General features: G+C 60.9%; 91 protein-coding genes, 1 other RNA gene and 2 pseudogenes (1 of these 94 running past the window's edge). 42 read left to right on the plus strand and 52 right to left on the minus strand.

Going from position 1 to position 115343, the window contains the following annotated elements:
* Nucleotides 1-1628: DUF6531 domain-containing protein (locus CKW11_RS18240; RefSeq protein ID WP_256582094.1), on the minus strand; the 1628-nt coding region annotated here is incomplete at its 3' end.
* A 246-nt stretch (nucleotides 1629-1874) separates the two neighbouring features.
* On the opposite strand from CKW11_RS18240, the gene CKW11_RS18245 reads away from it, so the two are divergent.
* Complete coding sequence (locus tag CKW11_RS18245; RefSeq protein ID WP_027613306.1) at nucleotides 1875-2570, plus strand: HAD-IA family hydrolase; 696 nt, start codon at nucleotides 1875-1877, stop codon at nucleotides 2568-2570.
* 80 nt (nucleotides 2571-2650) lie between these two features.
* Here the strand turns inward: CKW11_RS18245 and CKW11_RS18250 are convergent, their stop codons facing one another.
* Nucleotides 2651-3397, minus strand: coding sequence for a 3-oxoacyl-ACP reductase family protein (locus CKW11_RS18250; RefSeq protein WP_095138624.1), 747 nt, complete (start codon nucleotides 3395-3397; stop codon nucleotides 2651-2653).
* A gap of 126 nt (nucleotides 3398-3523) precedes the next feature.
* On the opposite strand from CKW11_RS18250, the gene CKW11_RS18255 reads away from it, so the two are divergent.
* On the plus strand, nucleotides 3524-4450 hold the full coding sequence (locus CKW11_RS18255; protein WP_095139045.1) for a LysR family transcriptional regulator: 927 nt from the start codon (nucleotides 3524-3526) through the stop codon (nucleotides 4448-4450).
* Nucleotides 4451-4581: 131 nt separating this feature from the next.
* On the opposite strand, the gene CKW11_RS18260 is transcribed toward CKW11_RS18255, so the two are convergent.
* The 3 genes from CKW11_RS18260 to CKW11_RS18270 all read right to left on the minus strand — a co-directional run bounded on the left by CKW11_RS18260 (nucleotide 4582) and on the right by CKW11_RS18270 (nucleotide 8216).
* Complete coding sequence (locus CKW11_RS18260; protein ID WP_095138625.1) at nucleotides 4582-5310, minus strand: aspartate/glutamate racemase family protein; 729 nt, start codon at nucleotides 5308-5310, stop codon at nucleotides 4582-4584.
* 53 nt (nucleotides 5311-5363) lie between these two features.
* Nucleotides 5364-6902, minus strand: coding sequence for an NCS1 family nucleobase:cation symporter-1 (locus tag CKW11_RS18265; RefSeq protein ID WP_095138626.1), 1539 nt, complete (start codon nucleotides 6900-6902; stop codon nucleotides 5364-5366).
* 579 nt (nucleotides 6903-7481) lie between these two features.
* Entirely contained in the window at nucleotides 7482-8216 is a 735-nt protein-coding gene (locus tag CKW11_RS18270) for a phosphoadenylyl-sulfate reductase (protein ID WP_003223260.1), read from the minus strand.
* A gap of 163 nt (nucleotides 8217-8379) precedes the next feature.
* Between CKW11_RS18270 and thrH the strand changes: the two genes are divergently transcribed.
* Nucleotides 8380-8994 (plus strand): bifunctional phosphoserine phosphatase/homoserine phosphotransferase ThrH, encoded by a 615-nt coding sequence (thrH, locus tag CKW11_RS18275; RefSeq protein ID WP_095138627.1) that lies wholly within the window; start codon nucleotides 8380-8382, stop codon nucleotides 8992-8994.
* A gap of 112 nt (nucleotides 8995-9106) precedes the next feature.
* Here the strand turns inward: thrH and pabB are convergent, their stop codons facing one another.
* The 4 genes from pabB to CKW11_RS18295 form a co-directional block, all read right to left on the minus strand.
* Nucleotides 9107-10450: an aminodeoxychorismate synthase component I gene (pabB, locus tag CKW11_RS18280; RefSeq protein WP_095138628.1), complete on the minus strand. Its 1344-nt coding sequence runs from the start codon at nucleotides 10448-10450 to the stop codon at nucleotides 9107-9109.
* Nucleotides 10451-10665: 215 nt separating this feature from the next.
* A complete protein-coding gene (locus tag CKW11_RS18285) occupies nucleotides 10666-11652 on the minus strand; it encodes an alpha-L-glutamate ligase-like protein (protein WP_095138629.1) in 987 nt (328 codons plus the stop codon).
* Nucleotides 11652-13187 (minus strand): inactive transglutaminase family protein, encoded by a 1536-nt coding sequence (locus tag CKW11_RS18290; protein ID WP_041067624.1) that lies wholly within the window; start codon nucleotides 13185-13187, stop codon nucleotides 11652-11654. The genes CKW11_RS18285 and CKW11_RS18290 overlap by 1 nt, the downstream gene beginning before the upstream one ends.
* A 5-nt stretch (nucleotides 13188-13192) precedes the next feature.
* Complete coding sequence (locus tag CKW11_RS18295; protein ID WP_007916436.1) at nucleotides 13193-13729, minus strand: ATP-dependent zinc protease; 537 nt, start codon at nucleotides 13727-13729, stop codon at nucleotides 13193-13195.
* 357 nt (nucleotides 13730-14086) lie between these two features.
* Here CKW11_RS18295 and CKW11_RS18300 point away from each other — a divergent pair, with 357 nt between their 5' ends.
* The 6 genes from CKW11_RS18300 to prpD all read left to right on the plus strand — a co-directional run bounded on the left by CKW11_RS18300 (nucleotide 14087) and on the right by prpD (nucleotide 23034).
* The gene (locus tag CKW11_RS18300; protein WP_177440023.1) at nucleotides 14087-14809 is read left to right on the plus strand and encodes a GntR family transcriptional regulator; all 723 of its coding nucleotides are present in this window, start codon (nucleotides 14087-14089) and stop codon (nucleotides 14807-14809) included.
* The gene (gene prpB, locus CKW11_RS18305) at nucleotides 14806-15699 is read left to right on the plus strand and encodes a methylisocitrate lyase (RefSeq protein ID WP_095138631.1); all 894 of its coding nucleotides are present in this window, start codon (nucleotides 14806-14808) and stop codon (nucleotides 15697-15699) included. The genes CKW11_RS18300 and prpB overlap by 4 nt, the downstream gene beginning before the upstream one ends.
* A 137-nt stretch (nucleotides 15700-15836) precedes the next feature.
* A complete protein-coding gene (gene prpC / locus CKW11_RS18310; RefSeq protein ID WP_095138632.1) occupies nucleotides 15837-16964 on the plus strand; it encodes a 2-methylcitrate synthase in 1128 nt (375 codons plus the stop codon).
* A 206-nt stretch (nucleotides 16965-17170) separates the two neighbouring features.
* A complete protein-coding gene (gene acnD / locus CKW11_RS18315; protein WP_095138633.1) occupies nucleotides 17171-19765 on the plus strand; it encodes a Fe/S-dependent 2-methylisocitrate dehydratase AcnD in 2595 nt (864 codons plus the stop codon).
* 53 nt (nucleotides 19766-19818) lie between these two features.
* Entirely contained in the window at nucleotides 19819-21009 is a 1191-nt protein-coding gene (gene prpF / locus CKW11_RS18320; protein WP_095138634.1) for a 2-methylaconitate cis-trans isomerase PrpF, read from the plus strand.
* 540 nt (nucleotides 21010-21549) lie between these two features.
* Nucleotides 21550-23034, plus strand: coding sequence for a 2-methylcitrate dehydratase (gene prpD, locus CKW11_RS18325; protein ID WP_095138635.1), 1485 nt, complete (start codon nucleotides 21550-21552; stop codon nucleotides 23032-23034).
* A gap of 204 nt (nucleotides 23035-23238) precedes the next feature.
* On the opposite strand, the gene CKW11_RS18330 is transcribed toward prpD, so the two are convergent.
* The gene (locus CKW11_RS18330; RefSeq protein ID WP_007960912.1) at nucleotides 23239-24057 is read right to left on the minus strand and encodes a pyruvate, water dikinase regulatory protein; all 819 of its coding nucleotides are present in this window, start codon (nucleotides 24055-24057) and stop codon (nucleotides 23239-23241) included.
* 174 nt (nucleotides 24058-24231) lie between these two features.
* On the opposite strand from CKW11_RS18330, the gene ppsA reads away from it, so the two are divergent.
* The 8 genes from ppsA (at nucleotide 24232) to CKW11_RS18370 (ending at nucleotide 32478) form a co-directional block, all read left to right on the plus strand.
* Nucleotides 24232-26607, plus strand: coding sequence for a phosphoenolpyruvate synthase (ppsA, locus tag CKW11_RS18335; RefSeq protein WP_095138636.1), 2376 nt, complete (start codon nucleotides 24232-24234; stop codon nucleotides 26605-26607).
* Nucleotides 26608-26793: 186 nt separating this feature from the next.
* Nucleotides 26794-27783 carry an alpha/beta fold hydrolase gene (locus CKW11_RS18340; RefSeq protein ID WP_095138637.1) on the plus strand — a complete coding sequence of 330 codons (990 nt, stop codon included), beginning with the start codon at nucleotides 26794-26796 and terminating at the stop codon, nucleotides 27781-27783.
* Between the two features lie 226 nt (nucleotides 27784-28009).
* The gene (gene rraA / locus CKW11_RS18345) at nucleotides 28010-28501 is read left to right on the plus strand and encodes a ribonuclease E activity regulator RraA (RefSeq protein WP_095138638.1); all 492 of its coding nucleotides are present in this window, start codon (nucleotides 28010-28012) and stop codon (nucleotides 28499-28501) included.
* 22 nt (nucleotides 28502-28523) lie between these two features.
* Nucleotides 28524-29519 (plus strand): zinc transporter ZntB, encoded by a 996-nt coding sequence (locus tag CKW11_RS18350; RefSeq protein WP_095138639.1) that lies wholly within the window; start codon nucleotides 28524-28526, stop codon nucleotides 29517-29519.
* Between the two features lie 63 nt (nucleotides 29520-29582).
* Nucleotides 29583-29831, plus strand: coding sequence for a CrfX protein (locus CKW11_RS18355; RefSeq protein WP_095138640.1), 249 nt, complete (start codon nucleotides 29583-29585; stop codon nucleotides 29829-29831).
* A gap of 2 nt (nucleotides 29832-29833) precedes the next feature.
* Nucleotides 29834-30658 carry a mechanosensitive ion channel domain-containing protein gene (locus CKW11_RS18360; RefSeq protein ID WP_095138641.1) on the plus strand — a complete coding sequence of 275 codons (825 nt, stop codon included), beginning with the start codon at nucleotides 29834-29836 and terminating at the stop codon, nucleotides 30656-30658.
* Between the two features lie 87 nt (nucleotides 30659-30745).
* On the plus strand, nucleotides 30746-31336 hold the full coding sequence (sigX, locus tag CKW11_RS18365; RefSeq protein ID WP_064116922.1) for an RNA polymerase sigma factor SigX: 591 nt from the start codon (nucleotides 30746-30748) through the stop codon (nucleotides 31334-31336).
* Between the two features lie 107 nt (nucleotides 31337-31443).
* On the plus strand, nucleotides 31444-32478 hold the full coding sequence (locus CKW11_RS18370) for an OmpA family protein (RefSeq protein WP_095138642.1): 1035 nt from the start codon (nucleotides 31444-31446) through the stop codon (nucleotides 32476-32478).
* A 96-nt stretch (nucleotides 32479-32574) separates the two neighbouring features.
* On the opposite strand, the gene cobA is transcribed toward CKW11_RS18370, so the two are convergent.
* From cobA to CKW11_RS18410, 8 genes are all read right to left on the minus strand, one after another.
* Nucleotides 32575-33339, minus strand: a complete 765-nt coding sequence (gene cobA, locus CKW11_RS18375; protein ID WP_095138643.1) for a uroporphyrinogen-III C-methyltransferase — start codon at nucleotides 33337-33339, stop codon at nucleotides 32575-32577.
* A 13-nt stretch (nucleotides 33340-33352) separates the two neighbouring features.
* On the minus strand, nucleotides 33353-36067 hold the full coding sequence (locus CKW11_RS18380) for a nitrate reductase (RefSeq protein ID WP_095138644.1): 2715 nt from the start codon (nucleotides 36065-36067) through the stop codon (nucleotides 33353-33355).
* On the minus strand, nucleotides 36067-36384 hold the full coding sequence (gene nirD, locus CKW11_RS18385) for a nitrite reductase small subunit NirD (protein ID WP_095138645.1): 318 nt from the start codon (nucleotides 36382-36384) through the stop codon (nucleotides 36067-36069). The genes CKW11_RS18380 and nirD overlap by 1 nt, the downstream gene beginning before the upstream one ends.
* A complete protein-coding gene (nirB, locus tag CKW11_RS18390; protein WP_095138646.1) occupies nucleotides 36381-38834 on the minus strand; it encodes a nitrite reductase large subunit NirB in 2454 nt (817 codons plus the stop codon). The genes nirD and nirB overlap by 4 nt, the downstream gene beginning before the upstream one ends.
* Before the next feature lie 420 nt (nucleotides 38835-39254).
* The gene (locus CKW11_RS18395; protein ID WP_095138647.1) at nucleotides 39255-40925 is read right to left on the minus strand and encodes a bifunctional protein-serine/threonine kinase/phosphatase; all 1671 of its coding nucleotides are present in this window, start codon (nucleotides 40923-40925) and stop codon (nucleotides 39255-39257) included.
* 7 nt (nucleotides 40926-40932) lie between these two features.
* A complete protein-coding gene (locus CKW11_RS18400) occupies nucleotides 40933-42144 on the minus strand; it encodes a NarK/NasA family nitrate transporter (protein ID WP_027613284.1) in 1212 nt (403 codons plus the stop codon).
* Nucleotides 42145-42507: 363 nt separating this feature from the next.
* On the minus strand, nucleotides 42508-43083 hold the full coding sequence (locus CKW11_RS18405; protein ID WP_027613283.1) for an ANTAR domain-containing response regulator: 576 nt from the start codon (nucleotides 43081-43083) through the stop codon (nucleotides 42508-42510).
* A gap of 15 nt (nucleotides 43084-43098) precedes the next feature.
* Nucleotides 43099-44310 carry a CmpA/NrtA family ABC transporter substrate-binding protein gene (locus CKW11_RS18410; RefSeq protein ID WP_095138648.1) on the minus strand — a complete coding sequence of 404 codons (1212 nt, stop codon included), beginning with the start codon at nucleotides 44308-44310 and terminating at the stop codon, nucleotides 43099-43101.
* 222 nt (nucleotides 44311-44532) lie between these two features.
* Between CKW11_RS18410 and CKW11_RS18415 the strand changes: the two genes are divergently transcribed.
* Nucleotides 44533-45552, plus strand: coding sequence for a quinone-dependent dihydroorotate dehydrogenase (locus tag CKW11_RS18415; RefSeq protein ID WP_027613281.1), 1020 nt, complete (start codon nucleotides 44533-44535; stop codon nucleotides 45550-45552).
* A gap of 266 nt (nucleotides 45553-45818) precedes the next feature.
* Here the strand turns inward: CKW11_RS18415 and rmf are convergent, their stop codons facing one another.
* Nucleotides 45819-46034: a ribosome modulation factor gene (rmf, locus tag CKW11_RS18420; protein WP_003223300.1), complete on the minus strand. Its 216-nt coding sequence runs from the start codon at nucleotides 46032-46034 to the stop codon at nucleotides 45819-45821.
* Nucleotides 46035-46566: 532 nt separating this feature from the next.
* Here rmf and rlmKL point away from each other — a divergent pair.
* A complete protein-coding gene (gene rlmKL / locus CKW11_RS18425) occupies nucleotides 46567-48837 on the plus strand; it encodes a bifunctional 23S rRNA (guanine(2069)-N(7))-methyltransferase RlmK/23S rRNA (guanine(2445)-N(2))-methyltransferase RlmL (RefSeq protein WP_095138649.1) in 2271 nt (756 codons plus the stop codon).
* 147 nt (nucleotides 48838-48984) lie between these two features.
* Nucleotides 48985-51372, plus strand: a complete 2388-nt coding sequence (locus CKW11_RS18430; protein WP_095138650.1) for a diguanylate cyclase — start codon at nucleotides 48985-48987, stop codon at nucleotides 51370-51372.
* Nucleotides 51373-51531: 159 nt separating this feature from the next.
* On the opposite strand, the gene dacB is transcribed toward CKW11_RS18430, so the two are convergent.
* Nucleotides 51532-52992 carry a D-alanyl-D-alanine carboxypeptidase/D-alanyl-D-alanine-endopeptidase gene (gene dacB / locus CKW11_RS18435; RefSeq protein ID WP_095138651.1) on the minus strand — a complete coding sequence of 487 codons (1461 nt, stop codon included), beginning with the start codon at nucleotides 52990-52992 and terminating at the stop codon, nucleotides 51532-51534.
* 235 nt (nucleotides 52993-53227) lie between these two features.
* Here dacB and CKW11_RS18440 point away from each other — a divergent pair, with 235 nt between their 5' ends.
* Nucleotides 53228-53572, plus strand: a complete 345-nt coding sequence (locus CKW11_RS18440) for a YggL family protein (RefSeq protein ID WP_003223308.1) — start codon at nucleotides 53228-53230, stop codon at nucleotides 53570-53572.
* Nucleotides 53573-53700: 128 nt separating this feature from the next.
* On the opposite strand, the gene CKW11_RS18445 is transcribed toward CKW11_RS18440, so the two are convergent.
* Complete coding sequence (locus CKW11_RS18445; RefSeq protein ID WP_095138652.1) at nucleotides 53701-54891, minus strand: benzoate/H(+) symporter BenE family transporter; 1191 nt, start codon at nucleotides 54889-54891, stop codon at nucleotides 53701-53703.
* Between the two features lie 358 nt (nucleotides 54892-55249).
* Between CKW11_RS18445 and CKW11_RS18455 the strand changes: the two genes are divergently transcribed.
* Nucleotides 55250-56014 carry a GntR family transcriptional regulator gene (locus tag CKW11_RS18455; protein ID WP_007961054.1) on the plus strand — a complete coding sequence of 255 codons (765 nt, stop codon included), beginning with the start codon at nucleotides 55250-55252 and terminating at the stop codon, nucleotides 56012-56014.
* 184 nt (nucleotides 56015-56198) lie between these two features.
* On the opposite strand, the gene guaD is transcribed toward CKW11_RS18455, so the two are convergent.
* From guaD to xdhA, 4 genes are all read right to left on the minus strand, one after another.
* Nucleotides 56199-57503 carry a guanine deaminase gene (gene guaD, locus CKW11_RS18460; protein WP_095138653.1) on the minus strand — a complete coding sequence of 435 codons (1305 nt, stop codon included), beginning with the start codon at nucleotides 57501-57503 and terminating at the stop codon, nucleotides 56199-56201.
* A gap of 13 nt (nucleotides 57504-57516) precedes the next feature.
* On the minus strand, nucleotides 57517-58374 hold the full coding sequence (xdhC, locus tag CKW11_RS18465) for a xanthine dehydrogenase accessory protein XdhC (RefSeq protein ID WP_095138654.1): 858 nt from the start codon (nucleotides 58372-58374) through the stop codon (nucleotides 57517-57519).
* 117 nt (nucleotides 58375-58491) lie between these two features.
* A complete protein-coding gene (gene xdhB / locus CKW11_RS18470) occupies nucleotides 58492-60891 on the minus strand; it encodes a xanthine dehydrogenase molybdopterin binding subunit (RefSeq protein WP_095138655.1) in 2400 nt (799 codons plus the stop codon).
* A complete protein-coding gene (gene xdhA / locus CKW11_RS18475) occupies nucleotides 60884-62338 on the minus strand; it encodes a xanthine dehydrogenase small subunit (protein ID WP_095138656.1) in 1455 nt (484 codons plus the stop codon). Before xdhA ends, xdhB begins: the two co-directional genes overlap by 8 nt.
* Before the next feature lie 267 nt (nucleotides 62339-62605).
* Here xdhA and CKW11_RS18480 point away from each other — a divergent pair, with 267 nt between their 5' ends.
* From CKW11_RS18480 to CKW11_RS18510, 7 genes are all read left to right on the plus strand, one after another.
* The gene (locus CKW11_RS18480; RefSeq protein ID WP_007961062.1) at nucleotides 62606-63265 is read left to right on the plus strand and encodes a GntR family transcriptional regulator; all 660 of its coding nucleotides are present in this window, start codon (nucleotides 62606-62608) and stop codon (nucleotides 63263-63265) included.
* Nucleotides 63266-63267: 2 nt separating this feature from the next.
* Nucleotides 63268-66756 carry a chromosome segregation protein SMC gene (gene smc, locus CKW11_RS18485; protein WP_095138657.1) on the plus strand — a complete coding sequence of 1163 codons (3489 nt, stop codon included), beginning with the start codon at nucleotides 63268-63270 and terminating at the stop codon, nucleotides 66754-66756.
* Nucleotides 66757-67016: 260 nt separating this feature from the next.
* The gene (gene zipA / locus CKW11_RS18490) at nucleotides 67017-67880 is read left to right on the plus strand and encodes a cell division protein ZipA (protein WP_095138658.1); all 864 of its coding nucleotides are present in this window, start codon (nucleotides 67017-67019) and stop codon (nucleotides 67878-67880) included.
* A gap of 224 nt (nucleotides 67881-68104) precedes the next feature.
* Nucleotides 68105-70462, plus strand: coding sequence for an NAD-dependent DNA ligase LigA (gene ligA / locus CKW11_RS18495; RefSeq protein ID WP_095138659.1), 2358 nt, complete (start codon nucleotides 68105-68107; stop codon nucleotides 70460-70462).
* A 240-nt stretch (nucleotides 70463-70702) separates the two neighbouring features.
* Nucleotides 70703-71866, plus strand: coding sequence for a putative zinc-binding metallopeptidase (locus CKW11_RS18500; protein WP_095138660.1), 1164 nt, complete (start codon nucleotides 70703-70705; stop codon nucleotides 71864-71866).
* A 147-nt stretch (nucleotides 71867-72013) separates the two neighbouring features.
* Nucleotides 72014-72110, plus strand: an RNA gene (ffs, locus tag CKW11_RS18505) — signal recognition particle sRNA small type.
* Nucleotides 72111-72338: 228 nt separating this feature from the next.
* Nucleotides 72339-74288: a hypothetical protein gene (locus tag CKW11_RS18510; protein ID WP_095138661.1), complete on the plus strand. Its 1950-nt coding sequence runs from the start codon at nucleotides 72339-72341 to the stop codon at nucleotides 74286-74288.
* Between the two features lie 33 nt (nucleotides 74289-74321).
* On the opposite strand, the pseudogene CKW11_RS18515 reads toward CKW11_RS18510, so the two are convergent.
* Nucleotides 74322-74720, minus strand: a pseudogene (locus CKW11_RS18515) (amino acid ABC transporter substrate-binding protein); the annotation flags it as partial.
* Nucleotides 74721-74912: 192 nt separating this feature from the next.
* Between CKW11_RS18515 and dnaX the strand changes: the two are divergent.
* From dnaX to CKW11_RS18540, 5 genes are all read left to right on the plus strand, one after another.
* On the plus strand, nucleotides 74913-77012 hold the full coding sequence (dnaX, locus tag CKW11_RS18520) for a DNA polymerase III subunit gamma/tau (protein WP_095138662.1): 2100 nt from the start codon (nucleotides 74913-74915) through the stop codon (nucleotides 77010-77012).
* Between the two features lie 67 nt (nucleotides 77013-77079).
* Nucleotides 77080-77418, plus strand: coding sequence for a YbaB/EbfC family nucleoid-associated protein (locus CKW11_RS18525; protein ID WP_003223337.1), 339 nt, complete (start codon nucleotides 77080-77082; stop codon nucleotides 77416-77418).
* A 300-nt stretch (nucleotides 77419-77718) separates the two neighbouring features.
* Nucleotides 77719-78753, plus strand: a complete 1035-nt coding sequence (locus CKW11_RS18530) for an NADP-dependent oxidoreductase (protein WP_095138663.1) — start codon at nucleotides 77719-77721, stop codon at nucleotides 78751-78753.
* A gap of 66 nt (nucleotides 78754-78819) precedes the next feature.
* Nucleotides 78820-79422 carry a recombination mediator RecR gene (recR, locus tag CKW11_RS18535; RefSeq protein WP_003223341.1) on the plus strand — a complete coding sequence of 201 codons (603 nt, stop codon included), beginning with the start codon at nucleotides 78820-78822 and terminating at the stop codon, nucleotides 79420-79422.
* A gap of 182 nt (nucleotides 79423-79604) precedes the next feature.
* Entirely contained in the window at nucleotides 79605-80753 is a 1149-nt protein-coding gene (locus CKW11_RS18540) for an acyl-CoA dehydrogenase family protein (protein ID WP_095138664.1), read from the plus strand.
* A 119-nt stretch (nucleotides 80754-80872) separates the two neighbouring features.
* Here CKW11_RS18540 and CKW11_RS18545 read toward each other — a convergent pair whose 3' ends face one another.
* Nucleotides 80873-81421: an adenine phosphoribosyltransferase gene (locus CKW11_RS18545; protein ID WP_003223345.1), complete on the minus strand. Its 549-nt coding sequence runs from the start codon at nucleotides 81419-81421 to the stop codon at nucleotides 80873-80875.
* 78 nt (nucleotides 81422-81499) lie between these two features.
* Nucleotides 81500-82234 (minus strand): fumarate/nitrate reduction transcriptional regulator Fnr, encoded by a 735-nt coding sequence (gene fnr / locus CKW11_RS18550; RefSeq protein WP_003223347.1) that lies wholly within the window; start codon nucleotides 82232-82234, stop codon nucleotides 81500-81502.
* A gap of 155 nt (nucleotides 82235-82389) precedes the next feature.
* Here fnr and CKW11_RS18555 point away from each other — a divergent pair, with 155 nt between their 5' ends.
* Complete coding sequence (locus CKW11_RS18555; RefSeq protein WP_095138665.1) at nucleotides 82390-82872, plus strand: hypothetical protein; 483 nt, start codon at nucleotides 82390-82392, stop codon at nucleotides 82870-82872.
* Here CKW11_RS18555 and hemN read toward each other — a convergent pair.
* The 7 genes and pseudogenes from hemN to CKW11_RS18590 all read right to left on the minus strand — a co-directional run bounded on the left by hemN (nucleotide 82869) and on the right by CKW11_RS18590 (nucleotide 90529).
* A complete protein-coding gene (gene hemN, locus CKW11_RS18560; RefSeq protein WP_095138666.1) occupies nucleotides 82869-84251 on the minus strand; it encodes an oxygen-independent coproporphyrinogen III oxidase in 1383 nt (460 codons plus the stop codon). The two genes, CKW11_RS18555 and hemN, sit on opposite strands and share 4 nt — an antisense overlap.
* A gap of 213 nt (nucleotides 84252-84464) precedes the next feature.
* Nucleotides 84465-85148, minus strand: coding sequence for a sulfite exporter TauE/SafE family protein (locus CKW11_RS18565; protein ID WP_095138667.1), 684 nt, complete (start codon nucleotides 85146-85148; stop codon nucleotides 84465-84467).
* Nucleotides 85141-85353, minus strand: coding sequence for a cbb3-type cytochrome oxidase assembly protein CcoS (ccoS, locus tag CKW11_RS18570; RefSeq protein ID WP_025110359.1), 213 nt, complete (start codon nucleotides 85351-85353; stop codon nucleotides 85141-85143). Before ccoS ends, CKW11_RS18565 begins: the two co-directional genes overlap by 8 nt.
* Nucleotides 85354-85375: 22 nt before the next feature.
* Nucleotides 85376-87826, minus strand: a complete 2451-nt coding sequence (locus CKW11_RS18575) for a heavy metal translocating P-type ATPase (RefSeq protein WP_095138668.1) — start codon at nucleotides 87824-87826, stop codon at nucleotides 85376-85378.
* A gap of 164 nt (nucleotides 87827-87990) precedes the next feature.
* Nucleotides 87991-88530 carry a FixH family protein gene (locus tag CKW11_RS18580; protein ID WP_095138669.1) on the minus strand — a complete coding sequence of 180 codons (540 nt, stop codon included), beginning with the start codon at nucleotides 88528-88530 and terminating at the stop codon, nucleotides 87991-87993.
* Between the two features lie 11 nt (nucleotides 88531-88541).
* The gene (gene ccoG, locus CKW11_RS18585) at nucleotides 88542-89957 is read right to left on the minus strand and encodes a cytochrome c oxidase accessory protein CcoG (protein WP_095138670.1); all 1416 of its coding nucleotides are present in this window, start codon (nucleotides 89955-89957) and stop codon (nucleotides 88542-88544) included.
* A 222-nt stretch (nucleotides 89958-90179) separates the two neighbouring features.
* Nucleotides 90180-90529, minus strand: a pseudogene (locus tag CKW11_RS18590) (type II toxin-antitoxin system VapC family toxin).
* A gap of 305 nt (nucleotides 90530-90834) precedes the next feature.
* On the opposite strand from CKW11_RS18590, the gene CKW11_RS18595 reads away from it, so the two are divergent.
* Entirely contained in the window at nucleotides 90835-91839 is a 1005-nt protein-coding gene (locus tag CKW11_RS18595; RefSeq protein ID WP_095138671.1) for a metallophosphoesterase, read from the plus strand.
* 56 nt (nucleotides 91840-91895) lie between these two features.
* Here the strand turns inward: CKW11_RS18595 and ccoP (CKW11_RS18600) are convergent, their stop codons facing one another.
* From ccoP (CKW11_RS18600) to ccoN (CKW11_RS18635), 8 genes are all read right to left on the minus strand, one after another.
* A complete protein-coding gene (gene ccoP, locus CKW11_RS18600; protein WP_095138672.1) occupies nucleotides 91896-92879 on the minus strand; it encodes a cytochrome-c oxidase, cbb3-type subunit III in 984 nt (327 codons plus the stop codon).
* The gene (locus tag CKW11_RS18605; protein WP_003175465.1) at nucleotides 92876-93061 is read right to left on the minus strand and encodes a CcoQ/FixQ family Cbb3-type cytochrome c oxidase assembly chaperone; all 186 of its coding nucleotides are present in this window, start codon (nucleotides 93059-93061) and stop codon (nucleotides 92876-92878) included. Before CKW11_RS18605 ends, ccoP (CKW11_RS18600) begins: the two co-directional genes overlap by 4 nt.
* Before the next feature lie 6 nt (nucleotides 93062-93067).
* Nucleotides 93068-93676 carry a cytochrome-c oxidase, cbb3-type subunit II gene (gene ccoO, locus CKW11_RS18610; protein ID WP_024164411.1) on the minus strand — a complete coding sequence of 203 codons (609 nt, stop codon included), beginning with the start codon at nucleotides 93674-93676 and terminating at the stop codon, nucleotides 93068-93070.
* The gene (gene ccoN / locus CKW11_RS18615) at nucleotides 93676-95118 is read right to left on the minus strand and encodes a cytochrome-c oxidase, cbb3-type subunit I (RefSeq protein WP_007969186.1); all 1443 of its coding nucleotides are present in this window, start codon (nucleotides 95116-95118) and stop codon (nucleotides 93676-93678) included. Before ccoN (CKW11_RS18615) ends, ccoO (CKW11_RS18610) begins: the two co-directional genes overlap by 1 nt.
* A gap of 482 nt (nucleotides 95119-95600) precedes the next feature.
* The gene (gene ccoP / locus CKW11_RS18620; RefSeq protein ID WP_095138673.1) at nucleotides 95601-96554 is read right to left on the minus strand and encodes a cytochrome-c oxidase, cbb3-type subunit III; all 954 of its coding nucleotides are present in this window, start codon (nucleotides 96552-96554) and stop codon (nucleotides 95601-95603) included.
* Entirely contained in the window at nucleotides 96551-96748 is a 198-nt protein-coding gene (locus tag CKW11_RS18625; protein WP_095138674.1) for a cbb3-type cytochrome c oxidase subunit 3, read from the minus strand. The genes ccoP (CKW11_RS18620) and CKW11_RS18625 overlap by 4 nt, the downstream gene beginning before the upstream one ends.
* 5 nt (nucleotides 96749-96753) lie before the next feature.
* Entirely contained in the window at nucleotides 96754-97362 is a 609-nt protein-coding gene (gene ccoO, locus CKW11_RS18630; protein ID WP_003223389.1) for a cytochrome-c oxidase, cbb3-type subunit II, read from the minus strand.
* A gap of 10 nt (nucleotides 97363-97372) precedes the next feature.
* Nucleotides 97373-98797, minus strand: coding sequence for a cytochrome-c oxidase, cbb3-type subunit I (ccoN, locus tag CKW11_RS18635; RefSeq protein ID WP_041067879.1), 1425 nt, complete (start codon nucleotides 98795-98797; stop codon nucleotides 97373-97375).
* A 95-nt stretch (nucleotides 98798-98892) separates the two neighbouring features.
* Between ccoN (CKW11_RS18635) and CKW11_RS18640 the strand changes: the two genes are divergently transcribed.
* A complete protein-coding gene (locus tag CKW11_RS18640) occupies nucleotides 98893-99570 on the plus strand; it encodes an alpha/beta family hydrolase (protein ID WP_095138675.1) in 678 nt (225 codons plus the stop codon).
* A gap of 795 nt (nucleotides 99571-100365) precedes the next feature.
* Here CKW11_RS18640 and CKW11_RS18650 read toward each other — a convergent pair.
* Nucleotides 100366-100833, minus strand: coding sequence for a hypothetical protein (locus tag CKW11_RS18650; RefSeq protein ID WP_095138677.1), 468 nt, complete (start codon nucleotides 100831-100833; stop codon nucleotides 100366-100368).
* 350 nt (nucleotides 100834-101183) lie between these two features.
* On the opposite strand from CKW11_RS18650, the gene CKW11_RS28875 reads away from it, so the two are divergent.
* The gene (locus tag CKW11_RS28875; protein WP_371917884.1) at nucleotides 101184-101351 is read left to right on the plus strand and encodes a DUF6124 family protein; all 168 of its coding nucleotides are present in this window, start codon (nucleotides 101184-101186) and stop codon (nucleotides 101349-101351) included.
* Between the two features lie 745 nt (nucleotides 101352-102096).
* On the opposite strand, the gene CKW11_RS18655 is transcribed toward CKW11_RS28875, so the two are convergent.
* The 3 genes from CKW11_RS18655 to inhA all read right to left on the minus strand — a co-directional run bounded on the left by CKW11_RS18655 (nucleotide 102097) and on the right by inhA (nucleotide 105479).
* Nucleotides 102097-103662 (minus strand): PAS domain-containing methyl-accepting chemotaxis protein, encoded by a 1566-nt coding sequence (locus tag CKW11_RS18655; protein ID WP_095138678.1) that lies wholly within the window; start codon nucleotides 103660-103662, stop codon nucleotides 102097-102099.
* 102 nt (nucleotides 103663-103764) lie between these two features.
* The gene (locus CKW11_RS18660) at nucleotides 103765-104556 is read right to left on the minus strand and encodes a CPBP family intramembrane glutamic endopeptidase (RefSeq protein WP_095138679.1); all 792 of its coding nucleotides are present in this window, start codon (nucleotides 104554-104556) and stop codon (nucleotides 103765-103767) included.
* Nucleotides 104557-104792: 236 nt separating this feature from the next.
* A complete protein-coding gene (inhA, locus tag CKW11_RS18665) occupies nucleotides 104793-105479 on the minus strand; it encodes an isonitrile hydratase (RefSeq protein WP_095138680.1) in 687 nt (228 codons plus the stop codon).
* 89 nt (nucleotides 105480-105568) lie between these two features.
* Here inhA and CKW11_RS18670 point away from each other — a divergent pair, with 89 nt between their 5' ends.
* Nucleotides 105569-106600 (plus strand): GlxA family transcriptional regulator, encoded by a 1032-nt coding sequence (locus CKW11_RS18670; RefSeq protein WP_095138681.1) that lies wholly within the window; start codon nucleotides 105569-105571, stop codon nucleotides 106598-106600.
* On the opposite strand, the gene CKW11_RS18675 is transcribed toward CKW11_RS18670, so the two are convergent.
* The 4 genes from CKW11_RS18675 to CKW11_RS18690 form a co-directional block, all read right to left on the minus strand.
* The gene (locus tag CKW11_RS18675) at nucleotides 106563-107201 is read right to left on the minus strand and encodes a BRCT domain-containing protein (RefSeq protein WP_095138682.1); all 639 of its coding nucleotides are present in this window, start codon (nucleotides 107199-107201) and stop codon (nucleotides 106563-106565) included. The genes CKW11_RS18670 and CKW11_RS18675 overlap by 38 nt on opposite strands.
* A 12-nt stretch (nucleotides 107202-107213) precedes the next feature.
* Nucleotides 107214-107603: a hypothetical protein gene (locus CKW11_RS18680; protein WP_095138683.1), complete on the minus strand. Its 390-nt coding sequence runs from the start codon at nucleotides 107601-107603 to the stop codon at nucleotides 107214-107216.
* Between the two features lie 392 nt (nucleotides 107604-107995).
* Nucleotides 107996-109822 (minus strand): glycoside hydrolase family 15 protein, encoded by a 1827-nt coding sequence (locus CKW11_RS18685; RefSeq protein ID WP_095138684.1) that lies wholly within the window; start codon nucleotides 109820-109822, stop codon nucleotides 107996-107998.
* A complete protein-coding gene (locus CKW11_RS18690; RefSeq protein ID WP_095138685.1) occupies nucleotides 109815-110615 on the minus strand; it encodes a glucose 1-dehydrogenase in 801 nt (266 codons plus the stop codon). Before CKW11_RS18690 ends, CKW11_RS18685 begins: the two co-directional genes overlap by 8 nt.
* A gap of 241 nt (nucleotides 110616-110856) precedes the next feature.
* Between CKW11_RS18690 and CKW11_RS18695 the strand changes: the two genes are divergently transcribed.
* A complete protein-coding gene (locus tag CKW11_RS18695; protein ID WP_095138686.1) occupies nucleotides 110857-112029 on the plus strand; it encodes an MFS transporter in 1173 nt (390 codons plus the stop codon).
* A gap of 111 nt (nucleotides 112030-112140) precedes the next feature.
* Here CKW11_RS18695 and CKW11_RS18700 read toward each other — a convergent pair whose 3' ends face one another.
* Nucleotides 112141-113274, minus strand: coding sequence for a cupin-like domain-containing protein (locus CKW11_RS18700; RefSeq protein WP_095138687.1), 1134 nt, complete (start codon nucleotides 113272-113274; stop codon nucleotides 112141-112143).
* Nucleotides 113275-113406: 132 nt separating this feature from the next.
* Here CKW11_RS18700 and CKW11_RS18705 point away from each other — a divergent pair, with 132 nt between their 5' ends.
* Together CKW11_RS18705 and CKW11_RS18710 are read left to right on the plus strand one after the other, a co-directional pair.
* Nucleotides 113407-114141, plus strand: coding sequence for a thioesterase II family protein (locus CKW11_RS18705; RefSeq protein WP_095138688.1), 735 nt, complete (start codon nucleotides 113407-113409; stop codon nucleotides 114139-114141).
* A 380-nt stretch (nucleotides 114142-114521) separates the two neighbouring features.
* On the plus strand, nucleotides 114522-115343 hold the beginning of the coding sequence (locus tag CKW11_RS18710) for a non-ribosomal peptide synthetase (RefSeq protein ID WP_095138689.1). 11499 nt of this gene lie beyond the right edge of the window; the window shows 822 of its 12321 coding nt (coding positions 1-822); it begins with the start codon at nucleotides 114522-114524; its stop codon lies beyond the right edge, outside the window.

Below are 115343 nucleotides of genomic sequence, written 5' to 3' on the forward strand. Positions count from 1 at the left end.
TCCCCGAGAAAAATCGCCGCCCGCGACAGGCTGTTGTGAATCGCCGGGCGTTCAACGCTGGGCAACGGAAACCGCGTGCGGCGGTTCTCGTGATCGACCCAGACCACCGCATCGCCATCAAACTCCAGCCGATGCGCCAGCGAGTGACTCCAGCCAAACCCCAGCCCGACATCGATTTCCACCGCGCTGGTGCGGTACAACCGGGTGAATTCGAACGGCAGCAAGCCATCCAGCGTGCCGTCGGTCAGGGTCAGCAACTCTTCGCCGGTGACCATCGACACCGGACAGCCGTTGGTGCAGGTCAGCGGCGCGCAGTCGGCGCTGTCGCCGTTGGGGTTTTGCGCTTGATCGGAGGCGTCGTCACGAGATTCGTGACGCTCCATCCGCGTCGTGCCACGGGACTTGTCCCGGGCCATCGGTGCCGGATTCGGCACGGTCAACACCACGGCGTCCGCCTGACGAATGTGCAGCGGGATCGCCGACGTCGGCTTCAACGGCACGTCGCGCGCATGCACCATCAACGGCTTCAACGCGCCCGCGTGCTTGTTCAGATCCGCAGTTGAGGACAGTTCGCTCAGGCGCAGCGCCGACGCTGCCAGCCATTGCCGCGCCCGTGCCGAGTTGATCTTGCTCAGCACCTTGCTGCTCAGTCTCACGGGCACGCCAACACCGCCGCAAACGCGCATCAGCAAAAAGCTGATTAACAACTCGACCCGGACTTCTGCCACCACTTCCGCCAGGTACTGCGGCGGCAGCATCTTCAACCAACTGCTAAACGCGGCCAGATGGATAAACAGCAACGGCTCGTCACTGAGGATCAGCAAGCCATTGGTGATGGCCTCGCCGGAGGCGTCGAGCAGCGCTTGCAGCTCGACAGCGCTCAGGTACTGCAGCAGTTTTTCACTGTTGGCCTGCAGGTCGGCGAGCAGGCCAAACAGTTGTTTAACGTCATCCCAAATGTCGTGCAGGGCTTTCTCGAAACCGCGCCAGTCGGCCTGTTGCAACTGCTGGTAACGATCAGCGAAACCGGCGCCGGAAAACTCCGTCCATAGCGGTTGAAACCCGTGCCACTCCTGACGAAGCCAGACCTCCAGCCCATCCAGAATCCCTTCGTAGGAGGCGTACAGGGCTTGAATATGGGCGGCGGAAACATCAGGAAAGAAGGTGATGCGATAACGCTGGCCCCGGTCGCAGTCGCTGACTTCCAGAATGCCGCTCGGGCCGATGGTATGGCGCAGCGGTTCACCGAAACTCAATACCCCGTCGACCTCGCCGACTACTGGCTCGAGCATCACCGGTGTATCGCCGATCGGTACGAAGCGCGCCGTCTCGAACAGGTGCACCAGGGTCAACGGGCCGCTCGCGGGGCACATGACCACCGAGGTCTGGATCGGCTGGCGGGATTTAACGGGCGCGCTTAGACGGACGTGGTCACCGACCTTGAACACCTGCTCGACATCCAGCGCCGTCCCGGTCCAGAACTGCTCGGCCCAGGCCTCGTAGTTGTTCAGGCACAGGCGGAACTCGCGGATCAGCGTTTCGAAGTCCGGGTGTTGCGGGTTCAGGGCGGCAACCACCAGCAGGCCGATGCTGTTGTTCAGGGCCAGGAGCCGATCGGTTTGGAACATTCGCAAGCACTCGCGCACATGAAAGAGGTGCGCGGACTTTGCGGGGGATCAAAATCGAAAGAAGTCGGGAAAGTAAGCGTTATCTGTAGGGCATTTCGCTAAATGTCAGCGAGTCATTCCACGGCCCGTAAACATTGCCCGTTGCTCAATGTCCGCTGGCCTCGCTATGCTGCTGAACCCATTAATCAGATCCGAGTAGCGGCGCCGGTTGGGCCGCCCGGGATGTTTTTGATAACGGATCCGATGATGAATGCACCGATGAAGACGTTTGGCCCGATCAAGGCCGTGATTTTCGACATGGACGGTTTGCTGCTGGATACGGAAGGTATCTACACCGAGGTCACCTCGCTCATTGCCGAGCGTTACGGGCGGACTTTCGACTGGAGCGTTAAACAGAACATCATCGGTCGTGGCGCCAATGATCTGGCGAACTACGTGGTGCAGGCGCTGGATCTGCCGATCAGCGCCGAAGAGTTTCTGCTGATCCGCGAGCCGCTGATGCGTGAACGCTTTCCCAAGGCCCAGGCGATGCCCGGCGCGGAGGAGCTGATTCGTCACCTCAAGGCGCACAACATTCCGATCGCCGTGGGCACCAGTTCGTCGCGGCAGTCGTTCGGCCAGAAAACCACCTTGCACCGCGACTGGTTTGCGCTGTTCGATTTCATCGTCACCGCAGATGATCCGGAAGTTGGCGCGGCGAAACCGGCGCCGGACATCTTTCTCACCGCCGCCCGGCGTCTGGGTGTAGCGCCTGAAGACTGTCTGGTCTTCGAGGATTCGCCGTTTGGCGTCACCGCAGCGAAAGCGGCGGGGATGACGGCCATCGCGATTCCCGATGCAGCCATGGCCGATGAAAAATACGCGCATGCCGACGGGATTTTGCGCACGCTCAAGGCGTTCACCCCGAGTGCCTGCGGTTTGCCGGCGCTGGAGTGGGCTTGATCTGCCGATAAGCGCCGATAAAAAAACGCCGCCCTCTGCAAAAGAGGTGCGGCGTTTTTTGTACCCGGGATTCGGCGCAATCAGGCGCCAAAACCACCGTCGATGGTCAGGCTGGCACCGGTGATGTAACCGGCTTCCGGGCCGACCAGATAAGCGACGAAACCGGCGATTTCATCAGCAGTGCCGTAACGGCCCACCGCCATCAGCGGGATCAGGCTCTCGGCGAAATCGCCATGGGCCGGGTTCATATCAGTGTCGACCGGGCCGGGCTGCACGTTGTTGATGGTGATGCCGCGCGGGCCGAGATCACGAGCCAGGCCTTTGGTCAGGCCGACCAGTGCCGATTTGCTCATCGCATACACGCCGCCACCGCCGAAGGGCATACGGTCGGCGTTGGTGCTGCCGATGTTGACGATGCGCGAGCCTTCGCCCATGTGTCTGGCGGCTTCCTGAGACGCGATGAACACGCTGCGCACGTTGATCGCCAGGGTCTGGTCGAAGTCTTCCAGTTTGAAGTCTTCCAGCGGCGCGATGGCCAGAACGCCGGCGTTGTTCACCAGAATATCCAGGCGGCCAAAGGCTTCGACGGTGGCGCTGACGGCGTTGCGGATGGCTGTTTCATCGGCGCTGTCGGCCTTGATCGCCAGGGCTTTGCCGCCGTTGGCAGTGATGCTGTTCTGCAACTCTTCGGCCTTGGCGGTGGAACTGACGTAGGTGAAGGCGACAGCGGCGCCTTCTGCGGCCAGGCGTTTGACGATGGCGGCGCCGATGCCACGGGAACCGCCTTGAATCAGAGCGACTTTGCCGCTGAGGTGTTGAGTGGTCATGTTCGATCTCCAGAAAATTCAAGGCGGGGTGCCTTGTTGTTGGAGCCGAGTATCGGCCTCGTATCGACAACCGTGTAGACCATGATTGCTATAGTCTGTGTAAACCAGAAGTTTATAGTGGCGATCATGGAAACTTTCAGCAGTATCGAATGCTTCGTGCGCAGCGCCGAAGTCGGCAGCTTTGCCGAAGCCGCCCGGCGCTTGAGCCTTACCCCGGCCGCCGTTGGCAAGAGTGTGGCGAAGCTCGAGGTGCGGCTCGGTGTACGGCTGTTCCAGCGTAGTACACGCAGCTTGACCCTGACCGAGGCCGGTCAGCTGTTTTTGAGTCAGGTCAGTGGCAGCCTTACGACGATTCAGAATGCCGTGGCCAATCTGGCGAGTGTGGAAGGGCTGCCGGCGGGGACGTTGAAAGTCAGCATGGGCACGGTATTCGGGCGGCTGTATGTCGTGCCGCTGCTGCAAGAGTTTTTACGTCGGTTTCCGGCGATCAACCCTGACTGGCATTTTGATAACCGTCAGGTCGATCTGATTGGGCAGGGTTTCGATGCGGCGATTGGCGGCGGCTTTGAATTGCCCCAAGGCGTCGTTGCACGCAGATTGGCACCCGCGCACCGTGTGTTGGTCGCATCTGCTGACTATCTGCAAAGGCACGAAGCGATCGCCGAACCGGATGACCTGCAACGTCACGATGGCATTCTGATCCGCTCGCCGCAAACCGGCCGGGTACGTTCCTGGCAGTTGATCAGTAGTGGCAGTCAGCTCTGTCAGCCCTTGACCCTCAAGACGCGAATGACCATGAGCGACTCCGAAGCCGCCTGCGCTACGGCAGCACAAGGGCTGGGCATCGCGCTGGTCAGCATGCCGTTTGCCGTGGGTTATCTCGAGGCGGGCACATTGCAACGCGTGCTGCCGGACTGGTACATCGATGACGGCAACATTTCGATCTACTACGCCGAGCATAAATTGTTGCCGGGCAAGACTCGGGCGTTTGTCGATTTTGTGATTGAGCAGTTTGCCGAGCGGGGGGTGGCTCGGCGGTTCAGTGCTGTCTGAGTTTGGCTTTTGACCGAGTTGCGGCCATCGCGAGCAGGCTCACTCCTACAGGAACAGTATTGTGCCCGAAATCTGTGGGCAACACCGATCACTGTAGGAGTGAGCCTGCTCGCGAAGAACGATAACGCGGTCTACCGGGCAAACCGCTCCGCCCAGCCAATGATCTGCTTCGGCCGCGGCGTCGCATAAGTCCGCACCTTGGACGTCGACAACCCCAGCCGCACCAGCGATTCAGCAATGGTCACCGCCGCCGTCACGCCATCCACCACCGGCACCCCGGTGCGGCGACGAATCTGTTCATCCAGCCCGGCCATGCCGCCGCAACCCAGGCAAATCACCTCGGCCTTGTCCTGGGTCACCGCCAGCTCCGCTTGTTGCACGATGGCTTCCAGTGCGCGCTGCGGCTGGTGTTCCAGCTCCAGCACCGCCAGGCCACTGGCCCGCACCGACGCGCAGCGATCCCACAGGCCCGAGAGCTTCAGCCGATCCTCGATCAGCGGCACGGTGCGATCCAGCGTGGTCACCACTGAGTAGGCGTGGCCGAGGAACATCGCGGTACTGGCAGCCGCGTCGGTGATGTCCACCACCGGCACGTTGAGCAGTTCCTGCAATCCTTCGCGGCCGTGTTCGCCGTAGCCGGCCTGAATCACCGCGTCGAACGGTTGATCGTAAGACATCACCCGGTCCATCACGGCGATGGCCGCCAGGTAACTTTCGAAATTGCCTTCCACCGAGTCGGCGCCGAAGAACGGCGTCAGGCCGACGATTTCCGTGCCGGGAGACGCGACGGCCTGTGCCGAGCGGGCGATGGCTTGGGTGATGGATTCGGTGGTGTTGACGTTGACCACAAGAATACGCATGGGAAGTCCTTATTGCGGGCAGTTCAGCGGCCCAAATCCGGGCCGCGAGGAAGTTAATGGCAGACGTTGTCGACGGCGATCGATTCGCCACTGACGTCGGCGTAGTGCGGCTGACGTTTGGCGATGATCAGGTAGAGCATCGCGGCAATGCCGGCGCCCACCAGCCAGGAGAACGGCGAGATGCTGTGGAAACCCGGTACCAGCGCCAGGACGATGGCGATCAACGCAGCAGGAATGAACGCCGCCACGGCACGGAAATTCACTCCACGGCTGTAGTAATAGGCGCCGTCGGGATCTTCGCTGTACAACTGCGGGACGTTGATCCGGCCTCTGCGGATCAGCCAGTAGTCGACCATGATCACCCCGTACAACGGGCCGAGCAGGGCGCCGAGGCCGGACAGGAAGTAAACGATCACCAGCGGGCTGTTGTAGAGATTCCACGGCAGGATCAACACGGCGATGGTCGCGCTGATCAGCCCGGCGCGGCGGAAGGTCAGGTACTTCGGCGCCAGGTTGCTGAGGACGAACGCCGGGGCGACGAAGTTGGCCATGATGTTCACTGCTACGGTAACGATCAGGAATGCCAGGCAACCGAGTACCAGAAAGAACGTGTTGGGAATCGAGGCGATGATTTCGGTCGGGCTTTCGATGATCCGCCCGTTGATTTGAAATTGCGCACCGCAGAGCAGGACGGTGATGGCGGCGAACACCAGAATGTTCACCGGCAGGCCCCAGAAATTGCCGACCTTGATGGTCTTGCGGCACGGCGAGGAGCGGGCGAAGTCGCAGAAGTTGAGGATCAGCGTGCCGTAGATCGCCAGCCACAAGGCGCCGCCGGCAAAGATGTTGCGCCACATCTCGCCACCGCTCAGCGGTTCGCGGATTGACCAGGCAATCGTCGCGTTGGCCTGGGTGTACATCCACACGGCGAGGGCGGCGACGGTCAGCAGAATCACCGGCCCGGCAAACGCTTCGTAACGGCGGACCATTTCCATGCCGTAGGCGAGGATCGCCAGTTGCACGAACCAGATCGCCACGAAACACACCCAGCCCAGCGTCGACAGACCGAGGATCGAGTTGTGGTCGTAATCGGCGAAGCCAGGATGAATCGCCGTCAGCAGCACACGAAATACCACCGACGCCAGATACGTCTGAATGCCGAACCAGGCGATGGCGATCACCGCGCGAATCAACGCCGGAATCTGTGCGCCGTGGATGCCGAAACTGATCCGGCTGATCACCGGAAACGGCACCCCGGTTTTCTGCCCCATGTAGCCGGACAGGTTCATGAAGAAGTACACCAGTGCCGCGCCGATCCCCAGCGACAGCAGAATCTGCCAGCCCCCCAGGCCCAGCGCATACAGACCGATGGCGAACGAGTAGTTGGCGATGTTGTGCACATCGTTGGTCCACAGGGCAAAAATACTGTATTTGCCCCAGCGCCGACCTTCGGCCCGGGTCGGTGCCAGGTCGCTGTTGTGCAGGCGTGGGCTCAGTTGTAACGGTTCGGCCGGACCCGCGTCGGGCAATGGTTGGTCGAGGGCAGAGGCGGGCAGATTCAGCGCGATGTTGTTGGAGAGACTTGTACGCATTCCGGCAGGCTCCTGATGGGCGGGGCCGCGATGACTGTACATGAGCGGTGAGGCTCGACAAATCTTCGTCGCGGCCAGCAGACATCACTGGTTACGGGGCATCTGCAGCCTGTACGGGATAGGGCGCTTCAGGCTTGCGGATCGAAAGTGTGGATTGATGTTTTGCGGTTTTGTATACAAAACATGTATGCACCAAAGCCAGATCTGTGCCAGTCAGCGATCTATCGAGCGCTGCGCTCATTTCGAAAAATTATCGATGAGCGCTAACTGTTTGAAAATAAATGGTTATAAATTGACCGATTGAACAGGTATTTATTTTTTGCGAGGGATTTTGCGCAGGCGGCAGAGCGCAGGAGAATTCAGCAGGGATGTAACTTTTCAGGGCGTGAAAGCAAAAAGTGCACACATAAATGGCACCGATGGTGACATTCGTGTGTACACATTTTTTGAGTCGCTAGAGGCCAGTGTAGGAGTGAGCCTGCTCGCGATAGCGGCGTATTAGTCGATGAATTTTTTGCCTGATACACCGCTATCGCGAGCAGGCTCACTCCTACAAGGGGAAATCATCGTGGCAGGGGTTTACGCCTTGCTGATGATATTCCCCGCATGCAACCCGCACTCTTTCTGCGTCGCTTCTTCCCACCACCAGCGGCCTTCGCGTTCGTGCTGGTTCGGCAGCACCGGGCGGGTGCACGGTTCGCAGCCGATGCTGATGAAGCCGCGCTCGTGCAGGCTGTTGTACGGCAGTTCGAGCATGCGGATGTAGCCCCAGATCTCTTCGCTGGTCATCTGCGCCAGCGGGTTGAACTTGTACAGCGTGCGCTCGGGCGTGGAGAACGCGGTGTCGATCTCCAGCACCGCCACGGCGCTGCGGGTGCCCGGGCTCTGGTCGCGGCGCTGGCCGGTGGCCCAGGCTTTGACGCCGGACAGTTTGCGGCGCAGCGGTTCGATCTTGCGGATGCCGCAGCATTCGCCATGGCCGTCCTTGTAGAAACTGAACAGGCCTTTTTCCTTCACGAACGGTTCGAGTTTCGTGTAGTCCGGCGACACCAGTTCGATGTCGATCTTGTAGTGTTCGCGCACCTGATCGATGAAGCGATAGGTCTCCGGGTGCAGGCGGCCGGTGTCGAGGCTGAATACCTTGACGTTCTTGTTCAGCTTCCAGGCCATGTCCACCAGCACCACATCCTCGGCACCACTGAAAGAGATCCACAGCTCATCGCCGAACTCGGCGAACGCGAGTTTCAGGATGTCCTGGGCGGATTTGTTGGCATAGGTCGTGGCGAGTTCCACGACATCGAACGTTGGGCTCATCAGGGCGGCTTCCTACAGGTCGGTGGCGCTGGGCGCTCTATATGGCGGCGATGTTAACAAAAAGCGGCGGGATAGGGGGCGCCCGCTGCGTTGCGCGGTCGCGGGGGAGTCGCTAGAGTTCGGGCTCGCTCGACTCAATAATCACTACAAACGGGAGTGTCTTGTGGAAATTGCTTGCCTGGATCTTGAAGGGGTACTGGTGCCGGAAATCTGGATCGCCTTCGCCGAAAAAACCGGAATCGAATCCCTCAAGGCCACCACCCGGGACATTCCCGATTACGACGTGCTGATGACGCAGCGTCTACGCATCCTCGATGAGCACGGCCTGAAACTCTCGGACATTCAGGAAGTGATCGCCACGCTCAAGCCGCTGGACGGCGCAGTGGAGTTCGTCGACTGGCTGCGTGAGCGCTTCCAGGTGGTGATTCTCTCGGACACCTTCTACGAATTTTCCCAGCCGCTGATGCGCCAGCTGGGCTTCCCGACCTTGCTCTGCCATCGCCTGATCACTGACGACAGCGGGCGCGTGACCGGCTATCAATTGCGTCAGAAAGACCCCAAGCGTCAGTCGGTGCTGGCGTTCAAGAGCTTGTACTACCGGGTGATTGCGGCGGGGGATTCGTATAACGACACGAGCATGCTCGGCGAGGCGGACGCGGGGATTCTGTTCCATGCGCCGGACAACGTGATTCGCGAGTTCCCGCAGTTTCCCGCCGTACACACCTTTGCCGAGTTAAAGCAGGAGTTCCTCAAGGCCTCGAACCGGGATTTGAGTTAGTAATTACAACATTGTGGCGAGGGAGCTTGCTCCCGCTGGAGTGCGAAGCGCTCCCCAAAATCTTACGACTGCTGCGCAGCCGAGCGGGAGCAAGCTCCCTCGCCACAAAAAGTTATAGGTTTTGCAGGGTTTCGAGGAGGATTCTGACTTTGGTAATCGACTCCTGATATTCCGCCTGCCAGTCCGAATCCGCCACGATCCCGCCACCACCCCAGCAGCAGACCTGCCCATCCTTGACCAACAGACTGCGAATCGCGATGGAGCTGTCCATCTCGCCGCGTACGTCCAGGTACAGCAACGAACCGCAATACAACCCGCGCCGGGTCGGCTCCAGTTCGTCAATGATCTGCATCGCGCGAATCTTCGGTGCGCCGGTGATCGAGCCACCGGGGAAGCTGCCAGCGATCAGGTCGAGGGCGTCGCGATCCTCCGCCAGTTCACCGGTCACGCTGCTGACCAGGTGATGCACGTTGGGATAGCTTTCCAGGCTGAACAGCTCCGGCACCCGCACCGAGCCGATGCGGCAGGTGCGGCCGAGGTCGTTGCGCAGCAGGTCGACGATCATCAGGTTTTCCGCGCGATCCTTGGGGCTGGCCAGCAGTTCGGCGGCGTTGGCGGCGTCTTCGGCAGGCGTCAGGCCGCGGGGGCGGGTACCTTTGATCGGGCGGGTTTCCACCTGACGCCGGCTGACTTTGACGAAGCGCTCCGGCGACAGGCTCAGCACCGCGTCGCCGTCGGGCAGGCTCTGAAACCCGGAGAACGGTGTCGGGCAGGCCTCGCGCAACGCGCAATAGGCCAGCCACGGATCGCCCTGACAGGTTGCGCGGAAACGCTGGGCGAAGTTGACCTGATAGCAGTCGCCGGCCTGGATGTATTGATGAATGCGTTCCAGCGCCTGGCGATAGTCATCGGGCGACAGATCGGCGGTCATCGGCGTGTCGAGCTTGAACGGGGTCAGCGGCGCCGAGGTCGGTTGGCTAAACAGCGCGATCAGCCGTTGCCGCTCGCTGTCGGCCAGCGACGGGTGAAACACCAATTGGCTGGTGGCGGTCTGGTGATCGCTGATCAGCGCCCAATCGTAGAGGCCGAACCGTGCGTCGGGCAGTTGCAAATCGTCCCGGGCCTGGCTCGGCAGATTCTCGAGATGTCGGCCGAAGTCGTAGCTCAGATAGCCGATCAGGCCGCCAGCGAAGGGCAGGTCATATTCGCCAGGCAACTGCGCTTCGCCCAGACGGGTCAGGTTATCGCGCAGGCGTTGCAGGAAAACGCTGCCGCTTTCGTCGGGCAACACCGCCAGTTGTTCCAGCGGCCAGGCGCTGAGCAGGTCATAACGGCCACGGTCGGCACTCGGCCGGCCGCTGTCGAGCAGCACGGCGCCGGGCGCATGGCGGATGGCCGCGAAGTAATCGGCGGGGTTGGCGCGGTAGGGCAGCGGGTGTACGGAACAGGTCAACATGGGCGGGGCAGATCGGCCATTGAGGCGGGGTGGGGATTGTAGTCCTCTGCGGGAGTTGCTCCTAGAGGGGATGTCGGGGATGAACAGATTGGGGGCAGGGTTGAGTCTTGTAGTGGCGGTAAGTCCGCTATCGCGAGCAGGCTCACTCCTACAATTTGGAATGCGTTCCCCTGTAGGAGTGAGCCTGCTCGCGATAGCCGCGCCTCAGTGCTGGATCAGCCCTCAACCGCCGGAATATGCCCAAACATTTCCTGAGTAAACGCCACCCGTTCCTCAACCGACTCCGTCACCCCGCGTGCCTTCAGGTCTTCCAGATGCGCCTCGACCGCATGCGTACGCAGGGTCAGCCCGCAATCGTTGGCAATCTGGATATTCAGCCCCGGCCGCGCGTTCAGCTCGAGAATCAGCGGGCCTTTCTCCTGGTCGAGCACCATGTCCACACCGATGTAACCCAGGCCGCACAGCTCGTAGCAGCCAGCGGCGAGCTTCATGAAACCGTCCCAGTAGGGCAGTTGTACGCCGTCCACCGCGTTGGTGGTGTCGGGGTGTTTGGTGATGATGTTGTTCAGCCAGGTGCCGCGCAGGGTCAGGCCGGTGGCGAGGTCGACACCGACGCCGATGGCGCCCTGGTGCAGGTTGGCCTTGCCGCCGGACTGACGGGTCGGCAGGCGCAACATGGCCATTACCGGGTAGCCCATCAGCACGATGATGCGAATGTCCGGCACGCCTTCGTAGCTGATGCTTTTGAAGATCTGGTCGGGGGTCACCCGGTATTCGATCAGCGCGCGGTCGCGGTGACCGCCCAGCGAATACAGGCCGGTGAGGATGCTGGAAATGTGGTGCTCGAGTTCTTCATGGGCGAGGATCTTGCCCGAGACCGTTCGGTAGCGGCCCTCGAAGCGGTCGGCGATCACAATGATGCCGTCACCGCCAGCGCCCTGGGCCGGTTTGATCACGAAGTCGTTGCGCCCGCCGATGATCGCGTCGAGCTTGTCGATTTCCTTCTCCGTGGAGATCACGCCGTACAGCTCCGGCACATGAATGCCGGCCTCGATCGCGCGCTCCTTGGTGATGATCTTGTCATCGACGATCGGGTACAGGCTGCGCTTGTTGTACTTGAGCACGTAATCGGCGTTACGCCGGTTGATGCCCATGATGCCCCGCGCCTCCAGAGCCTTCCAGGTCTTCCAGAAACCGAACATCAGGCGTCAGCCTTCTTCAGGAAAGCCTTGAAACGCACCAGTTCGGTCAGGCGGTAGCCGCGATAGCGACCCATCGCCAGCATGAAGCCAACCAGAATCAGCAGGATCGCCGGGAAAGTGAACACGAAGTACACCAGCTCCGGCACGGTCATGATCAAGTGCGCCAGGGACGCCGCGAACAGCGTACCGATCGCCACTTTCATGGCATGGCTGGCACCGCGTTCTTCCCAAGTGATCGACAGGCGTTCGATGGTCATGGTCAGAATCACCATCGGGAACAGCGCCACCGACAAACCGCGCTCCAGACCAAGCTTGTGACTGAACAGACTGATGGCGGCAATCAGCACCACCACGAAGGTCAACACCACCGACAGACGCGGCAGCATTTGCAGCTTCAGATGTTCCAGATACGAGCGTAATGACAGGCCCAGCGCGGTGATCACGGTAAACAGCAGGATGCCGAAGCCCAATTGCGTTTCGCGGAAGGCGAGGGCGATCAGCACCGGGGTAAAGGTGCCGAGGGTCTGCAGGCCGATCAGGTTGCGCAGGATCAGGATCACCAGCACGCCGATCGGGATCATCACCATGATCATGAAGGTCTGCTGGGTCTGCAGCGGCAGGCCGTACAGCGAGTATTCGAGGAAGTTGGCGTCGGTGTTTTCGTCAGTCAGTTTGGCCAGACGAATTGCGTTCATCTCGCTGTTGTTCAGGCTGAAGGTCACGTTGGCTTTCTTCGCGCCGTCGACGGTGATCAGGTTTTCATCACCGGTCCACCACAGCAGGCGGTCGGTCGGCAGGCCTTGCTCGCCGGTTTCCGGGTTGAAGTACAGCCAGTCGTTACCGTTGAAGCTGCGCAGCCACAGTTCCGGGGTTTGCGGCTGGTCGGCGACGAGGCGGATGGTGTGGACTTTCTCCACCGGCACGTGGGCGATCGACAGCAGCAGTTCGACGATCTTCGCTTTGTGCGGCGTCGACGGATCGCCGGCCAGCAGCAGTTTGACGTTGTCGTCGTTGACGTTGTTGACGCGTTTGATCGCCTCGCCAATGAAGGTTTCGACGTCGGCCGAGTGCTGGCGGATCGGCGCGAGCAGGGCTTCGGCAGCGATTTTTTCCGGGCCTTCGATGGCGATGCTGTCGCGGAAGGTCGGGCCTTTGATCTTGGATTTTTCCGCGGTGTAGCGCTTGGTCAGCACCAGGCGGTAATAAAGGGTCTGATTGCCCTTGGCCCGGCGCGCGGACCAGGTGACCTTGCGGTTGCCGTCGACGCGGTTGACCGCCACGCCGTAGTTATTGGAGATAAAGCTTTCGTTGAGGCTGACGTAATCGCGGCTCAGCGGCGGCACGAACATCTGGACTTTCACCGGATCCTTGGTGCTGGCGACGAACTCGACTTTGGCGTCGATGTTCCACAGGTCGTCGGTGGCGTCTTCGGTCACCGGGATGCCGAGCACGAAAATCTGATAGGCCGTAACCGAAACGCCCAGGAGCACCAGAATGGTGATCAGGATTTTCAGGTGGAAGGTTAGAGAACGCATGGAAATTACTCGGCGGTATGAGCGGCGATGGTGCAGGCGGGTTTGCCGGCAGCGTATTTAAGACTGGGGTCGACCAGCGCGTCGAAGCGTTTCAGCGCTTCGGAGCCGATCAAAAGCGGGTATTGGAACGCACTACGGTCGGTCAGGTTCACTTCGATGCTGCGCAATGCCGAACCCATGCAGATATCCAGTTCGATCACCGGGCGCGCGGTGTACTTTTTACCTTCTTCCGGGTCGTAGTCGCCGGCACGGCGCTTGATCTTGCTGACCCGGGCCAGCGGTCGTTCGATCGGGTGTGAATGCGCGGCGTCGATTGCCAGGTAGAAACGCACCCAGGACTCACCATTGCGTTTGAAGCGTTTGATGTCGCGGGCACTCAGCGAGGCGGTTTTGGCGCCGGTGTCGAGTTTGGCCGCGACTTCCAGATTGATGCCGTCAAGCGATGCATATTCGTTGAGGCCGTACACGGTTTTTTCCCCCGCCGCGGCGAGGCCGGGCAGGCAAAACAGAGCAAAAAATGTGGGGAAGGGCTTGAGTCTCATAAATCCTGGTGCGCAGCGTTCCGTTTTCGGTTCAGGTTCCTGGCAAAACTTGCGCAAGACCCTTCGTGTGCCTATCAGCTTTTTATGACAAGCCGTACAAATGGCCAGCAAATGCGGGCGGCATTCTAGCACGGTGGGTTTATGGCGCCAGCGCTGGGGCCGGTCTATAAAAGATCAAAAGATCGCAGCCTGCGGCAGCTCCTACACTGGATTCGCGTACACCCTGTTGGAGCTGCCGAAGGCTGCGATCCTTTCGGGTTATTAGACGATTGTCGACAATGTCTATTTATCCTTTGACTGGTGCGGGTTAATTGGCTAGTTTTTGCCGCATTGGATTTAAAGGTGTCGACAATCATGCTGGATCAACTCGATCCCCCGGTCATCAGCGGCGACGATTCCGAGACGCTCTCGGAAAACGTCTTCCGGCGCATTCAGGCGGCCATCGTCAAAGGCGAGATCGCCCCGGGCAGCAAGATCTCCGAGCCGGAGCTGGCGCGCACCTACGGCATCAGTCGCGGGCCGCTGCGCGAAGCCATTCATCGGCTCGAAGGCCAACGGCTGCTGGTGCGCGTACCGCATGTCGGCGCGCGAGTGGTGTCGCTCAGCCATGCCGAATTGCTCGAACTCTACGAAGTCCGCGAATCCCTCGAAGGCATGGCCTGCCGGCTGGCGGCCGAGCGCATGAGCGTTGAAGAAATCGACGAACTGCGCCGGGTGCTGGAAACCCATGAGCGCGACGCGGCGTTCCAGGCTGGCGTCGGCTACTACCAGCAGGAAGGCGATTTCGACTTTCACTACCGGATCATCCAAGGCAGCGGCAACCGCACCCTGACCCAGATGCTCTGCGGCGAGCTTTATCAACTGGTGCGCATGTACCGCATCCAGTTTTCCACCACGCCCAACCGCCCGCGTCAGGCCTTCGCCGAACACCACCGGATTCTCGATGCCATCGCCGACCGTGACGGCGAGCTCGCGGAATTGTTGATGCGCCGTCACATCGGCGCCTCGAAACGCAACATCGCCCGTCACTACCAGGACGGCGCCGACAATAAGACAGCCACTGAACGAGGTGAGTCATGAGTTCCAAGCACAACACTCCAGGCCAGCGTTTCCGCGATGCGGTCGCCAGCGAGCATCCATTGCAGGTGGTCGGCGCGATCAACGCCAACCACGCGCTGCTGGCCAAGCGTGCCGGTTTCAAGGCGATCTACCTGTCCGGTGGCGGGGTGGCCGCAGGCTCGCTCGGCGTGCCGGATCTGGGCATCACCGGCCTGGATGACGTGCTCACCGACGTGCGGCGCATCACCGACGTTTGCGACCTGCCGTTGCTGGTGGACGTCGACACCGGTTTCGGTTCGTCGGCGTTCAACGTGGCGCGCACTGTGAAGTCGATGATCAAGTTTGGCGCGGCGGCGATTCACATCGAGGATCAGGTCGGCGCCAAGCGCTGCGGCCATCGTCCGAACAAGGAAATCGTCAGCCAGCAGGAAATGGTCGATCGCATCAAGGCCGCAGTCGATGCCCGTACCGACGACAGCTTCGTGATCATGGCGCGCACCGATGCGCTGGCGGTTGAAGGTCTGGAATCGGCACTCGATCGCGCCGCCGCGTGCATCGAGGCCGGCGCCGACATGATCTTCCCGGAAGCCATCACCGAGCTTGAGATGTACAAGCTGTTCGCCAACCGCGTGAAGGCGCCGATCCTCGCCAACATCACCGAGTTCGGCGCGACGCCGCTGTACACCACCGAGCAGCTTGCGGGGGCGGATGTGTCGCTGGTGCTGTACCCGCTGTCGGCGTTCCGCGCGATGAACAAGGCCGCGGAAAACGTCTACACCGCGATCCGCCGCGACGGCACCCAGCAGAACGTCATCGACACCATGCAGACGCGCATGGAGCTTTACGATCGCATCGACTACCACACGTTCGAGCAGAAGCTCGATGCGTTGTTTGCACAAAAGAAAGGCTGAACAAGATCCCCTGTGGGAGCGAGCCTGCTCGCGAAAGCGGTGAATCAGGCAATAAAAAAGTGACTGACACGACGCTTTCGCGAGCAAGCCCGCTCCCACACGTTTCCCCTACAAATTCAAGAAAATTGGAGACAGCAATGGCCGAAGCAAAAGTACTCAGTGGCGCCGGGCTCCGTGGCCAGGTTGCCGGGCAAACCGCTCTGTCCACCGTGGGCCAGGCCGGTGCCGGGCTGACTTATCGCGGTTACGACGTGCGTGAACTGGCGGCAGACGCGCAGTTCGAAGAAGTCGCGGACCTGCTGCTGTACGGCGAACTGCCGACCCAGGCGCAACTCGACGCTTACCAGCAGAAGCTGAGCAAGCTGCGCGACCTGCCGCAGGCACTGAAAGAAGTGCTCGAACGCATTCCCGCCGACGCCCACCCGATGGACGTGATGCGCACCGGTTGCTCGTTCCTCGGCAACATCGAGCCGGAGAAAGACTTCTCCGAACAACGCGACAAGACCGACCGCCTGCTCGCCGCGTTCCCGGCGATCATGTGCTACTGGTATCGCTTCAGCCACGACGGCAAACGCATCAACTGCGTCAGCGACGAGCCATCGATCGGCGGCCACTTCCTGCACTTGTTGCACGACAAGAAGCCGAGCGAACTGCACGTCAAAGTGATGAACGTGTCGCTGATCCTCTACGCCGAACACGAATTCAACGCCTCGACCTTCACCGCTCGCGTTTGCGCATCGACCCTGTCCGACCTGTATTCCTGCGTCACCGCAGCGATCGGTTCGTTGCGTGGCCCGCTGCATGGTGGCGCCAACGAGGCGGCAATGGAAATGATCGAGCGCTTCTCGTCGCCGCAAGAGGCGATCAAAGGCACCCTCCGCATGCTCGAGCGCAAGGACAAGATCATGGGCTTCGGCCACGCGATCTATAAGGACAGCGATCCGCGCAACGAGGTGATCAAGGGCTGGTCGAAAAAACTCGCCGACGAAGTCGGGGACAAGGTGTTGTTTGCGGTTTCCGAAGCCATCGACAAGACCATGTGGGAGCAGAAAAAACTGTTCCCCAACGCCGACTTCTACCATGCCTCGGCGTACCACTTCATGGGTATCCCGACCAAGCTGTTCACGCCGATCTTCGTCTGCTCGCGCCTGACCGGCTGGGCCGCGCACGTGTTCGAACAGCGCGCCAACAACCGCATCATCCGTCCAAGCGCCGAGTACATCGGCGTCGAACAGCGCAAGTTCGTGCCAATCGAACGTCGCTGAATGGTGGGGCTGCCACACGGGTAACTGGATAAACCGGGAGCCAATGTGGGAGCGGGCTTGCTCGCGAATGCGGTGTATCAGTCGACAAATCCGTTGAATGACACTCCGCATTCGGGAGCAAGCCCCCTCCCACAGTTGACCGAGCCCATTTCAGTACCAGTGTCGGACCCACCCTTTGAAACTACCGTGACCCGAGTCCTGACCCGATGAACACAGAATTCCGCAAAAACCTGCCCGGCAGTTCCCTGGATTATTTCGACGTCCGTGCGGCGGTCGAGGCGATTCAGCCCGGCAGCTATGACACCCTGCCGTACACCTCCCGCGTGCTGGCGGAAAACCTCGTGCGTCGCTGCGACCCGGCCACGCTCACCGATTCCCTCAAGCAACTGATCGAGCGCAAACGCGACCTCGACTTCCCGTGGTTTCCGGCGCGTGTGGTGTGCCACGACATTCTCGGCCAGACCGCACTGGTCGACCTCGCCGGCCTGCGTGACGCGATTGCGCAACAGGGCGGTGATCCGGCGCAGGTCAACCCGGTAGTGCCGACGCAACTGATCGTCGACCACTCGCTGGCGGTGGAAGCGGGCGGTTTCGACAAGCAGGCGTTCGAGAAGAACCGCGCCATCGAAGACCGGCGCAACGAAGACCGTTTCCACTTCATCAACTGGACCAAAAAGGCCTTCAAGAACGTCGACGTGATCCCGCCGGGCAACGGCATCATGCACCAGATCAACCTGGAGAAAATGTCTCCGGTGATCCAGGTGCGCGACGGCGTGGCATTCCCCGACACCTGTGTCGGCACCGACAGCCACACCCCGCACGTCGATGCGCTGGGCGTGATCGCCATCGGCGTTGGCGGTCTCGAAGCCGAGAGCGTGATGCTCGGCCGCGCCTCGTGGATGCGCCTGCCGGAAAGCGTCGGCGTCGAACTGACCGGCAAGCTGCAACCGGGCATCACCGCCACCGACATGGTGCTGGCGCTGACCGAATACCTGCGCAAACAGAAAGTCGTCGGCGCCTGGCTGGAGTTCTTCGGCGAAGGCGCCTCGGCGCTGACCCTTGGCGACCGCGCGACCATCTCCAACATGGCCCCGGAGTACGGTGCCACCGCGGCGATGTTCTACATCGACCAGCAGACCATCGACTACCTGAAACTCACCGGGCGCGAAGACCAGCAAGTGCAACTTGTCGAGCAGTACGCCCGGCTCAACGGTCTGTGGGCCGACAGCCTGAAAGGCGCGCAATACGAGCGTGGCCTGAGCTTTGATCTGTCGTCGGTGGTGCGCAACATGGCCGGCCCGAGCAACCCGCACGCCCGCGTCGCGGTAGCGGATCTGGCGGCCAAAGGCATCTCCGGGCAGTGGGATGATGTGCCGGGGCAAATGCCTGACGGCGCGGTGATCATCGCCGCCATCACCAGTTGCACCAACACCAGCAACCCGCGCAACGTGATCGCCGCCGGCCTCTTGGCACGCAATGCCAACAAGCTTGGCCTGACCCGCAAGCCGTGGGTCAAATCCTCGCTGGCACCGGGTTCGAAAACCGTGGCGCTGTACCTTGACGAAGCGGGGCTGACCACGGAGCTGGAGCAACTCGGTTTCGGCGTCGTCGCGTTTGCCTGCACCACTTGCAACGGCATGTCCGGCGCCCTCGATCCGGTGATCCAGCAAGAGATCATCGACCGCGATCTGTATGCGACTGCCGTGCTCTCCGGCAACCGCAACTTCGACGGCCGCATTCACCCGTACGCCAAACAGGCGTTCCTCGCGTCGCCGCCGCTGGTGGTCGCTTACGCCATCGCCGGGACCATTCGTTTCGACATCGAGAAAGATGTGCTGGGCGTGGTCGACGGCAAGGAAATCCGCCTGAAAGACATCTGGCCGAGCGACGAAGAAATCGACGCGGTGGTGAAGTCTTCGGTCAAGCCGGAGCAGTTCCGGCAGGTCTACATTCCGATGTTCGCCATCCACGAAGACACCGGCCCGAAAGTCGCGCCGCTGTACGACTGGCGCGAGATGAGCACTTACATCCGCCGTCCGCCCTACTGGGAAGGCGCACTGGCCGGCGCCCGTCCGCTGAAGGGCATGCGCCCGCTGGCGGTGCTGCCGGACAACATCACCACCGATCACCTGTCGCCCTCCAACGCGATCATGCTCGACAGCGCCGCCGGCGAATATCTGGCGAAAATGGGCCTGCCGGAAGAAGACTTCAACTCGTACGCCACGCACCGCGGCGACCACCTGACCGCGCAGCGCGCGACCTTCGCCAACCCGAAGCTGTTCAACGAAATGGTTCAGGAAAACGGCAAGGTCAAACAGGGTTCGCTGGCCCGCGTCGAGCCGGAAGGCAAAGTCATGCGCATGTGGGAAGCCATCGAAACCTACATGGAGCGCAAGCAGCCGTTGATCATCATTGCCGGTGCCGACTACGGCCAGGGTTCGTCCCGCGACTGGGCGGCGAAGGGCGTGCGTCTGGCAGGCGTCGAAGCGATCGTCGCCGAAGGTTTCGAGCGCATTCACCGCACCAACCTGGTGGGCATGGGCGTGTTGCCGCTGGAGTTCAAAGCGGGTACCGACCGTCACACCTTGGCCATCGACGGCAGCGAAACCTACGACGTGATCGGCGCCCGCACCCCGCGCGCCGACCTGACGCTGGTGATCCATCGCAAGTCCGGCGAGCGCGTTGAGGTACCGGTGACCTGCCGTCTGGATACCGCTGAAGAAGTGTCGATCTACGAGGCCGGCGGCGTGTTGCAGCGCTTCGCCCAAGACTTCCTCGAAGAGTCGGCGGTTGCCGTTTAAATCAACTGATGCAGGCATGGGGTTTCACGCCCATGCCTTCGGTAAGGAGCATCATGGCTCACGCACCACAAATCAAGATCCCCGCCACCTACATGCGCGGCGGCACCAGCAAGGGCGTGTTCTTCAGCCTCAAGGATCTGCCCGAAGCGGCGCAGATTCCCGGCCCGGCCCGCGATGCCTTGCTGCTGCGAGTGATCGGCAGCCCCGACCCGTACGACAAGCAGATCGACGGCATGGGCGGCGCCACCTCGAGCACCAGCAAAACCGTGATCCTGTCGAAAAGCATCAAGGCTGATCACGACGTCGATTACCTGTTCGGTCAGGTGTCGATCGACAAGCCGTTCGTCGACTGGAGCGGCAACTGCGGCAACCTCTCGGCAGCGGTCGGTTCATTCGCCATCAGCAACGGTCTGGTGGAGGCCAGCCGCATTCCGCACAACGGTGTCGCGGTGGTGCGCGTATGGCAGGCCAACATCGGCAAGACCATCATCGCCCACGTGCCGATCACCAACGGCGAAGTGCAGGAAACCGGTGATTTCGAACTCGACGGCGTGACCTTTCCGGCCGCCGAAGTGCAGGTCGAATTCATCGATCCGGCGGCGGAAGAAGAGGGTGGCGGCGGTTCGATGTTCCCCACCGGCAACCTGATCGATCAGCTTGAGGTACCGGGTGTCGGCACGTTCCAGGCGACCATGATCAACGCCGGGATCCCGACGATTTTCGTCAACGCCGCAGACATCGGCTACACCGGCACCGAACTGCAAGGCGCGATCAACAGCGACCCGAAAGCGTTGCAGATGTTCGAAACCATCCGCGCCTACGGTGCATTGCGCATGGGCCTGATTTCCAATCTGGACGAAGCGGCCAAGCGACAGCACACGCCGAAAGTCGCGTTCGTCGCCAAGCCTGCGGATTATGTGGCGTCCAGTGGCAAGGCGATTGCTGCCAGCGATGTGGATTTGCTGGTACGCGCATTGTCGATGGGCAAATTACACCACGCGATGATGGGCACGGCGGCGGTGGCGATTGGCACGGCGGCGGCGATTTCCGGGACTCTGGTGAATCTCGCAGCAGGCGGTGTCGAGCGCAACGCTGTGCGCTTCGGCCATCCTTCCGGAACCTTGCGCGTGGGCGCCGAAGCCAGTCTGGAAAACGGTGACTGGGTGGTGAAAAAAGCCATCATGAGCCGCAGTGCCCGCGTCCTCATGGAAGGTTTCGTTCGCATCCCCGGCGACTCTTTCTGACCCAACACCGAACAACACTGTGGGAGCGGGCTTGCTCGCGAAGGCGTAGTGTCAGTCGACATTTTCGCTGGCTGACACACCGCCTTCGCGAGCAAGCCCGCTCCCACAGGGGATTGCATTTCAACCAGGATAATCAATCCACAAAGTAATATTCCTGTGCCAGCAATACTTTCTGACACTACACCGAACAAAAACTGTGGGAGCGGGCTTGCTCGCGAAGGCGTAGTGTCAGTCGACATTTTCGCTGGCTGACACACCGTCTTCGCGAGCAAGCCCTCTCCCACAGGGGATTGCATTTCAATCAGGATAATCAATCCACAAAGTAATATTCGTATGCCCGGCGATACTTTCTGACACTACACCGAACAAAAACTGTGGGAGCGGGCTTGCTCGCGAAGGCGTAGTGTCAGTCGACATTTTCGCTGGCTGACACACCGTCTTCGCGAGCAAGCCCGCTCCCACAGGGGATTGCATTTCAAATATAAGAAATCAGCCTGAACCGAGGTCCCATCAACGAACCACTACCAGAGTGAATCGAACATGAGCGCCAACGTCGACCTGAACAACCGCCCCGACTACGACCGTGTCCTGCAGGACATCGCCGATTACGTCCTCACCTACAAGATCGAATCTGCCGAAGCCCTCGACACCGCCCGCAACTGCCTGATGGATACCCTCGGCTGTGCCCTGCTGGCGCTGCGCTTCCCCGAGTGCACCAAGCATCTTGGCCCCATCGTCGAAGGCACCATCGTGCCGTTCGGGGCGCGGGTTCCCGGCACGTCCTATCGTCTCGACCCGGTGAAAGCCGCGTGGGATATCGGCTGCATCGTGCGCTGGCTCGATTACAACGACACCTGGCTCGCCGCCGAGTGGGGGCATCCGTCGGACAACCTCGGCGGGATTCTCGCGGTGGCCGATCATCTGTCGCAGAAGCGTATCGCCAACGGCGAAGCACCGCTGACAATGCGCGACGTGCTCGAAGCGATGATCATGGCCCACGAGATTCAAGGCGTGATCGCTCTGGAAAATTCCTTCAACCGCGTCGGCCTCGATCACGTTGTGCTGGTGAAAGTCGCCTCGACTGCGGTCACAGCGAAACTGATGGGTGCCAATCGCGAGCAACTGCTGTCGGCGTTGTCCCATGCCTTCGCCGATGGTCAGGCGCTGCGCACCTATCGCCATGCGCCGAACGCCGGATCGCGCAAGTCCTGGGCGGCGGGGGATGCCACCAGTCGCGGTGTGCGTCTGGCCGACATTGCCCTGCGTGGCGAGATGGGTATTCCCGGGGTGTTGACAGCCAGACAGTGGGGTTTCTACGACGTATCGTTCAGCCATACCAATAACGATCTGGCGCTCAAGCCCGAAGGCAAACGCGCCCTCAGTTTCGCGCGGCCCTACGGCAGTTACGTCATGGAAAACGTGCTGTTCAAGATCAGCTTCCCCGCCGAATTCCACGCGCAAACGGCCTGCGAAGCGGCGGTGACCTTGCATCCGTTGGTGCGCAACCGCCTGCATGAAATCGACCGCATCGTCATCACCACCCATGAGTCGGCGATTCGTATCATCTCCAAGGTCGGGCCGCTGGCCAACGCCGCCGACCGCGACCACTGCCTCCAGTACATGACCGCCGTGCCGCTGGCATTCGGCAACCTGGTGGCTGAACAGTACGAGGACGCTTTCCACGCCGCGCACCCGATCATTGATGTGCTGCGCGAGAAGATGGTCATCGTTGAAGATCCGCGTTTCACCCGCGAATATCTGGAGGCCGACAAGCGTTCGATTGCCAATGCGGTGCAGGTGTTTTTCAAGGACGGATCGAGCACCGAGAACGTGGTGGTCGAATACCCGATCGGCCATCGTCGGCGCCGGGTCGAAGGCATTCCATTGCTGGAGGACAAGTTCAGGGCGAATCTGCTGACACGATTCACCGGGCAGCGCAGCAACGAGATCTTCGCGTTGTGCAAGGATCAGGCGCAGCTTGAGGTCACCCCCGTGAATCGTTTCATCGACCTGTTTGTCATCTGACAACGCGAGCATTGAAGACCGATTGCGGGCGTGAGCCTGCTCACGCTAGCGGTGTGTCAGGCAACATCAATGCTGGATGTGCCGCCGCCTTCGCGGGCAAGCCCGCTCCCACAAGGTTTTGTGCCTGGCACAACATGCATGAACACTCTGAAACCCTGTGGGAGCGGGCTTGCCCGCGAAGGCGCCAAAGCAGACGCCGCAAATCTATTTGAAACGCCGCTCCACGCCTTTCTCCACCAGAATCTTCGCCGAAATCTCTTCCACCGAAAAATGCGTGGAGTTGATGTGCGGGATGTTCTCGCGGCGGAACAGGTTTTCCACTTCGCGCACTTCGAATTCGCACTGGGCGTAGCTCGAATAGCGGCTGTTGGGCTTGCGCTCGTTGCGAATTGCGGTGAGGCGATCGGGGTCGATGGTCAGGCCGAACAGCTTGTGCTGATGGGCGCGCAGGGCGGTCGGCAGGGTCAGGCGCTCCATGTCGTCTTCGGTCAGCGGGTAGTTGGCCGCGCGGATACCGAACTGCATCGCCATGTACAGACACGTCGGCGTCTTACCACAACGCGACACGCCCACTAGTATCAGGTCGGCCTTGTCGTAATAGTGGGTGCGCGCGCCGTCATCGTTGTCGAGGGCGAAGTTCACCGCCTCGATACGCTCCATGTAATTGGAGTTGTGCCCGATCGAGTGAGACTTGCCGACGGTGTAGGAAGAGTGCTCGGTCAGTTCCTGCTCCAGCGGGGCGAGGAAGGTCGAGAAAATGTCGATCATGAAACCATTGGACGTTGCGAGAATCTCACGGATGTCCTGATTGACGATGGTGTCGAAGATGATCGGACGAAAGCCGTCGGTTTCAGCGGCTTTGTTGATTTGTTGTACCATGGCCCGCGCTTTGTCCGCGTTGTCGATATACGGCCGCGTGAGCTTGGTGAAGGTAATGTTTTCGAACTGCGCCAGAAGGCTTTGACCCAGGGTTTCGGCGGTGATGCCGGTGCCATCGGAGATAAAGAAAGCAGATCGTTTCATTTGCACCTTGGGCCTTAAGCTAATGAGCATTCTTGGATATGATAGGCGCGATTTGCCGGCCGCCATTGGCCCGCATTCTCACTTATTTTCCAGGTCCAGGCCATACAGCCGGCCAACGCTCCCCCGAGCCGCCGGTTTCTGAGCTTTTCCAACACAGTTAGTGGAGAGATCACCTTGGTAGAGTACGTAGTTTCCCTCGATAAGCTCGGCAAACACGATGTTGAGCATGTGGGGGGCAAGAACGCATCCCTGGGCGAGATGATCAGCAACCTGGCGGGTGCCGGTGTGTCGGTCCCCGGCGGCTTTGCCACCACCGCGCAGGCCTATCGCGACTTTCTCGAACTGAGCGGCCTCAACGATCAGATCCACAAGGCTCTCGACGCCCTGGACGTCGATGACGTCAACGCACTGGCCAAGACCGGTGCGCAGATCCGTCAATGGATCATGGACGCCGAATTCCCTGAAAAACTCAATGCCGAGATCCGCACCGCGTTCGCCGCGCTGTCGGCCGGTAACTCTGACGTGGCCGTGGCCGTGCGTTCTTCCGCCACCGCCGAAGACTTGCCGGACGCCTCCTTCGCCGGTCAGCAGGAAACCTTCCTGAACATCCGTGGCGTGGAAAACGTTATCCGCGCCGCCAAAGAAGTATTCGCTTCGCTGTTCAACGACCGGGCGATTTCCTACCGCGTGCACCAGGGCTTCGACCACAAACTGGTCGCCCTGTCGGCTGGCGTGCAGCGCATGGTGCGTTCGGAAACCGGCACCGCCGGCGTGATGTTCACCCTCGATACCGAATCCGGTTTCCGTGACGTGGTGTTCATCACCGGCGCCTACGGTCTGGGCGAAACCGTTGTTCAAGGCGCGGTGAACCCGGATGAGTTCTACGTGCACAAAGGCACGCTGGAGGCTGGTCGCCCGGCGATCCTGCGTCGCAACCTGGGCAGCAAAGCCATCAAAATGATCTACGGCGACGAGGCCAAGGCCGGTCGTTCGGTCAAGACCATCGATGTCGACAAGGCTGATCGTGCGCGTTTCTGCCTGTCTGACGCTGAAGTCAGCGAACTGGCCAAGCAAGCGATGATCATCGAGAAGCACTACGGCTGCCCGATGGATATCGAGTGGGCCAAGGACGGTGACGACGGCAAGCTGTACATCGTGCAGGCCCGTCCGGAAACCGTGAAGAGCCGCACCCAGGCCAACGTCATGGAACGTTACCTGCTGAAAGAAACCGGCACCGTGCTGGTGGAAGGTCGTGCCATCGGCCAGCGCATCGGCGCCGGTAAAGTGCGGATCATCAAGGACGTCTCGGAAATGGACAAAGTCCAGGCCGGTGACGTGCTGGTCTCGGACATGACCGACCCGGACTGGGAGCCGGTGATGAAACGCGCCAGCGCCATCGTCACCAACCGTGGTGGCCGTACCTGCCACGCGGCGATCATCGCCCGTGAATTGGGGATTCCAGCGGTCGTGGGTTGCGGCAACGCCACCCAACTGCTGAAAGATGGCCAGGGCGTGACCGTGTCCTGCGCCGAAGGCGACACCGGTTACATCTTTGAAGGCGAACTGGGCTTCGACGTCAAGAAGAACTCCGTGGACGCCATGCCGGAGCTGCCGTTCAAGATCATGATGAACGTCGGCAACCCGGACCGCGCCTTCGACTTTGCGCAGTTGCCGAATGCCGGTGTGGGCCTGGCCCGTCTGGAATTCATCATCAACCGCATGATCGGCGTGCACCCGAAAGCGCTGTTGAACTACGACGGCCTGCCGCAGGAAATCAAGGACAGCGTCGACAAGCGCATCGCCGGTTACAACGATCCGGTCGGCTTCTACGTCGAAAAACTGGTGGAAGGCATCAGCACCCTCGCTGCAGCGTTCTGGCCGAAGAAGGTCATCGTGCGTCTGTCGGACTTCAAGTCCAACGAATACGCGAACCTGATCGGCGGCAAGCTGTACGAGCCGGAAGAAGAAAACCCGATGCTCGGCTTCCGTGGCGCTTCGCGTTACATCAGCGAATCGTTCCGTGACTGCTTCGAACTCGAGTGCCGCGCGCTGAAGCGTGTGCGCAACGAAATGGGCCTGACCAACGTCGAAATCATGGTGCCGTTCGTCCGTACCCTCGGCGAAGCCAGCCAGGTGGTCGATTTGCTCGCCGAAAACGGTCTGGCCCGTGGCGACAATGGCCTGCGCGTGATCATGATGTGCGAACTGCCATCCAACGCGATTCTCGCTGAAGAGTTCCTCGAATTCTTCGACGGCTTCTCGATCGGTTCCAACGACCTGACCCAGTTGACCCTGGGCCTGGACCGTGACTCCGGGATCATCGCGCACCTGTTCGACGAGCGAAATCCGGCGGTGAAGAAGCTGCTGGCCAACGCGATTGCCGCGTGCAACAAGGCCGGCAAGTACATCGGCATCTGCGGTCAGGGCCCTTCGGACCACCCGGATCTGGCCAAGTGGCTGATGGAGCAGGGCATCGAAAGCGTGTCGCTGAACCCGGACTCCGTGCTGGAAACCTGGTTCTTCCTCGCTGAAGGTCAGGCGCAGGCGTAATCAGTATGTGAACGGCCATCCTCCTCTATGGGAGCGGGCTTGCTCGCGAAGACGGAATAAGATCCGCCACAAATGTTGGCTGATACACCGCTTTCGCGAGCAAGCCCGCTCCCACAAAGGTCGGGGGCTTTGAGATTGAAGTAGGGCGGGCTCTCCGGATGCCGCCCTTTTTTGTGCAAGAGCATTATGCAAAGCAGCAGCAACCTGTTTCCTGTCGCCCTGATCAGCGCCGAACGTCGCGGTGATCTGAGCGAAGACGTGTATCGACTCAAACCCGGCAACAGTCCCGACTGGTCCGTGGAAATCGCCGTGACCCGCTTGGGCATGGCCGATGACACGACACCACGCGGCGTGCCGGTGATTTTGCTGCACGGCAGCTTTTCCAACCGGCGCTTCTGGTTTTCCCCCAAGGGCCTCGGGCTGGGCGCGTACCTGACGCGTCTGGGCTTCGATGTGTGGATCCCGGAGATGCGCGGTCACGGTCTGTCGCAGCGCAACGAGGACTACCGGCGCAACCGTGTGGCCGACTACGCCCGGTACGATCTGCCGGCGATTGCCGCGTTCGTCCGCGAGCAGAGCGGGCAGGTGCCGCACTGGATCGGCCATTCGCTGGGCGGCATCACCCTGGCAGCTGCGTTGGGTGGCGAATACCTCGGCGAGCCTGCCGTGGCCTCGGCGGCGTTTTTCGGCACGCAGGTCAGCCGCACCTACTGGCCGTTGAAGATTCCACCGGTGGAGTGGAGCGGGCGCTTCATTCTCAAGCGTTTCGCGCAGTTGTCCGGTTCACGTCTCAAGCGCGGCCCGGAAGACGAGCCGATCGGGCTGGCGCTGGAAAGCATGCGCTGGTATGGCTTGTTCGGGCGGTTTGGCGACAAGGACAAGGATTGGTGGGCAGGGCTTGCCGACGTTCAGCTGCCAGTATTGGCCGTGACGGCGGCGGGCGATCATCAGGATCCGGCGTGGGCCTGCCGCAAACTGTTCGAGCAGATCGGCTCCGAGCACAAGCAGTTCATCAATCTGGGGCGCGATCAGGGCTTCAGCGACAACTTCGGGCATGTCGAGATGCTGGTGAGCAAAGCAGCGCAGGCCGAGGTCTGGCCGCTGGTGGCGCGCTGGCTGAACGATCAGCAGACGCCGTTGCTCGGCGGCAAGCCCGATCTTGCCGCTGCGGTCTGAGCCCGGGGCTCTGAAAAGGGCATTTCGTTCGGGTCGGCTTGCGGCTAAGATATGACGCATTGTGCGATTCTGGTCATATTAGGTGGCTGTTTAGCTATTACGTTTCAGCGTTTGTTCAGGTTCGTTCAGCGACCATTGCATGAACTAAGGTAAACAGCGACCGCCGGGACTCGTTTCAAAAGAGTGCGACATCCTTGATCGTCTTCCTTTTTACAGGAGTTTTTCGATGAACCATTACCTCACGCCTGACCTGTGCGACGCCTACCCGGAACTGGTGCAGGTGCTGGAACCGATGTTCAGCAATTTCGGCGGCCGTGATTCGTTCGGCGGCGAAATCGTGACCATTAAATGCTTCGAAGACAACTCGCTGGTCAAGGAGCAAGCCGAACTCAAGGGTAATGGCAAGGTGCTGGTGGTCGATGGCGGCGGTTCGCTGCGTCGCGCGTTGCTGGGCGACATGATCGCCGAGAAAGCCGCGAAAAACGGCTGGGAAGGGATGGTCATCTACGGTTGCATCCGTGACGTCGACGTTATTGCCCAGACCGATCTCGGCGTGCAGGCGTTGGCCAGCCATCCGATGAAGACCGAAAAGCGCGGCATCGGTGACCTCAACGTACCGGTGACTTTCGCCGGCGTGACGTTCCATCCGGGCCAATACATCTATGGGGACAACAACGGCGTGATCGTTTCGCCAAGTCCGCTGCAGATGCCTGAATAAGTTTTTCGACAAAGGGATGCGGATGTTCGAGGAAGAAAACGCGCAGTGGGGGCTGGTGCATGCCCTGGTGCTGGACGGTAAAGGCGGTGCGCGTTCGATTGCCCGGACTGAGCTCGACGATCTGCAGCTGCAGGCCCATGAGAGCCTGTGGCTGCATTGGGATCGCAGCCATCCGCAAACCCAGACCTGGCTGCGCAAATCCAGCGGCCTGAATGAATTTGCCTGCGACCTGTTGCTGGAAGAAAATACCCGGCCGCGCCTGTTGCCGTTGCCGGATGCCGAGCTGTTGCTGTTTTTGCGCGGGGTCAACCTGAATCCCGGTGCGGAGCCGGAAGACATGGTCTCGGTGCGGATTTTCGCTTCGGCGCAACGGGTCATCTCCCTGCGCTTGCGTCCGCTGCGTGCCACCGATGAACTGTTGGCGCTGTTGAGCGAAGGCAAAGGCCCGAAAACCTCTTCTGAACTGATCCTGTATCTGGCGCAATTCCTCACCAACAAGGTGCAGGATCTGGTCACATGCCTGTCGGAACTGGTCGATGAAGAGGAAGAAAAACTGGATGCCGACGAACGGTATACCCCCGAACATGGCTCGATTCTGCACATCCGCCGCCGGGCGGCCGGATTGAAGCGTTTTCTGGCACCGCAGCGGGATATTTTCGGACAGCTGACACGGATAAAACTGCCGTGGTTTGTCGACGATGACGCCGACTACTGGAACGAATTGAACAACAGCCTGACGCGCTATCTCGAAGAGCTGGAATTGACCCGAGAGCGCATGGGGCTTGTGCTGGAGGCTGAAGACCGGCGTTTGAACGTGCGCATGAATCGCACGATGTATCGCTTCGGCATCATCACCTGCATCTTTTTGCCGATGAGTTTTCTCACCGGCCTGTTGGGCATCAATGTGGGCGGCATTCCGTTCGCCAGCAGCCCTTATGGTTTCCTGATTGCCTGTCTGACGGTGCTGGCCATGGCCTTCGGTCAATGGTGGTTATTCCGTCGTTTGCGCTGGGTATGAAGATGCGACATGTGACCCGACCAAATTTGCCCGCGTCTTTCACAGACATCACGAGAGGTGCGTATGCACGATCCGTTTGAACAGTCTTTGCGCGACATGCTCAACGCCTCGCCGTCCAGCCGCGACGACGATGCCTGCCTGGGCCGCGTACTCAAAACCGCCAACCGCCAGGTCGGCGCCGGTGATCTGTTCAGCCTGCTGGGCCGCTGGCTGCCCGCGCTGATGATCGCCCTGAATAACGGATCGGCCCACGTCTCGCCGGTTTCCCGTCTTCGTAAAACCGCTGCACGCACTGCTGATAAGGCTGATTGAATATGGAACTTGATCTCTGGACTCAGAGCCTCGTCACGGCAATGACTGCGTTGTGGACCAAAGTCGCCAATTTCATCCCGAACCTGTTCGGCGCACTGGTGGTGCTGCTGTTGGGTTTCGTGGTGGCCAAGCTGCTCGATACCTTGCTGTCCAAACTGCTGGCCAAACTGGGCCTTGACCGCCTGATGGGCGGCACCGGGCTGACCAAGTTGATGTCGCGGGCCGGGCTGCAGGTGCCGATCTCGACCTTGATCGGTAAAATCGTTTATTGGTTCGTTCTGCTGATTTTCCTGGTTTCTGCAGCAGAGTCCCTTGGACTTGAGCGAGTTTCAGCTACGCTGGACATGCTGGCGCTGTATTTGCCGAAAGTTTTCGGTGCCGCGCTGGTGCTGCTGGTCGGTGTTTTGCTCGCGCAACTGGCCAACGGCTTGGTGCGCGGGGCGGCGGAAGGCGTAGGGCTGGACTACGCTTCGGGTTTGGGCCGAATCGCCCAGGGGCTGGTGATCATCATCAGCATCTCGGTCGCGATCAGCCAGCTCGAGGTCAAGACTGACCTGCTGAACCATGTGATTGTCATCGTATTGATTACCGTTGGTCTGGCTGTTGCGCTGGCCATGGGTTTGGGAAGCCGGGAAATTGCCGGTCAGATTCTTGCGGGAATCTATGTGCGTGAGTTGTATCAGGTTGGGCAACAAGTGCGTGTTGGCGAGGTCGAAGGCCAGATCGAAGAGATCGGCACGGTTAAAACCACAGTGCTGACCGATGAGGGTGAGCTAGTCTCACTCTCCAATCGGATCCTGCTGGAACAGCATGTGAGTAGCCGCTAACCCGGCAAACCCTGCTAATGTATGCCGCCGCAAAATGCCCTGAGAGGGGTGCGGCGGACATTGACCTGACTGTCGGCACGACTTGTTTTGAATAAAGCCCAAACGCTATCCACGCGCTATGACCCCCGTGAGCTCTCTGATGAGGAGTTGGTCGCGCGCGCGCATACCGAGCTGTTTCACGTGACGCGCGCCTATGAAGAGCTGATGCGGCGTTACCAGCGAACATTATTTAACGTTTGTGCGAGATATCTTGGGAACGATCGCGACGCAGACGATGTCTGTCAGGAAGTGATGCTTAAGGTGTTGTACGGCCTGAAGAACTTCGAGGGGAAATCGAAGTTCAAAACCTGGCTCTACAGCATCACGTATAACGAATGCATCACGCAGTATCGGAAGGAACGGCGTAAGCGTCGCTTGATGGACGCTCTCAGTCTGGACCCTCTTGAAGAAGCGTCTGAAGAAAAGGCGCCGAAGCCGGAGGAGAAGGGTGGGCTTGATCGCTGGCTGGTGTATGTGAATCCGATTGACCGCGAAATTCTGGTGCTACGATTTGTCGCAGAGCTGGAGTTTCAGGAGATCGCAGACATCATGCACATGGGTTTGAGTGCGACAAAAATGCGTTACAAACGCGCTCTAGATAAATTGCGTGAGAAATTTGCAGGCATTGCTGAAACTTAGTTCAGCGCAAATATCTCTTACGTGTAGGCAAGTTCTGATAGACTTGCCGCCGAGTTGTCCCCCGGTTTGCGGGACTGCTTCACAATCACCAGATGGGGATTTAACGGATGAAACTGAAAAACACCTTGGGCTTGGCCATTGGTTCTCTGATTGCCGCCACTTCGTTCGGCGCTCTGGCACAAGGCCAAGGCGCAGTTGAAATCGAAGGCTTCGCTAAGAAAGAACAATTCGACAGCGCTCGTAACTTCAAGAACAACGGCAACCTGTTCGGCGGTTCGATCGGTTACTTCCTGACCGACGACGTTGAACTGCGTCTGGGCTACGATGAAGTGCACAACGTACGTGCCGACGATGGCAAGAACGTCAAAGGCGCTAACACCGCTCTGGACGCTCTGTACCACTTCAACAACCCAGGCGACATGCTTCGTCCATACGTTTCGGCCGGTTTCTCTGACCAGAGCATCGACCAGAACGGTTCGAACGGTCGTAACCGTTCCACCTTCGCCAACATTGGCGGCGGTGCCAAGCTGTACTTCACCGAGAACTTCTACGCCCGTGCCGGCGTTGAAGCTCAGTACAACATCGACCAGGGCGACACCGAGTGGGCTCCTAGCGTCGGTATCGGTGTGAACTTCGGTGGCGGCTCCAAGCCAGCTGCTGCTCCAGTTCCAGCACCTGCTGAAGTTTGCTCCGACAGCGACAACGATGGCGTTTGCGACAACGTTGACAAGTGCCCGGACACCCCAGCCAACGTAACTGTTGACGCTGATGGCTGCCCAGCAGTTGCTGAAGTTGTTCGTGTTGAGCTGGACGTGAAATTCGACTTCGACAAGTCGGTAGTCAAGCCTAACAGCTACGGCGACATCAAAAACCTGGCTGACTTCATGAAGCAGTACCCATCCACCACCACTACTGTTGAAGGTCACACTGACTCCGTCGGTCCTGACGCTTACAACCAGAAACTGTCTGAGCGTCGTGCAAACGCCGTTAAGCAAGTTCTGACCAACCAGTACGGTGTTGAATCGTCCCGCGTTCAGTCGATCGGCTACGGCGAATCCCGCCCAGTTGCTGACAACAAAACTGAAGCTGGTCGCGCTGTTAACCGTCGCGTAGAAGCGCAGGTTGAAGCTCAAGCTAAGTAATTAGCTGCCGCTACGAGAAAAGCCCGGCTCAGGCCGGGCTTTTCTTTGCCTGCGATTTGGCTTTGAAGGTCTAGAGATCGCAGCCTGCGGCAGCTCCTACACAGTATCCGCACACATTGTGTAGCTACCGAAGGCTGCGATCCTTTGATTTTCTACAACAGCGGCCACAGTGCCAATGACCAGAATGGCCGGGCTCCTGAGTCCAAACCTGCAGGCGTCGTCACTCATGCTCATCAAATCACTGCGGCACTCGCGCTGTTCTGGCAGAGAGGCATTCTCGATCATCGCCACTGGCGTATCCGCCACCATCCCGCCCGCCAATAGCTGATCGCGAATCTCGCCAAGCTTGGCCACCCCCATGTAAATCACCAGCGTCGTCCCGCCCTGCGCCAGCGCCTGCCAGTTCAACTGGCTGTCGTCCTGGGTATGCGCGGTCACCAGCGTCACCCCGCGCGCCACGCCGCGCAACGTCAGCGGAATATCGCATTGCGTCGCGCCGGCGAGTCCTGCGGTAATCCCGTTGACCAATTCAACCTCAACCCCACGCTCGCGCAACCACTGCGCCTCTTCACCGCCACGGCCGAAAATGCATGGGTCTCCGCCCTTGAGTCGCACCACGCATTTGCCTTGGCGTGCATAACGCAGCATCAGCCGGTGGATGAACGCCTGCGGCGTCGAGCGACAGCCGCCGCGCTTGCCCACGGCAATGATTCGCGCGGTGGGGCAATGCTCCAGCACCGCGGCATTGACCAGATCGTCAATCAACACCACCTGCGCTTCATGCAATGCGCGTACCGCTTTGAGCGTCAGCAGTTCGGGATCACCGGGACCTGCACCCACCAGCCAGACTTTTGCATTCATGGTGTTTTCCTTATCAGATGACCGATACCGGCTGCAACTCAGCGGCCAGCAAACGCTTGATTTCCGGGACGCACGAGCCGCATTGCGTGCCGCATCCCAGTTGTTGTTTGAGACCCTGCAAGTCGAGGCCTTGGCGAATTCCGGCACACACCGCGCTGTGGCTGACGTTTTTGCAGTTGCACAGGGTTTTGCCCGGATTGGCCTGCAAACCGGCATTACCCGGCGGCGCGCTCATCGGCGCCAGCAGCCAGCGCCGCAATTGTTCATCGGCGCGGCCCTCCAGCCACAAGCCTTGCAGCCAGTGTTGGGCCAAGGTTTCGCCGGCCAGGCGGATCGCGGTGATACGACCGTGTTCGATACGTACCCGCTTGCCGATGGCGCGGCGTGGGTCGTCATAGGCCAGCACCGGCCCGTCGAGCAACGCCAGGCACTGGTCGATATCGCGCAGCAGTTGCGGCTCCGGCGCCGTGGCGCTGGCAGCGCGTATCAGCAGCGCCGGCCGCTCACGTCCGACAAGGCTGAAACTCACGTAGGAAAATGCCTCACAGAGCGGCCGTAGCCTCTCAAAATACCGCTGAACATCGCCTTCGATGAGTGCGAACAAGTGCCATGGCAGATTCACCGCTTCCAGACGTACGCCGCTGTGTTTGAGTTCGGGCTGCTTTGACAAAGGATCGAAGGCCGGCAAGGTCAGACTGTTGACCCCGCCCTTGAGAAACCGGTCGCCCCAGTGCATCGGCAGAAAGGCCTGACCGGGGCGCACACTGTCATCGCTGTCGACTGCGACGATGAGCGCACCGCGCCGACTCTTCAGGTTGACCAGATCCCCCGGCTGCAAACGATGGCGGCGCATTTCGTCCGGATGCAGGCTCAACAGCGCTTCGCCGACATGTCCGAACAATTGCGCCGCGGTGCCGGTGCGGCTCATGCCGTGCCATTGATCGCGCAGGCGGCCGGTGATCAGCGTCAACGGAAACCTTGCATCGCGTGGTTCTTTGGCCGCGCGATAAGGATCGGCAACGAACTGCGCACGACCGTTGGCGGTGGGGAAAATCCCGTCGCCATACAAACGCGCGGTGCCTTGTCGGGCGCCAGTGGGGAAGGGCCATTGCTGCGGGCCAAGTTCATCGATCAATGGATGGCTGATGCCTGACAGGTCCAGATCGCGTCCACGGGTCAGTTGTTTGTATTCGTCGAACAACTGCGCCGGATGCTCGAAAGCAAACAGGCTCGGTTGATGCGGGCGCAGACGTTGCTCCAGCCGTCGTGCGAAATCCACGGTGATCGCCCAGTCCGGCCGCGCTTCGCCCGGTGGGAGAATGGCCTGCCGCACGTGGGATATGCGCCGTTCGGAGTTGGTCACCGAGCCTTCCTTCTCGCCCCAACTGGCAGCGGGTAACAACAGGTCGGCGAAGGTGGCGGTTTCGGTGGTGCGGAAGGCTTCCTGCAACACCACGAACGGGCAAGCTTGCAGTGCTTCGCGAACCGCGTGTTGATCTGGCATGGACTGCGCGGGGTTGGTGCAGGCAATCCATAGCGCCTTGATCTGGCCGCTGCGCATCCGTTCGAACAGCTCGATGGCGCTCAGGCCGCTGCTTTCAGGCAGTTGATCGACCCCCCAATAGGCTGCCACTTCGGCGCGGTGCTCGGGGTTGGCTGCCTCCCGGTGACCGGGCAGCAAATTGGACAGACTGCCGGTTTCCCGGCCACCCATGGCATTCGGCTGACCGGTCAGTGAGAAAGGTCCCGCGCCTGGACGGCCGATTTGCCCGGTGGCCAGGTGCAGATTGATCAGCGCGCTGTTTTTCGCGCTGCCAGCGGTTGACTGATTCAGGCCCATGCACCACAGCGACAGGAAACTTGGCGCGGTGCCCACCCATTCCGCGCACTGCTGCAATTGCTCGACACTGATCCCGCACAGTTGCGCAACCATTTGCGGGGTGTAGTCGCGCACCAGATTTTTCAGCTCAGGCAAACCGTCGGTGTGCGCCTTGATGAAGTCGCGGTCGATCCAGTCTTCCCACAGCAGCAGATGCAAAATCCCATGAAACAGAGCGACATCGGTGCCGGGCAGAATCGCCAGATGCAGGTCCGCCAACTCACAGGTATCGGTGCGCCGGGGATCGATAACGATGACTTTCATCTGCGGTCGGCGGGATTTTGCCTCTTCAAGACGACGGAAAAGGACCGGGTGGGCGTAGGCCATGTTACTGCCGGCGATCATCACGCAATCGCTCAGCTCCAGATCCTCATAACTGCACGGTGGCGCATCGGCGCCGAGGCTGCGCTTGTAACCGACCACCGCCGACGACATGCACAGCCGGGAATTGCTGTCGATGTTGTTGGTGCCGACCAGCGCTCGGGCGAGTTTGTTGAAGGCGTAGTAGTCCTCGGTCAGCAACTGCCCGGAGATGTAAAACGCCACGCTGTCCGGGCCATGCTCGGCGATGGTCTCGGCAAAAACCTGGGTCGCGTGATCCAGCGCCGTATCCCAGTCGCAACGGCTGCGCGCCAGGTCTTTGCCCAGACGCAGCTCCGGGTACAGCGCCCGGGCGGCCAGATCGCCGGTCAGATGCAGGGTCGAGCCTTTGCTGCACAATCTGCCGAAGTTGGCCGGATGCGCCGGATCGCCGCTGACGCCGAGAATGCGCTCGCCGTCATGCTCGATCAGCACGCCGCAGCCGACCCCGCAATAACAGCAGGTCGAGGCGGTCGTCTGGCGGTTCATCAGACCGCTTCCCGCAGTGCCAGCTGCACGCGGCCGTTTTCGATCCGGGCCGGATGATGGTGCGCGCAGCCGATGTCCGGGGCCTGGGCTTCGCCGGTTTGCAGGTCGATCTGCCAGTTGTGCAGCGGGCAGGCCACGCGTTTACCGTAGATCAAACCTTGTGACAGCGGCCCGCCCTTGTGTGGGCAGCGGTCGTCGAGGGCGAAAACTTCGTCGTCGCTCGTACGAAAAATCGCGATGTCGCCTTTCGGCCCGGCAATGATCCGCGAACCGAGGGCATTGATCTCTTCCAGGGCACAGATATCGAGCCAGTTCATGCCGGTACCTCCAGGTTTTTCACGGGGATCACGTCGAATTCTTTCTTCAGTTGCGGCTGCGCCAGACGCTCTTTCCACGGGTCCTGCTCGAATGACAGGGAGAACTGCAGACGCTCGTTCAGGGCCTTGCGGCGTTCCGGGTTTTCGAGCACGGCTTGCTTGATGTGCTCCATGCCGACCCGCTGCAGGTAGTGCACGGTGCGTTCGAGGTAGAAGGCTTCTTCGCGATACAGCTGCAGGAACGCGCCGTTGTACTCGCGGACTTCCTCGGCGGTTTTCAGCTTGACGAAGAACTCGGCGACTTCGGTCTTGATCCCGCCGTTGCCGCCGATGTACATCTCCCAGCCGGAGTCGACACCGATGATTCCTACGTCCTTGATCCCCGCTTCCGAGCAGTTGCGTGGGCATCCGGAGACAGCGAGTTTCACTTTGTGCGGCGACCACATGTTGAACAGGTCGTGCTCCAGCTCGATGCCCAACTGCGTTGAATTCTGCGTGCCGAAGCGGCAGAACTCGCTGCCGACGCAGGTTTTCACGGTGCGGATGGATTTGCCGTAGGCGTGGCCGGAGGGCATATCGAGGTCTTTCCAGACGCCCGGCAAGTCCTGCTTCTTGATCCCCAGCAGGTCGATGCGCTGACCACCGGTGACCTTGACCATCGGTACGTTGTACTTGTCGGCCACGTCGGCGATGCGGCGCAATTCCGAAGGGTTGGTCACGCCGCCCCACATCCGTGGCACCACCGAATAGGTGCCGTCCTTCTGAATGTTGGCGTGGGCGCGTTCATTGATCAGGCGCGATTGCGGATCGTCCTTGGCTTCGCCCGGCCAGGTGGAAATCAGGTAGTAGTTCAGTGCCGGCCGGCAGGTGGCACAGCCGTTCGGAGTGCGCCAGTTGAGGTAGCTCATGGTGCCGGCGATGGTCAGCAGATGCTGTTCGCGAATCGCCTGGCGGATCTGCCCGTGGTTGAGGTCGCTGCAACCGCAGATGGCTTTTTCGCTTTTCGGTTTGACGTCCGCCGCGCCGCCGACGGTGTTGATCAGGATCTGCTCGACCAGCCCGGCGCAGGAGCCGCAGGAACTGGCAGCCTTGGTGTGCTTTTTCACCTCATCGACGCTGAACAGGCCGTGTTCCTGAATCGCCTTGACGATGGTGCCTTTGCACACGCCGTTGCAGCCGCAGACTTCGGCGGTGTCGGCCATGCTCATGGCTTTGTCCTGGCCCTGATGTCCTACGTCGCCGATAGAATTTTCACCAAACATCAGGTGATCGCGGATCTCGCCGATGGCGTGATTCTCACGAATCTGTCGGAAATACCAACCGCCATCTGCCGTATCGCCGTACAGACAGGCGCCGACCAGCACGTCATCCTTGATCACCAGTTTTTTATACACGCCGCCGATCGGGTCGGAGAGGGTGATGGTTTCGGTGCCTTCGCCGCCCATGAAATCACCGGCGGAAAACAGGTCGATGCCGGTGACTTTCAATTTGGTCGAGGTCACCGAGCCCTGATAGCGGGCGAAACCCAGTTGTGCGAGGTGATTGGCGCAGACCTTGGCCTGTTCAAACAGCGGCGCCACCAGGCCATAGGCGATGCCGCGATGGCTGGCGCACTCGCCGATGGCATAGATGCGCGGATCGTAGGTCTGCAGGGTGTCGTTGACCAGAATCCCGCGGTTGCAGGGGATGCCGGCGCGTTCTGCCAGTTCGGTGTTGGGGCGGATGCCGGCGGCCATCACCACCAGATCGGCGGGGATGATCTCGCCGTTCTTGAACTGCACCGAGCCGACCCGGCCATTGCCCGCGTCGTGCAGGGCCTGCGTCTGTTCGCACAGGCGAAAATGCAGGCCACGGGCTTCGAGCGCCGTTTGCAGCAGTTGGCCGCTGGTCTTGTCCAGTTGCCGTTCCAGCAGCCATTCACCGATGTGCACCACGGTGACGTGCATGCCGCGCAGCATCAGGCCGTTGGCGGCTTCGAGACCGAGCAGGCCACCGCCGATGACCACCGCGTGTTTGTGGGTTTTGGCGGTGTCGATCATCGCCTGGGTGTCGGCGATGTCGCGGTAACCGATCACGCCCTGCAAGTCGTTGCCGGGGATCGGCAGGATGAACGGCGTCGAGCCGGTGGCGATCAGCAGGCGATCATATTCAGCCTCGGTGCCGTCCTCGGCGATCACCCGGCGTTTGACTCGGTCGATCTGCACTACCTTGCGGTTGAGCAGCAACTTGATGTGGTTTTCCAGGTACCAGTCGAGGTCGTTGAGCACGATCTCTTCAAAGGTCTGCTCACCGGCCAGCACCGGCGACAGCAGGATGCGGTTGTAGTTGGTGTGCGGTTCGGCGCCGAAGACCGTGATGTCGTACAGCTCGTTGCTCAGCTTGAGCAGTTCTTCCAGGGTGCGAACCCCGGCCATGCCATTGCCGATCATCACCAGTTTGAGTTTTTTCATCAGGTTCTCCGGGGAGCGGTGGCTGGCCTCTTGTGGGCAGTCAGGCCGTGCTCGACAAATGTTGCGCAAACAAAAAAAGGCGTCCCGCTAGTTGCCTAGCGAGGACGCCTTTGTCCTGGTCCCGTTCTATCGGGAAGCGCAGCCTTCGTCGTTGAAGGTTGGGCTTTATGTATGGTGAAACGGGTAATGCAGTGGTTGTGCCAAGTGTGGCGGTGGCGGGTTTATTGCGTTTTGTCAGCGTTCATCAAGGTTTTTTTGCACCTTATCGAAGCGGGCTGCCCATTCGTGGAGCGTTCAAACAGAGGGATTTGCAGTGATTGGACGGGCGCCTTCGCGAGCAAGCCCGCTCCCACAGGGGACTTGTGAGCGACTCAGATCCCCTGTGGGAGCGGGCTTGCTCGCGAAGGGCGCGACGCGGTATCAACGATGAAACAACACCACCAGCAGCACCAGATTTCCCAGCAAAGCCAGCAATGCCACCGCCCGCCAGACCTTCAACGGCTCACGCTCCAACAACGGTCTGGGTCGCACGCTCAAACTGCGTCGCTCACCCTGTTCCAGCACCAGCAGCCATTCTTCAGCCGTTTCAAAGCGCTGTTGCGGATCGGCAGCCACGCCACGCTCCAGACTCTGCGCAATCCATTCCGGCAGGTCCGGGCGGTAGCGACCGGCACTCACCGGCAGGCCAAATCGCGGCCGCTGGAACGCTTCGACCTCACCATAGGGAAAGTGCCCGGTCAGCAGGAAATACAAGGTCACGCCCACCGCGTACAGATCCTGTTGCCCACTTGGTGGCTCGCCGCGAAAGGCTTCCGGGGCGATGAAGCTGGGCGTGCCCGGCAATGTTGACGGTGCGTCTTCGGACAGACCGGGGCAGTACGCCAGACCGAAATCCAGCAGGCGCAACTCGCCATCGTCGCCCAGATGCAGATTCTCCGGCTTGATGTCGCGATGCAGAATCTGCCGCCGATGCAGCAGGCCTACCGCCCGCAGCAAGCGCTCGGCAATGTCCTGCCACTGCGCCAACGGCAACGGGTGGCTGTGTTGAAACAGCTGCGCCAGAGTCATACCGGAATATTCGCGCATCACGTAGTACAAATGCTGACGCTGAGTGCCGCTGTGGACTTCAGGAAAATGCCGCCCGGCGACACGCTTGAGGAACCATTCTTCCGACAGCAAGGCTTGTCCGGCCTGGGGGTCATCGGCCAGTCGCGCCGGCAATGTTTTCAACAACCAGCCTCGCGCTTGGCTATCCAGCACTCGATACAGCAGCGATTGCTGGCTCTGAGCGACAACGCCTTGCACCTGCCAGCCTTCGAACGTCTGCCCGGTCTTCAGCGGCGGCGGCAGTGGCCATTGCTGCAAATGGATCAGTGCATCGCCGATGTTCGCCTCGCCGAGTGCATCGACCCGCACCAGCAACGCACTGGCGTTGTCCTGACTGCCGGCCAGATGCGCGGCGTTGACCAGCGTGTGGGCGGCGCTGTCGAGATCCGGTTGATCGCGCAGAATCGCGGCGATTGCGGTATCACCCAAGGTCGACCACACGCCATCGCTGAGCAGCACGAAGCATTCGCCCTCGCGTAATTCACCGTCGAGAAAATCCAGTACAAGATGCTGATCCAGGCCCAGCGCGCGTTTGAGCACGTGCTGCATGCCCGGCTGCTCCCAGACATGATCCTGCGAGATCCGCTGCAAACCGTCAGCCTGCCAGCGATAGACCCGGCAATCGCCGACGTGGGCCAGGGTGAAACGCCGACCGCGCAGGACCAGCGCGCTGATCGTGGTCAGCAACGGTTGCCCGCCGCCATTGGCCTGTAACCAGCGATTTTGCGCGAGCAGCAGGCGATCCAGCGCCTGCGCCACGCTCCAGGTCTGTGGCGTGGCGTAGTAGTCCAGCGCCAGTGCCTGCAGGGTCGAGCGTGCAGCCAATCCGCCATCGGCGCACTGGCTGACACCGTCAGCGATGGCGACCAGATAGCCTTTGCTGGCGGCCAGCGCGGGGGCGGGCGTCACCAGGCGCAGAGCGTCCTGGTTTTCCGCGCGCGGGCCGGTGGCGCTGGCCTGGGCAAAGCTCAGTTGCAGGGGCATCGACGCCTCAGACTCGCGCAGCGGTGACCGCCGCCGAACCCCAGGTGGTTCTCCAGCGACGTTTGACCCCGTGCAGGCCGAACCACGCCAGCACGCCGAGGCTGGCGAACAACCACAGCGCCAGTTGATAGCTGCCGGTGCTTTGCTTGATCGCGCCCATGCCGGCCGCCAGGGCAAAACCGCCGATGCCGCCGGCCATGCCGATCAGCCCGGTCATCACGCCGATCTCCAGGCGAAAACGTTGCGGCACCAACTGGAACACTGCGCCGTTGCCGGCGCCGAGACCGAGCATGGTGCAGACGAACAACGCCAATGCGGCGTAGGAACTGGGCAGGTTGAAACCGACGGCGGCGATGCAGATTGCCGCTACGGTGTACATCGCCAACAAGGTGCGGATGCCGCCGAAGCGATCCGCCAACGCGCCGCCCAGTGGACGCATCAGGCTGCCACCGAACACACAGGCAGCGGTGTAGTAACCCGCCGTGACAGGACTCAGACCGTATTGGTCGTTGAAGTAGCCGGGCAGGGCGCTGGCGAGACCAATGAAGCCGCCGAAAGTCACGCTGTAGAAAAACATGAACCACCAGCTGTCGCGGTCGCCAAGGGCCTTGAAGTAGTCGGCCATGGCTTTGGCCTTGGGCCGCTGCGGGGCGTTTTTCGCCAGCCAGGCGAACAGCACCAGCGTCAGGATCAACGGAATCAGGGCGAAACCGAACACGTTGCTCCAGCCGAACGCCGCAGCCAGCACCGGGGCAATCAGTGCGGCAAACACGGTGCCGGAGTTACCGGCGCCGGCGATACCCATGGCCTTGCCCTGATGCTGCGGCGGATACCACTGCGAAGCCAGCGGCAGGGCCACGGCAAACGAAGCACCGGCCATGCCGAGGAACAGTCCCAGGATCAGCGCCTGTTCATAACTGTGGATGCCGAGTTTCCATGCGCCGAACAGCGCGCAGATCACGATCACCTGACCGATCAGACCGGCGGTTTTCGGCGACAGACGATCGGCCAGCATGCCCATCACAAAGCGCAGCACCGCACCTGCCAGAATCGGCGTCGCCACCACCAGCCCGCGTTGTTGCGTGGTCAGGTGCAGGTCGGCGGCGATCTGCACCGCCAACGGGCCGAGCAGGTACCAGACCATGAAACTCAGGTCGAAATACAGAAAGGCTGCGAACAGGGTCGGGGTGTGGCCGGATTTCCAGAAGCTTGAATTCATCGCGCACCTCAGCTGAAAAGAGTCTCGAAAGGAGTCACAGCAGGTGGAGCGCCGCCACGGCCGCACCACCGGCCCCGAGCTGTGGGGCCAAAACGCAAAAACGCCGCCACCTGATACGCCGGTTGGGCGAACGGGTGAGCGACGTCTTTGTCGTGGGTGGGGCAACCGCCGTTGGTTACCTGTGCTGAATGCTTAGCCAGATTTGTGCCAATAAGTGAAACGGCGTCGCGGCCTTCGCGAGCAAGCCCGCTCCCACAGGGAATGCATTTCAAAGTGGAACCCCGACCTGCTTCACAGGGGAATGCATTCCAAATGTGGGAGCGGGCTTGCTCGCGAAGGGGCCCGGAAAGCCAGCGCAGGCCTTCAGCCAAGCAACTCACTCATCGCAATGATCTGCTCCGCCACCTGAATCAGTTTCTGCTGGCGGCTCATGGCCTGGCGGCGCATCAGGGTGTAGGCCTCTTCTTCATTGCAGTCCTTCATCTTCATCAGCAGCCCTTTGGCCAGTTCGATGCGTTTGCGCTCGGCCAGTTGCTGATCGCGGGCCAGCAGTTGCGCGCGCAAGGCCTGGTCGCTTTCGAAGCGCGCCATCGCCACATCGAGAATCGGCTGCAGGCGCTGGGCGTGAATGCCCTCGACGATGTAGGCACTGACCCCGGACTTGATCGCCTGACGCATCACCCCCGGGTCGTGTTCGTCGGTGAACATCACGATCGGCCGGGGCTGGTCGCGGCTGACCAGCACCACTTGCTCCATGACATCGCGGCTCGGTGACTCGGTATCGATCAGAATCACGTCCGGGCGCACCGTTTCGACGCGCGCCGGCAGATCGATGGTCAGGCCGGACTCATCGATGACCTCGAAACCGGCCTCGGTCAGCGCGGCTTTCAGGCGGCCGACTTTTTTCGCGGTGTCGTTGATCAGCAGAATGCGCAGCATATTGGCGGTCTCCTGTCAGCGGCGAGCGAGAAGAGGAGCGGCGTCGCTCAGGGCGTGCAGCTTGAAACTGCGGGCGTAAGCGGCCGGATCGCTGCCGTCCCAGACTTTGCCATCGAGCAACTGGCTGCTGCGCATCTCCTTGCCCCAGGCTGCGACACCGACGGCGGTGGCCGCTTCGCGATAGATATCCAGTTGCTGAACCTGACGCGCAACGGCGAGGTAGTCGGGATCCTCGCGCAACAGGCCCCAGCGACGGAATTGGGTCATGAACCACATGCCGTCGGACAGGTATGGCAGATTCACCTCGCCGTTGCCGTGGAAGCGCAGGGCGTGCGGGTCCTGCCAGCGATTGCCGAGGCCATCGGCGTAGTCCCCGAGAAAACGCGGCTCGATGCAGGACAGCGGGGCGTCGAGGTATTCCGGCGCGCTCAGCAACTGCGCGGTGCTGCGGCGGTTTTCCGGGTTTTGCTCAATGAACCGGCTGGCCTCGAGGATTGCCATCACCAGCGCCCGTGCGGTGTTGGGGTATTGCTCGACGAACGCGCGGGTGCAGCCGAGGACCTTTTCCGGATGATCGGGCCAGATGCTCTGGCTGGTGGCGAGGGTGAATCCCAGATCCTGTTGCACGGCGCTGGCCGCCCACGGTTCACCGACGCAGAAACCATCGATACGCCCGGCTTGCAGATGCGCAACCATTTGCGGCGGCGGCACCACCACGCTGTCGACGTCCTGCAACGGATGAATGCCCTGACTCGCCAGCCAGTAATAAAGCCACATCGCATGGGTGCCGGTGGGGAAGGTCTGGGCGAAGGTCAGTTTTGCGCGGGTTTGGTGCGCGTGCCGATCGAGTGCTTCAGGACTGGTCACGCCCAGTTGTTGCAGACCGTGGGAGAGGTTGAGGCTCTGGCCGTTCTGGTTCAGGCCCATCAGCACCGCCATGTCGCTCGGCGCTACGCCGCCGATGCCCAGGTGCACCGCGTAAATCAGCCCGTACAGGCTGTGGGCGACATCCAGTTCACCGCTGACCAGTTTGTCGCGCAACGTCGCCCAGGACGCCTGGCGCTTGAGGTTGATCGTCAGGCCGTAGGGCTGGGCGAAGCCCTGTGTCGCGGCCACGACCACTGAAGCGCAATCGCTCAGGGCCATGAAGCCGAGGTTGATCACACTTTTTTCCGGAGCATCACTGCCGTTGACCCAGGCCAGCGGCCCGACGGACGAATCACTCATATAAAGCCACCCTCAAAAAAAACGCCGTCCCAGGCTTTGCCCGAGCAAACCTGAGGACGACGCCATTGTCCGTGCCCGCACGCCGCCATTGGCCTGTGGGTTGATAACCCGGAAGGTGCAAGGCATATGCCAGTCAGGCGGATTTGCCTGTGCGCCTCGCGCCGGGGGGCGATGCCCGGCTATAATCGCCGCCTCTTTTCGCCGCCCGAGTCATCGCCGCCCATGTACACCCTGGCCCGTCAGCTGTTGTTCAAACTTTCCCCGGAAACCTCCCACGACCTGTCGCTGGATCTGATCGGCGCGGGTGGGCGTTTGGGCCTTAACGGCATGCTGTGCAAGAAACCGGCGAACGTGCCGGTGACGGTCATGGGCCTGGACTTTCCGAACCCGGTGGGTCTGGCGGCCGGTCTGGACAAGAACGGCGCGGCCATCGACGGCTTTTCGCAACTGGGTTTCGGTTTTGTCGAAATCGGCACCGTGACTCCGCGCCCGCAACCGGGCAACCCGAAACCACGGATCTTCCGCCTGCCGGAGGCCGAGGCGATCATCAATCGCATGGGTTTCAACAACCTCGGCGTGGATAACCTGCTGGCGCGGGTCGCGGCGGCCAAATACAAGGGCGTGCTGGGGATCAACATCGGCAAGAACTTCGACACTCCGGTCGAGCGCGCGGTGGACGACTACCTGATTTGCCTGGACAAGGTGTATGCCCACGCCAGCTATGTCACGGTCAACGTCAGCTCGCCGAACACCCCGGGCCTGCGCAGCCTGCAGTTCGGTGATTCGCTCAAGCAGTTGCTGGCGGATCTGGCCACGCGCCGCGCCGAACTGGCCCTGCGCCACGGCAAACATGTGCCGCTGGCGATCAAGATCGCCCCGGACATGACTGACGAGGAGACCGCGCAGGTCGCGCAGGCATTGATCGAAACCGGGATGGACGCGGTGATCGCCACCAACACCACCCTGAGTCGCGTTGGCGTCGAAGGCATGGAGCATGGTGACGAGGCGGGCGGTCTGTCCGGCGCCCCGGTGCGTGACAAGAGCACGCATACCGTGAAGGTGTTGGCGGCGGAGCTGGGTGGTCGGTTGCCGATCATTGCGGCTGGTGGCATCACCGAAGGCAAGCATGCGGCCGAGAAGATCATGGCGGGGGCGAGTCTGGTGCAGATTTACTCGGGCTTCATCTATAAGGGCCCGGCATTGATTCGTGAATCGGTCGACGCGATCGCCGCCCTGCGCTGAGGTTTTCTGAGGGCTCTGTGGCGAGGGAGCTTGCTCCCGCTGGGTTGCGAAGCAGCCCCAAGTTTGTCAGGTATAGCGAGGATTCAGGATTTACGACTGCTGCGCAGCCGAGCGGGAGCAAGCTCCCTCGCCACAGGGGATTGCATTTTCAGGCATAAAAAAGGGCTCCTCGAAGGAGCCCCTGGGCCGTAGCCCGCCGTCCGGGAAGGACGTGCATGGTAAGTCGCTAAAAATTCAGATTGTCGTGTTGCAATAAGTGCCCTGTGTCAGCCGACGGCGTGAAGTTCGTTGAGTCTGTGGATTCCCGCAGTGCCGGTCATACCGTCCCAGTTGTCGCCGCGTCCTTCTCGCCAGCCGTTGATCCAGGCTTGACGTACCGACGGTAGAGTAAATGGGCAAAGCTCGCGGGATTTGCCACCAACGCCATATTGATATCCGCGCAAAAATGCTCTTTCCAACGGATCACGCTTAAGTCTTCTCATAGGGTGTTTCCCTCACTTGTTGACTGTTTTCGTCGCGTTGACCTCAATCGAGGTCTGGCAGAAAAAACTCTGCCGTTGGGCGGCTCGCTGCCGGCGTGGCGAGCCAAGGTGTTGACGCCGTTGCGACGTCAACCTGTGGTCAGTTCTAACCAATGAGTCACACCGAGGGAATGATCGTTTTGTCATAAGGACGTAACGAAAATAGTGCTACAGCCATAAGTAACGACCGGTTTCATGAACGTTTTTTCCGCAAACCCCGGTATGATCGGCCCCGCGCTGGATGATGGGGTTAATCCTTTAGTGAGAATGACCCACGTTTACGCTCGGTTACTAAGCGACGAAGGGTCGCTTTAAGACTTTTTGTTTCATCAACTATTTTCTCTGTCCCGGCATCTAAGCTCTTTTAACCCGAGCAGCGGGGATGGAACGGCACACCTTCGTGCCACGCGGGCGCTCTTTTAGAAAAGCGCCTGATTGAAAACCGGATCGGCAATGCGTTGCCGGTTCACTAGCCAAAGGCTCTGGAAATACCATGTCCGACCGTTTCGAACTCTTCCTCACTTGCCCCAAAGGCCTTGAAGGCCTGCTCATCGAGGAAGCCGTCGGGCTTGGCCTTGAAGAAGCCCGCGAGCACACCTCCGCCGTGCGTGGCATGGCGACCATGGAAACCGCTTATCGCCTGTGCCTGTGGTCGCGTCTGGCCAACCGGGTGTTGCTGGTGCTCAAGCGCTTCCCGATGAAAGACGCTGAAGACCTGTACCACGGCGTGCTTGACGTCGAGTGGCAGGATCACATGCTCGCCGACGGCACCCTGGCCGTTGAATTCAGCGGCCACGGCTCGGGCATCGACAACACCCACTTCGGTGCGCTTAAAGTCAAAGACGCGATCGTCGACAAACTGCGTACCCCGCAAGGCGACCGTCCGTCGATCGACAAGCTCAACCCGGATCTGCGCATTCACCTGCGCCTGGATCGCGGCGAAGCGATCCTGTCCCTCGACCTTTCCGGTCACAGCCTGCACCAGCGTGGCTACCGCCTGCAGCAGGGCGCGGCACCGCTGAAGGAAAACCTCGCGGCAGCGATCCTGATCCGTTCCGGCTGGCCGCGCATTGCGGCCGAAGGCGGCGCGCTGGCTGACCCGATGTGCGGTGTCGGTACGTTCCTCGTCGAAGCCGGCATGATCGCTGCCGACATGGCGCCGAACCTGCGCCGCGAGCAGTGGGGCTTCACCGCATGGCTGGGTCACGTCCCGGCGCTGTGGAAAAAACTCCATGAAGAAGCCGTCGAGCGTGCCGCTGCCGGTCTGGCCAAGCCGCCGCTGTGGATTCGCGGTTACGAAGCCGACCCGCGCCTGATTCAACCGGGCCGCAACAACGTCGAGCGCGCCGGTCTGAGCGAGTGGATCAAGATCTATCAGGGCGAAGTCGCGACCTTCGAGCCGCGTCCGGACCAGAACCAGAAAGGTCTGGTGATCTGCAACCCGCCGTACGGCGAGCGTCTGGGCGACGAAGCCAGCCTGCTTTACCTCTACCAGAACCTCGGCGAGCGCCTGCGTCAGGCCTGCCTGAACTGGGAAGCGGCGGTGTTCACCGGCGCGCCGGATCTGGGCAAGCGCATGGGCATTCGCAGCCACAAACAGTATTCGTTCTGGAACGGCGCGCTGCCGTGCAAATTGCTGCTGATCAAGGTGCTGCCGGATCAGTTCGTCACCGGCGAACGGCGGACCCCGGAACAGCGTCAGGCCGAGCGTGAGCAAGCGGCCTACGATCAGACCCCGAACGAGCCGCAAGAGCGCAAGTTCAACAAGAACGGCAACCCGATCAAACCGACGCCAGCCCCGGCGCCAGTGGTCGAGCAGCCGCGCCTGAGCGAAGGCGGGCAGATGTTTGCCAATCGCCTGCAGAAAAACCTCAAGGCGATGAGCAAGTGGGTCAAGCGCGAAGGCATCGACTGCTACCGCGTCTACGATGCCGACATGCCGGAATACGCCATGGCCATCGACCTGTATCACGACTGGGTGCACGTGCAGGAATACGCCGCGCCGAAGTCGATCGATCCGGAAAAGGCCTCGGCGCGCATGTTCGACGCATTGGCGGCGATCCCGCAGGCGCTGAACGTCGACAAGAGCCGCGTGGTGGTCAAACGCCGCGAGCGTCAGAGCGGCACCAAGCAATACGAGCGTCAGGCGGCGCAGGGCAAGTTCAATGAGGTCAGCGAAGGCGGCGTCAAGCTGCTGGTGAACCTCACCGACTACCTCGACACCGGGCTGTTCCTCGACCACCGGCCGATGCGCATGCGCATTCAGAAAGAGGCGGCCGGCAAGCGCTTCCTCAATCTGTTCTGCTACACCGCGACCGCCAGTGTGCACGCGGCCAAGGGCGGAGCGCGCAGCACCACCAGCGTCGACCTGTCGAAGACTTACCTCGACTGGGCGCGGCGCAACCTGTCGCTGAATGGCTTTTCCGACAAGAACCGTCTGGAGCAGGGCGACGTGATGGCGTGGCTGGAAAGCAGCCGGGACGAGTACGACCTGATCTTCATCGACCCGCCGACCTTCTCCAACTCCAAGCGCATGGAAGGCATCTTCGACGTGCAGCGTGACCAGGTGCAGTTGATCGACCTGGCCATGGCACGCCTGGCCCCGGGTGGCGTGCTGTACTTCTCCAACAACTTCCGCAAGTTCCAGCTGGAGGAGAACCTAGCCGAGCGTTACGCGGTCGAGGAAATCAGCGCGCAGACCATCGATCCGGATTTTGCCCGTAACACCAAGATTCACCGCGCCTGGAAAATCACGGCACGTTGACGCTCGGACTGGTTGGATCCACAGAGCCTTGATTTTTAAAGGCTCTTGGATCCGATCAGCGCTAGCCAAATTAATGGCTAATAGCTATAACTCAACGCATGGCCAATGGGGTTTCCCCCCGAAACAATGGCGTCGTGAGTTGCCCCTATGTCGTTGCACCCCGTGCGCCCAAAGATTCTGGGTTTTATCAGCGAAGACGTCTCGGCCTGGCTGGTCGCGCTGCTGGTATTGCTCGCCGGCGGGATTCTCACGGGGCTGCTCGCCTGGGCCTCCCTCAATCAGTTTCACCATCAACTGCGCCAACGCTTCCAATTGCTGGCCAATGAGCGTTACAGCCGCATCGAAGAACGTTTCCAGGATCAGGAACAGCGTCTCGACGGCCTGCGCCGTTTCTTCGCCAACTCCGATTCGGTCTCGCGCAGCGAATTCGACGGCTATGCCAAGCCGCTTTTATTACGCACCCAGGCCTATTCTTACGCGCCACGGGTCAGCCGTGCCGAACGCCCGGCGGTCGAACAGGCCGTGCGTAACGAAGGCTTCAGCACCTTCACCTTTCGTGAACTGACCGCTGACGACCAGTTGCAGACCGCCGCTGATCGCCCCGAATACGTACCGGTGATCTACACCCAGAGTCAAAGCCGCTTGCCCACGCCGCTGGGTTACGACTTGCTGGCGCAACCCCTGCGCCGGGCGACGCTGGAACGCGCCGACCGCACCGGGCACATGGTGGTATCGCAACCATTGCATCTGGTGGGGATTGATCCGGCGTATGCCCGGGGCGTCTTGCTGCTGGCGCCGGTCACCCGTGAAGGCGCGCCGAACGGGCCGCCGCACGGTTATGTGATGGCGGTGATCAGCATGCAGCAGTTGCTGGCCGACGGACTGCCGGAGGAGCACCAGGACTTCCTTTCTGTACGCATTCTCGACCTGTCCACTGAGGATCAGCACGAGGTGCTCTATGAGTCGGCCAACAAAGCCGGGGCCAGTGATCTGTCTGCCACACGTCTGGTACGAATGGCCGACCATGACTATCAGGTGGACATTCAGCCCAGCGAGGCGTTTCTGCAGGCCAACCATTCGTCGATCAGCAGCCTGGTGGTGCTGGGGGCGCTGTTGAGCGTGTTGCTCAGCGCGTTGCTTTACGTATTGGTCAGTCAACGCCAGCGCGCCTTGCGCATGGTCGAACTGCGTACCCAGGAACTGCACGCCCGCGAGCAGGAATTGCGCGGCACCCACGGTCGGTTGCGCGGGGTACTGAATGCCGCGACCCAGGTGGCAATCATCGCCACCGACCTGCGCGGGGTGATCAACACCTTCAATCCCGGCGCCGAACAGATGCTCGGCTACAGCAGCGCCGATGTGGTCGGCCACATGACCCTGGAAAACCTGCATCTGCCGCGAGAACTGGCCGCGCGTTCGGCGGAGTTGAGTGCGCGTTACGGCAAGAGCATTCCGACCTGCCACGCGATGTTGGTCGAGGGCGGCGAAGTCGGCGGGCACGAGGCACGCGAGTGGACGCTGGTGCGCAGCGACGGCAGTCATCTGCCGGTAAACATGCTCGCCACCCCGGTGCTCGATGAGCAGGGGCTGTGGGTCGGGCATCTGGCGATCTGCATCGACATCACCGAGCGCAAGCGCGTACACGAAGCGCTGGCGGCGCGCGATGTGTTGCTGAAAAAGCTCAGCGCCCATGTGCCCGGCGGCATCTACCAATTCAAGATGGAATTCGACGGACGCTTCAGCGTGATTTACGCCAGCGACGGCATCCGCGAAATCTACGAGCTGGAGCCGGACGTGTTGCTGCTCAATGCCGAGGCGATTTTCACCCGCATCCATCCACAAGACGTCTCGCGAGTGCGCAGCTCGATCCGCGCTTCGGCGGACAGCCTCAGCCCATGGCGCGAGGAATACCGTGTGCAGTTGCCCGAGCGCGGCCTGCGCTGGGTGCGCGGCGAGGCGACGCCGGAGGAGCTGCCGGGCGGCGGCGTGCTGTGGCACGGCTACATCTCGGACATTTCCGATTTGAAACGGGTGGAAGAGGAACTGCGGGCGCTGTCGGTCACCGACTCGCTGACCGGCATCCACAACCGCCGCTACTTCCAGGAACGACTGACCACCGAAATGGCCCGGGTCGAACGCGGCGGCGGTGAGCTGTCGGTGATCATGCTCGACATCGACCACTTCAAACGGATCAACGACCAATACGGCCATGCCGTGGGCGACCGGGTGCTGCAAGCGGTGTGCGAGCGCATCGGCCATCGTCTGCGCCGAACTGATGTGTTCTGCCGCCTGGGCGGTGAGGAGTTCATGGTGCTCTGTCCGGACATCGACGGCGAGCACGCGCACATGCTGGCGGTGGAGTTGTGGCAAGGCCTGCGCAGTGCGCCAGTGGATGTGGTCGGGGTGGTGACGGCCAGTTTCGGCATCGCCAGCTGGCGCCCGGGGGAGGGCGCGGATGCGCTGTTGCTGCGCGCGGATTCAGGGGTGTATGCGGCGAAGCAGGGCGGGCGCGATCGGGTCGAGCAGATGAGCTGAGCCGTTACACCAATCCTCTGTGGAACCCTGTTTTGTGGCGAGGGAGCTTGCTCCCGCTTGAGTGCGTAGCGCTCACAAAATCATTTGGGGCCGCTGCGCAGCCCAGCGGGAGCAAGCTCCCTCGCCACAGAGAGTTGCGTCCACAGGTTCGACGGTGGGTTACAGAGCCGAAGCGGTCTGCGGCAGGCGCGGCTGCTTGTACAGGTCCAGCAGCACCTGATCCAGCACCGATGACGCGCCGAACGGCGCCTTGTCGTTGAGGATCGCCACCACCGCCCAGGTGTTGCCGTTGACGTCGCGGCTGAAGCCGGCGATCGCGCGCACGGTGTTCAGGGTGCCGGTCTTGACGTGGGCTTCGCCGCGCATCGCGGTGGTCTTCAGGCGTTTGCGCATGGTGCCGTCGGTGCCGGCAATCGGCATAGAGCTGATGTACTCGGCGGCGTACGGGCTATGCCAGGCGGCTTGCAGCATGTTGGCCATCTCGCGGGCGCTGACGCGTTCGGCGCGCGACAGCCCGGAGCCGTTTTCCATCACCAGGTGCGGCGCGGTGATGCCTTTCTTCGCCAGCCACTGGCGGACTACGCGTTGCGCGGCCTTGGCGTCGTCACCGTCGGCTTCGTTGCGGTACTTCTGACCGAGGCTCAGGAACAACTGCTGGGCCATGGTGTTGTTACTGTATTTGTTGATGTCGCGGATGATTTCCGCCAGATCCGGCGAGTAGGCGCGGGCCAGCAGCTTGGCGCCGCTCGGGGTCGCGGCGAGGCGATCCTTGCCCTGGATGCTGCCGCCCAGTTCTTTCCAGATCGCGCGCACGGCACCGGCGGTGTAGGTCGCGTGGTCAAGCAGCGACAGATAAGTCTGCGAGCTGCAGCCTTCGCCCAACTGACCGGCGACGGTCACGGTGACGCTGCCGTCCGCTTGGGTCACCGGGTTGTAGCGCACACCCCCGGTGCACTGTTTGGAGTTGAGCGCCTTGACCGTGTTTTCGATGCGCACGCTGGCAATCGGCGGCTCCACCGAGATCAGCACCCGGCCTCCATCATTGCGCGCGACGAAGCGCAGGGCCTTGAGGTTGACCAGCAGCGAGTCGGGTTTGACCAGGAACGGCTTGTTCTCGTCATTGCCGTCGTCGTTGAACTCGGGCAGTTGCGGCTGGATGAAGAAGCCGCGGTCGAGGATCAGGTCGCCGGTGACCTGGGTCACGCCGTTGGCGCGCAGATCGCGCATCAGCAGCCAGAGTTTTTCCATGTTCAGCTTCGGATCGCCGCCACCCTTGAGGTACAGGTTGCCATTGAGAATGCCGCCGCTCAAATCGCCGTCGGTGTAGAACTCGGTTTTCCACTGATGGTTGGGGCCGAGCATTTCCAGCGCGGCGTAGGTGGTGACCAGTTTCATGGTCGAAGCCGGGTTGACCGAGACGTCGGCGTTGTACATCGTCGGATTGCCCGGGCCGTCGAGCGGAATCATCACCAGCGACAGCGCAGTCGGCTGCAGTTTGCTGGCCTTGAGGGCTTTTTCGACGTTAGGGGTGAGGGCGGTATTGATAGTGGCAGCGGCAATCGGCAGGGCCAGAGGCAGAAGAAGGCCGGCAAGAAAGAGAGGACGCAACGATTTGATCATATGAATTAAAACCCTGCAGAAGAGGGGAAAAATAACGAGGGCATGGATGAAAAAGCCCTCAGTGGTCATGAAAGTGTCGGCATTATGCCCCAAGGTGTAACAGCTTGTGCCTTGCCCGAGGCGGCCATTTCGTTATTTTTTTTACAGGCGGTCGACCACCGCGCCCAGAGAGTCGGGCAATTGACCGCTTAAACTGGTAAAGTGCCGGCCGTTATTACTTAAGAGGATTGTTCCAATGGCGACTAACCGTTCCCAGCGTCTGCGCAAAAAACTGTGCGTTGATGAATTCCAAGAGCTGGGTTTCGAACTGAACCTGGACTTCAAAGAAGACTTGTCCGAAGAAGCCATTGACGCTTTCCTCGAAGCATTCATCAAAGAAGCCATGGAAGCCAACGGTCTGGGTTATGTTGGCGGCGATGACTTCGGTCTGGTTTGCCTGCAGAAGCGTGGCTCGGTCAACGAAGAGCAGCGCGCTGCCGTTGAAGCCTGGCTGAAAAACCGTAGCGAACTGACCGGCATGACCGTCAGCCCGCTGCTGGACGTCTGGTATCCGGAAAAGCCGATCAACGCGGCCAAGTGATACTGAAAAAAACGGCGACCCTCGGGTCGCCGTTTTTTTGCAAGATCAAAAGATCGCAGCCTTCGGCAGCTCCTACATGGGAATGGTGTACACCCTGTAGGAGCTGCCGAAGGCTGCGATCTTTTGCTTTAAGCTTTACGCCAGTTCAAAATCAGTAACGTCAAAACCCCCGCGACAATCCCCCAGAACGCCGAGCCGATGGAAAACAGCGTCAACCCCGACGCCGTGACCATGAAGGTGATCAGCGCCGCCTCGCGTTCCTTCACTTCGGTCATGGCAATGCTCAGGCCGTTGATGATCGAGCCGAACAGCGCCAGCGCGGCAATCGACAGCACCAGTTCTTTCGGCAGCGCGGCAAACAGCGCCGCCAATGTGGCGCCGAACACCCCGGCAATCCCGTAGAAAATCCCGCACCAGACCGCCGCGGTGTAGCGCTTGTTGCGATCTTCATGGGCGTGCGGCCCGGTGCAGATCGCCGCGCTGATGGCCGCGAGGTTGATGCCGTGGGAGCCGAATGGCGCCAGCAGCAGCGAGGCGATGCCGGTGCTGGTGATCAGTGGCGAGGCCGGCACGTTGTAGCCGTCGGCGCGCAGTACGGCGATGCCGGGCATGTTCTGCGAAGTCATCGCCACCACGAACAACGGAATGCCGATGCTGATGGTCGCGGCCAGCGAGAAGTGCGGCGTGGTCCAGACTGGCGTCGCCAGTTCCAGATGGAAACCGTTGAAATCCAGCAGACCCATGAAGCCCGACAGCGCGGTGCCGATCAGCAATGCGGCGAGCACCGCGTAACGCGGTGACAGACGTTTTACCAGCAGATAAGTGAAGAACATCCCCAGCACCAGCCCGGTGCGGTGTTGCGCGGCGACGAAGATTTCGCTGCCGATCTTGAACAGAATCCCCGCCAGCAGCGCTGCCGCCAGCGACGCCGGGATCTTTTTCACCAGGCGTTCGAAGCTGCCGGTCAGCCCACAAATGGTCACCAGCACCGCGCAGGTGATATAGGCACCGATAGCCTCGCCATAACTGACGCCACCGAGGCTGGTGATCAACAGGGCTGCACCCGGTGTCGACCAGGCAATCGTGATCGGTGTGCGATAGCGCAGCGACAAGCCGATCGAGCACACCGCCATGCCGATGGAAATCGCCCAGATCCACGAGGAAATCTGCCCGCTGCTCAGGCCCGCCGCTTGCCCGGCCTGGAACATCAGCACCAGCGAACTGGTGTAGCCGGTCATCATTGCGATGAAACCGGCAACGATGGCCGAGGGCGAAGTGTCGGCGAGAGGGCGCAGGCGGGTGTAGGTGGCGTCGTTCATGACGGCGGTGTTCCTTATACAGATGAAGATGTCCGCAATTACCTGAACCCTGTGGGAGCGGGCTTGCTCGCGAAAGCGGTGGGTCAGTAAAAGCAGATGTTGTCTGACACACCGCTTTCGCGAGCAAGCCCGCTCCCACAGGGGGATTTGTGTTCTGGCTGCGGATTCTGCGATCAAGCCTAAACTCAAACCTGACGGATCGTTGCAATACAGCCGTGGTCACAAACAGCCATACAGTCGTGTTGCCACCATCCATTGTGTACAATCGCGCTGTTTTTTACGCGATACTTGCCAGCGACCTACTGTGCCGTATTACAGTCACGGTCTATTCGCCGCAGTTCTCCCGACTCGAGTGCCCATGAACGAACAGTTGCAACCCCTCAAGAAACAACCGCGAGCAGGCAAAGCCGGCCGCAGCGGAACCCAGGACGATATTGTCTACGCGCATATCTTCGAGGCCATCCTCGAACAGCGTCTGGCGCCCGGTACAAAATTGAGCGAAGAAGCGCTGGGGGAAATCTTCGGGGTCAGCCGCACCATCATTCGCCGCGCACTGTCGCGTCTGGCCCATGAAGGCGTGGTGCTGTTGCGGCCGAACCGTGGCGCCGTGGTCGCCAGCCCGAGCGTTGAAGAAGCGCGTCAGGTGTTCATGGCCCGCCGTCTGGTAGAGCGCGCGATCACCGAGCTGGCCGTGCAGCACGCCACCGCCGAGCAGATCGCCGAACTGCGTCAGATGGTCAACGACGAGCGCGACAGCTTCTCCCGTGGCGATCGCGGCGCCGGTATCCGTCTGTCGGGCGAATTCCACCTGAAACTGGCCGAAGCGGCGAAGAACGCGCCACTGATCAGCTTCCAGCGCAGCCTGGTTTCGCAGACCTCGCTGATCATCGCCCAGTACGAAAGCGGCAACCGCTCGCATTGCTCCTACGACGAGCACACCCAGTTGATCGACGCCATCGAAGCTCGCAACGGTGAGTTGGCGGTGGACCTGATGATGCATCACATGGATCACATCGACAGCAAACTCAACCTCGATGAGGAAAGTGCGTCGGATGATTTGCATGCGGTGTTCTCGCATCTGTTGCAGACCAAAAAACCTGGGCGCCCTGCGGCCAAGCTTTGAGCTGACACCGAGTCGCGGCCTTCGCGAGCAAGCCCGCTCCCACATTGGATCTTCAGTGAATATAAAATTTGGCATCGACTGAGATCCCCTGTGGGAGCGGGCTTGCTCGTGAATACGGACAGATAGGCAACAAAAATCCCCCGGGGCTAACACCGCCGGGGGATTTTTTATGCCTCGGAAAAACTCAGCGCTGATGCACCAAAGCCCCCGCCGCATACGTCTGCTGCACCGTGCGGTCATCGCCCAGTGTCATCAGCACAAACAACGTTTCAGCAATGTTGTTGGCCTGTTTCAGGCGGTAGCTCAGCAGCGGCGTGGCGTTGTAATCCAGCACCAGGAAGTCCGCATCGGAACCCGGCTGCAGGTTGCCGATCTTCTCTTCCAGACGCAGTGCCCGCGCACCGCCCAACGTCGCCAGGTACAGCGACTTGAACGGACTCAGCCGCGCGCCCTGCAACTGCATGACTTTGTAGGCTTCGTTCAGGGTTTGCAGCAGCGAGAAACTGGTGCCGCCGCCGACGTCAGTACCGAGGCCGACATTCAGCTTGTGCTTCTCGGCCATCGGCAGGTTGAACAGGCCGCTGCCGAGGAAGAAGTTCGAGGTCGGGCAGAACGAGATTGCCGAGCCGGTTTCTGCCAGTCGCGCGCATTCGTCGTCGCACAGGTGCACGCCGTGGGCGAACACCGAGCGCTCGCCGAGCAGTTGGTAGTGATCGTAAACGTCCAGATAGCCCTTGCGCTCCGGGAACAGTTCCTTGACCCACTCGATTTCCTTGAGGTTTTCGCTGATGTGGGTCTGCATGTACAGATCCGGGTATTCGCTCAGCAACTGGCCGGCGAGGGTCAGTTGCTCCGGGGTGCTGGTCGGGGCGAAACGCGGGGTGACGGCGTAGTGCAGGCGGCCCTTGCCGTGCCAGCGTTCGATCAGCGCCTTGCTCTCGACGTAGCTCGATTCGGCGGTGTCGGTCAGGTAATCCGGGGCGTTGCGGTCCATCATCACCTTGCCGGCGATCATCCGCAGGTCGAGCTTCTCGGCGGCCTCGAAGAACGAGTTCACCGATTGCGGGTGCACGCTGCCGAACACCAGTGCGGTGGTGGTGCCGTTGCGCAGCAGTTCCTTGATGAAGATATCGGCTACATCGTCGGCGTGGGCCTTGTCACCGAACTGGCTTTCGCACGGGAAGGTGTAGGTGTTGAGCCAGTCCAGCAGTTGCTCGCCGTAGGCCCCGACCATGCCGGTTTGCGGCAGGTGGATGTGGGTGTCGATGAAGCCCGGGGTGATCAGCGCGTCCTGATAGTGGGTGATCTCGATGTCCGCCGGCAGGGTCGGCAGCAATTCGCTGGCGTGGCCGAGGGCGCTGATCTTGCCGCCATCGACCACCAGCAGGCCGTCCTCGAAATATTCGTAGGAGGCTTCGATCCCGACTTCGGCAGGGTCGGCGATGCTGTGCAGGATGGCGGCGCGGTAGGCTTTGCGAGTCAGAGGCATGAGGGTTCTCTAATCAGTTTGAGGCTTTGAGTTTGGCGGCCTGACTGCGCCGGGAAACCGGCAGCAGTCTGGCAATCGGTTCGGCGCTGGCGCTGTGCTGGCCGAAATTGGCGTTATAGGTGGCGATGATTTCGCCGGCGATGGAGATGGCGATTTCCACAGGCAGTTTGCCTTTGACGTCGCCGATGCCCATCGGGCAGCGCATGCGTTGCACGACGCCGCTGTCGAAACCGCGATCACGCAGGCGATGTTCGAACTTGGCCCGTTTGGTCTTCGAGCCGATCAGGCCGAAGTAGGCAAAGTCGTTGCGCTTGAGGATCGCAGCAGTGAGTTCCAGGTCGAGCTGATGGTTGTGGGTCATGACGATGCAGTAGCTGCCGGCGGGCAGGTCGTCGATTTCATCCACAGGCTCTTCGGCGACGATTTTACGCACGCCATGGGGGATCTGTTCGGGGAATTCCTCTTCCCGCGAATCGATCCAGCGCACCCGGCACGGCAGGCTGGCGAGCAACGGCACCAACGCGCGGCCGACATGCCCGGCGCCGAACACCGCGATCTGCGCTTGCACCTGGCCCATCGGTTCGAACAGCAACACGGTGGCGCCACCGCAGCACTGGCCAAGGCTGGCGCCGAGGCTGAAGCGCTCCAGATGGGTGTCCTGCTTGCCGCTGGCGAGCATCTCGCGGGCGATCTGCATGGCTTTGTATTCCAGATGCCCGCCACCGATGGTGTCGAAGGTCTGTTTCGCGCTGACGACCATTTTCGAGCCGGCATTGCGCGGGGTCGAGCCGAGTTCTTCGATGATCGTCACCAGAACACAGGGTTCGCCCTGGTTCTGCAGGTCGGCGAGGGCGTCGATCCAGTTGTACATGTTCACCTCGACATCTGTCGTTGTCTGTTCGGGCCTATTCGCGAGCAGGCTCACTCCTACATTTGGAATGCGTTCCCCTGTAGGAGTGAGCCTGCTCGCGATAGCCGCGCCTCGGTCCTAAAGCGGAGCCAACTCGGTTTCAGCTTCGACCGCTTTCACAGTCTTGAGCTGGCGCATCTGCTCACACCCCCACAGCACCCGCTCCGGGGTCGCCGGTGCATCGATCTGCGGCTGATGCTTATAGTCACCGAGGCTCGCCACCGCGTCCTTGATCGCGCACCACGCGGCAATCCCGAGCATGAACGGCGGCTCACCCACAGCCTTGGAATGGAACACCGTGTCTTCCGGGTTCTTGCGGTTTTCCACCAGCTTCACTCGCAGGTCCAGCGGCATGTCCGCCACGGCCGGGATTTTGTAGCTGGCCGGGCCGTTGGTCATCAGCTTGCCCTTGTTGTTCCAGACCAGCTCTTCCATGGTCAGCCAGCCCATGCCCTGGACGAAACCGCCCTCGACCTGACCGATGTCGATCGCCGGGTTCAACGAGGCACCGACGTCGTGGAGGATGTCGGTACGCAGCATCTTGTACTCGCCGGTGAGGGTGTCGACGATCACTTCGCAGCACGCCGCGCCGAAGGCGAAGTAGTAGAACGGCCGACCACGGGCCTGGCTGCGGTCGTAGTAGATTTTCGGGGTCTTGTAGAAGCCGGTGCTCGACAGCGAGACCTGATTGAAATACGCCAGCTGGATCAGCGCCTCGAAGGTCATGATGTGGTCACGCACGCGCACATGGCCGTTGTGGAATTCCACGTCTTCTTCGCTGACCTTGTAGTGCCGCGCGGCGAATTCCACCAGACGCTGCTTGATGATCTCGGCAGCGTTCTGCGCGGCCTTGCCGTTGAGGTCGGCGCCGCTGGAAGCCGCAGTCGGCGAGGTGTTCGGCACTTTGTCGGTGTTGGTCGCGGTGATCTGCACCCGATCCATTTCCACCTGGAACACTTCGGCCACCACCTGCGCGACTTTGGTGTTGAGGCCCTGGCCCATTTCCGTGCCGCCGTGGTTCAGGTGGATGCTGCCGTCGGTGTAGACGTGGATCAGCGCGCCGGCCTGATTGAGGAAACTGGCGGTGAAGGAGATGCCGAATTTCACCGGGGTCAGCGCCAGGCCTTTTTTCAGGATCGGGCTGTTGGCGTTGTAGCGACGGATCGCTTCGCGGCGCTCGGCGTACTGGCTGCTTTCTTCCAGTTCGGCGGTCATCTCTTCGAGCATGTTGTGCTCGACGGTCTGGTAGTAGTGAGTGACGTTGCGCTCGGTCTTGCCGTAGTAGTTGGCCTTGCGCACCGCCAGTGGATCGAGGTTGAGGTGGCGGGCAATCGCGTCCATCACTTCTTCGATGGCGACCATCCCTTGCGGCCCGCCGAAACCACGGTAGGCGGTGTTCGACGCGGTGTTGGTCTTGCAGCGGTGGCCATTGATGGTTGCGTCACCGAGGTAGTACGAGTTGTCCGAGTGGAACATCGCCCGGTCAACGATCGAGGCGGACAAATCCGGCGAGCAGCCGCAGTTGCCGGCCAGGTCCATGGCGATCCCGTGCAGGCGCCCGGTGCTGTCGAAGCCGACGTCGTACTCGACATAGAACGGGTGGCGCTTGCCGGTCATCAGCATGTCTTCGACCCGTGGCAGACGCATCTTGGTCGGCTGGCCGGTGAGGTGCGCGATCACTGCGCACAGGCATGCCGGGCTGGCGGCCTGGGTTTCCTTGCCGCCGAAACCACCGCCCATGCGGCGCATGTCGACGACGATCTTGTTCATCGACACGTCGAGCACTTCGGCCACCAGTTTCTGCACTTCGGTGGGGTTCTGCGTCGAGCAGTAGACGATCATCCCGCCGTCTTCGGTGGGCATCACCGAGGAGATCTGCGTCTCCAGATAAAAGTGTTCCTGGCCGCCGATGTGCAGCGTGCCCTGGATGCGATGTTCGGCGGTGGCCAATGCCGAAGCCGAATCGCCACGCTGGTGGGTGTGGCTGTCGAGCACGAAGTGGCGTTTGCGCAAGGCTTCGACCACGTCCAGCACCGGCTCGAGATCTTCGTACTCGATGATCGCCGCCATCGCCGCTTTGCGTGCGGTTTCCAGGTCTTTCGCGGCCACGGCCAGCACCGGTTGCCCGACGAACTGCACGTCATCGATGGCCAGCAGCGGATCGCCCGGCAGCAACGGGCCGATGTCTTTCAGGCCCGGCACGTCTTCGTGGGTGATCGCAATGCGTACGCCTTCGAAGGCGTAGCAGGGCTTGGTGTCGATGCTGATGATTTTCGCGTGGGCGCGGTCCGACAGCCGTGCGTAAACGTGCAGCTGATTGGGGAATTCCAGGCGATCATCGATGTACTGCGCTTCACCGGACACATGCTTGGCGGCGCTGTCGTGCCTGACGCTGCGGCCAACGCCGGTGGTCAGGTCCTTGGCGAACAGTTCCGCCAGTTCGGCTTGAGTCTTCTCTACGGCGTGATGGTTAGACATAAGCGGTCACCCGAGTCTCGATGTGCGGTGTTTGCAGTTCGATGAAGTATTTACGCAGCAGGTTCTGCGCGCTGAGCAGGCGATATTCCTTGCTGGCGCGGAAGTCCGAGAGCGGCGTGAAGTCTTCGGCCAGCGCAGCGCAGGCGCGTTCGATCACGGCGTTGTTGAACGGCTGGCCAAGCAGCACGGCTTCGCAATGGGCGGCGCGTTTGGGGATCGCGGCCATGCCGCCGAAAGCCATGCGCGCGTCGGTGATCACGCCGTTTTCCACGCGCAGATTGAATGCGGCGCAGACGGCGGAGATGTCATCGTCCAGACGCTTGGAGACTTTGTAAGCGCGGAAGCGCTGTTCGGCGGTGGCACGCGGGACGATGATCTTCTCGATGAACTCGCTTTCCTGACGGGCGGTGACCTTGTAGTCGATGAAGTAATCTTCCAGGTTCAGCGTGCGCCGGGTTTCACCTTTGCACAGCACCACCTGCGCGCCGAGGGCGATCAGCAGCGGAGGCGAATCACCAATCGGCGAGGCGTTGCCGATGTTGCCGCCGAGGGTGCCCTGATTGCGGATCTGCAGCGAGGCGAAGCGGTGCAGCAATTCGCCGAAGTCCGGGTATTCGGCCGTCAGCGCTTCGTAGCAGTCGGAGAGGGCGGTGGCGGCGCCGATTTCGATACGGTCAGCGAAGCTTTCGATGCGCTTCATCTCGGCGACGTTGCCGACGTAGATCATCACTGGCAGGGTGCGGTGGAACTGGGTGACTTCCAGCGCCAGATCGGTGCCGCCGGCCAGCAGCCGGGCTTGTGGGTAAGCGTCATACAGATCGGCGAGATCGGCGACGGTCAGCGGCACCAGGCAGCGCTTGTCGCCACTGTTGAGTTCGCCGATATCGGTCGGGGCGATGGCTTTGAGGCGGGCGATGGTCTCGGCTTCGCGGGCATCGAACTGGTCCGGTTGCTTGCCGCAGCAGGATTGTTCGGCGGCGGCGAGGATCGGCCGGTAGCCGGTGCAGCGGCAGAGGTTGCCGGCCAGCGCTTCGTGCGCCTTGGCCTGATCCGGTGCATCGCTGTTCTTTTGCAGGGCGAACAGCGACATGACGAAGCCGGGGGTGCAGAAGCCGCACTGCGAGCCGTGGCACTCGACCATGGCTTTCTGCACGCTGTGCAGTTCGCCCTGGTGCTTGAGGTCTTCGACGCTGATCAGTTGCTTGCCGTGCAGCGACGAAACAAAGGTCAGGCACGAATTGAGGCTGCGATAGCGTATGTGTTCGCGGCCGGCGTCATCCGTTTGCAACTCGCCGACCACCACGGTGCAGGCGCCGCAGTCGCCGCTGGCGCAGCCTTCTTTGGTGCCGGACTTGCCCACATGTTCGCGCAGGTAATTGAGCACGGTCAGATTCGGGTCCAGGGCGTGCTCGCTACGGAGTTCCTGGTTAAGTAAAAACTGGATCACGGAAGGCCTCGCAGACTCATTATTGTTGTTAACCGACTTCAACCGAATTTAGCAGGTCTGACTTTTCGGTCAATGGTTTTCTGACTTAAAGGTCAGGAAAAACGGTTTTGTCGATTAACCTGTGCTCTATTGAGTATTGACCCTGAGAGGATCCACTGCTTTTTTGCTTGAATCGTGCCAAAAAGCGCCGTGCGGGCACTCCGCCATGCACCTGCATTTGCGCTACACTGCGCCGCTTGTGCAGATCGAAGAGTTTGAAGGACAACCATGACGTTCAAGGCGCCGGACAGCCTCGCCGAGCAAATCGCTCACCACCTCGCCGAACGCATCATTCGCGGCGAAATGAAGCCGGGAGAGCGCATCCAGGAACAGAAGGTCACGCTGGCCCTCAATGTCAGCCGCGGATCGGTCCGCGAAGCCCTGCTGATCCTCGAACGCCGCCACCTGATCGCGATCCTGCCGCGACGTGGCGCCCATGTCACCGAACTCACCGCGCACAAGGTGCAGAGCCTGTGCACGCTGATGAGCGAGCTGTACATCCTGCTCGGCAATGCGGTCGCCAATGGCTGGCAGACCCAGGCCGACATGGCACCGTTCGTGCAGATTCAGCAGCGCCTGACCGCCAGCTACGAGCGTCAGGACATCCGCACCTTCGTCGACGACAGCTTCGCCGTGATGCGCGCTGCGTACCCGTTTGCCAACAACCCGTACCTGCAAGAGACCGTCGAGAACCTGCAGCCGGCCATGAGCCGTGCGTATTTCCTCGCCCTCGAACAGCGCAAGGCCGAAATGAGCGAGTTCCTCGAACTGTTCGAACGCCTGCTGGCCGCTGTGCTCGCCCGTGATTTGCCGCAGATCCGCATCGTGCTGACGGCTTACGCCCAGCGCAGCTGCGATCTGGTGGTCTCCGCCCTGACGGTTGCCTGAGCGTGCGGCTAAAGTGCATCAAACTGGCGGGGTTCAAGTCCTTCGTCGATCCGACCACGGTGAACTTCCCCAGTAACATGGCGGCGGTCGTCGGGCCGAACGGTTGCGGCAAGTCGAACATCATCGACGCCGTACGCTGGGTGATGGGCGAAAGTTCGGCGAAGAACCTGCGTGGCGAGTCGATGACCGACGTCATCTTCAACGGCTCGACCAGCCGTAAACCGGTGAGCCAGGCGAGCATCGAACTGGTGTTCGACAACTCCGACGGCACCCTGGTCGGCGAGTATGCGGCTTATGCCGAGATCTCCATCCGCCGCAAAGTCACCCGCGACAGCCAGAACAGCTATTTCCTCAACGGCGCCAAGTGCCGTCGTCGCGACATTACCGATATTTTCCTCGGCACCGGCCTCGGCCCGCGCAGCTACTCGATCATCGAGCAGGGGATGATCTCCAAGCTGATCGAAGCCAAACCCGAAGACCTGCGCAACTTCATCGAAGAAGCGGCAGGCATCTCCAAGTACAAGGAGCGCCGGCGCGAGACCGAAAACCGCATCCGCCGCACCCACGAAAACCTTGCGCGTCTGACCGACCTGCGTGAAGAGCTTGAGCGTCAGCTCGAACGTCTGCATCGTCAGGCCGAGTCCGCGAAGAAGTATCAGGAATACAAATCCGAAGAGCGCCAGCTCAAGGCGCAACTGTCGGCCCTGCGCTGGCAGGATCTCAACGATCAGGTCGGCCAGCGCGAATCGATCATCGGCAACCAGGAAGTCAGTTTCGAAGCACTGGTCGCCGAGCAGCGCAATGCTGATGCGGCTATCGAGCGGCTGCGCGACGGGCACCATGAGCTGTCCGAGCGCTTCAATCTGGTGCAGGGACGCTTCTATTCGGTCGGCGGCGACATCGCCCGGGTCGAGCAGAGCATCCAGCACGGCCAGCAGCGCTTGCGCCAGTTGCAGGACGATCTGAAAGAGGCCGAGCGCGCGCGTCTGGAAACCGAATCGCACCTGGGCCACGACCGCACGCTGCTGCTGACCCTCGGCGAAGAGCTGGACATGCTCACCCCCGAGCAGGAAGTCACCAGCGCCGCCGCCGAAGAAGCCGCCGCTGCGCTGGAAGATTCCGAAAGCGTCATGCACGGCTGGCAGGAGCAGTGGGACACCTTCAACCTGACCGCCGCCGAACCCCGGCGCCAGGCCGAAGTGCAGCAGTCGCGGATCCAGCAGCTGGAAACCAGCATGGAGCGCCTGGCCGATCGGCAAAAACGTCTCGCTGAAGAGCGCGATCTGCTTTCCGCCGACCCGGAAGACGCGGCGATCATGGCGCTTAACGAGCAGCTCGCCGAATCCGAAGCGACCCTCGAAGATTTGCAGACCAGCGAAGAAGCGCAGGTCGAAAAACTCGAACAACTGCGTCAGGAGTTGCAGCAGGCACTGACCGCGCAGCAACAGGCGCAGGGCGATTTGCAGCGCCTCAACGGGCGACTGGCCTCGCTGGAAGCCTTGCAACAAGCCGCGCTCGACCCGGGCACCGGCACCGCCGAATGGCTGAAGGAACACAACCTCGCCCAACGCCCGCGTCTGGCCGAAGGGCTGAAGGTTGAGGCTGGTTGGGAGCTGGCGGTGGAAACCGTGCTCGGCGCCGACCTGCAAGCGGTGCTGGTGGATGACTTCAGCGGTTTCGATCTGTCCGGTTTCACCCAAGGCGATCTGCGCCTGCTCAGCCCCGCCAGCGATGGCGTGCGCGTTGCGGGTAGTCTGCTGGATAAAGTCGAGGCGCAGATCGATCTGTCGCCATGGCTCGGCCAAGTCAAACCGGTCGACAGCCTTGAGCAGGCCTTGGCCCTGCGCGGCCAGTTGAGTGCCGGGCAGAGCCTGATCAGTCGCGACGGTTACTGGGTCGGCCGACACTTTCTGCGTGTACGTCGCGCCAGTGAAGCCGAGAGCGGCATGCTCGCCCGTGGCCAGGAAATCGAGACGCTGCAGGCCGAACGCGAAGAGCGCGAAGCCACGGTCGAAGCCATGGAAACCCGGCTGCAAACCCTGCGTGCGCAACAGCGGCAGCAGGAAAACGGTCGCGAACACTTGCGTCGTTTGCTGCAGGACGAGGCACGCTCACAAGGTGAATTGAAAGCCCAGTTGTCTGCCGGTAAAGCCAAGGCCGAACAACTGACGCTGCGCCGCACCCGCCTTGATGAAGAGCTGATCGAGCTCGGCGAGCAGCGCGCACTGGAACACGAGCAGATCGGCGAAGCGCGCATGCAATTGCAGGAAGCGCTCGACGCCATGGCGCTGGATACCGAGCAGCGCGAATTGCTGCTGGCCCAGCGTGACAGCCTGCGTGAACGCCTTGATCGCGTGCGTCAGGAAGCCAGACAGCATAAGGATCACGCCCACCAACTGGCGGTGCGTCTCGGTTCGTTGCGCGCACAGCACGACTCCACGCGGCAGGCGTTGGAGCGTCTGGAGATGCAGGCCGAACGCCTGACCGAAAAGCGTGAGCAGTTGAGTCTGAATCTGGAGGAGGGCGAGGCGCCGCTGGAAGAGCTGCGCCTGAAACTCGAAGAGCTGCTCGACAAACGCATGACCGTCGACGAAGAGCTGAAGACTGCGCAGATCGCGCTGGAAGACGCCGACCGCGAACTGCGCGAGGCGGAAAAACGCCGGACTCAGGCCGAGCAGCAATCGCAACTGATCCGTGGTCAGCTCGAACAACAGCGCATGGAATGGCAAGCGCTGACCGTGCGGCGCAAGGCGTTGCAGGATCAATTGCTCGAAGACGGCTACGATCTCAATGGCGTGCTTGCGACATTGACCCCCGAGGCCAGTGAACGCGCCGCCGAAGAAGAACTCGAACGGATCAATGCGCGGATTCAGCGCCTGGGCGCGATCAACCTCGCGGCCATCGACGAATACACGCAACAATCCGAGCGTAAACGTTATCTGGATGCGCAGGACGCCGATCTGGTCGAAGCACTGGAGACCCTGGAAAACGTCATTCGCAAGATCGACAAGGAAACCCGTAACCGCTTCAAAGATACCTTTGATCAGATCAATGGCGGTTTACAGGCGCTTTTCCCGAAAGTTTTCGGTGGTGGCAGCGCGTATTTGGAACTGACGGGCGAAGATCTACTCGATACAGGGGTGACGATCATGGCGCGGCCGCCAGGAAAGAAGAACAGCACCATCCATTTGCTCTCCGGCGGGGAAAAAGCCCTGACCGCACTGGCACTGGTTTTTGCGATCTTCAAATTGAATCCGGCGCCGTTCTGCATGCTCGATGAAGTTGACGCGCCACTGGATGACGCTAACGTTGGACGCTACGCACGATTGGTTAAAGAGATGTCGCAGACCGTGCAGTTCATCTATATCACCCACAACAAGATCGCCATGGAAATGGCCGATCAACTGATGGGCGTGACGATGCACGAGCCGGGTTGTTCGCGACTGGTTGCAGTGGATGTCGAGGAGGCGATGGCGATGGTGGACGCCTGAGTCAGCGTAGTGTCGGAAAAGGTATTGGGGGCTTGTAGGACTTTTTTACCGACTTCGACTTGCTGGCCAATCGACATATTCGCGCAAGCCAATGTGACAGACGGTGTAAAGTTGTCTTTGGTCGTGCTAGTTTAATGTCAATTTTTCGTATACGTGGGCAAAACGCCTGTCAGAACATAGAGTTGGCGCCACGTTTTAAAGCGGTTTGCACAATGTAAACCCCTTATTTTTCAGCATTTTTTATAGAGGCACGGGATTACATGGAAATCGGTCTGCGCGAGTGGCTGATCGTCATCGGCATCATTGTGATAGCCGGTATTCTTTTCGATGGCTGGCGCCGTATGCGCGGCGGCAAGGGAAAACTGAAGTTCCGTCTTGACCGAAGTCTGTCCAACCTGCCGGACGAGGACACCAGCGCCGAGCTGTTGGGCCCGGCCCGCGTCCTGGACACACATAAAGAGCCACAACTGGACGAACACGATCTGCCGTCGGTTAGCATGCCGGCCCGCGAAGCACGCGAGCCTCGCGAATCCGGTTCGAAACGTGGCAAGCGCGGCAGCAACGGCCCGGCCCAGGGCGACCTGAACCTCGATCTGGATCTGGACGGCGGCCCGAGCTTCAGCAGTCGTGATGATGACTTCGTCGACGACAACAAGCCTGCGCCAGCCGTGGCCGACAAGGATCAGCCGCAAGCCGAAGAAGTGCTGGTGATCAGCGTGATCTGCCGCGACGCCGCCGGCTTCAAAGGCCCGGCCCTGCTGCAGAACATTCTGGAAAGCGGTCTGCGTTTTGGCGAGATGGATATTTTCCACCGCCACGAAAGCATGGCCGGCAACGGTGAAGTGCTGTTCTCCATGGCCAACGCGGTCAAGCCGGGTATCTTCGATCTGGACGACATCGACCATTTCAGCACCCCGGCGGTGAGCTTCTTCCTCGGCCTGCCAGGCCCGCGTCATCCGAAGCAGGCCTTCGACGTGATGGTGGCGGCAGCACGCAAGCTGTCGCAGGAACTGAACGGCGAGCTGAAAGACGACCAGCGCAGCGTGCTGACCGCGCAAACCATCGAGCACTACCGTCAGCGCATCGTCGAATTCGAACGCCGCGCCCTGACCCAGAAGCGCTAAGGCCAGAGCGCAGTTGTGGCGAGGGAGCTTGCTCCCGCTCGGTGGCGAAGCCGCCGTAAATCCTGCAACCTGGTTGAGCCTGATGCAACACGGTGGATGGTATTGGGGCTGCTTCGCAGCCCAGCGGGAGCAAGCTCCCTCGCCACAATGTCCATAGCATTGAGCTTTGTGATTTAGAAGATAGAGCAGCCTCGGCTGCTCTTTTGCTTTATGAGAGAACACCCATGACCGCCGCCAAAAACCGCATTCTAGAGCTGCGCGCTGAACTCGATCAGCACAACTACCGTTATCACGTCCTCGACGAGCCGAGCATTCCGGATGCCGAGTACGACCGGTTGTTCCACGAGCTCAAGGCACTGGAAGCGGCCAATCCGGAACTGATCACCAGCGACTCGCCAACCCAGCGTGTCGGCAGTGTGGCGCTGACCGCGTTCACCCAGGTGCGTCACGAAGTGCCGATGCTCAGCCTCGGCAACGCCTTCGAAGAAACCGACATGCGCGAGTTTGATCGCCGGGTGACCGAAGGTCTGGATCTGCCGGCCGGCGATCTGTTCGGTGGCGGTGCGGCGGTGGAATACAGCTGCGAGCCGAAACTCGATGGCCTGGCGGTCAGCCTGCTGTATCAGAACGGCGTGCTGGTGCGCGGCGCCACCCGTGGCGACGGCACCACCGGTGAAGACATCAGCGTCAACGTGCGCACCGTGCGCAACATCCCGTTGAAGCTGCATGGCACAGGCTGGCCGGCGACTCTGGAAGTGCGTGGTGAAGTGTTCATGTCCAAGGCCGGTTTCGAGCGCCTCAACGCCTCGCAACTGGAAGTCGGCGGCAAGACCTTCGCCAACCCGCGCAACGCCGCTGCCGGCAGCCTGCGTCAGCTGGATTCGAAGATCACCGCCAATCGCCCGCTGGAATTCTGCTGCTACGGTATCGGTCAGGTGTCCCACGATATCTCCGACACCCACATCGGCAACCTCAAGCAATTGCAGAAGTGGGGCATGCCGATCAGTCATGAACTGAAACTGGCCAAAGGTATCGGCGAGTGCCTGGATTACTACCGTGACATCGGTGAGCGACGTAACTCGCTGGCTTATGAAATCGACGGCGTGGTGTTCAAGGTCAACAGCATCGCCGATCAGCGTGAGCTGGGCTTCCGTGCCCGCGAACCGCGCTGGGCGATCGCGCACAAATTCCCGGCCATGGAAGAACTCACCGAACTGCTCGACGTGGAGTTCCAGGTCGGTCGCACAGGCGCGGTCACTCCGGTGGCGCGGCTGAAACCGGTCAAGGTCGCGGGCGTCACCGTGGCCAACGCCACCCTGCACAACATGGATGAAGTGGCGCGCCTGGGCCTGATGATCGGCGACACGGTGATCATCCGTCGCGCCGGTGACGTGATCCCGCAGGTGGTGCAAGTGGTCACCGAGCGTCGCCCGGAGAATGCGCGTCCTGTAGCGATTCCAGAGAATTGCCCGGTCTGCGGTTCCCATGTCGAGCGCACGCAACTGGTCAAGCGCAGCAAAGGCAAGGAAACCATCAGTGAAGGTGCGGTGTACCGCTGCGTTGGCCGTCTGGCCTGTGGGGCGCAACTGAAGCAGGCGATCATTCACTTCGTCTCGCGTCGGGCGATGGACATCGAAGGCCTTGGCGACAAGAGCGTCGAGCAACTAGTCGATGAAGGTCTGGTCAGCTCGCCGGCCGATCTGTACGCGTTGAAGTTCGACGACATTGTCGATCTGGAAGGCTTCGCCGAAGTCTCCAGCAACAAGCTGTTGGCGGCCATCGAAGACAGCAAGCAGCCGGGATTGGCGCGGTTCATTTATGCGCTGGGCATTCCCGATGTCGGCGAGGAGACGGCCAAGGTGTTGGCGCGCTCGTTGGGTTCGCTGGAGCGCGTGCAGCAGGCGTTGCCGCAAGTGCTGACCTACCTGCCGGACATCGGCCTGGAAGTGGCGCATGAGATTCATAGCTTCTTTGAAGATGCACACAACCAGCAGGTGATCACCGAGTTGTTGGGGCATGGCCTGCAGATTCAGGATCAGGGCGAACTGGGTGCCGAGTTTGCCGCCAGCACCACGCTCGGCGGTCTGCTCGACAAGCTGCACATTCCGTTTGTCGGCCCGGGCGGCGCGCAGAAACTGGCAGACAAGTTCGGTTCGCTGGACGCGGTAATGAATGCCGACTGGCTGGACATGCGTCAGGCGCTGCCGGAGAAGCAGGCCAATTCGGTGCGCGAGTTTTTTGCTGTGCCCGAGCATCGGCAGATCGCCGAGGCCGCCGAGAAGCAACTGCGTGATTTCGGCATGCACTGGCTGAGCGAGAAGAAAGTCGTCGAAGGCCTGCCGCTGTCCGGCGAGACCTGGGTGCTGACCGGCAAGGTTGAGCTGATGAGCCGTGATGTGGCCAAAGAACACCTGGAAAGCCTCGGCGCCAAGGTGGCTGGCTCGGTCTCGGCGAAAACTCATTGTGTGGTCGCAGGGCCCGGTGCCGGCTCGAAACTGACCAAGGCCAATGAGCTGGGGGTGAAGGTGATGGATGAAGAGGCGTTTATCGCGTTCCTCAAAACCCACGGTATCTCGGCCTGATACCGTTTAGTTCGGCAGTCTGCTTTTGTGGCGAGGGAGCTTGATCCCGCTCGGCGACGAAGTCGTCGTAAACCCTGAAAACCCGGTATACCTGAAAGAAAGCAGGGGGAGCGCTTCGCACTCCAGCGGGAGCAAGCTTCCTCGCCACATCAACAGTGTCACTCAGCAACTGCGCTGTATTCGGGAACATTGTTGACTGCAGGATGATCTAGTCTTGGCAAGCCCCAGGGAGAGATCGCCATGTACCGCTTTTTCGAGCAGCTCAGTTCTCGCATTGTCGCGCCGTTCATGGGCGAATCTTCACGCAACAGCAAAATCTGGCCGTGCCGCTGCGGCCAGTCGCTGTTCTTTCGCAACAGTCAGTGCCTGGCTTGCAGCGCCGTGTTGGGCTATCAGCCTGAAGAAAGTCGCCTGACCTCGCTGCAACCGGGGCCGCAGGACGGCAGTTGGACACTCGATGCCGATCCCGACGCCGGTTTGTTTCGTCGCTGCTCTAACCTCGATACGCCCGCCGCGTGCAACTGGTTGCTGCCGGATAACGGCCACGACAGCCTGTGCATCGCTTGCAGCCTCAACCGCACCATCCCCGACCTGTCGGTTCCGGAAAACCCCGAACGCTGGCGCAAAGTCGAAATCGCCAAGCGCCGGCTGGTGGCGCAACTGATCACCCTCGGCCTGCCGGTCATCCCGAAAACCGTGGATGAACACACCGGTCTGGCCTTCGACTTCATCGGCGTCGACCTTGAAGGTAACGCGCCGATGACCGGCCACGCCAACGGCCTGATCACCCTCGACATCAAAGAAGCCGACGACGCCCATCGCGAGCAGGTGCGGGCGGCGATGCATGAACCCTATCGCACGCTGCTCGGGCATTTCCGGCATGAGGTCGGGCATTATTATTGGGATCGTCTGATCGCCAATGGCCCGTGGCTCGAAGCTTTTCGCAACCTGTTCGGCGACGAGCGCGCCAGTTACGCCGAAGCGCTCGACCGTCATTATCAACAGGGTGCGCCGCAGGATTGGCCGCAACACTACGTTAGCGCCTACGCGACCATGCACCCGTGGGAAGACTGGGCCGAGACCTGGGCGCATTACCTGCACATGATGGACGCGGTGGATACCGCACTGGGTTTTGGCATGAGTGCGCGGGAAATGGACTTCGACTATCAGCCGTTTCCGCCCAGTACCCTGTACGACCCTGAGCACCCCGGCGGGGCGGCGTTTCTGTCGTTCGTCAATGCGTGGATCGAACTGGCGGGCATGCTCAACGAACTGTCACGCAGCATGGGCCAACCGGATTTCTACCCGTTCGTGCTGCCGGCGGCGGCGATTGCCAAGCTGCACTTCATCCATCTGGTGATCCAGCAGGCGGGCGGCAAGGCGGACGAGGTGTTGACCCTGTAAGAGCTGCCGCAGGCTGCGATCTTTTCGGGCACAGCGCATGTCCTTGAACCCGTTCATATTTTTTATCTGAAACCAACGGTTGTAACTTCATCTCAGATAGGTACAATGGCGCGGCTCGCCGACAGGTGAGTGTCGTTATGGTGACCCCATCGGTCCCCCCGCAACGATTACCCGTGAACCTGGTCAGAGCCGGAAGGCAGCAGCCACAGCGGGAACATTGTGTGCCGGGGTGTGGCTGGTGGGGTTACCACCTTAACGAACGAAGATCGCTACAACAGAACTGCATGGGTTTCGCCCACTGCGGTTTTTTTATGCCCGCGATTTGGGCTTTCACGCCAGCTCCTGTAGGAGCGAGCCTGCTCGCAAAGGCTGCTCCCCGATGCCTGTTCAGCCACCAAGGTTGAACAGTGGCATACTCCACCGTCTTGCTGCGCGCGTCGTTGACAAGTTCGCGCCCTGGCTACGAGGTTGTATGCACCCGGAACATCACGATTTATCCACCGCCGTGTACTTGCCCGTGACGGACGAGACCTGCGCGAGTCTGTTGCAGCCCGATGGCGCGAAAACCCTTGGCGAGCTGACGGATGCGCAACTGGCCGCGGTGCTGGTCATCCAGAATCTGGCCCAGGCCGCGGAAAAGGATCTCACCGCCGCTGCGGCGGAGAAGGTGCTGGCGCGACTGATCGCCTGGGCGGTCGATGGCGGGGCAGGGCTGCTGTCCGAGGCGCAACGATTGTTCGACCCACGCCAGTTGTACTTCGGCCTGAACGCTATCAGGGGTTTGAACCTGCGTTTACTGCTGGCCGACGAGGTGTCGGCGCAGGATTACCTGCTGCCCGATGGCAAGTGGGATGACGAGTTCAAGACGCGCCACCACGCGATCAACAATCCGTTCAGCCAGCAGATGATCAGCCCGGCGCATCGCGAGCGCTGGCTCAGCGCCGCGCAAGACAAACTGGTCAGAACCTTCCGCGCCAACCTCGATGAAGACCTGCACGTGCAAGGCTACGCCGGGATCGGCAAGAGCCATCTGGTCGGTGCCTTGACCGAGTGCCTGGATCCCGGGAAAACCCTGTTGCTGGCACGTACCCCGGAAAAACTTGCGACCCTGTGTCAGCGCATGGGCGTTGCCAGTGAGCGCAAGCCCGGCATCACCTTTGAGGCGTTCGCCCGCGGGCTGATTTACGGACGCAAACCGCAGCCGCCAGGCGCCGCCGGCCGGGTCGCGAGCAAACAGAGTCTGGCCCAGGAACTGAATATCCTTGGCTTCCGCGAGCATGACGCGCAACGAACGCTGAACGTCTGCCTGGAAACCCTCGAGCGCTATTGCCAATCGCGGGACTACAGCCTGTCGGCGCATCATCTGCCGTATTTCAAGCTGTCCTTGTCCAGCCTTGAGTCGAAGGTACTGCTGGAGTATTCGAGCCGCGTCTGGACTTACCTTGAGGCCAATCCGGCGTGGGGCCGGCAGAGCGGCTTCGAAGCGTTGTTGCTGATCAAACGGGCAAGTCTGGCGGGCTGCGTGGTGCCGCCGCGTTATACCCACGTGCTGATCGACGAGAGCCAGGACATTCCCGCTTCGCTGCTGCAGATTATCGAGCGTGGCCGACAGGTGCTGATCACATTGGGCGATGAGTACCAGCACGCCGAGCGCGACCTGGTGAAAAGAAAGCGTGAAGTGCGCCAGAGCGATATCACCTACTCGGTGCGTTCGGGGCGCAATGTCGAGCGTCTGGTCAATCCGCTGATTTCCCGGCACTCGGAGAAGAGCAAGGTGCCCTTCGAAGGCGCGCGTGAGGCGGACGTCGGCATCGAGTTTTATCCGCAGGGCTTTGTCCCGCCGGAAGGCTGTGTGGTGTTGACGGCGTCACCGTGGGACACCATGAAGTGGGCCATGCAGCTGCACGATGCCAATTGCCTGTTCAGTTTTGCCGACATGAAGGCGCAGCGCGACCTCGAACACTTCATGATCACCGCCATCGAACTGTTCAAGGTCGACTTCTACAGTGCCGAACATAGCGAGAAGGGCCCGCATCGCTATTTCAGCGATCTGCCCAAGTGGCAGCAGGTGCACGATGCCAACCAGTTCGACGAGGCGTTTCTGTGGGTCGAGGCCGAGCTGGAGAAAGGCTTCAAGGTGGCTGACCTGACCCGGCTCAACCGGATGATCGGCGGCCCCGGCAAAAGCTGCCTGCTGATGCAGGCGCACGAGGCGGGTGGCATGGAGTTCGACCGCGTTCTGCTGACGCCCGAGCTGCTGACCAACGTGCAGTTCAAGGACGCCTACGCGTTCGATCAGCGGATCTGCGCCGTGTACATCGCCATCTCCCGCGCCCGGCAGCAGCTTTACCTGCCGTACGACGTGGTCGAGTGGATCGAATTTCACGACTACCAGAAATTCCGCGAGTCGCACGGCTACTGAATAGTTCTCTGTCGGAAATGCTCCCACAATGGGTTATGGGGTGACTTCAGCGGACCCTGTATACAACCGGATAATCTCATCAATCTCCCCCGACATTTTCATCCGCAGCAACGTGCGCAGGATCCGCTGCACCGGCACCTGCGGGTCATTCCTCACGTAGCAGCCGACATGCTGTTCCTGCAGCACCGCGACGCCGTGCAGTTGCTGTCCGGGCAGCAGGCGCTGATTGAACCAGTCCAGGGTCCATTGATTGCTCACCGCATAGCAGTAGCGGCCGGCCAGGAGTTTTTCCAGCACTTGTTCCTGATTACGCGCGTCCTCGCGTTGCAGGCGATCGGCGTCGAACAGCGGTTGCAGGGTCGGATAGGTATAGCCGAGCACGGTGCCGATCGATTGGCGGGGGAGGTTGGCGGGATCGACCCGGGGCGGCCGCGCTCACGCTCAGACTGATCCCCAACAAAGCTCCCAAGGCCCAACGCATAAATGCTCCGATGAGTCCCGATCACGAGCGAAATTGCCCCGCCAACAGCAGCTTGGCCAGATTAGACGAGCACACCGGATGCAATTTTGCCCTTGCTCCGCTAGCATTAGCCGCTTCAGCTTCCTTCGTTGCGACGGTTTTCGATGAGTTATCAGGTTCTTGCACGTAAATGGCGTCCGCGCTCGTTCCGCGAAATGGTCGGCCAGACCCATGTGCTCAAGGCTCTGATCAATGCCTTGGACAGCCAGCGGCTGCACCATGCGTACCTGTTCACCGGTACGCGCGGGGTCGGTAAGACCACCATTGCGCGGATCATTGCCAAATGCCTGAACTGTGAGACAGGTATCACTTCCAGCCCCTGCGGCGAGTGTTCGGTGTGCCGCGAGATCGATGAGGGGCGCTTCGTCGACCTGATCGAGATCGACGCCGCGAGCCGGACCAAGGTCGAAGACACCCGCGAACTGCTCGACAACGTGCAGTACGCGCCGAGCCGTGGACGCTTCAAGGTCTACCTGATCGACGAAGTGCACATGCTCTCCAGCCATTCCTTCAATGCGCTGCTGAAAACCCTCGAAGAGCCGCCGCCGTACGTCAAGTTCATCCTGGCGACCACCGACCCGCAGAAACTTCCGGCAACGATTTTGTCGCGTTGCCTGCAGTTCTCGCTGAAGAACATGACGCCCGAGCGTGTGGTCGAGCATCTGACCCACGTTCTCGGCGCCGAAAACGTGCCGTTCGAAGACGACGCGCTGTGGTTGCTGGGCCGTGCCGCTGACGGCTCGATGCGTGACGCCATGAGCCTGACCGACCAGGCCATCGCTTTCGGTGAAGGCAAGGTATTGGCCGCCGACGTGCGGGCGATGCTCGGCACGCTGGATCACGGCCAGGTCTTCGACGTGCTGCACGCGCTGATCGAAGGCGACGCCAAAGCGTTGCTCGAAGCCGTGCGCCATCTGGCCGAGCAAGGCCCGGACTGGAATGGCGTGCTCTCGGAAATTCTCAATGTGTTGCACCGTGTCGCCATCGCCCAGGCCTTGCCTGAAGGTGTCGACAACGGCCATGGCGACCGTGATCGGGTGTTGGCGCTGGCGCAGGCGCTACCGGCCGAAGATGTGCAGTTCTATTACCAGATGGGCCTGATCGGTCGCCGGGACTTGCCGCTGGCGCCGGATCCCCGTGGTGGTTTCGAAATGGTTCTGCTGCGGATGCTGGCCTTCCGGCCGGCGGATACGGCGGACGCCCCGAGGCAACCGCTAAAGCCAGTGGGGATCAGCCAGGCCACAGTTGATTCCGCAAACTCAGTGGCTGCCGCGCCCAAGCCTGCGCCGGTAGTCGCTGCGGCTGTTGCGCCGGCACCGGTGGTTGCGCCAGCGCCGGCCCCGGCTCCTGAGCCAGCGCCTGTGGTTGCTGCTGCACCCGCGCCAGCGCCAGAAGCAGATCCTGAGCCTGAGCCTGTCGTCGCCGAAGCGGCGGTCGACCTGCCTTGGAACGATCCGGTCGAACCCGAGCCGGAACCCGAGCCGGTGCAGCAACCAGCCGTCGAGCCGGTGCTGGAAACCGCCAGCGAGCAGCCCGAGCTGCCGCCGATGCCGCTGCCGACTCCGGACAGCGTGGTGCCGGATGCGCCGGAGTGGGCGGCCGCGCCGATTCCCGAGCCGTCGGTCGCCGACGTCGATGCCGCCACCCCGGGCATGGACCTCGACGACGAACCGCCGCTGGACGAAGACTACATCGAGCCGGACATGGATTCGGCCTACAGCTACCTCGACGATCTGGCCAGCGAACACACCGCCGAGCCGGCACCGGAACCCGAGCCGGAGCCTGCCGCCGCACCGGCCACCGGTCTGGCGTTGCAATGGCTGGAACTGTTCCCGCAACTGCCGATCTCCGGCATGACCGGCAGCATCGCTGCCAACTGCACGCTGATCGCGGTCGATGGCGACCACTGGCTGATGCACCTGGACCCGGCGCACAGCGCGCTCTTCAACGCCACGCAACAGCGGCGCCTGAACGATGCGTTGAACCAGTTCCACGGTCGCACGCTGACCCTGACCATCGAACTGATCAAGCCCGAGCAGGAAACCCCGGCGCAGGCCGCGTCCCGTCGCCGTGCCAACCGTCAGCGCGAGGCGGAGGAATCGATCCACGGTGATCCGTTCATCCAGCAGATGGTCCAGCAGTTCGGTGCAGTGGTGCGACACGATACTATTGAACCTGTCGATGCCTTGGTCGCCCAAGGCTAATAACTGAGGGCGTTCGGCGTTAAGTGCCGGGCGCTGTTTTGATCCAAGTACTTTTGAGGTGATTCCCATGATGAAAGGTGGCATGGCCGGCCTGATGAAGCAGGCGCAGCAGATGCAGGAAAAAATGGCCAAGATGCAGGAAGAACTGGCCAACGCTGAAGTCACCGGCAAGGCCGGTGGCGATATGGTCACCGTGGTGATGACCGGTCGTCACGACGTGAAAAGCGTCAGCATCGATCCAAGCCTGGTTGAAGGCCTGAGCGAAGACGACAAGGAAATGCTCGAAGCCGTGGTCGCCGCCGCCGTCAACGACGCCGTGCGCAAGATCGAAGCCAACAGCCAGGAAAAAATGGGCAGCATGACCGCCGGCATGAACCTGCCAGCAGGTATGAAACTGCCATTCTGATTCGCCTGTGCGGGTTGGATGAGCTACAAAAAATGCCAGGCATCGCGCCTGGCATTTTTGTTTCTGCCTCTCGGGCGTTCGGTATTCATTTGTGGCGAGGGAGCTTGCTCCCGCTCGGCGACGAAGTCGTCGTAAACCCTGAAAACCCGGTATACCTGAAAGAAAGCAGGGGAGCGCTTCGCACTCCAGCGGGAGCAAGCTCCCTCGCCACAGGAGTCGAGTAGAAACATCGAACGCTGTGATGTCACCAAGGTCTGCTCCCTATACCCCCTGAACTCATCATTCACAGGAGACGCTGACATGTCCGACCCTCTGACCCTCAATCAACGCTTCGTCCTCGCCTCGCGCCCGGTCGGCGCGCCGACTCCGGAAAACTTCCGTCTGGAGCGCGAAGCGTTGCCGGATCTCGAAGACGGCCAGGTGCTGCTCAAAACCCTGTACCTGTCACTGGACCCGTACATGCGCGGACGGATGAGTGACGCGCCGTCCTACGCCGCGCCGGTACAAATCGGCGAAGTGATGACCGGTGGCGCTGTCAGCCGTGTCGAGAATTCCCGTCATCCGAAATTCCACCAGGGCGATCTGGTGGTCGGCCTCACCGGCTGGCAGAGCCACAGCATCAGCGACGGCCGCAACATCATGCCGATCCCGTCCGGCCTGCCGAGCCCGTCAATGGCCCTCGGTGTGCTGGGCATGCCGGGGATGACCGCGTACATGGGCTTGATCGACATCGGTCAGCCGAAAGAGGGCGAGACCCTGGTGGTCGCTGCGGCGTCCGGTGCCGTCGGCTCGGTGGTCGGTCAGGTAGCGAAGATCAAGGGCCTGCGCGCCGTGGGTGTGGCCGGTGGCGCCGACAAATGCAAATACGTGGTCGAAGAGCTGGGGTTTGATGCCTGCATCGATCACAAGGCACCGGACTTTGCCGAACAACTGGCCAAGGCCTGCCCGAATGGCATCGACATCTATTACGAAAACGTCGGCGGGCATGTGTTCGACGCCGTGGTGCCGTTGCTCAATCCCAAGGCGCGGATCCCGCTGTGCGGGCTGATTGCCGGTTACAACGCCACTGAAGCGCCGCAAGGCCCGGATCGTCTGCCGATGTTGCAGCGTACGTTGCTGACCAAGCGCGTGCGGATTCAGGGCTTCATCGTGTTTGATGACTACGGCGACCGTCAGCCGGAATTCATCAGCCACATGGTGCCGTGGGTGCGCGACGGCAAGGTCAAATTCCGTGAAGACGTCGTGGAAGGCCTCGAGCAGGCGCCCGAGGCGTTTATCGGTCTGCTGGAGGGGCGCAACTTCGGCAAACTGGTGGTGAAGGTTGCCCAGGACTGAGCATTTGACGCTGGCCAGAGGCGCGGGTATAAACCGCGTCTCGTTGTTTTGTCGGACTTTTTACCCATGAGCTTCAGCCCTTTGATTCGCCAACTGATAGACGCCCTGCGCACCTTGCCGGGCGTGGGTCAGAAAACCGCCCAGCGCATGGCGTTGCAGTTGCTCGAACGTGACCGCAGCGGCGGCACGCGCCTGGCCCAGGCTTTGAGCCAGGCCATGGAGGGGGTGGGTCACTGCCGTCAGTGCCGCACGCTGACCGAAGACGATCTGTGCCCGCAATGCGCCGACACGCGCCGCGACGACACGCTGCTGTGCGTGGTGGAAGGGCCGATGGACGTGTATGCGGTGGAGCAAACGGGTTTCCGTGGACGCTACTTCGTGCTCAAGGGCCACCTGTCGCCGCTCGACGGTCTCGGGCCGGAAGCCATTGGCATTCCGCAGTTGATGGCGCGCATTGAAGAGGCGGGCACTTTTACTGAAGTCATCCTCGCCACCAACCCTACGGTGGAAGGTGAGGCGACCGCGCATTACATTGCTCAGCTGCTCAGCAACAAAGGCCTGATTGCCTCGCGGATTGCCCATGGCGTGCCGCTGGGTGGGGAGCTGGAGTTGGTGGACGGCGGGACGCTGGCGCATTCGTTTGCCGGGCGTAAGCCGATTTCCCTCTAAGTCCATCGGTGCCTTGACTGGCGCCTTCGCGAGCAAGCCCGCTCCCACATTGGAATGCATTCTCCTGTGGGAGCGGGCTTGCTCGCGAATGGCGCACCTCGGTCTGACTGATTCACACAAACATATTGAAAACCAAGCAAGCGCTCGGTTAACGTCGGCCAACCCTTCGATGGAGTTCGCCGATGCCTGCCTTCCAGGAATACTTCGACCCCAGCCACCAAATGGTCCGCGACAGCGTCAGACGTTTCGTCGAGCGCGAAATCCTGCCGGACATCGATGCGTGGGAAGAAGCCGAAAGCTTTCCCCGTGAGCTGTACCAGAAGGCCGGGACGGCGGGGATTCTCGGCATCGGTTATCCCGAAGAGCTGGGCGGCAGCCACGAAGGTGATGTGTTCGCCAAGGTCGCCGCCAGCGAGGAACTGATGCGCTGCGGTTCCGGTGGTCTGGTCGCCGGCCTCGGTTCGCTGGATATCGGTCTGCCACCGCTCGTCAAATGGGCCCGGCCCGAGGTGCGCGAGCGTGTCGTGCCGCAAGTGCTCAGCGGCGAGAAAATCAGCGCCCTGGCGGTCACCGAGCCCGGCGGCGGTTCCGACGTCGCCAACCTGCAAACCCGCGCCGTGCGTGACGGCGAATTCTACCGGGTCAGCGGCAGCAAAACCTTTATCACCAGCGGCGTGCGTGCCGATTTCTACACCGTCGCGGTGCGCACCGGCGCGCCGGGTTTTGGCGGCATCAGCCTGCTGTTGATCGAGAAGGGCACCCCGGGCTTCACCGTAGGCCGCCAGCTGAAGAAGATGGGCTGGTGGGCCTCGGACACCGCTGAACTGTTCTTCGACGACTGTCGGGTGCCTGTGGGCAATCTGATCGGCGCCGAGAACATGGGCTTCGCCTGCATCATGGGCAATTTCCAGAGCGAACGGCTGGCGCTGGCGCTGATGGCCAACATGACCTCGCAGCTCGCGCTCGAAGAAGCGCTGAAATGGGCGCGCGAGCGTGAGGCCTTCGGCAAACCCATCGGCAAATTTCAGGTGATCAAGCATCGGCTGGCCGAGATGGCCACGGCGCTGGAAGTATCACGCGAGTTCACCTACCGCCAGGCGGCGAAAATGGCGGCGGGGCAGAGCGTGATCAAGGAGATTTCCATGGCCAAGAACGTTGCCACGGATACTTCGGACCGGATCACCAGCGAGGCAGTGCAGATTCTTGGCGGCTTGGGTTACATGCGCGAGAGTCTGGTGGAGCGGCTGTATCGGGATAACCGCATTCTGTCGATAGGCGGCGGGACGCGGGAGGTGATGAACGAGATCATCAGCAAGCAGATGGGGCTTTGAATCTTTGGTGAGGCTACTGGCCCCTTCGCGAGCAAGCCCGCTCCCACATTGGATCTGTGGCATTCACAAATCCCCTGTGGGAGCGAGCTTGCTCGCGAAGGCGGCCTGAAGGGCGCTACTTATTTATCGGTCAACGCAAACTGCGTCAAGCAGAAGGTGGGGATGCCCATGTCCTCAAGACGCTGCGAACCCCCCAGCTCCGGCAGATCGATAATCGCCGCCGCCTCATGCACCCGCGCGCCCATGCGCCGGATCAGGTTGGCCGCAGCGATCAGCGTGCCGCCAGTGGCAATCAAATCATCGAACATCACCACCGAATCGCCTTCACACAGGCTGTCGGCGTGCACTTCGAGGAACGCTTCGCCGTACTCGGTTGCGTAACCTTCGGCCAGCACGTCCGCGGGCAGTTTGCCTTGCTTGCGGAACAGTACCAGCGGCTTGTTCAACTGGTAGGCCAGCACCGAACCGATCAGGAAGCCGCGCGCATCCATCGCGCCGATGTGGGTGAAGTCGGCTTCCACATAACGGTGGGCGAAGCTGTCCATCACCAGGCGCAGGGCCTTGGGCGACTGGAACAGCGGGGTGATGTCGCGAAAGATCACGCCCGGTTTCGGGAAGTCGATCACGGGGCGGATCAGGGATTTGATGTCGAAGGAGTCGAAGACCATCGTCGAGGTGTCCTGGCAGGGCTGCAAACGGCGCAGTATACCCGCGGCTGAAACGCTTCGCTCAACCGCGGATCGAGATCAGCCTTCGAGGGAGCCGCCGGCCAGGGCGCAGAGCTGGATCGGGTCGAGGATGTGGATCTCTTTGCCCTCGGCGGCGATCAGTTCGTTCTGCTGGAAGCGGGTGAACACCCGCGACACGGTTTCCACCGCCAGGCCCAGGTAATTGCCGATTTCATTGCGCGACATGCTCAGGCGGAACTGATTGGCCGAGAACCCGCGAGCGCGGAAGCGGGCCGACAGATTGACCAGGAACGTGGCGATGCGCTCATCGGCGGTTTTTTTCGACAACAGCAGCATCATTTGCTGGTCGTCCCGGATCTCGCGGCTCATCACCCGCATCAACTGACGACGCAGCTGCGGCAGTTGCAGGGCCAGTTCATCAAGGCGTTCGAAAGGAATTTCACAGACCGAGGTGGTTTCCAGCGCCTGAGCCGACACCGGGTGTTTCTCGGTGTCCATGCCGGACAGACCAACCAGTTCGCTCGGCAGGTGGAAACCGGTGAGCTGTTCTTCGCCGCTGTCGCTCAGGCTGAAGGTCTTCAGGGCGCCGGAGCGTACTGCATAAACGGAATCGAAGGTGTCGCCCTGGCGGAACAGGAACTCACCCTTTTTCAACGGGCGGCCACGTTTTACGATTTCGTCCAGCGCATCCATGTCTTCCAGATTCAGAGAAAGTGGCAGGCAGAGAGGGGCCAGGCTGCAATCCTTGCAATGGGCCTGGTTGTGAGCGCGCAGTTTGACTGGCTCGGACATTTCTTAAATCCTTGTGGGAAAACACACATAAGACGTAAGGGTAACCCACGGAAGGACATTCAGGCCAGCCTGTGGCGAGTTTGTCCCGCGGGCGTAAAGCCGCAGGGCCAGTGGCCGATAAAGGTGTATCACCACGCATGCAAGGAATCGCTTCGATGGCCGCCATTGACACGCTGAACCCCGGTAACAGCGGCGTTGCGTCTGCGCCGAGCACCGCCAGGACAGGGACCAGTGACGAGCAGAATGCCGCCTCTGCGCCGTTGGCAACCCCGACCTTGGTCGAGGGCGTCAAAGTGTCGCTGTCCAGCGCCTCCATCGAAAAATCCTTCAGCGTCGGTGGTGAGAACAGCGACATCGAAGACAGCGGCTTGCCCGAGAACGTCCAGCAGTTGCTGAAGATGATCCGCAAACTGCAAAAAGAGATCGCCGAGAAGAAAGCCCGGATGGCGGCGGTCATGTCCGACAGAACCCTGACCAATGAAGCCAAAGTCAATATGCTCGCCGCGCTGCGCGGTGCCATCGCCGCGCTGAATACCGGGCTGATCAGCGCCAATCTGGCCCTGTCCAAAGTCATGGATCAGTCCGGCCTCACCTCCGAGCAGAACCTCAAGCTCGGCTCACTGCTGACGAAAAACTAGATCACCCGCGAGAAGCGCTGGCGGTTCTGCTGTTCCAGATACGCGTCGAACACCATGCACACCGAGCGCACCAGCAGGCGTCCGGCAGGCAACACTTCGATGCGTTCGCGCTCCAGCTTGATCAGCCCGTCATTGGCCATTCCTTGCAGTTGCGGCCACAGCGCACCGAAGTAGCCCTGAAAGTCGATGTTGAACGCTTGCTCGATTTCGGCGAACTCCAGGCTGAAATTGCAGATCAGTTGCTGGATCACCGCACGCCGCAGGCGATCGTCGGCATTGCACACCAGGCCACGGCTGGTCGCCAGTTGCGCGGCGGCGAGGGTGTTCTGGTACTGGTTCAGATCGCTGTTGTTCTGGCAGTAGAGATCGCCGATCTGGCTGATCGCCGACACCCCCAGACCAATCAGGTCGCAATGGCCGTGGGTGGTGTAGCCCTGGAAATTGCGTTGCAGGGTCTGTTCCTCCTGGGCAATCGCCAGCTCATCGTCGGGCAGGGCGAAGTGATCCATGCCGATGTAGCGGTAGCCGGCGGCGGTCAGTTGTTCGATGGTGCGCTGGAGCATCTCGAGTTTTTGCGCAGGGCTCGGCAGCTCGTGGCTGTTGATCCGCCGCTGCGGCATGAAACGCTCCGGCAGGTGTGCATAGTTGAACACCGAGAGTCGATCAGGTTGCAGGCTGATGACTTCCTCGACGGTGCGCGCAAAGTTCTCCGGTGTCTGCTTCGGCAGACCGTAGATCAGGTCGATGTTGATCGAGCGAAATTGCAGGGTGCGCGCGGCGTCGATTACTGCGCGGGTCTCCTCAAGACTTTGCAGGCGATTGACCGCCCGTTGTACCGCCGGATCCAGATCTTGCAGGCCGATGCTGACCCGATTGAAGCCCAGCTCGCGCAACAGGCCCATGGTCGACCAGTCGGCCTCGCGTGGGTCGATCTCGATGCCGTAGTCGCCGGAATCGTCATCCAGCAGGTTGAAGTGTTTGCGCAGGTGCGCCATCAACTGACGCAGTTCGTCGTGGCTGAGAAATGTCGGGGTGCCGCCGCCGAAGTGCAGTTGCTCGACTTTCTGCGCTGGCTCCAGGTGACAGGCGATCAACTGGATTTCCTGCTCCAGCCGTTGCAGATAGGACTGTGCGCGCCCTCGATCCTTGGTGATGACCTTGTTGCAGGCGCAGTAATAGCAAATGTTCGCGCAGAACGGCACGTGCACGTACAGCGACAATGGGCGCAACGCCTTGCGGCTGTCGCGCAGGGCGTGGAACAGGTCGAAGGTGCCGACCTGACTGTTGAATTGCACGGCCGTCGGGTACGAGGTGTAGCGCGGCCCCGCCAGGTCGTAGCGGCGGATCAGATCAGTGTCCCAACGAATGGCGTCGAGCATGCGGGCATTCCCCCGGATAGGCTGGCAGTGTGGCGAGTCTATCGGGGTGCGGCGACGGGGCTTTTGATTTGCATCAACGGCGGATTGGTAGTGACTGCTTTTGTGGCGAGGGAGCTTGCTCCCGCTGGACTGCGTAGCAGGCCCCTGGTTTTGCTGTCAAATCGGGGGGGGGCGCTTCGCACCCCAGCGGGAGCAAGCTCCCTCGCCACAGAATTAGTGACCCATCAACCAATGTTGGTGAGGGCCCGGAAGCGTCCAGATCCCGAACACAATCACCAACAACCCACCGGCCATGCGCACGCTGCGTTTGCGCAACAGCGCGGTCACCCGCTCGGCCGCCAGCCCGGTCGCCAGCAGCACCGGCCATGTGCCCAACCCGAACGCGAGCATCAACAACGCACTGTCCAGCGCATTGCCCTGGCTCGCCGACCACAGCAGCGTGCTGTAAACCAGTCCACACGGCAGCCAGCCCCATAGCGCGCCGAGCAATAACGCACGGGGCAGTGTCGACACCGGCAGCAGCCGATTGGCCACTGGCTGAATGTAACGCCACAAACCACGGCCAAGACTTTCGATGCGGGTCAGGCCGCTCCACCAGCCGGCCAGATACAGGCCCATGGCGATCAGCAACATCCCGGCGAGGATGCGCATAAACATCGCCGCCGGGCTGTTCGCCACCGCCCAACCGGCGAGGCCGATCAGCAAACCTGCGGTCGCGTAACTGAGGATGCGTCCGAGGTTGTACGCCAGCAGCAGACGAAAGCGTCGGCTGCGCTGCTCCTTGGGAATCGCCAGGGTCAGCGCGCCCATCAGGCCGCCGCACATGCCCAGGCAATGCCCGCCACCGAGCAGGCCGAGGATCAGTGCCGAGACCAGCAGCGGCGCCAGCTCAAGCATGGGGTGGCGCCTTGTCCTGTGGTTTGTCGGATTTGGCTTCGTCCACGGCGGCGGTGTGGTTCGGGTCCTGATCGTCGAACAGGATGCTGTGGGCCGGACCATCAAGATCGTCGTACTGTCCGCTGTCCACCGCCCAGAAAAAGATGTACACGGCGATGGCCACGATCAGCAGGGCGGCCGGGATCATCACGTAAAGAGCTGGCATCGGTACTCCAGGCCCGCGCGGCTCAGGCCGGCAACGGGCGGGTTTCTGAACGGGTGCCTGCGACCGGCGCGCTCGGCAGGCGAGTCAGGCGCAGGGCGTTGAGCACCACGGTCAACGAACTGATCGACATGCCGACCGCCGCCCACACCGGAGTGATCCAGCCGAGGGCGGCGAACGGCAACATGAGGCCATTGTACAGCGCTGCCCACAGCAGGTTCTCGATGATTACCCGACGGGTTCTGCGCGCTAACGTGAAGGCTTGCACCAGTGCGTCAAGGCGGTTGGACAGCAGCACCGCGTCGGCACTGGTTTTCGCCAGATCGGTGGCCGAACCCATGGCCACGCTGATATCGGCAGCGGCCAGCACCGGCACGTCGTTCACGCCATCGCCGAGCATCAACACCTTGCGTCCTTCTTGATGCAGCTGCTGCAGCACCTGCAGTTTGTCATCCGGGCGCAGACCACCACGGGCCTCGTCGATACCCAGCTCGGCGGCGACACTGGCGACCATCGGCGAGCTGTCGCCGGAAAGCAGCAGCGTGCGCCAGCCACGCGCCTTGCACGCGGCGAGCAGGGCGGGCGCATCGTCGCGCAGGCGATCGTCGAGAACGAACCACGCCAGCGGCCCTTGATCGTCCCCCAACAGCAGCCATTGGCCCGGCTCATCCGGCATTGCCGGGATCGACGAGTCGCTGAGGGCGCAGACAAACTCCGCCTGTCCAATGCGCAAACGCTGCGCGCCGACCAGCCCTTCGAGGCCAAGTCCCGGCGTGCTGTGCACTTCTTCAGCCGCCAGTGGCGCGCGCCCGAAGGCACGAGCAATCGGGTGTTCCGAACGATTTTCCAATGCGGCGGCAAGGCTCAGGCACTGGTCACTGTTCAACGCGCCCAGTGGACGGATCGAACGCAAAACCAGCCGCCCCTCGGTGAGGGTGCCGGTCTTGTCGAAGATCACCGTGTCGATCTGGTTCAGGCCTTCCAGCACATGGCCGCGTGTCAGCAACAGGCCGAGTTTGTGCAGGGTGCCAGTGGCGGCGGTCAACGCCGTCGGGGTTGCCAGTGACAGCGCACAAGGGCAGGTCGCAACCAGCATTGCCAGGACGATCCAGAACGCCCGCGACGAATCCAGCTGCCACCACAACAGGCCGATCGCTGCGGCGGCAATCAGCGACAACAGCAGGAACCATTGCGCAGCGCGGTCGGCAATTTCCGCCAATCGCGGTTTCTCGGCCTGGGCGCGATCGAGCAGGCGGACGATGGCCGACAGGCGCGTGTCCTGACCCAGCGCCAGTACCTCGACGGTGAGCGCGCCTTCGACGTTCAGCGTACCGGCGGTGACCGCATCGCCAAGGGTGCGCGGTTGCGGCAGGTATTCGCCGGTCAGCAGCGATTCGTCGATGCTCGACTGGCCGTCGAGGATCTTGCCATCCGCCGGGAGGATCGAACCCGGTTGCACCAGCACCCGGTCGCCCAGGCGCAATTCGCTGAGCAGGATGCGTTCGCTCTGGCCATTGGCGTCGAGGCGCAGGCACGAGGCGGGCAACAGGTTCACAAGCTGCGCGGTGGCAGCGGCGGTGCGTTCGCGGGCGCGGCGTTCCAGATAGCGCCCGGCGAGCAGGAACAGTGCAAACATCCCGACCGCATCGAAATACAGTTCGCCGACCCCGGTGATCGACGTCCAGATCCCGGCGATGTAGGCGCTGCCGATCGCCAGTGACACCGAGACGTCCATGGTCAGATGACGTGTGCGCAGATCGCGCATGGCGCCCTTGAAGAACGGCGCGCAGCTGTAGAACACGATCGGCGTAGTGAGAAACAGCGCGACCCAGCGAAGGATCGTGTGCAGTTCGGGGCTGAGGTCGATGTTGAATTCCGGCCAGGTGGCCATGGTCGCCATCATTGCCTGGAACCACAGCAATCCGGCGACGCCGAGCTGGCGCAGGGCGAGGCGGTTTTCGCTGGCCAGTTGTTCGCTGGCGCGGTCGGCCTGATAGGGGTGGGCGGCGTAACCGATGTGGCGCAGCTCGGCGAGGATCTGGCTCAGCGGCAATTGTGCGTCGGCCCATTGCACATGCAGGCGATGGTTGGACAGGTTCAGCCGCGCCTCGGCCACTGCCGGCAGGCTGCGCAGGTGTTTCTCGATCAGCCAGCCGCAGGCGGCGCAACTGATGCCTTCCATCAGCAGGGTGGTTTCGGCGAGTTCGCCCTCATGACGGACGAAGGGTTTTTGCACGTCGGCGCGGTCGTACAGCGCCAGTTCATCGGTCAATTGCACCGGCAAGGCTTCGGGGTTGGCCGAGGCTTCGCTGCGATGCTGGTAATAGCTATCCAGACCACCGGCGACGATGGCTTCGGCCACGGCCTGGCAGCCGGGACAGCAGAACTCGCGGGACTCCCCGAGCACGACGGCGGTGAAGCGACTGCCCGACGGGACGGGCAGGGCGCAGTGGTAGCAGGGGAGTGGGGTGGTCATTTGTGATGCCGTACAAATCTATTGTGGCGAGGGAGCTTGCTCCCGCTCGGCTGCGAAGCAGTCGTATGGCAGCGAACTCATTCTGCCTGAATGAACCGGGAAGCTGGTTATAGGGGCGCTTCGCACCCCAGCGGGAGCAAGCTCCCTCGCCACAGTGCAGATTTTTATTTATCCAGGTCTTCGGCGCCCTGCAGCGGTTCATCACCGAGCAGCAGATCCTTGTCGTGGCTGACCTGTTCCTCTTCGAACATGCGCCACACGTGGTCGTCCTGCGTGCCCAGCAATTCGACAAAACGCCGGCCTTCGACCTTGTCACCGAGCTGGCCAATGTAACGGCCGGTTTCGGTTTCGCTGCGGGTCAGGACGATCTTGCGATCCTTCTCCGGCTGCGTCGGCGAGATCAGGTTCAGTTCCAGGGCTTTCGGCTGGCTGTCGCCGCTCAGGCGCAGGTCGACTTCGCCGGTCAGGTCATCCAGATGCACGCTGGCGCGCATCTTCAGATCCTGCGCCAGCAGCTCGCGATCCAGCGAGCGGTTGATGCCCTTGCCGGCCTCGTAGTAGTTGTCGTTGACCAGGTTGTCCGGGTTGTTTACCGCAATGGTCACCATCGACAGGGTCAAGGTCACCGAACAGGCCAGAATCCCGATGATGATCCATGGCCAAAGGTGCTTGTACCAAGGGCTGGCGACGTTTGCTGCGGGCATGTTCAGTTCTCTCAACGGGTTTGTGGGCCGATGAATCGGCTCTTGGCTTCTACGTGAACGCTGTCGTCATCGGCATCCTTGAGGATGAATTTCACCTCGTTGGTGCTTGATGGCAATTGTTCCGGTGCGCTCGACAACTCCACCGGCATGCTGAAGATTTCGCCGGCCGGGACCTTGATCTCGCGTTTGCCCTGCAGGCGCAGATCCGGCAGACCGGCGGCTTCCAGCACGTAAGTATGGTCGCGCTGATCCTTGTTCATGATCTTCAGGCTGTAGACGTTTTCGATCCGGCCTTCGGCGTTCTCGCGGTACAGCACGCGATCCTTGCTGACGTCGAAGCCGACCAGCGAACGCATGAAGAACGCGGTCACCAGCAGGCTGATCATTGCCAGCAGCACCACCGCGTAGCCAATCAGGCGTGGCCGCAGTTTATGGGTTTTCTGGCCGGACAGGTTGTGTTCGGTGGTGTAGCTGATGAGGCCACGCGGGTAGTCCATCTTGTCCATGATTGCGTCGCAGGCGTCGATGCACGCGGCGCAACCGATGCACTCGATCTGCAGACCGTCACGGATGTCGATACCGGTCGGGCACACCTGAACGCACATGGTGCAATCGATGCAATCACCCAGACCCATGGCCTTGTAATCGACACCTTTCTTGCGCGGGCCACGGCTCTCGCCGCGACGCGGGTCGTAGGAAACGATCAGGGTGTCCTTGTCGAACATCACGCTCTGAAAGCGCGCATACGGACACATGTAGATGCACACCTGCTCGCGCAGCCAACCAGCGTTGCCATAGGTAGCGAGGGTGAAGAAACCGACCCAGAAATACGACCAGCCATCGGCCTGGCCGGTGAAGAACTCGATTACCAGCTCACGGATCGGCGAGAAGTAACCGACAAAGGTCATGCCGGTGACGAACCCGATCAGCAGCCACAGCGAATGCTTGGCGAGCTTGCGCAGGAATTTGTTGCCGCTCATCGGCGCTTTATCGAGCTTGATCCGCTGGTTGCGGTCGCCTTCGGTGACCTTCTCGCACCACATGAAAATCCACGTCCATACGCTTTGCGGACAGGTATAGCCGCACCAGACGCGGCCGGCGTAAACGGTGATGAAGAACAGGCCGAATGCCGCGATGATCAGCAGACCGGACAGCAGAATGAAATCCTGCGGCCAGAAGGTCGCACCAAAGATGAAGAACTTGCGTTCCGGCAGGTTCCACCACACCGCTTGATGCCCGCCCCAGTTCAGCCACACCGTACCGAAATACAACAGGAACAGCGCGGCACCGCCGATCATCCGCAGATTGCGGAACAGGCCGGTGAAGGCACGGGTGTAGATTTTTTCTCGAGAGGCGTAAAGGTCGACGCTGCTGTTCGCGTTTTGGCTCGGTGGTGTGACGTCGTGTACCGGAATCTGGTTGCTCATCATTGCATCCCACGGCAGTGGACAAATGCCTCGGTCGATACGTGCCGACCGCGGTCAGAAAGGGGTGTTGCAGTGGCGCAATGATACGCCTGTCGCTCTAACTCAAGGGTGCGACCTTTGGTCGCGTTGGGAAAAAGGCATTATTGGTGTAGCGAATGAAGCAAAGCCTGATGCAGATCAATTGACTTGTTGAGTATGGACGGTTTTGGGGTGGCGGCTAATTCAATGTTCCCATGGGTTGATCAGGGCGACGCCGCTCGAGCGGAAATCACCGACATTGCGCGTGACCACCGTGAGTCCATGCACCAGGGCCGTGGCAGCGATCAACGCATCTCTTTCATTGGCCTGGTCGGGCAATGCAGGCTGGCACAACGCAATGCCACTGCGGCATCGACCGGCAGGATTCGGGCTTCGAATGCCGGCATGACGTGACGCGTCAGCCAACTGCGCAACAGCTTTCCTTGAACAGGATCACGCCGTTCCATTCGCAGTACTCCGGTTTCCAGTTCTTTCAAAGTAATGGCGGAAATGTACAGGCGCGGGGCGATGACGCCTTTGGCCCAACTGACCACATTGGCATCGGAGGCTGATCAACCGGGAGAGGGTTTTTGCTGTCATTCAACATAGCAGCTTCATCCTTGAAGTGGCTCCGATGAGGGTCAGCGGGCTGTGGACGACCCTACAGAGCATAGCGAATCGAGTCCATCAGGCATCTGTCTCAAAGTATTAATTTCGAAGGTGGTTTTAATATTCTGGAAATATCATTAGTTAATTAATGGGTTTTGTTTTCTTGTTTTTTTCGAATAGCTTAGTGGCTGTTCTGCAGCGTGTTAGTTGCATGTTCATGTGTCGAAAATTAACGGAATAATGGAATGTTATGAAAATCAAGGAAGTTAAAAATTTTTTCGTGTGTCTGTGCCTGTTGTCACTGACTTCTCTCGCCAGTGCCAATGAAGGTGCTCCGCAACACATGGTGTTCGCCTCGGATCCGCAATACCCGTGGACGGAGAAATCGGACAGTGGTGAAGATGAATCGAGTGCAGATTTCGAGAAGCGCGCGAAATGGCTGGTGGAAACCCAGTTCGCGAGCATTGCCCAGTTTCGCAGCGAGATGGGCGGGCAGGACGCCGTGCCTTTGATGATCAACGGTGACATGACCGCATTCGGCCATGGCTGGCAGCGCTCTTACATCGGTTCGATGCTGAAGAAACACTTTGGCGATCACGTGCTCTACGGATTGGGTAATCACGATTATCAGAACAACGTGAATGACTGTTTCAGCGAAAATTGTGCAGCGGGCAGTATTGTTGATTACCGTGATCATCATGTCGATAAAGTCGATGAGTTCGATCTGGAAATTACCGGTAGTTTTTTGAACAAGCATTATCTGGGTAGTCTGGCTTATTCAAAGAATATCGGTGAAGTGCACTTGGTGCAGTTGAACAATGAGCCCACTTACACGGTGAAAATTTCCCATGCGTTGAATCCGACCACCTTCGACATCAGGGAGTCGCTGGACTGGCTGGAAAATGATTTGCGAACGGCGCGCGCGCAGGGTTACGCGATCATTATCAACATGCACAAACCCTATGAGTGGAAAGGCAGTTGGGATCAAGAGAAGCGCTTTCGCGAAATGATTGAAAAGTATCAGGTGACGGCGATGTTCGCCGGGCATTTCCACGGCGAGGGTGGCAGCCAGACCTCCATGGGGGGCGTGCCGGTGTTTCTCAGCGGTTCGGCTTCTCAGCAGACGTACCTGACCGCCAGTTTTTCCAAGGATCGCAAGCAATTGGAGGTGAGTCTGGTCGAGGACAATCAGTGGCGCAAACGTACGCCGGTGGCCACCGTGCCGGTGAAGTCGATCTGGGCCAGTGCCCCATAAAAAAATCCCCCGTCAGAGCTCTGGCGGGGGATTCTTCATTGCATCAAGCGTTGGCCTTACTGGGCCTCTGCTTCCGGGGCTTTTTCACCGTGGGACAGGCTGTAGACGTAGGCCGCCAGCAGGTGCACCTTGTCGTTGCCTTGCAGTTGTTCCTGCGCAGGCATCTGGCCCTGACGGCCGTAGCGGATGGTCTGCTGCAGTTGCGCGAAGCTCGAACCGTAGATGAACGCGCCCGGGTGGGTCAGGTCAGGCGCGCCCATGGCCGGGGTGCCTTTGCCTGCTGGACCGTGGCAGGCCACGCAGTTGGCTGCGAACAGTTTCTGGCCGTTGGCCGGGTCAGCCTTGGTGCCTTCCGGCAGTTTTCGGCCATCGAGTTGGGTCACCACGAAGGCAGCCACGTCGGCTACGCCTTGCTCGCCAATGACGTCGGCCCAGGCCGGCATCACCGCGTGACGACCGCCCATGATCGTGGTCTTGATGGTTTCCGGCTCGCCGCCCCAGCGCCAGTCAGCGTCGGTCAGGTTCGGGAAACCATAGGCGCCCTTGGCGTCGGAACCGTGGCACACCGAGCAGTTGGAGGCGAACAGACGGCCACCCATTTTCAGTGCTTGCGGATCCTTGGCGACTTCCTCGATCGGCATCGCCGCGAACTTGGCGAAGATCGGACCGAACCTGGCGTCCGAGCGGGCCATTTCCTTTTCCCACTCGTGCACGCCTGTCCAGCCGGTCTGGCCGTTGGCGAACGCGGTCTGCTTGTCGTTATCGAGATAGTTGTAGCCCGGCAGCAGGCCTTTCCAGTTGCCCAGGCCCGGGTACAGCACCAGGTAACCCAAGGCAAACACGATGGTGCCCACGAACAGCATGAACCACCATTTCGGCAGCGGGTTGTCGTACTCCTCGATCCCGTCGAAGGAGTGGCCCACCGTCTCGTCCGTCTGCTCGCTGCGCTGGCCCTTGCGGGTCGACAGCAGCAGCCAGGTCAGGGAAAAGATCGTACCGAGACTGAGGACTGTGACGTACAGACTCCAGAATGTAGTCATTCTTTGTTACTCCTAGAAGCTTGCTCGACGTGCTTGATGGCTTCGGGATCATCCGCAAAAGGCAGCAAGGTTGCGTCTTCAAACTCCGACTTGCGCTTGGGGCTGAACACCCACAACGCCAGACCGATGAAGGCCACCATCACGACAACGGTGCCCAGGCCGCGAATCATCCCGATATCCATGAAGAATCACCGTTTGCTTTTGATGATGGTGCCCAGGCCCTGAAGGTAGGCCACCAGCGCGTCCATTTCGGTTTTGCCCTTCACGGCATCTTTTGCACCGGCGATGTCTTCGTCGGTGTAAGGGACGCCGAGCGTGCGCAACACTTCCATCTTCTTGGCCGTGTCTTTGCCGTCGAGCTTGTTTTCCACGAGGAACGGGTAAGCCGGCATTTTCGACTCAGGCACCACGTTGCGCGGGTTGTACAGGTGCGCACGTTGCCAGTCATCGGAGTAACGACCGCCAACACGAGCCAGATCCGGGCCGGTACGTTTGGAACCCCACAGGAACGGGTGGTCCCAGACACTTTCACCGGCGACCGAGTAGTGGCCATAGCGTTCGGTTTCAGCGCGGAACGGACGGATCATCTGCGAGTGGCAGCCGACACAACCGTTGGCGATATAGACGTCGCGGCCTTCCAGTTCCAGTGCCGAGCGCGGCTTCATGCCTTCGACCGGTTTGTTGGTGACGTCCTGGAAGAACAGCGGAACGATCTGGGTCAGGCCGCCAATGCTGACGGCGATGACCATGAAGAAGGCCAGCAGGCCAATATTCTTCTCGACAGCTTCATGCTTCATCAGTGAGCTCCAACAACAGCGATCTGGGCGGCGGCTTCGGCTTCAGCCGCGTTCGAGGCGCGCACGGTGCGCCAGACGTTGTAAGCCATCAGGAACATGCCGCTGGCGAAGAAAGCACCGCCCAGGGCACGGACGATGTAGCCCGGGTGGCTGGCCTGCAGCGCTTCGACGAACGAGTAGGTGAGGGTGCCGTCATCGTTGATTGCACGCCACATCAAGCCTTGAGTGATGCCGTTGACCCACATAGAGGCGATATACAACACGGTACCGATGGTCGCGAGCCAGAAGTGCGCGTTGATCAGGCCGACGCTGTGCATCTGCGCACGGCCGAACAGTTTCGGGATCATGTGGTAGATCGCGCCGATCGAGATCATCGCTACCCAACCAAGAGCGCCGGCGTGAACGTGGCCGATGGTCCAGTCGGTGTAGTGCGAGAGCGAGTTGACGGTCTTGATCGCCATCATCGGACCTTCGAAGGTCGACATGCCGTAGAACGCCAGCGACACCACGAGGAAGCGCAGGATCGGGTCTGTGCGCAGCTTATGCCAGGCGCCCGACAGGGTCATCATGCCGTTGATCATGCCGCCCCAGCTTGGCGCCAGCAGGATGATCGACATCGCCATGCCCAGCGACTGTGCCCAATCCGGCAATGCGGTGTAGTGCAGGTGGTGCGGGCCGGCCCAGATGTACAGGGTGATCAGCGCCCAGAAGTGCACGATCGACAGACGATAGGAGTAGATCGGACGTTCGGCCTGTTTCGGCACGAAGTAGTACATCATCCCGAGGAAGCCGGTGGTCAGGAAGAAACCCACGGCGTTGTGGCCGTACCACCACTGGATCATCGCGTCGGTCGCGCCCGAGTAGGCGGAGTAGGACTTGAAGAAACTCACCGGCAAGGAGGCGTGGTTGACGATGTGCAGCATCGCGGTCACGACGATGAACGCGCCGTAGAACCAGTTACCGACATAGATGTGCTTGGTCTTGCGCTTGGTGATGGTGCCGAAGAACACCAGCCCGTAGGAGACCCAGACAATCGCCAGCAGAATGGCCAGCGGCCATTCCAGTTCGGCGTATTCCTTGGTGGTGGTGTAACCCAGCGGCAAGGTAATGATTGCGCCGACGATAACCGCCTGCCAGCCCCAGAAGGTGAAGGCGGCGAGGCTGTCGGAGATCAGTCGCGTCTGGCAGGTTCGCTGCACGACATAGTAGGAAGTGGCAAACAGTGCACAACCACCGAAGGCGAAAATCACCAGGTTTGTGTGCAACGGGCGCAGGCGTCCAAAGCTCGTCCACGGCAGACCGAAGTTCAACTCCGGCCAGACCAGTTGCGAGGCGATGAAGACACCGAGCCCCATGCCAAGGATCCCCCAGACCACCGTCATGATGGCGAACTGGCGGACTACCTTATAGTTATAAGCAGTCGGACTGATTGCTGTGCTCATTCTAAGGTTCCACGGTTTAGGTGTTTTATTAGGATTAAAATCGGCCGCAAGTATGCAGAGAGCAGGGGGTCATTGCAACGCGCCATGACCTGGGTCAATGCTTTCCAACGCTGATTCTGCGGCCTTTCCATACGCCGCGTAAGGTCAAAATTGGCCTCGGACAAAATGTCGCAGCGGACGAAAAAAGCGAGGGGGTCAGGTCGCTTGTAACGGGGTGTGTTCAAACGCTCAGTTCGGGTGACGGACGGTAAATGGCACGACAGCCGGTATCTACCGGCGTTTGCGGCCACATCAGTCAGCCGGTTCGCAGAACACAGCAGTCAGCGTTGACCTGGAACCAGCACAAGCCAGTCCGCATCGAGCAAGCGTAGACCCGAATCCGGGGAACCGAAAGGAGAGGGTGTGACGGGGTGCGACAATGCGTCGCAAAGGGGCGGGATGCTGCCGCACCGAGAATGGTGCGGCAGCGGTGTGTGCAATGCTTACTGTTTGCTGTCTTCAGTAATCAGTTTTTCTGTACTCAATCCATGGCTAAGGCTGTACACATAAGCGGCGAGCAATTGCACTTTATCATTGCCCAGCAGTTCGTTCTGTGCCGGCATGTGGCCCTGGCGACCGTGGCGGATGGTCTGCTCAAGCTGCGTCAGACTCGTGCCATAAATAAATCCGGCCGGGTGCGTCAGATTCGGCGCACCCATGGCTTCAGTGCCGTGGCCGGTTGCCCCATGACAGGCTACGCAGGTGGTGCTGAACGCTTGCTGTCCGGCCTGCAGGTCAGCCTTGCTGTCCGCGGGCAGCGGCAGGCCGGCCAGTTCGTGACGCACATACGCCGCGACGTTCTTCACTCCGGCCTCGCCCAGCACTTCGCCCCAGGCCGGCATCGCCGCCATCCGCCCACCCATGATGGTGGCCTTGATGGTCTCGGCGTCGCCGCCCCAGCGCCAGTCCTTGTCGGCCAGGTTGGGGAAGCCGAAAGCGCCCTTGGCGTCGGAACCGTGGCACACCGAGCAGTTGGAGGCGAATAATCGGCCACCCATTTTCAGCGCCTGCGGATCCTTCGCCACTTCTTCCACCGGCATGGCGGCGAATTTGGCGAAGATCGGCCCGAATTTGGCGTCGGCCTTGTTCATTTCCTTTTCCCACTCGTGCACGCCGGTCCAGCCGTCCTCGTAGCCGGGCAGGATGCCTTTCCAGTTGCCGAGGCCCGGATACAGGATCAGATAACCCACGGAAAACACCAGCGTGCCGGCGAACAGCATGAACCACCACTGCGGCAGCGGGTTGTCGTACTCCTCGATGCCATCGAAGCTGTGGCCCATGGTCTGGTCGACGCTGCCCTTGGTCTCGCCCCGGCGGGTGCCGATCAGCAGCCAGGTCAGGCCGATCAGGCTGCCGATGGTCAGTACGCAGATCCACGTACTCCAGAAGGTGGTCATGGCCGGGTACTCCTTGGTTCAGATACTGGTTGGGTGTCGGGTTGCGGCTCGTCGGCGAACGGCAGCAGGCGCGCTTCGGCGAACTCCGGCGTGCGCTTGCGGTTGAATACCCAGATCGTCAGGCCGACGAAGGCAACGAACACCACGACGGTGCCGAGGCCGCGAATCAGCCCTGCACTCATTTCAATGATCATCGTGCTCACCTCTTGCTCTTGATTGCAGTGCCAAGCACTTGCAGGTAGGAAACGAGGGCGTCCATTTCGGTCTTGCCCTTGAGGCTGGCGACTGCGCCGCTGATGTCGTCGTCGGTGTACGGCACGCCGAGGGTGCGCATGGTCTTGAGCTTGGTTTCGGTGTGGCTGCTGTCGACCGCTTGCGTCACCAGCCATGGGTAAGCCGGCATTTTCGATTCCGGTACGACGTTGCGCGGGTTGTACAAGTGCGCGCGGTGCCAGTCATCCGAGTAGCGCGCGCCGACTCGGGCCAGGTCCGGCCCGGTACGTTTCGAACCCCAGAGGAACGGGTGATCCCACACGCTCTCACCGGCCACCGAGTAGTGCCCGTAGCGTTCGGTTTCGGCGCGGAACGGGCGGATCATCTGCGAGTGGCAACCGACGCAGCCTTCGCGGATGTAGATGTCGCGGCCTTCCAGTTGCAGCGCGGTGTAGGGCTTCATGCCTTCCACCGGTTTGTTGGTGACGTCCTGGAAGAACAGCGGGACGATCTGGGTCAGGCCGCCGATGCTCACGGCGAACACCATCAGCAGCATCAGCAGGCCGACGTTCTTTTCAATCGTTTCGTGTTTCATGGCGGACTCCTCAGGCCATCTGCGCGGCAGCAACGACGTCAGCAGGCTGCGAGGCCCGCACGGTGCGCCAGGTGTTGTAAGCCATCAGGAACATGCCGCTGAGGAAGATCGCCCCACCCACCAGGCGCACGATGAAGCCTGGGTGGCTGGCCACCAGGGTTTCGACGAAGGAGTAAGTCAGCGTGCCGTCCTCGTTGACTGCGCGCCACATCAGGCCCTGAGCGATGCCGTTGACCCACATCGAGGCGATGTAAAGCACGGTGCCGATGGTCGCGAGCCAGAAGTGCGCGTTGATCAGGCCGATGCTGTGCATCTGCTCTTTGCCGAAGACTTTCGGGATCATGTGGTACAGCGCGCCGATCGAGATCATCGCCACCCAGCCGAGAGCGCCGGCGTGAACGTGGCCGATGGTCCAGTCGGTGTAGTGGGAGAGGGCGTTGACCGTCTTGATCGCCATCATCGGACCTTCGAAGGTCGACATGCCGTAGAACGCCAGCGACACCACGAGGAAGCGCAGGATCGGGTCGCTGCGCAACTTATGCCACGCGCCCGAGAGGGTCATCATGCCGTTGATCATGCCGCCCCAGCTCGGTGCCAGCAGAATCAGCGACATCACCATGCCCAGCGACTGTGCCCAGTCCGGCAGCGCGGTGTAGTGCAGGTGGTGCGGGCCGGCCCAGATGTACAGGGTGATCAGCGCCCAGAAGTGCACGATCGACAGGCGATACGAATACACCGGACGTTCGGCCTGTTTCGGCACGAAGTAGTACATCATCCCGAGGAAACCGGCGGTGAGGAAAAAGCCTACGGCGTTGTGGCCGTACCACCATTGCACCATCGCGTCGGTCGCACCGGCGTACACCGAGTAAGACTTGGTGAAACTCACCGGCAACTCAAGGTTGTTGACGATGTGCAGGATCGCCACGGTGATGATAAACGCGCCGAAGAACCAGTTGCCGACGTAGATGTGCTTGGTCTTGCGCTGCATGATCGTGCCGAAGAACACGATGGCGTAGGCGACCCAGACGATGGTGATCAGGATGTCGATCGGCCATTCCAGTTCGGCGTATTCCTTGGAACTGGTGTAACCCAGTGGCAGGCTGATCGCCGCCAGCAGAATCACAAGCTGCCAGCCCCAGAAGCAGAACGCGGCGATTTTCGGCGCGAACAATTGCGTCTGGCAGGTGCGTTGCACCGAGTAGAACGAACTGGCGAACAGCGCGCAGCCACCGAAGGCGAAGATCACCGCGTTGGTGTGCAGCGGGCGCAGACGGCCGAAACTGGTCCAGGGCAAATTGAAGTTGAGTTCCGGCCAGACCAATTGGGCCGCGAGAAAAACCCCGAGCCCCATGCCGACGATGCCCCACACCACCGTCATAATGGCGAATTGGCGGACCACCTTGTAGTTGTAGGCGGTACTGATAGAAGTGTTCATGGTTCCCCATCCACGGTTCAGCCGAAGTGAGCGCGCGCAGAAAACGCCGCGAATCCTTCGTCTGGAGTTATAGGCAGACTAAAAGCGAGGCAAGCATGGACAAACAGCACAAGGCCAGTATTGACGGGGATCAATGGGCGCAGTGCGTGCGGGATCGTGGGTGGCTTTGGGATGCCGCTGTTGGTGAGGCTTCGGCGACTTTGATCCTGGCGCATGGGGCAGGGGCGCCGATGGACAGTGAGTGGATGACGGATATGGCTGGGCGCATTGCTGCATCGGGCGTGAACGTGTTGCGGTTCGAGTTTCCTTACATGGCGCAGCGGCGGGTTGATGGCAGCAAACGCCCGCCGAATCCGGCGCCGAAACTGCTGGAATGCTGGCGTGAGGTGTATGGCTTGGTGCGACTTCATGTCGCTGGGGTTTTGGCGATTGGCGGGAAGTCGATGGGCGGGCGGATGGCCAGTCTCCTGGCTGATGAGTTGGGCGCTGATGCGCTTGTCTGTCTCGGTTATCCGTTTTATGCGGTTGGGAAGCCTGAGAAACCGCGGGTTGAGCATCTGGCTTCTTTGCGGACTCGGACGTTGATTGTTCAGGGGGAGCGGGATGCGCTGGGTAATCGGGAAGCTGTCGAGGCTTACGATCTATCGCCGAGTATTGAGGTGTTTTGGTTGGCCTCTGGGGATCATGATTTGAAGCCGTTGAAGGTTTCCGGGTTTACGCATTCGGACCATTTGGCTTCGGCGGTGGAGAAGGTTGCCGGGTTTCTTCGTTGAGGTTTGGTTGGGGGGGTATATCCGTTGCTGCGGTAACGGCGACTTAGGGTTTCGCCCTTACGGCGACTCACTTTTTTTACAAGCGCCTAAAAAAAGTAAGCAAAAAAACGCTTGCTCCTACGTTCGGCCCGCTCGCTGGGGCTCGGGGTTCCTTCGCTCCGGGATCCATCCGGGCGCAGCGCCTACGGTTTGCTTCGCTGCACCTCCTCTCGCTGTGTTTGGCTGCGCCAAACGGTCGCTGCGCTCCCACGCCCGGATGAACCCCTCCACTCAGCCTTCCGATGTCGCCCGTGGATCAAGATCAAGAGCTGCAGCCGAGCTTGCGCTCATCCTGTTGAGTGGTGAGGGGCAAGAGCGATGCGCGTTCTGCTCTTGCCTTTGTGTGGGGCCTGACTGCTGGCGATGGCGGCCTGACAGCCGACCATTCTCTTACTGATGTAACCCGGCCCCACTGTGGGAGCGGGCTTGCTCGCGAAGGCGGCCTGACAGCCGACCATTCTCTTACTGATGTAACCCGGCCTCACTGTGGGAGCGGGCTTGCTCGCGAAGGCGGCCTGACAGCCGACCATTCTCTTACTGATGTAACCCGGCCCCACTGTGGGAGCGAGCCCGCTCGCGAAAGCTGTCTGCCAAGCGCCATCCATTTCAAACAGGCAATAAAACCCCGGAGGCTTCGCTAACCGGTTTTTCAGGATCAAAAGATCGCAGCCTGCGGCAGCTCCTACAAGAAGTCATTCTTGCAAATTACATTGAAGGGGTACTCCTCCGGAGTTGCTGCGAGCATGCCTGCCAATGTTAGCCAGCATCCGACGGTCTCAGTCTCGTCATGGTGAAAGTCCCCTTGGGATTCAGGCGATAGCGATGACTTTTGAATACGGCCTCGAATGATCCCGTAGCGATGTCCGTTTCAGCATCATATTTAACGCTGAGGATCGCCGAGTCGGCGTCCACCGAAGCCATTCCGATAAATCCCGGTGGCGCAGGGATCCAATGGCTGTGGACAAATGTCAGCCCGTCGTCGAGGTTATAGACGCCCGTGAGTGCCTCATCGGATTGGTAGGGCAGCGTCATGGAGAATGAAAAATAGCTTTCATCGTCGAAATTTCCTGTTCCACCACTGATGGACCAATACCGCTGACCCAAGAACTCGTCCTGATAGAAAGATCTGAATTTCGCTGTTTTCTGTTTACCGCCCAATCTCCATTGAAACCTGTCATCACTGACGAGTGGTTTTTTCGGGAGAAACATAACGTGAGTGGTCATTGTTAAACCTGCCTTTTCGAGTAAGAGGAGGTGTTACAACCGACTGCAATTACGGTTTCTCTTGATACCCGCTCGGATAACGGTGCGTCTACTGTCAGATCTGACAGCTAGGCAGCCAGCCTTATATGTGTTGGTCAGCTAATAACGTTGCCGAGACTGGGTGAATATCCGTTGCCGCGGTAACGGCCAGTTAAGGTTTCGCCTTTACGACGACTCACTTTTTTGACAAACACCTCAAAAGTAAGCAAAAAAACACCCTGACGTTTGGCCCTCGCCTAGGCTCGGGTTCCTTCGCTCCGGGATCGATCCGGGGGCAGCGCCTACGGTTTGCTTCGCTGTACCTCCTCTCGATCGCCGAGGCTTGCGAATCGCTGTCGTCGGCCAAAGTCATGGCTGGCAATATCGCCAACTCAATCGGTGGCCCGCAGGGCAATCCGCTGCTGGCGCTGCAACAGCTGATCATGTTGAACGAGCTGTTGGTTAATCGATTGCTGGACAAACTGCGGTTGCCTCAATAATTCCGCTGGCCGTTATGGCCTCTTCGCGAGCAAGCTCGCTCCCACATTGGTTCTGCGTACACAGGACTAAATGTGGGAGCGAGCTTGCTCGCGAATGCGGTCTGCCAGACACCACCAGTTTCAGACTGGCAACAAAAAGCCCGGACGCTTTAGCTGTCCGGGCTTACAGGTCAAAAGATCGCAGCCTTCGGCAGCTCCTACAGGTGATCGGTGTAGGAGCTGCCGAAAGCTGCGATCTTTTGATTTACTTTGTGGTGGATAGCCTGCCAGTGATCACAAATTTATCGAACACTTTCTGACCATCACGCGCGGCTTGCCGAACATCCAGGAATGTCAGTTCATCACGAACTTTCTGTTTGTGGGGTTTTTGCGTGGGGTATGTATTCATGCTGGCCGATCTGCGTGATTGAGTAGCGACCGGCAAACGATAGAACTTGGCTGCACCAAGCACCAGTCGGCGCATTCTGGCGCAGTTGTAGGCAGTGTCCGCGTTGCTTGAGTGAGATCGTCGTTGGTAGAGAAGGCCTCTTCGCGAGCAGGCTCGCTCCCACATTTGGAATGCATTTCCCTGTGGGAGTGAGCCTGCTCGCGAATGCGGTCTGCCAAGCACCATCACTTTCAGACTTGGCAATAAAAAGCCCGGACGCTTTCGCTGTCCGGGCTTTTAAGATTAAAAGATCGCAGCCTGCGGCAGCTCCTACAGGTGATCGGTGTAGGAGCTGCCGCAGGCTGCGATCTTTTGCTTTTAGCGGTTAAACCGCTCCACCAACGAATACTGCGTATTAGCCGTCTTCGTCAGCTCTTCACTCAGCAACGCAGAGTTATGCGCCTGTTCCGAGGTCTGATCCGCCAGTTCCGAAATGTTGCTGATGTTGCGGCTGATTTCTTCAGCCACGGCACTTTGCTCTTCGGTCGCTGCAGCGATCTGGGTGGTCATGTCGGTGATGTTGGCCACGGCTTCGCTGATGCCGACCAGTGCCTGATCCGCTTCCAGCACTCGTGCCACACCTTCTTCCGCCTGGCGATGGCCGGCTTCCATGGTCTGCACGGCACTCGAAGCCGTCTGCTGCAGCTTGGCGATCAAGGCATGGATCTGCCCGGTGGATTCGCTGGTGCGTTGCGCCAGTTGGCGGACTTCATCAGCGACTACGGCAAAACCACGGCCCATCTCGCCGGCACGTGCCGCTTCGATGGCGGCGTTGAGGGCGAGCAGGTTGGTCTGGTCAGCGATGCCTTTGATCACGTCGACCACGCCGCCGATTTCGTCGCTGTCCTTGGCCAGTTGGGTGACGGTCAGGCCGGTTTCGCCGACCACCACCGACAAGCGCTGGATGGCTTCGCGGGTTTCGCCGGCGATGTCACGGCCGCGACCGGTCAGACGGTTGGCTTCCTGCGTCGCGTCAGCCGTACGCTGGACGTGGCTGGCTACTTCTTGCGTGGTGGCAGCCATCTGGTTGACGGCGGTGGCGACCTGTTCGGTTTCCACGCGCTGACGTTCCAGACCGCTGGAGCTGTTGTGCGCCAGGGCGTCGGACTGTTTCGCCTGATCGGTCAGGTGCTCGGCAGTGTCCTGCAGACGGGTCAGGCAGGTTTTCAGGCGGGCTTCCTGGCTGAGGATCGACATTTCCAGACGCGCCTGCGCGCCACGGCTGTCGGTGTACATCTGCGCGATCAGCGGGTCGGAGGTAGTCTGTTCGGCCAGGCGCAGCAGGCGCTTGAGCCCGCGTTGCTGCCATTGCAGGCCCATCAGACCCAACGGTACCGACAGACCCGCAGCGAGGGCGAAGCCCCATTGCGAGTTCAGGGTCGCGCCGATCACGAAGCTCAACTGGCTGACCAGAATGAACGGCAGCCAGTCCTGCAGCACCGGCAGCCATTTGTCACTGGAAGGAATTGCCGACTTGCCCTGGTTGATGCGTTGGTAGAGCGCTTCGGCACGGCGGATCTGTTCGGCGGTGGGTTTGATCCGCACCGACTCGTAACCGATCACCTGATTGCCGTCGAACACCGGTGTCACGTAGGCGTTCACCCAGTAGTGGTCACCGGATTTGCAGCGATTCTTGACAATGCCCATCCATGGCAAGCCTTGTTTCAGTGTGCCCCACATGTGCGAAAACACCGCAGCCGGGACGTCAGGGTGACGAACCAGGTTGTGCGGCGCACGGATCAGCTCTTCACGCGAAAACCCGCTGATTTCGACGAAAGCGTCGTTGCAGTAGGTGATCACGCCTTTGGCGTCGGTTGTGGAAATCAACCGCTGCTGAGCCGGGAAAGTCCGTTCGCGTTGTGTAATGGGCTGGTTATTACGCATGGTTTTTCAATCCGCAAGGCTTTGAAAGGTTGTCGGCGCTGTCAGGAAATTATTGAAGTTTTTTTTCAGATATAAGTACGGCGTCGCAAAACCGCTCTTGCTTCAACCGGCCAGCATCGGATAGGTGAACAGCGCAAAATGCAGCAGGTTCAGCCCGAAATGTGTGGCGATCGCCGCAGCAAGGCCACCAAAACGGTAGGCCAGACCATAGCCGACACCTGCCAGACCCGCCAGCAACACCCAGTGCCATCCCGCGCCCAGATGCGCCAGGGCAAAGATCAGCGACGCCAGCAGCAGGGCGAGGTTGTCGCCGTGGGGCAGGTGCTTGAACAGGCGGCTCAAACCGCCCTGTATATAGCCGCGAAACAGCGCCTCCTCGACCAGCGTCACCAGCAGCAGATTGTTCAGCAGCCACAGCCACGCCTGATCGGGCCACTTCGGCGCCCAGGCAATCATGCCGAACAACAGCGCACCGCCCAGCGCCAGCACGGCGCTCAATGTCAGGGCGAGGACGCTGGCGTACACCGTCGGACGCAGCGAGCGTGCCGCGACAATCCACGGGCAGGCGAGCAACAGCCAGAAGCCGATCAAGGGTTTGTCCAGATTCAGGTACATCGCGAACGGCACGGCGTCGTCGGTGAAACGCAGCGGGGCGATGGCCCGGCCGTTGGCGAACCCCGGCAACCAGTGCAGCGCCAGTGACAGGGCGAGGAAGATAAACAGCGCGTGCCCCAGCAGACGCGCCACCGGCACTTGCTGTTGGCGTACGGCGAAACCGGTCACCAGCAATAGTCCCACGGAGATCAGCGCGAGCCAGCCGAGTTGGCCAAAGCTCAACGCCAATCCATAACCGAGGCTGAGAAGTGCCAGATACAGCCATGGCAACGCCTTCATCGAAAGTCCTTGTGCAGAATTTTGTGGAAGGGCTTTCTACACGGGTGAGGGCGTTGGGACAAGTAAAGCTGTGGCGGGATGCGGGGACAGGCTCCAAACCTGAGGCCATCCACAAAACCCATTGTGGGAGCGGGCTTGCTCGCGAATGCGGTGTGTCAGGCGATAAAAATCTCGACGGATACACCGCATTCGCGAGCAAGCCCGCTCCCACAGTAGATCTGTGTGTGGCTGAGGAATCAGCGCAGATCGAGCTTCGCTGCGGCGCGCTCGGTGATTTCCGTGCGCAGTTTCAACGAAGGCGCCGCGCGGTACCGAGCCTCATCGACGACAGCACTCGGCGCCGTCTGCGGGCTGCCCGATTCAAACGGCGGTGCCGGCGCATATTCCAACTGCAGTTGAATCAACTGCGCCGCCTCGGCACCCACCAGTTCAGCCGCGAGCACCAGCGCAAAGTCGATGCCTGCGGTAATTCCGCCACCGGTAAACAGATTGCCGTCGCGTACCACCCGGTCCTGCACCGCAATCGCGCCGAGTTTCGGCAGCAGTTCGTGATAGGCCCAGTGGGTGGTCGCGCGTTTGCCTTTCAGCAGTCCCGCCGCGCCCAGCACCAGCGAACCGGTGCACACCGACGTCACATACCTGGCCTGCGCCGCCTGGCGTTTGATGAACCCCAGCGTCTGCTCATCTTCCATCAGCGGCCCGACCCCGGCGCCGCCGGGAATACAGATCACATCCAGATTCGGGCAGTCCTCGAAGGTGGTGGTCGGTTTCAACAGCAGGCCGGTGCTGGCGGTGACCGGCACCAGATCTTTCCAGATCAGATGCACCTGCACGTCCGGCAGCGAGGCCAGTACGTCATAGGGACCGGTCAGGTCGAGTTGCTGCACCTGCGGAAACAACAGAAAACCGATCTGCAACGTCATGGGGTTTTTCTCCATTTGAGGGGTGGACGGCTTCACTGTAGGCGGGTAGGTTCTGGCGTATACGCCAATAACCCCACGAATTACGCCAAATGCCCAAAGCCATTCACGTACTTGCGTTCGCCAACATGCAGATCCTCGATGTCACCGGCCCGCTGCAAGTGTTCGCCTCGGCCAACGACATCGCTCGCCAGCGCGGCTTGCCGGTGCCGTATGCGCCGTCGGTGATTGCCAGTGAGGGCGGGGCGGTGATGTCGTCGGCGGGGTTGGCGGTGCTGGCCGAACCGTTGCCGCAGCAGGCCAGCGATACCTTGATCATCGCCGGTGGCTGGGGTATTTACCCGGCGGCGGAGGACGTGCCGCTGGTGGAATGGGTGCGTGAGCATGCGGCGAAATGCCGACGCGTGGCCTCGGTCTGCACCGGCGCTTTCCTCTTGGCGGCCAGTGGCTGGCTCGACGGACGTCGCGTGGTCACCCACTGGACCCGTTGCGAACAACTGGCGCAGCAGCACCCGAAGCTGCAGGTCGAAGCCAATCCGATCTTCATCAACGACGGCCCGGTCTGGACCTCGGCCGGCGTTACCGCCGGCATCGATCTGGCGTTGGCGATGGTCGAGGAAGATCTGGGCCGCGACATCGCCCTCGACGTCGCCCGGCATCTGGTGGTGTTCCTCAAACGTCCGGGTGGGCAGTCGCAATTCAGCGTGACCCTGGCCCTGCAGAATCAGGGCAATCGCTTTGATGAACTGCACGCCTGGATTGCCGAAAACCTCACCTGCGACCTCGGCGTCCCGACCCTGGCCGAACAGGCCGGCATGAGCGAACGCAGCTTCGTCCGCCACTACCGCGCCGACACCGGCCAGACCCCGGCCCGCGCCATCGAACTGATCCGCGTCGAAACCGCCCGCCGCCTGCTCAGTGATACAGGGCTGCCGGTGAAACGGATTGCGGCCAATTGCGGGTTTGGCAGTGAGGAGACGTTGCGCCGCAGTTTTCTGCGCGCGATTGGCGTGACGCCGCAGGCGTATCGGGAGCGGTTTTCGGTCAGTGCTGGCGAAGCAGATTCAGCGATGCCCTTCGGGGCAATTACCCGAACAGAACCTTCTGCCAATGATCTTCGCTGATGATCGCAATCGGCACGCCGCTGCCTCTCAGTTCAACGGCCTTCTTGATCTTGGTGCCGTAAGAGCTGTGAAGCCACTGATCATTGCCAATGCTGCCCACTACCAAATAGTGAATCTTTTTGCTGACGGAACCACCAATAAGGCCGCCGCGTTCAAGGATCTGCGACTCACATTCTTTACGTGGCCCGTAGGCCATGACGCCTGTAAACAGGAAGACCCGATCAACCAGGCATAACTGTGGGGCAGGGTTGTCGAGAGGAAGGCTGGTCGGAGCGGCAAACGTTGTTGTTTGTGTTGGTGCGGTTGGCAGACCGGTGAACTGATGCAGCATTTCCAGCAGCTCCGCAGACTCGTCGGCGTCCAGAACTCCGTCGCTGAGCATGTCGGCAAGACGTCTGTAAAGGATGTTCACAACCGGATCGTCCAGGTGCACCAAATGGGTTTCAATCCAGGTTCTGAGAAACTCGGCTTCTTGCTGGTTGATCGTGCCGTCAGCGGCAAGCCCGGCTGCAATGCCGATGAGAGCATCGACCGAGCGCCGCTCGATTCTTGCTTGGTGAAAGAACACGCTGCTGTGAAATTCCTGATGCAAATCGACCATCGTTGCTTCTCCTTAAGCCTCGGCTTCCGCCACCTGATTGAAGTACTTCGTCCGATCCGGGGTGAACGTCACCCGCATCTTCGTCCGCGAGCAGGTCAGCGAGCGCTCTTCACCCAGAGCAATATCCAGATCCTCGCCACGCAAGCCCTGCCACTGCGCCAGGTATTTCAGCGAGCCGTATTTCTCGTTTTTCTTCAGGCTTCGGCTCACGCCACCTTTCCAGCCGAGCACCGGCAGTTCGCCGGCGAGGCACTGGTGGGCGAGGTCGGGGAAGCGGGTGGCGCGCTGGCGGCCGATTTCCCAGCACTTGATCAGGCCTTTGTCGGCGGCTTCCCAGAGTTGGGTGCGGGTCAGGCCGGTGCGCAGGGGCGTGGCGATGGGGCGGTGGACGTGCTGGGTCATTCTGCTTCCTTGAATTCGGGTTTTATTGGACAGCTCCGCTGTGCCCGTTGCGGTGGATGGTAGGGGGGGATGTAACAGCTGGCAACAGGGTATTTCAGGGTGTAAGTGCAGGTTGCGGGGGAGGGATTTGCCTGGGTGTTGTTTAGAAGAAGCAGGAACAAACCACGCAAACTGTGGCGAGGGGATTCATCCCCGATCGGCTGCGCAGCAGTCGCAAACCCAGGCAACGCGGCGTTGTTGACGAAATGCACAGGCAAAATCAGGAGCTGCTGCGCAGCCCATCGGGGATAAATCCCCTCACCACAGGAGATCTGATTCTGTTTATTTCTGTGTAGGGGTTAGCCCGGCGAAGCGCGCTGATGCGGCATATTTCCTACAGACACTGGCGAATATTACGGCTGCCACTCACCCTTCTCCCCACTCAAACGCCGATCAAGAAAACTCGCCGCACTGATCAGCGCCAGATGCGTCAGCGCCTGCGGGGTGTTGCCCAGATGCCGGCCATGGCTATCAAACTCTTCGGCGTACAGCCCCAGCGGGTTCGCATAACGCAGCAATTGCTCGAATTCCAGATGCGCCTTTTCCACCTGACCGGCCCGGGCCAGGCATTCGACGTACCAGAACGAGCAAGCGGCGAAGGCGCCTTCGGTGCCGGCCAAACCGTCGATGTTGGCGTCATCGTTACGGTAGCGGTAGACCATGCCGTCGCGCACCAGAGACTTTTCGATCGCTTCCAGAGTCGATAACCAGCGTGGGTCCTTGGCGCTGACGAAACGCACCAGCGGCATCAGCAGCATCGAGCCGTCGAGCGCGGTGCCGCCCTTGTACTGAACGAAATGCCCGCGCTCTTCGTCCCAGAAGTTGTCCCAGATGTCGGCGTAGATCGCCTGCCGGGTCTGATCCCACTGGGCGAACGGTGCTGGCAGTGAGCGTTTCGAGGCCAGGCGAATCGCCCGGTCCAGGGCCACCCAGCACATCAGTCGCGAGTGCAGGAAGTGATGCTGCTCACCGCGCATTTCCCAAATGCCTACGTCGGTTGTCTGCCAGGTCTCACACACCTGATCGACCACTTCGCGCACATGGTTCCAGCCCTGGTGGGAAATCGCATCGCCGTATTTATTGACCAGGTACACTGCGTCCATCAGTTCGCCAAAGATGTCGAGCTGAATCTGGTCGTACGCGCCATTGCCGATGCGCACCGGTTGCGCGCCGCCATGACCGGAGAGGTGAGAGAGTTCGGTTTCCGGCAGTTCCTGACGACCGTCGATGGCATACAGAATGTTCAGTTTCGTTGGCTGGCCGCAGCAATCGCTGACCCGCCCGCGCAGCCAGCCCATATAGGCGTTGGCCTCATCGACGAAGCCCAGACGCATGAACGCGTAGACGGTGAACGAGGCGTCGCGGATCCAGGTGTAGCGATAGTCCCAGTTGCGCTCGCCGCCGGGGGTTTCCGGCAGGCCGAAGGTGGCGGCGGCGAGGATCGCGCCGTGCTTGCGCGAGGTCAGCAACTTCAGCGCCAGTGCCGAACGATTGACCATCTCCCGCCAGCGCCCGCGGTAGTTGGACTGGCCGATCCAGTCGCGCCAGAACTTCAGCGTACGCTCCAGGCACATTTTTGCGCCGTCATCCCTGAAGCGTGGATCGTCGGCACCACCGAGGACGAATTCGGCGTGCTGATCCTGTTTCAAGCTGAAGGAAGCAACGGCCGCTTCGCCATCGATGTGCAGCGCCTGATCCGCCACCAGCCGCATTGACGGCTGACCCTCCGCACTGAAAATCACCGATTGTTGATCCATCTGCGCCCGGGTGTTGGCGCGGGCATAGTCATGGCGCACCGCGCAGCGCATGTGAAAGGTCGCTTCACCGCTGACCACCCGCACCCGGCGCATCAGCAGCGGCAGGTCATCGACACTGTCGCCGATCGGCAGCAGGTCGGTGATTTCCACCACCGCATACTCGCTGAGCCAGCGCGTCTGCAGCACATTGGTGTCGGGCAGGTAGATCTGCTCGCGCCGGGCATCGGGCAAGTCCGGGGCGAGCTGGAAAATCCCTGCCTCGGGCGTGTCGAGCAGCGAACAGAAGATCGACGGGCTGTCGAATTCCGGCCAGCAGAAAAAATCCACGCTGCCCTTGTCGTTGACCAGTGCGGCACTGCGCATGTCGCCGATGATGCCGTGGGCGTCGATCGGGCTTTGTCGTTCAGGATGATGCTCAGCCATTGCCACGAAACTCCGGATAAAGACTCATGCCGCCGTCGATGAACAGGGTGGTGCCGACGATGTAGTCGGCGGCGTCGGAGGCGAGAAACACCACCGCGTTGGCGATGTCCTCGACGTCGCCGATGCGCCCGTAAGGGATCAGCTCCAGCAGTTTTTCACCGGCAGCGCCTTCGGTGGCTTGCTGATTGATTGCCGTGCGAATCGCCCCCGGCGCGATGCCGTTGATGCGGATGCGCTGATGGCTGACTTCCTGGGCGAGGGTCTGCATCAACTGATCGACGCCGCCCTTGGACGCCGCATAGTTGACGTGCCCGGCCCACGGAATGCGTTGATGCACCGAACTCATGTGAATGATCTTGCCGGCGGCACGGGACACGCCTTCGCGCACCCCTTGGTGGTTGAAAATCCGCAGTGCGGCGCGGGCGCAGAGGAACTGGCCGGTGAGGTTGACGCCAATCACCGTGTTCCAGTCTTCGAGCGTCATGTCGACCGCCGGCGCATCCTTTTGCAGGCCGGAATTGGCCACTAGAATATCCAGCGAGCCAAAGGCCTCAAGGGTCTCGGCGAATAGCCGTTCGACCTCGTCTTCCTTTGAAATATCGGCGCCGATGGCCAGCGCCTGACCGCCGTCGGCGATGATTTGTCGCGCCAGCGCTTCGGCAGGTTCCGCCTGACGGTTGTAATTGATCACGACAGCTGCGCCGGCAGCGGCCAGCGCTTTGGCGGCGGCGTGGCCGATGCCGGAGCTGGCGCCGGTGACCAGTGCCACTTGGCGGGCGAGGGATATTTGCATGCGAAGTCGTGCCTTGATTGAGGGCTTATTTAGCTGACTGGTCGCAAGCGGGGAGAGTTCAGAGCAAAGATCAAAAGATCGCAGCGTGCCGCAGCTCCTACAGGGAATGTAAGCACCTGTAGGAGCTGCCGAAGGCTGCGATCTTTTGCTCTTCAAGGCCTTCACATTCCACCAACAATTGTGCGCTTCCACGCTCATCAACCTTTATGGCAACTTGGCGGCCCCTGATGAGGCTGTCCCCATGGCAAACCCCTACCGCGAATTATTCACCGCCCCCGGCGCCCGGGCTTTTGTACTGGCCGGGATGATCGCGCGCATGCCGATTTCCATGACCGGCATCGGCGTGATCACTATGCTCTCGCAGCTCAAGGGCGGGTACGCGCTGGCCGGTGCGGTGGCGGCGACGTTTGCTCTGGCCACGGCGTTTTGTGCGCCGCAGGTCTCGCGTCTGGTGGATCGTTTCGGCCAGGGCAAAGTGCTGCCGCTGTCGGCATTTATCGGTGGCGGGGCGCTGCTGATGTTGCTGCTGTGTACGCGTTTGCAGGCGCCGACCTGGACGCTATTCATCTTCGCCGCGCTGGCCGGCTGCATGCCGAGCATGTCGGCGATGGTGCGTGCGCGCTGGACCGAGATCTATCGCGGCCAGCCGCAATTGCAGACTGCCTATGCGCTGGAATCGGTGCTCGATGAAGTCTGTTTCATCGTCGGCCCGCCGCTGTCGGTGGGCTTGTGCGTGGTGGCGTTTCCCGAAGCCGGGCCGTTGGCCGCGCTGTTGGCACTGGCGATCGGGGTGACCGCGTTTGTTGCTCAGCGCAGTACCGAGCCGGCGGTGCACCCGCAGGAATCACAGCATCAGGGTTCGATCATTCGCTCGACCGACGTGCAATGGCTGCTGGCATTGATGCTCGCGATGGGCATTATCGTGGGTGTGGTCGATGTGGTCAGTGTCGCCTTCGCCCAGCAGCAGGGCCAGCCGGCGGCGGCGAGCATCGTGTTGTCGGTGTACGCCATCGGCTCGTGTCTGGCTGGTATCGCGTTCGGCGCGATGCGTTCGAAACTGCCGTTGCCGCGTCTGTTTCTGTACGGCGGCGTGGCGACGGCGGTGACCACATTGCCGCTGTTGCTGGCGAGCAATATTGTCGGCTTGTCGCTGGCGGTATTTGTCGCCGGGCTGTTCTTCTCGCCGACGCTGATCGTGGCGATGGCGCTGATCGAGCGCATCGTGCCGCCGGCCAAACTGACTGAAGGCCTGACCTGGCTGGTGACGGGCTTGAGCATCGGCGTGGCGATTGGCGCCGCCGGCTCGGGCGCTCTGGTGGATGCTTTCGGTGCACGCAGCGGATTCTGGCTGGCGATTGCGGCGGGGGCGGTGGTCCTCATGTCGGCAGTACAAAGCTTCCGCCATTTGAAATGAGCTCACCATTGTGGGAGCGGGCTTGCTCGCGAAGGCGTCAGATCAGTCGACATCGATGTTGAATGAACGACCGCTTTCGCGAGCAAGCCCGCTCCCACAGGATTTACGGGGTTACCAGCCTCTGCCCGAATTCACCCAGAAATTCACTGACAGCGACGTCGACACCGATTCCACCTGATGGAACCAGCCCTCCGGCAAAAACAGCAGATCCCCGGCCTCCAGCGTCACGCGCAGGAACGTCACATCGCGTGCCGCAGGAAAGCGCTCGTAGTCCGGCGCGTCGGGGTTGAAGTCGCAGCCGTCCAGGCCACCCTTTGGCGCCGTCGACCAGGTGCCCAGTGCTTCGCGGTGATGCGGGGCGGCGAGGGTGAACTGCTTCTGGCCCCAGACCTGCGCGAACAAGTTGTCGGTGTCGTCGCGGTGCAGCGGCGTCAGCGTGCCTTTGGGGCCGATCCAGATCCGTGGCGGGATGAACAGCGAGGCATCGAAGTAGGGCGGGTACTTGATCTGCTGCAGCAATTGCGCCGGCAGGATGTTGTTGCCCATGTAGGCCGGCGGTTCGCCGTCAGTCCGTTTGACCGCCGGTTGGTCCAGCGAGGCAATGAACTCGGCCATCGACGTCGAACGGAAATCACGTTCAGTGGAAAAGGTTTTCTTCACGTAATCACCGTGGCGAGTGATGCCCTGCAGTTCGGCGAAATGCACCAGCGATTCTTCGCGACTGAGCTTGAACAGCGGCCAGTCCTGCAGGGCATTGCTGATCACCACCGGGATGCCGTTGGGCAAATACTTGCTTTTGAACTCGTTGACCGACAAATCATTGCGCGCACGGCGCTCGATGCGGGTCTGAGTCGGCAGGCCGACGGTGAGTTTTTCGCTGAAGCGTGGCGGGGTCGGGTAGCGCTTGTTCATGTCGACTTTTTCCACCACGGCGCCACCGTGCATCGCATGCTCGATGATCTGCGGCAGCAGCGTCGCCAGGCCCATGTTGCCGCCGATTTTCAGGCGACCGCTGGCGAACAGTTCTTCGACATTGACCCGGCCGCCCATGATCCCGAGAAAATCGCTCTCGGCCACTTCAATGGTCACGTCGGGGCTGGGGTGGCGTCCGGGCGCGGTGCGGCTGCTGGCCTTGACCTCCGACCAGTAGGCCTGCTGCGGGCCAAACACGAATTGGAAAACGCCTTCGATGCCGACGGCACCGGCGTTGGCGAACAACTTGCCCAGGATGCTCTGCAGGTCCACGGTGAATCCTCATTATTGGTTTTGGCCTGAACAGTTAACGAGCGCCTGTTGGTGCAATTTACCGGTGCACGACTAATTTGCCGGGCGCGTAATCCGTTTCTCTCTACAGACAATTTTTTCGAGGAAAGCCGGGTGAACAAGCTGACCCTGCTGTGCCTGCCGTACTCCGGCGCCAGTGCCATGGTCTACAGCCGCTGGCGGCCAAAACTGCCGCAATGGCTGCAATTGCAACCGGTGGAACTGCCGGGGCGCGGCGCGCGTTTTGACGAGCCGCTGCACACGGATATGCGTGTGCTGGCGATGCAACTGGCCAAGGAATTGCGGCCGAATCTCAAGGCGCCATATGCGTTGTTCGGCCATAGTCTGGGCGCATTGCTGGCCTGCGAAATCGCTCATGCGTTGCGCCTGTTGGGCTGTCCGGAACCGGTGGCGCTGTTTGCCTCGGGCACGGCGGCGCCGACGATGCGCGCCGATTACGATCGCGGTTTTGCCGAGCCGAAAACCGACGCCGAGCTGATCGATCAGTTGCGCACGCTCAACGGCACCAGCGAAGAAGTGCTGGCCAATGCGGAGCTGATGAGCCTGACCCTGCCGATCCTGCGCGCGGATTTTCTGCTCTGCGGCAAATTCGAGCCGTTGCAGCGGCCGTTGCTCAACTGCCCGGTGCACGTGCTGGGCGGCAAGGCGGATCGCGCGACCACCGAACAACTGATCGGCTGGAGCAAGGAAACCCGTGGCAGCTTTTCGGTGGACATGCTCGCCGGCGGGCACTTCTTCATTCATGAGCATGAGGCCAAAGTGCTCAAGGTGATCAAGGATCAGCTTGAAGGCCATCATCGTCGGCATGCCATGGCCGCTACCGCCTGAACAGCGCATCACTCAATGTGGGAGCGGGCTTGCTCGCGAAAGCGGTATTTCAGTTATTGCATCGTTGACTGACACACCGCATTCGCGAGCAAGCCCGCTCCCACATTGCCAGGGCTGTGAGCCAATGACTCTGACAACACGCGATTAAAACTGTGGGAGCGGGCTTGCTCGCGAAGAGGCCGTGTCAGGCACTTGATGTGTTGACTGACACACCGCTTTCGCGAGCAAGCCCGCTCCCACATTTGATTTGTGTGCATGAAAAAAGCCGCTCAACCGCCCGCCTGACAGTTGTTCTCATTCGCTAATTTTTCCGGTCTGCATTCGTTTTATAGGGACGACGTGCCTTTGTGCTTCCTGCCTACTGATCCGGATGCTGAGAAATGAATGCTGAAGACTCCTTGAAACTTGCTCGCCGGTTTATCGGGTTGCCCCTGGAAAAGCGCCAGATGTTCCTCGCGGCCCTGCACAAGGAGGGCGTGGACTTCGCGCGGTTCCCGATACCGGCCGGCATCGCAGCCGAGGATCGTCAGGCGCTGTCTTACGCGCAGCGCCGCATGTGGTTCCTGTGGCAACTCGATCCGCAGAGCGGCGCCTACAACCTGCCCGGTGCGGTGCGACTCAATGGTCGACTGAACCAGTCGGCGCTGGAGCAAGCCTTCACCAGCCTCGTGGAGCGTCACGAAACCCTGCGTACGGTGTTCCAGCGCCAGGCCGATGACAGTCTGCTGCAAGTGCCAGCCACCGCGCCGCTGCTGATTAACCGGGAAGACTTCAGCGCATTGCCGGCCAGCGAGCGCGAGCAGGCGGTGATCCGCGCCGCCGAACAGCAGTCGGTGCTGCCATTTGATCTGGCGGTCGGCCCGTTGCTGCGAGTGACCTTGCTCAAGCTCGCCGAGCAGGAACACGTGCTGCTGCTGACCCTGCACCACATCGTCTCCGATGGCTGGTCGATGAACGTGTTGATCGACGAATTCATCCGTTGCTACGACGCGTTCGACGCCGGTGAGGCGCCGCAATTGCCGCCACTGCCGATCCAGTACAGCGACTATGCGCTGTGGCAACGCCGCTGGCTGGAGGCCGGTGAGCAGGCGCGCCAGCTCGACTATTGGCAGGCGCAACTGGGCGACGAGCACCCGGTGCTGGAGCTGCCGCTGGATCATTCGCGCCCGGCGATGCCGAGTTATCGCGGTACCCGTTACGAA

This window comes from Pseudomonas sp. Irchel s3a10 (genome assembly GCF_900187525.1).
Lineage (GTDB): Bacteria > Pseudomonadota > Gammaproteobacteria > Pseudomonadales > Pseudomonadaceae > Aquipseudomonas > Aquipseudomonas koreensis_G.

Excerpts from the sequence above, each read along its gene's own strand:
- rmf (WP_003223300.1), bottom strand. The coding sequence starts at position 46,034 with ATGAGAAGACTTAAGCGTGATCCGTTGGAAAGAGCATTTTTGCGCGGA.
- pabB (WP_095138628.1), bottom strand. The coding sequence starts at position 10,450 with ATGTTGACCTGTTCCGTACACCCGCTGCCCTACCGCGCCAACCCCGCC.
- CKW11_RS18650 (WP_095138677.1), bottom strand. The coding sequence starts at position 100,833 with ATGACCACTCACGTTATGTTTCTCCCGAAAAAACCACTCGTCAGTGAT.
- CKW11_RS18295 (WP_007916436.1), bottom strand. The coding sequence starts at position 13,729 with ATGAGACTCAAGCCCTTCCCCACATTTTTTGCTCTGTTTTGCCTGCCC.
- CKW11_RS18525 (WP_003223337.1), top strand. The coding sequence starts at position 77,080 with ATGATGAAAGGTGGCATGGCCGGCCTGATGAAGCAGGCGCAGCAGATG.
- CKW11_RS18405 (WP_027613283.1), bottom strand. The coding sequence starts at position 43,083 with ATGCTGCGCATTCTGCTGATCAACGACACCGCGAAAAAAGTCGGCCGC.
- acnD (WP_095138633.1), top strand. The coding sequence starts at position 17,171 with ATGAACACAGAATTCCGCAAAAACCTGCCCGGCAGTTCCCTGGATTAT.
- CKW11_RS18455 (WP_007961054.1), top strand. The coding sequence starts at position 55,250 with ATGAACGAACAGTTGCAACCCCTCAAGAAACAACCGCGAGCAGGCAAA.
- CKW11_RS18605 (WP_003175465.1), bottom strand. The coding sequence starts at position 93,061 with ATGGATATCGGGATGATTCGCGGCCTGGGCACCGTTGTCGTGATGGTG.
- nirB (WP_095138646.1), bottom strand. The coding sequence starts at position 38,834 with ATGAAAAAACTCAAACTGGTGATGATCGGCAATGGCATGGCCGGGGTT.
- CKW11_RS18680 (WP_095138683.1), bottom strand. The coding sequence starts at position 107,603 with ATGACCCAGCACGTCCACCGCCCCATCGCCACGCCCCTGCGCACCGGC.
- CKW11_RS18695 (WP_095138686.1), top strand. The coding sequence starts at position 110,857 with ATGGCAAACCCCTACCGCGAATTATTCACCGCCCCCGGCGCCCGGGCT.
- CKW11_RS18640 (WP_095138675.1), top strand. The coding sequence starts at position 98,893 with ATGGACAAACAGCACAAGGCCAGTATTGACGGGGATCAATGGGCGCAG.
- xdhC (WP_095138654.1), bottom strand. The coding sequence starts at position 58,374 with ATGTACAACTGGATCGACGCCCTCGCCGACCTGCAGAACCAGGGCGAA.
- CKW11_RS18660 (WP_095138679.1), bottom strand. The coding sequence starts at position 104,556 with ATGAAGGCGTTGCCATGGCTGTATCTGGCACTTCTCAGCCTCGGTTAT.
- CKW11_RS18685 (WP_095138684.1), bottom strand. The coding sequence starts at position 109,822 with ATGGCTGAGCATCATCCTGAACGACAAAGCCCGATCGACGCCCACGGC.
- CKW11_RS18540 (WP_095138664.1), top strand. The coding sequence starts at position 79,605 with ATGCCTGCCTTCCAGGAATACTTCGACCCCAGCCACCAAATGGTCCGC.
- ccoG (WP_095138670.1), bottom strand. The coding sequence starts at position 89,957 with ATGAGCAACCAGATTCCGGTACACGACGTCACACCACCGAGCCAAAAC.
- rraA (WP_095138638.1), top strand. The coding sequence starts at position 28,010 with ATGAACCATTACCTCACGCCTGACCTGTGCGACGCCTACCCGGAACTG.
- xdhB (WP_095138655.1), bottom strand. The coding sequence starts at position 60,891 with ATGTCTAACCATCACGCCGTAGAGAAGACTCAAGCCGAACTGGCGGAA.
- CKW11_RS18445 (WP_095138652.1), bottom strand. The coding sequence starts at position 54,891 with ATGAACGACGCCACCTACACCCGCCTGCGCCCTCTCGCCGACACTTCG.
- CKW11_RS18545 (WP_003223345.1), bottom strand. The coding sequence starts at position 81,421 with ATGGTCTTCGACTCCTTCGACATCAAATCCCTGATCCGCCCCGTGATC.
- CKW11_RS18595 (WP_095138671.1), top strand. The coding sequence starts at position 90,835 with ATGAAAATCAAGGAAGTTAAAAATTTTTTCGTGTGTCTGTGCCTGTTG.
- cobA (WP_095138643.1), bottom strand. The coding sequence starts at position 33,339 with ATGAATGCAAAAGTCTGGCTGGTGGGTGCAGGTCCCGGTGATCCCGAA.
- CKW11_RS18285 (WP_095138629.1), bottom strand. The coding sequence starts at position 11,652 with ATGTTCGGTTTCTGGAAGACCTGGAAGGCTCTGGAGGCGCGGGGCATC.
- zipA (WP_095138658.1), top strand. The coding sequence starts at position 67,017 with ATGGAAATCGGTCTGCGCGAGTGGCTGATCGTCATCGGCATCATTGTG.
- ccoP (WP_095138673.1), bottom strand. The coding sequence starts at position 96,554 with ATGACCACCTTCTGGAGTACGTGGATCTGCGTACTGACCATCGGCAGC.
- prpF (WP_095138634.1), top strand. The coding sequence starts at position 19,819 with ATGGCTCACGCACCACAAATCAAGATCCCCGCCACCTACATGCGCGGC.
- prpC (WP_095138632.1), top strand. The coding sequence starts at position 15,837 with ATGGCCGAAGCAAAAGTACTCAGTGGCGCCGGGCTCCGTGGCCAGGTT.
- nirD (WP_095138645.1), bottom strand. The coding sequence starts at position 36,384 with ATGAACTGGCTCGATATCTGTGCCCTGGAAGAGATCAATGCCCTCGGT.
- CKW11_RS18245 (WP_027613306.1), top strand. The coding sequence starts at position 1,875 with ATGAATGCACCGATGAAGACGTTTGGCCCGATCAAGGCCGTGATTTTC.
- rlmKL (WP_095138649.1), top strand. The coding sequence starts at position 46,567 with ATGTCCGACCGTTTCGAACTCTTCCTCACTTGCCCCAAAGGCCTTGAA.
- CKW11_RS18580 (WP_095138669.1), bottom strand. The coding sequence starts at position 88,530 with ATGCCCGCAGCAAACGTCGCCAGCCCTTGGTACAAGCACCTTTGGCCA.
- inhA (WP_095138680.1), bottom strand. The coding sequence starts at position 105,479 with ATGACGTTGCAGATCGGTTTTCTGTTGTTTCCGCAGGTGCAGCAACTC.
- CKW11_RS18625 (WP_095138674.1), bottom strand. The coding sequence starts at position 96,748 with ATGATCATTGAAATGAGTGCAGGGCTGATTCGCGGCCTCGGCACCGTC.
- CKW11_RS18360 (WP_095138641.1), top strand. The coding sequence starts at position 29,834 with ATGGAACTTGATCTCTGGACTCAGAGCCTCGTCACGGCAATGACTGCG.
- CKW11_RS18265 (WP_095138626.1), bottom strand. The coding sequence starts at position 6,902 with ATGCGTACAAGTCTCTCCAACAACATCGCGCTGAATCTGCCCGCCTCT.
- CKW11_RS18690 (WP_095138685.1), bottom strand. The coding sequence starts at position 110,615 with ATGCAAATATCCCTCGCCCGCCAAGTGGCACTGGTCACCGGCGCCAGC.
- hemN (WP_095138666.1), bottom strand. The coding sequence starts at position 84,251 with ATGCTCGACGCCATTCGTTGGGACACTGATCTGATCCGCCGCTACGAC.
- prpB (WP_095138631.1), top strand. The coding sequence starts at position 14,806 with ATGAGTTCCAAGCACAACACTCCAGGCCAGCGTTTCCGCGATGCGGTC.
- CKW11_RS18480 (WP_007961062.1), top strand. The coding sequence starts at position 62,606 with ATGACGTTCAAGGCGCCGGACAGCCTCGCCGAGCAAATCGCTCACCAC.
- dnaX (WP_095138662.1), top strand. The coding sequence starts at position 74,913 with ATGAGTTATCAGGTTCTTGCACGTAAATGGCGTCCGCGCTCGTTCCGC.
- ccoO (WP_024164411.1), bottom strand. The coding sequence starts at position 93,676 with ATGAAGCATGAAGCTGTCGAGAAGAATATTGGCCTGCTGGCCTTCTTC.
- CKW11_RS18400 (WP_027613284.1), bottom strand. The coding sequence starts at position 42,144 with ATGAATTCAAGCTTCTGGAAATCCGGCCACACCCCGACCCTGTTCGCA.
- CKW11_RS18290 (WP_041067624.1), bottom strand. The coding sequence starts at position 13,187 with ATGCGTTCTCTAACCTTCCACCTGAAAATCCTGATCACCATTCTGGTG.
- CKW11_RS18395 (WP_095138647.1), bottom strand. The coding sequence starts at position 40,925 with ATGCCCCTGCAACTGAGCTTTGCCCAGGCCAGCGCCACCGGCCCGCGC.
- CKW11_RS18410 (WP_095138648.1), bottom strand. The coding sequence starts at position 44,310 with ATGAGTGATTCGTCCGTCGGGCCGCTGGCCTGGGTCAACGGCAGTGAT.
- CKW11_RS18675 (WP_095138682.1), bottom strand. The coding sequence starts at position 107,201 with ATGGTCGATTTGCATCAGGAATTTCACAGCAGCGTGTTCTTTCACCAA.
- CKW11_RS18330 (WP_007960912.1), bottom strand. The coding sequence starts at position 24,057 with ATGAAACGATCTGCTTTCTTTATCTCCGATGGCACCGGCATCACCGCC.
- CKW11_RS18250 (WP_095138624.1), bottom strand. The coding sequence starts at position 3,397 with ATGACCACTCAACACCTCAGCGGCAAAGTCGCTCTGATTCAAGGCGGT.
- ccoS (WP_025110359.1), bottom strand. The coding sequence starts at position 85,353 with ATGCCAGCTCTTTACGTGATGATCCCGGCCGCCCTGCTGATCGTGGCC.
- CKW11_RS18500 (WP_095138660.1), top strand. The coding sequence starts at position 70,703 with ATGTACCGCTTTTTCGAGCAGCTCAGTTCTCGCATTGTCGCGCCGTTC.
- CKW11_RS18415 (WP_027613281.1), top strand. The coding sequence starts at position 44,533 with ATGTACACCCTGGCCCGTCAGCTGTTGTTCAAACTTTCCCCGGAAACC.
- CKW11_RS18555 (WP_095138665.1), top strand. The coding sequence starts at position 82,390 with ATGGCCGCCATTGACACGCTGAACCCCGGTAACAGCGGCGTTGCGTCT.
- CKW11_RS18270 (WP_003223260.1), bottom strand. The coding sequence starts at position 8,216 with ATGAGCCCAACGTTCGATGTCGTGGAACTCGCCACGACCTATGCCAAC.
- ccoO (WP_003223389.1), bottom strand. The coding sequence starts at position 97,362 with ATGAAACACGAAACGATTGAAAAGAACGTCGGCCTGCTGATGCTGCTG.
- CKW11_RS18510 (WP_095138661.1), top strand. The coding sequence starts at position 72,339 with ATGCACCCGGAACATCACGATTTATCCACCGCCGTGTACTTGCCCGTG.
- CKW11_RS18440 (WP_003223308.1), top strand. The coding sequence starts at position 53,228 with ATGGCGACTAACCGTTCCCAGCGTCTGCGCAAAAAACTGTGCGTTGAT.
- ccoP (WP_095138672.1), bottom strand. The coding sequence starts at position 92,879 with ATGACTACATTCTGGAGTCTGTACGTCACAGTCCTCAGTCTCGGTACG.
- dacB (WP_095138651.1), bottom strand. The coding sequence starts at position 52,992 with ATGATCAAATCGTTGCGTCCTCTCTTTCTTGCCGGCCTTCTTCTGCCT.
- CKW11_RS18380 (WP_095138644.1), bottom strand. The coding sequence starts at position 36,067 with ATGAACCGCCAGACGACCGCCTCGACCTGCTGTTATTGCGGGGTCGGC.
- CKW11_RS18260 (WP_095138625.1), bottom strand. The coding sequence starts at position 5,310 with ATGCGTATTCTTGTGGTCAACGTCAACACCACCGAATCCATCACCCAA.
- fnr (WP_003223347.1), bottom strand. The coding sequence starts at position 82,234 with ATGTCCGAGCCAGTCAAACTGCGCGCTCACAACCAGGCCCATTGCAAG.
- CKW11_RS18565 (WP_095138667.1), bottom strand. The coding sequence starts at position 85,148 with ATGCTTGAGCTGGCGCCGCTGCTGGTCTCGGCACTGATCCTCGGCCTG.
- CKW11_RS18430 (WP_095138650.1), top strand. The coding sequence starts at position 48,985 with ATGTCGTTGCACCCCGTGCGCCCAAAGATTCTGGGTTTTATCAGCGAA.
- prpD (WP_095138635.1), top strand. The coding sequence starts at position 21,550 with ATGAGCGCCAACGTCGACCTGAACAACCGCCCCGACTACGACCGTGTC.
- ccoN (WP_041067879.1), bottom strand. The coding sequence starts at position 98,797 with ATGAACACTTCTATCAGTACCGCCTACAACTACAAGGTGGTCCGCCAA.
- CKW11_RS18670 (WP_095138681.1), top strand. The coding sequence starts at position 105,569 with ATGCCCAAAGCCATTCACGTACTTGCGTTCGCCAACATGCAGATCCTC.
- CKW11_RS18370 (WP_095138642.1), top strand. The coding sequence starts at position 31,444 with ATGAAACTGAAAAACACCTTGGGCTTGGCCATTGGTTCTCTGATTGCC.
- CKW11_RS18255 (WP_095139045.1), top strand. The coding sequence starts at position 3,524 with ATGGAAACTTTCAGCAGTATCGAATGCTTCGTGCGCAGCGCCGAAGTC.
- CKW11_RS18530 (WP_095138663.1), top strand. The coding sequence starts at position 77,719 with ATGTCCGACCCTCTGACCCTCAATCAACGCTTCGTCCTCGCCTCGCGC.
- recR (WP_003223341.1), top strand. The coding sequence starts at position 78,820 with ATGAGCTTCAGCCCTTTGATTCGCCAACTGATAGACGCCCTGCGCACC.
- guaD (WP_095138653.1), bottom strand. The coding sequence starts at position 57,503 with ATGCCTCTGACTCGCAAAGCCTACCGCGCCGCCATCCTGCACAGCATC.
- CKW11_RS18355 (WP_095138640.1), top strand. The coding sequence starts at position 29,583 with ATGCACGATCCGTTTGAACAGTCTTTGCGCGACATGCTCAACGCCTCG.
- ligA (WP_095138659.1), top strand. The coding sequence starts at position 68,105 with ATGACCGCCGCCAAAAACCGCATTCTAGAGCTGCGCGCTGAACTCGAT.
- CKW11_RS18575 (WP_095138668.1), bottom strand. The coding sequence starts at position 87,826 with ATGACCACCCCACTCCCCTGCTACCACTGCGCCCTGCCCGTCCCGTCG.
- CKW11_RS18340 (WP_095138637.1), top strand. The coding sequence starts at position 26,794 with ATGCAAAGCAGCAGCAACCTGTTTCCTGTCGCCCTGATCAGCGCCGAA.
- CKW11_RS18350 (WP_095138639.1), top strand. The coding sequence starts at position 28,524 with ATGTTCGAGGAAGAAAACGCGCAGTGGGGGCTGGTGCATGCCCTGGTG.
- ccoN (WP_007969186.1), bottom strand. The coding sequence starts at position 95,118 with ATGAGCACAGCAATCAGTCCGACTGCTTATAACTATAAGGTAGTCCGC.
- CKW11_RS18655 (WP_095138678.1), bottom strand. The coding sequence starts at position 103,662 with ATGCGTAATAACCAGCCCATTACACAACGCGAACGGACTTTCCCGGCT.